The following is a 112467-nucleotide window of genomic DNA, read 5'->3' as shown; positions in this document are numbered from 1 at the left end:
GTTCGACAAATGGCAGGCCGAAGGACGCGCGGTCGCGGCCGGCACCGAAGTCTATCCGCCCGCGACCCTCCTCGCCCGGCCGCGCCCGGGCCTGTTCGTCGGCAAGGCGGAGGTGCAGGCAGCGATCGGCGATGGCACCATCTGCACGATCAATGCGCTCGCACCGGACCTGCATAGTGGGAACAATCCGCGATATGGGCGGCCCGGCAGAATTCCCGGCAGCGTCAACGTCCCCGTGGCGTCGGTGGTCGATCCCCAGTCGATGCGCTTCCGGTCGCCGGAGGACGTCGCCGCGACCTTCGCCGCCGTCGGTGCCGACCGATCGAAGCGGATCATCCTGTATTGCGGGGGCGGCATCGCAGCGACGCTGGATGCCTTCCTCCTGCACCAACTCGGCTATGCCGACCTCGCGGTCTATGACGCCTCCATGAGCGAATGGGCGAAGGACGATGCGCTGCCCATGGAGCGTGGATAGCGAGCCTCCCCGCGGCGGCGCATAGAATCGATGGAGCGCCACCCGTCAGGAAGAAAACAAGGGGTTGGAGCATGATGCGTGAGCGGTTGCGAGCGCATCACGCTCCGGACGCGACGCGCCGGCAAGCCGATCGCGAAGCGTGGCGGCGGCGCGTCAGTGTCCATGATCTTGGGGACGGCTGCCGGGGGCAGGCTGCTATCCGGGGGCAGCACCGGATTGCGCGATGATCGGCCGGTATCGCTCGATCTCCGACGCGGTGAAGCGGGCAAGTTCTTCCGGTCCCCCGTACTCCACCCGCGTCGCGGAATCCGACAGCGCGCGCCGCACCTCCGGATCCTCCAGCGTCCGTCGCGCCGCGGCCGAGAGGGCCATCGTCATCTCGCCCGGCAGGCCGGCCGGTCCATAGAGGCCAAACCAGGAGGTGAAGATGATGGTCGGGTAGCCGCACTCGACCATCGTCGGCAGGTCCGGCAGCCAGGGGGAGCGCGTGACACCCGTGGTTGCCAGCGGGATGAGCGTGCCGGAAGCGATATGCGGCTTCAGCGAAAGATAGGGATAGAAGCTGAGCGAAATCGCGCCGGACAGCAGATCGGCGAAGAGCTGCGCGTTGTTGTAGGGCACGTGCACCATGTGGATGCCCGCGGCCGCCTTGAAGGTCTCGCCTGCCAGGTGGGCACTGGCGCCGGCGCCGGGCGAGCCGAAATTGAGCCTGTCCGGGTTGGCCCGCGCGTATTCAACCAGCTCTGCCACTGACCGTGCCGGAATCCGCGGATTGACGACCAGGACCGCATCCTGGCTCGCCAGTCGCGCGATCGGCGTAAAGTCCCGGATCGGATCGTAGCGGATATCCCGGTACAGGCTGACATTCACGGCCAGCGTCTGGTTATTGCCGAACAGCAGCGTGTAGCCGTCCGGCCGGCTGCGCGCGGCGAATTCCGTGCCGATCATGCCGCTCGCGCCGGGGCGGTTCTCCACCACCAGGCGCTGACCAAGGACGGTGCCCATGCGTTCGCCGAGTTGGCGGGCCAGCAGATCCGTCCCCGTGCCGGGCCCATAGGCGACGACGAGGATGATGGGGCGCGCAGGGTAGGTCTGTGCCCGGGCCTGCCGGAAGGACAAGCCGCCCAGCGCCTGGCTGGCGGCCAGATAGCCGAGCTGCCGACGTGTCGTTGACATTCTTCGCTCCTCCCTTCCCGATATCCGCCGGCTCTGTTGGTGCTTCACATCCCTCGAAGCTGCGTCGGCCCCGCGAAGCCACGCGTCAGGCGTGCGAGAACATGGCGCGCCCCGGCACCGGCATCCGCGCCCGCATCACCGATCCCGTCGACGCCTCCAGGATGAAGAGGTCGCGCCCGTCCGGGCCGCCATAGGCGATGTTCGTCACGGATCTCCCCGTACAGGAACGGATGCGCAGCAGCGGCTCGCCATCCGGCGAGAACAGCCAGACGGTGCCGCCCCGCGCATGGGCCACGGCGAGGTTGCCGGCCTCGTCCAACGCCAGGCCATCCGGTCCCAGGCCGCCGCTGAGCTGGAGGTAAAGGCCGATCTGCCGCGCCGCGGGATCGCCGCCAGCGGCAAAGCGCCAGACAGCATTGCCGCGGGTGATGCCGACCAGGAGGTCGCGGCCGTCATGGTCCAGCACCAGGCCATTCGGCGTCGGTGCGTTGTCGATCAGCCGCTCCGCCGAACCGCCATCCGGTGCGATGCGGTACACGCGCCCCGTCGCGTCGCCGAGATGGCTGCGCCCAGGATCTGTGAGGTAGAGCGCGCCATCCGGCCCGAAGAACAGGTCGTTCGGGCCACGGAAGCGCTCCGCATTCGGCCGCGTGAAGTAGGGGCGCACCTCCTTCCCGGCGGGGTCCATCACCATGACCCCGTTCTCCCGGTCCGCCAGGAAGATGCGGCCGTCGCGATGGATCTTCAGCCCATTGGGCTCGCCCGCATATTGCGCGACGAGCGTCCATCGCCCCGCCGGATCGATGCGGAAGATCCGGCCATGCGGGATGTCCGTGCACCAGAGGTGACCGTCGCGGTCGAAGGACGGACCTTCGAGAAAGGAGTGGACGGGTGCGGCCCCCGGCGGACGGTTGCGCGACCAGACGCTGGGCGGGCCACGCCAGTGCAGCTCCTGCGGCAGGGCGGTGAAGAGCTCGGCGGTGATCTCGCGCGGTTCGGCGTAGAGCGACATCAGCACCGCCCCGGGCATTGCGCGTCAGGCATGGAGATCGCTCCGCAGCGTGCGCAGCGCATTGGCCAGGATGTAGGTGGTGTTGAAGCAGATCATGCGCGCGCCCTGCGCATGCAGCTCCCGTGCCTGGGGCGCCGCGCGCGCGATGGTCGCGAAGGCCGGGCCGCCTGGGATGGCCTGAAGCTCCTGGCGGACCTTCGCGACGGCTTCGGTCACCTCCGGATGCGCCGCATTGCCGAGATGCCCCATCGATGCGGCGAGGTCGTTCGGGCCGACGAAGACGGCATCGATGCCGTCCACACGCGCGATCGCACCGACCTCGGACAAGGCCTCCCTGTCCTCGATCATGACGATCACCGCGGTGCGGGCGGCCTGCTCGCGCAGCACCGCGGCGGCATCACCGGTGCCGTGCCGCGCGGCACGGGACAGTGTGCTGATGCCGCGGCGGCCGAGCGGTGGGTAATAGGCATGCTGCGCGATGCGTGACGCCACCACCGCGCCGGTGACGTGCGGCACCAGGATCCCGTCCGCCCCGGCATCCAGCACATGCAGGATGTCGTCCGCATTGCCGCGGGGCACGCGGACCAGGGCCGCGATGCCGGACGCCGCGGCGGCGCGCAGCAGATGCTCCAGCGTCTCCAGCCCCGCGGCACCATGCTCCGTGTCGATGATGACGAAGTCGAAGCCGGAGTAACCCGCCAGCTCCACGGTCGCCGGCGAGGGTATGCCGATGAAGAAGCCGTGGAGCGGCGTATCGCCGCGCAGCCGTGCCTTGAAAGGCGTCCCGCCCGTCATCTGCCCGTTTCCTCCCATGCCTTCCATTGCCGCCGTTTCCAAACAGACCCTAAGGCGGCGGGCGGGTGCGCGTGTAGTTCCGGGAGCAGAGATGCCCGCCCTGGTAGCGTTCCTCCACCGGGTCCTTGCTGACGATGCCGGAAAGTGCCTCGGCGTGGACATCCGCGCTGTCCTGCGGCGCCCAGCCGATCCGGCTCCGCGCATCCTTGCGCCACCATGTCCGGCTGTTGGCCGAGGCGCCCCAGATGACGTCGCAGCCGACATCCGTGGCGCGCAGCCCAGCCGCCACCAGGCGCGCCAGATCGTCATAGGACAGCCAGCTCGACAGCATGCGGGCGGTGGAGGGCTTGGGAAAGGCGGAGCCGATGCGGACGGAGATGCTCTCCACGCCGTGCTTGTACCAATAGAGCCGGCCCATCAGCTCCCCATAGGCTTTCGACAGGCCGTAATAGGTGTCGGGCCGCAGCTCGCAATCGGCATCGAGGGCGGAGCTGCGCTCATGGAAGCCGATGGCGTGGTTGGAAGAGGCGAAGATCACCCGCGCATCGGCGAGCCGAGCTGCCTCGAAAATGTTGAACAGGCCGCCGATGTTCGGGCCGAGCACGTCCTCGAAGGCCCGTTCGGTGGAGACGCCGCCGAAATGCACGATGGCGTCGCAGCCGGCGGCGAGGTCGCGGATCGCGGCCCGGTCGCAGAGATCCGCTTCCCGGAAGCGCGCACCGGGTGGCAGCGCGTCTGGAAAGGGCCGGATATCCGTCAGCACCAGGCCCCAGCCCCATTCGGAGAGCCTGGCGGCGAGCATGCTGCCGAGCGCGCCGGAGGCGCCGGTCAGCAGCACCTGCTTCGCCTCTCCTGGCGCGGTGCCGGCGCTCACTCCGGCACCGGGCCGATCGTCTCGACACGATGCATGCGCCGGCGCAGCTCGCCATAGTCGAAGATGGCGAGGTGCTGCGTCGCCCGGTTGTCCCAGATCAACAGGTCGCCGACGCGCCAGCTGTGGCGGTAGATGAATTCCGGCCGGCGGATATGGGCCCAGAGCTCCTCGAGCAGCGCATCGCTCTCTTCGGGCGCGAGGCCCGCGATCCGCGCCGTGTGGCCTTCCGTCACGAAGAGAGTCCTGCGCCCCGTCACGGGATGCCGGGCGACGACGGGATGCTCGACATCGGGGAGTTCCGCCTTCTGCGCCTCGGTCAGTGGCGGCCGGCGGAGGTCGCCGAGCCGGCGCTTCTTCTCGATGTGATGCGCGAAGCTGTGCACCGCGCGGCGGCCGGTGACGCGCTCGCGGAGTGCGTCGGGCAGCGCGTCATAGGCTTCCGCGGTGCTGGCAAAGAGCGTGTCGCCCAGTGGCTTGCCGTCGCGCTGCGGCACCTCCAGCGCATAGAGCGCCGTGTACATATCGGGCCGCGCCATATGCGTGCCGTCGGCATGCCACATGGCGCCGGCGTCCATCAGGCCGATGTTGCGGCCGTTCTCGACGATGTTGGAGATCACCATCATGTCGGGATAGCCAGGCACGCAGAAGGCATTGGCGCGGCTATAGGAGGACGTCTTGACGGGTCCGAGCCGGCCCATGAAGCCGAGCTGTTCCTCCGGCGTCAGGTGCTGGTCGCGCACGACGACCACGCCGTAGCGGTGCAGGGATTCCAGCACGAGGGCGACGGCCTCGGGCGTCACGCCAGCAGCGAGGTCGAGGCCCGTGATCTCGGCCCCGAGCGCGGGCGCCAGGGCGCGGACCCGTGCGCCTCCCTCGGCGCTGGGCCGGGTCAGAATCGTGGCGCTGTGTGCGGACATGCGGATGCTCCTCCTCAACGCGGCTCGGTCGGGTCGCCGAGATTATATGGTAACGCTACCATCAAAATCGTCTCCGTGGCAACAGAAAAAGGCCTGAAATGCGAGACTTCTTGATATGGCATCGCTAACATTAGCTCTGGGGTCGGAGCGGTGCTCGGCTGTCCCCGGCCCGTGCCGCATGGTTCTATGCGGCCCTCTCGAACCGTCGCCGCAGGGAATGCCGCCGAAAGCCAGCACCACCCCCGATCCTGAAGCCAGGCCGCCTGGACGCACCGTCCGGATCACCGATGTCGCGGCCGCGGCGGGGGTTTCGGCGATCACCGTTTCCCGCGCGCTGAACACGCCGGACCGGCTGACCAAGGCGACCTTGCGGCGCGTTCTCTCCGCCGTGGACCGGCTCGGCTATGTGCCCAACCTGATGGCTGGCGCCCTCGCCTCGCGGCGGTCGCGCATGATCGTCGCCATCGTGCCCACCATCGCCACCCCGATGTACGCGGATGCGCTGCAGGCCTTCACCAACGCGATGTCGCAGGCGGGCTACCACGTCGTGCTCGGCCTGGGTGGCTTCGATCGTCGCGAGGAGGAGCAGCTGATCATCACGCTGCTCGGCCGCCAGCCCGATGGGTTGCTGCTGGTCGGCAGCGCGCAGTCCGCGGAGGCCAAGAAGAGGCTGGCCGAGGCGGGGATCCCGACCGTGGAGATATGGGGCGACGCCTCGCCCAGGGCCGATCTGCAGGTCGGCTTCAGCCATGCCGGTGTCGGCGAGGCCGTGGCCAACCATCTCTGCGATCGCGGCTATCGCAGCTTCGGCATCGTCTCCTCGGACGATATTCGCGCCATGGAGCGGCTGGACGGCTTCCGCCGCACGGTGGAACGCCGCGGCGGCAGGCTGGCGGTGCAGCGGCTGATGGCGCCGCCCAGCACCATCATGGAAGGGCGGCGATCCCTTGCGCCGCTGCTGCGCGCGCTTCCGGAGGGTGGCGCGGTGTTCTGCAGCTCGGATCTGCTGGCGGCCGGCCTGCTGATCGAAGCGGGCGCGAGCGGCGTCGCCATCCCGGCCGAGCTGGCGATATGCGGCTTCGGCGACCTCGAGATCGGGCAAGCCATGAAGCCGGCCTTGACGACGGTCAGCGTGGATGGCGCGGAGATGGGGCAGCTCGCCGCGCGCTGCATGACCGATCGCCTCGCGGGCAACCCGATCCCGCGCAGGATCATCGTGCCCGTGGAGATCATCCAGCGCGAGACGACGTAATTACCCGCATGAGGCCCCTCGACTAGCAACTGCACGACCGGCCGAAGCCCAGCCTGGGCGCCCCGATCGCAGACAGGCTCCAAACGGCCCGGAGCAGGCGGTCCATACAATCGATTGAGCGCCCCCTGTCACCCTGCCTCGCGAAGCGGCGGCTTGACCAGTGCAATCGATTGCAAGCCTACTGCCGCTGGTCGCCAGACCAAGGGAGGACAACCCGATGATCGAAGATCCGCAGCCAGGGCGCCGCCTCCTGCTGGCCGGCGCCGCCGGCGCCCTGGCGGCCGGGCTGCCGCAGGCGCCCCTGCATGCGCAGCCGCGCAGCGATCGCCCCCTGCTCTTCCGCGGCGCGACCCTGGTGACCATGGAGGATGCCGAAGGCGGCGTCCGCCGCGGCGACCTGCTGGTGCGGGAGGGGCGCATCGCCGCGATCGCCGACCGCATCGACGCCAACGAGGCCGAGGTCGTCGCGGCCGAGGGCGACATCCTCATCCCCGGGCTGATCAACAGCCATATCCATCTGGGACAGGCGATCATCCGCGGCCTCTCCGCGGATCACACGCTCGGGCAGTATTTCCAGACCGTGGTCGGGCGCTACAGCCCGAAGCTCACCGCCGAGGACCTGGCCGCCAGCGACCATCTCGGCGCGCTCGAGCAGATCGCGGCGGGCGTCACGACGATCTTCGACTGGAGCCGGGAGGTGCTGACGCCGGCCCATGCCGATGCCGCGGTGGATGCGATGCGCCGCGCCGGCATCCGCGCCTTCCTGGGCTATGCGATCCCCGGCGCGGCGCAGGGCGGCGAGGCGGTGAAGGCCGATATCCGGCGCCTGCTCGCCGGCCCGCTCGCGGCGCGGGACGGGCGCGTGCGGCTGGCGCTCGGGCTGCGCGGGCCGGATTCCTCCCCGCCGGAGGAGACGCCGGCCGATTTCACGCTCGCGCAGGAGCTCGGCCTGCTGCACCAGTTCCATGTCGGGACCTGGCTCTATCCCGGCCGGCGGCCGCGCGGCGTCGCGGCGCTCGCCGCGGGCCGGCTGCTGACCGCCCGCTCCATCCTCGTCCACGCCAACGAGCTCGACGAGGATGAATACCGGATGGTCGCGGATGCCGGCGCCGGGATCGTGGTGACGCCGGAGGTCGAGATGCTGATGGGGCATGGCCAGCCGGCGACCGGGCGCGTGCTGCGCGGCGGCGGCCGGCCCGGCCTCGGCGTCGATGTCGTCACCGGGACCGGCGGCGACATGTTCACGCAGATGCGCATGGCCCTCGCGGCGCAGCGGCTGGCCGACAACCTCCTGGCACGGCAGCGGCGGGAGCCGCTCGCGGCGGTGACCCTGACGACGCGGCAGGTGCTGGCCGCGGCCACGATCGACGCCGCGCGCCTGCTCGGCATCGAGGCGGAGGTCGGCTCGCTCAAGGTCGGCAAGCGCGCCGATCTCGTGCTGCTCAAGGGCGGCGGCCCCGCCACCACGCCGCTGCATGATCCCGTCGGCGCGGTGGTGATGCAGGCCCATCCCGGCATGGTCGACACCGTGCTGATCGATGGCGAGCCGATCAGGCGCGATGGCCGCTTCCTCGGCCGCGACATCGCCAAGGCGGCCAGCGACCTGCAGCGCCAGGCGGAGAGCCTGATGCGGCGCTGACGGCCATCGGGCCCGGGCGGACCCGCGAAGCGGATCGAATGGCTGCCTGGAGGCCCGCCTCCGTCATGGCCAGACAGGTACGCCGTCCAGCCCCGCGGTTTCCGGCAGGCCGCAGATCAGGTTCGCATTCTGCACCGCCTGGCCGGCCGCTCCCTTGCCGAGATTGTCGACCACGCCCATCGCGATCACCAGGTTGCGCTCGGGATCGGCCGCATAGCTGACGAAGGCGAGGTTCGAGCCGGTAGCCCATTTGGTCTGCGGCGGCTTGTCGGTCACGCGGACGAAGGCCCGCCCGGCGTAGAAGCGCCGGGCCGCGTCCAGGCACTGGTCCGTGGTGGCGCGGCCGCGGCAGTAGATGGTGGCGAGCACGCCGCGGGTCATCGGCACCAGGTGCGGCGTGAACACCAGCCCGGCCGCGCTGCCGCCGCTCAGCCGCTCGATCGTCTTGGCCATCTCGGGCATGTGGACGTGCTTGAGCAGACCGTAGGGCGCCAGGTTCTCGTTGCTCTCGGCGTAGCCGAACCTGCTGTCGGCGCCGCCCCGGCCGGCACCGGAGATGCCGGTCTTGGCGTCGATCACGATGTTCCCAGGCTCGATCAGCTTGTTGGCCAGCAACGGCGCCAGCGCGTTCAGCGCCGCCGCGGGAAAGCAGCCGGGGTTGGCGACACGGGTCTGGCCCGCGATCTGGGTCGGCCAGATGTCGGCCAGGCCATATGCCCAACCCTCGACGTAGCGGTGGTCGCCGCCGATATCGACGATCTTCACGTCCTTGGGGACGCGCGCCAGCGCCTCGGCCGAGGCGCCCGTGGGCAGCGACGCGAACAGCACGTCGAGCTTCGGCAGGGTCGCAGGGTCCCACTTCTCGATCACCAGGTCGGCCAGCTTGGCCGGCACACCGGGGAAGCGGTCCACCAAACGGCTGCCGGCGCTGCCCTCGCCTGCCGCATAGATCAGCTCGAAAGAAGGGTGGCTCGCGACCAGGCGCATCGCCTCGCCACCGCCAAAACCGCTGATCCCGACAATGCCGACGCGAATGCTCATGGTGGGTGTCCTTCTGGGGTTCGGGCAAAAGAAAACCCCCGGAGCCGAGGGCTGCGGGGGTTCAGGAACGCGGGCCGGGGCCGCTCCGGCGGGTGGGACCTACGGTGAGGCCGTCACCACGCACACGGACGCTGATCGACGCGCAGCCCGAAGAGCCGCCGCTTGGGTGCAGCGGCGTCGGCGTCGGTCACAAAGGTTCTGGTTCCTGAGCATGTCCTTCGACACTGTCGCCACCTGCATGCATCGTCAAGCGGGATGTCTGCCGACCACGCATGGCTGCTGTCTTCGATAGGGCTGTCCCCTAGAGGTCGACCGTCGCCGAGAACAGGAAGGTGCGCGGCGCGCCGACGGCGATGGTGCCGAAGGAGGCGACGCCCGCCCAGTAGTTGTTGTCGAGCAGGTTCTGGATGCTGGCGCGGAAGGTCGTGGGGCGGCCGGCGATCTCCATCGCGTAGCGCGCGCCGATATCGACCCGCGTCCAGGCGGGAAGCCGCGCGGCATTGGCGGCATCGGCATATTGCCCGCCGGTCAGCACGACGGCGCCGTTCAGGGTCAGCCCGCGCGCCCAGGGCGTGTCCCATTCCAGGCCGAGATTGGCCTGCCAGGCCGGCACCCCGATTGGGGTATTGCCGATCCTGCTCCTTGTGGCGGATTGCGTGATCTCGCCATCCAGCAGGGTCGCGCCGCCGAGCAGGCGGAGCCCCGCCGCCAGCTCACCGAAGCCGGTCAGCTCCAGCCCGCGGACGCGCTGCTCGCCGCCGACCGCATAGACATTGCCGGTCAGCTCGCCGCTCGGGCGGGTGATCTGGAAGGCGCTGAGCGTCGCGGTCGCGCGGCCGAAATCGACCTTCACGCCGACCTCGTATTGCCGGGCGCGATAGGGCGCGAAGACCTCCCCGGCATTGGCCGCGGTCGCCGGCGCGATGTCGCCGCGGCTCAGCCCCTCGATGTAATTGGCGTAGAGCGACACGCCCGCCCAGGGCCGCACCACCAGCCCGGCCAGCGGCGTCAACGCGCTCTCGTCATAGGCCGAGGTGCGGCCGCCGGTGGTGGCGCTGTAGTTGTTCGACTGGACGCGCTGATGACGCAGGCCGAGCGTCAGCAGCACCCGGTCATCCAGCATCGACAGCGTGTCGGCGAGGGCGACGCCGCTCAGCGTGTTGGTGGAGACCCGGGGCACGCCGGCGGGCGCGCCGACGGTCTGCCGCGGCCGCAGCACCGGCGCGTAGATGTTCGAGGCATAGGCGCTGCCGTTGTTGGTCCCGCGCTCCAGAAGGTCGTGATAGGCGTCGGCCTGCAGGGTGACGGTGTGGCGGATGGCGCCGGTCTCGAAGCGGGCGCGCAGCCCGGCATTGTAGCTGTAGCGCTCGACCGCGAAGGTGGCGTTCGCGGGGGTGCTGGTCACGTCGCCCCGGGCATTGAGGATGGTCGGCAGGCCAAAGAGGCGCCGCACCTCGGTGCGGGCGCCGCCGAGATTGCCGAAGACGGTCAGGCTGTCGGTCAGGTCGTATTCGACGCGCAGCAGCGCGCCGGTATCCGTCACCCGCGTCCATTCCCAGGGCTGGGTCACGTTGCGCCGGCCATCGGGCGCCGCGGGCAGCGCCACGCCGGGCGCGAGCAGGACAGGGCGGAGCGGCGCGTCGACGCGTTCGTCCTGCCGCAGCAGGTCGAGCGAGGCGCGGAAGCGCTCGCCGCGATAGTCGAGCGACAGGGCGCCGACGCCGGCCTCGCGCGACTGGTGGTCGAGGTCCGTGCTGCCCTGGCGATAGCTGCCGTTGAAGCGCAGGCCCCATTGCCGGTCATCGCCGAAGCGGCGGGCGAAATCGAGATGGCCGCCGAGCTGAGTGGCGGAGCTGTAGTTCAGGGTGAAGCGGGTGAGGTCGGCATCGGCGCGCCGCGGCACGATGTTGATCACGCCGCCGATGCCGCTGTTGGGCGACATGCCATAGAGCAGCGCGCCCGGGCCGCGCAGCACCTCGATCCGCTCCACGTATTCGGTGAAGACGCGGTAGTTGGGCGCAACGCCGTACTGCCCGTCGAAGGCGATCTCACCGACATTGCCTTCGCCGATCGGGAAGCCGCGAATGAAGAAGGAATCGAGCTGGCCGCCGCCGCTGGTGGCGATGCGCACGGAGGGATCGAGCATCAGCGCATCGGCGACGGTCGCGGCCTGCCGGTCCTCGATCAGCCGCGCCGTGTAGTTGCCGGTGCTGAAGGGGCTGTCCATGACGCCGGTATTGCCGAGCAGCCCGAGCCTGCCGCCGCGCGCGACCTGCTCGCCGGCATAGGCGGGCGGCAGGCTGCCGGAGAGCGCCGCGCCCTCGACGGAGATCGGCGGCAGCGTCACCCCCTCGCCCTCGCCGGCGGCGTTCGCCGTGGTCTGCGCCTGGCCGGATGCGACGGACGCGACCGCCAGCAGCCCGCCGGCCACCGCCATCTGGGCGAGGATCCGCCAGGCGCGGGCGCGCCAGGCAGGCGTGAGGGCCGTCGCGGCCCGGAAGGAAGTGACGGCCACGCTGCGGCTACCCTCTCGAAAGACGACGCGGATACGGTCGGCGGCAGCGACGCCGCCACCGAGGGGCAGCAGGTAACGCAACTGCGAATGAGTTGCAATAAGTCACATTGCGGATAGGCGGATGAGGCGCCTCAGACGCTCCGGCGCTGCAGCGCCAGGCTGAAGGCGAGGCCGGTCAGCACGCTCGCCATGGTCCAGCGCTGCGCCGCGATCCAGCGCGGCCGCCTCGCGAACCAGGCCGCCAGGCCGCCGGCGGCGATGACGATCGACGCGTTCACCGCGAAGCTCACCGCGATCTGCACCGCCCCGAGCGTGATGCCCTGCATCAGCACCGAGCCGCGCGCGGGATCGATGAATTGCGGCAGCAGCGAGAGGTAGAGCACCGCGATCTTCGGGTTGAGCAGATTGGTCAGGAAGCCCATGGCGAAGAGCCGCGCCGGCGGATCCACCGGCAGGTCGCTGCGCGCCTCCAGCACCGATCGCGCGCCCGGCTTCACCGCGTTCCAGGCGAGGTAGAGGAGATAGGCGGCACCCGCCCATTGCAGCGCCTCATAGGCGAGCGGCACCGCGAACAGGATGGCGGTGACCCCGAGCGCCGCGGCGACCATGTAGACGACGAAGCCCGCGATGACGCCGAGGAGCGAGATGAAGCCCGCGATCCGCCCCTGCGTCACCGATCGGCCGATCAGGTAGATCATGTTCGGGCCGGGCGTCATGACCATCGTCAGCGCGACCAGCGCGAAGGCGGCGACATCGCTCCAGGAGATCATGCGGGCACGCATCCTATCGTTCCAGCGCGACGATGCGGGGCGGCCGGGAGCGGCGCAACGGGATCATTGCCCTCGGTGCAATGTCAGAGATCGTCTCACAGCTCCATGTGCACGACCTCGATCGGGTCGCCGCCGAGGCCATGCGAGAAGACCCCGCGTCCCGTCGTGCGGAAGCCGTGCCGCCGGTAGAAGCCTTCCGCGTTGATCGTGGCCTCGAGCCGGATCGGTCCCGCATGGCCCGCGCGCGCGGCCGCGATCCCGATCTCGAGCAGCCGCCGGCCGAGCCCCGTGCCCGCGGCCTCGGCCAGCAGGAAGAGCCGCGTCACCTCCCCGGCCTCGGCATCGACGAAGCCGACGATGCCGCCATCGCGTTCGGCGACGACCATGCGCCCCTGGGCGATGAGGTCCTCGTAATAGGCCGGGGTGCGATCGCCCATCCATCCCGCGAGCTGCGCCTCGGAATAATGGCCCTTCGCGAGGGCGCGGATGGATTGCCGCGTCACCTCGAACACCGTCCCGCCGTCACCTGCCCGCGCCGGCCGCAGCACCACATCCCCGTCGACCGTCATCCCATCCTCTGGCCGCGGATGCCCTGCGGCGCCGGAGCATGGGGCATATCGGCCCGAGTGTCGCCGGAGCCGACCCTCAATCCGCGCGGATGCCGGCTCTCTGCACCACCTCCGCCCATTTCCGGGTCTCCGCCGCGATCAGCCCCTGCAGGCTGGCGGCATCGCCCGGCATCGGCTGCGCGCCGATCCCCGCCAGCTTCTCGCGGATCCCGCCGTCGCGGAGTGCGCCGAGCACCGCCGCTTCCATCCGCTGCCGCGCCGGCGCCGGCAGGTCGCGCGGGGCCAGCATCGCGAACCAGGGATCGACGGCATAGCCGGGCAGCCCCGCCTCCCCCACCGTCGGCAGGGCGGGCAAGGCCTCGGCGCGCTCTGCGGTGGTCGCCGCCAGCGCCCGGAGCCTGCCACCCGCGACATGCGGCGCGGCTGACGTGACGCTGTCGAACATGCAGTCCACCCGCCCGGCCAGCAGGTCCGCGATGGCGGGGCCGGAGCCGCGATAGGGCACATGGGTCATGTCGACCCCGGCCATCGCGGCGAAGAGCGCACCCGCGAGGTGGATCGAGGTGCCGTTGCCGGCCGAGGCATAGGTGATCCCGCCGGGCGTGCGCCGGGCCGCGGCGATCAGCCCGGCGGTGTCGCGGATCGGCGATGCCGCCGGCACCACCAGCAGGTTCGGCACCACCGCGACCGGCGCGACCGCCACCAGGTCCGCGGCGTCATAGGGCAGGCGCGGATAGAGCGCCGGGTTCACCGCATGCGCCATGGAGACCATCAGCAGCGTGTGCTGGTCGCCCGACCGGGCCGCGGCTTCGGTGCCGATGGTGCCGCCGGCGCCGGCGCGGTTCTCGACCGCCAGCGGCTGGCCCAGCGCCGCGCCGAGATCGGGCGCCAGCAGACGGATCATCGCATCGATGGCGCCGCCGGGCGGGAACGGGACGATCACGCGCAGCGGGCGTTCGGGCCAGGCCTGCGCCAGCGCGGGGCGGATCGCGGGTGCGGCGAGCGGCGCTGCGGCAAGGCCGGACAGCAGGGTGCGGCGGCGCATCAGATCGCCGAGGGATGACGCGCCAGCGCCGTCACCCGGATGTCCATGTAGGGAAACAGCGGCAGGCTGGAGAGCAGCGCATGGAGCTCATCCGCATCCGCCACGTCGAAGACCGAGATATTGGCGTAGCGCCCCGCGACCCGCCACAGATGCGGCCACTTGCCCTGCCGTTGCAGTGCCTGCGCCAGGTCGCGCTCGCGAGCCTTCAGGTCATCGGCCTTGGCGGCCGGCATGTCCGGCGGCAGGCGGACCTCCATGGCGACGTGAAACAGCATTTCTTCTGGTCTCCTCCGGGCAATCGGATGGCGCGGGTTCACACTGTGTGCAGCGTCCGCGGCCGGTCGGTGCGGTAATGCGCGAGCTTGTCGGCATCGAGATCGGTGCCGATGCCGGGGCCGCGCGGCAGGTGGATGGCGAAGTCGCGATACTCCGGCGCCGCGGTCGCCAGGCTGTCGCGCAGCAGCAGCGGGCCGAACAGCTCGGTGCCCCAGGCGAAATCGCCGAGCGTGGCGTAGAGCTGCAGGGCGCCGAGCGTGCCGATCGTCCCTTCCAGCATGGTGCCGCCATAGAGGCCGAGGCCGGCGGCGCGCGCGATCGCCGCCACCGCGCGGGTGCCGGCGACGCCGCCATGCTTGGCGGGCTTCAGCGCCATGGCCATGCAAGCCCCCTCCATCGCATGGCGCAGCGCGTCCTGCGGGGTCGCGATGCCCTCGTCGCCCATGATCGAGAGGCGCGGATTGGCGCGCTGCAGCCGCGCCATGGCGGCCAGATTCCAGCCCGCCACCGGCTGCTCCGCCATCGCCACTCCGGCCTCGGCGAGCGCCGGCAGGGCGCGCGCCGCCGTCGCCTCGTCCCAGGCCTGGTTGACGTCGACGCGCAGCGTGGCGCGGCCGGCGAAGGCGCGCGCGAGCGCCGCGACATGGGCGATGTCGTCCTCCGGCGCATGGGCGCCGATCTTCACCTTGAAGTCGCGGTGCCGGCGGGCGGCGAGCATCGCCTCGCCTTCCTCGATGTCGCGGCCGGTGTCGCCGCTCGCGAGCGTCCAGGCGATCGGCAGGCTTTCGGCCTGCGCCCCGCCGAGCAGCGCCGCCAGGCTCAATCCGCGGGCCCGGGCCACGGCATCGTGCAGCGCCATCGAGAGGGCGGATTTGGCGAAGGCATTGCCGCGCACGGCGCGGCCGATCCGCGCCTCGGCGGCGTTCAATTGCGCCGCGTCCTGGCCCAGCATCGGCTCGGCCAGGTATTGCGTGACGATGGCCGCGATGCCTTCGGGGCTTTCCTCGCCCCAGCGCGGCCCGCCGATGGTGGCCGCCTCGCCGAAGCCCACCACGCCGCCGGCGGTGACCTTGACGATCACCACATCCATCGCCGCGACCGTCGCGAAGGCCAGGTGGTGCGGACGGATGGTCGGGATGCGGGCCGGGATGGCCTCGATCCTCTCGATCGGCAGGCGCGGGAGGCTGGCCTGGTCATGGGCGTGCTCGGGCATGGCCGCGGAAGCTGGCGCCCGAGCTGCTTTCGATCAATACTGGCATTTCGAATGCAGCCTTCGATCCGATCGAATGGACAGCCATCAGCTTCATGCCTTCCTGGCGCTCGCCGAGACCGAGCATCTCGGCCGCGCCGCCGCCCGCGCCGGCTTGGCGCCGGCGACGCTGTCGCATCACCTGGCGGCGCTGGAGCGCAGTCTCGGCACCACGCTGTTCGACCGGCTGGGCCGCGGGCTGCGGCTGACCGAGACCGGCCGCCTGCTGCGCGGCTTCGCCACCCGCATCGCCAATGAGACCGCCGCCGCCCGCGCCGCCATCGCCGAGCAGGAGCGTGCGGAGCGCGGCACCCTGCGGCTCGGGGTGATCCATTCCTTCAACGCCAACCTGATGCCGGGGCTGGTCGCCGAATTCCTGGGTGGGCATCCCGGCATCCGCATCGAGGTGCGGGAGATGGTGGCGAGCGCGATCGAGGCCGCGCTGCTGGACGGCGAGCTCGACCTCGGCCTCGCCTTCGCCCCCGCGACCCGTCCCGGCCTCGGCTGCGCCCGGCTCTTCGACGAGGCGCTGGTGCTGGTGGTGGCGCGCGGCGGCCGCTGGGCGGGTGCGGCGCCGGAGACCATCCCGCTGGCGCTGCTGCCGGCGCGCTTCGCCACCCGCCGGATGATCGACGCGGCGCTGGCCGGCCTCTGGACGCCTCTCGTGGCGGCGGAGGTGGATGCGATCGGGGCGATCCTGGCGCTGGTGCGCAGCGATGCGGTGGGCACCATCCTCTCGGCCCGCTCGGTGACCGGGCCGGGCCTCGATTGCCGCGCGATCGCCGACCCGCCGCCGTTGCGCAGCGCCGCCCTGCTGTGGTGCGTCAGCCGCTACCAGACCGCGGCGGCCCGGGCCTTCTCGGCGCTGGTGCGACAGCGCCTGGCCACGGGCTGAAGGGGTTTAAGCGGGCGGCTCAGGCCGCGACGGCCACCTCTTCCAGCCAGGGCATCGGCACTTCCGACGCCACGATCGTCGCGTCCGCCTCCCCGGACCGCCAGGCCAGCGCCAGGCGCGGCTGCGGGGAGGCCGGGATGATGACGATGCGCGGCTCGTAGCCGGCGCTGAAGGTGCCCTTCCAGCCCTTGGCGAGGCCCAGGCCCATGCAGGCGTCGTAGAAGGCGTGGAAGGATCGCAACTCGCGCGGGACTTCGCCGTCTTCCCGGCTGGTCACGGATTTCAGATACTCGACCACCGTCGGCAGATGCTCCCAGCCGAACTTCATGGACGGGATCACATAGGCATAGTGCGGCGTCTCGGGCATGGCCTTGCCCCTCCCCACGAGCATGCTACTCGCGCGATACGCGCAAAAGGTAGTGTCCGCAAGCAATTCTCCCGGACCGGTTGCTTGTGAAGTGACTCTGGTCGCAGCGCGTGACGCGGCCGGCAGCAATACCCGCTGCCTCAAACGCGGTCGTTGCTTTGTCGCACGGAGCGGCAAAGCTGGCTTTGCCCGCTTTGCCGGGTCGGGGCGGCAAAGCGGCACAGTATTGATCTTGCAGGATTTTCCCGAGCTTTGCCGCTTTGCCGCCGGGATTGCTTTGCCAGGCCCGGTTTTACTGCTTTGCCGCTTTGCCCCCTAAAGGGGGGACGCCTGCCCGCCCGGCGGGGCCGGGCCGGCGTCCCCACCCAGGGCGGGGCCTCTTCCCCCCTGCCGGCGATTCCGCTTGAACCGGATCTGCTCCAGCCCGGGAGGGTCCGCGTGCATGTTCTACTGATCGGGGCGACCGGTCTCATCGGCACGGCCGTCCTGGCCAGGCTCCAGGCAGAGGGCCTGCGCCTTCGCCTCCTCGCGCGCGGGGCGGCGCCGGCCGGCGCGGCAGGGGCCGGCTGGGTCAGGCGCGATCTCCGCGCCATGCTGCGGCCGGAGGATTGGCTTCCGCTGCTCGACGGCATCGATGCCGTCGTCAATTGCGCGGGCGTGCTGCAGGACAGCGGGCGGGATGCGACCGCCGCGGTGCATCGCGACGCGCCGGTCGCGCTCTTCACCGCCTGCGAGGCCATGGGCATCCGCCGCGTCATCCATGTCTCCGCCCTCGGCGCGGAGAAGGAGAGCCTCTCCCCCTTCTCCGCCACCAAGCGCGCGGCGGAGGCGGCGCTGATGGCGCGCGACCTGGACTGGGTCATCCTGCGCCCTTCCGTCGTCCTCGGCCGCGCGGCCTATGGCGGCAGCGCCTTGTTCCGCGGCCTCGCGAGCCTGCCGGTCCTGCCGCGGATCGCGGACGCCGGCCGCATCCAGCCCGTGCAGCTCGACGACGTCGCGGAGACCGTCGCGCGCCTGCTGCGCCCCGGCGCGCCATCGCGCGTCGCGATGGCGCTGGCGGGGCCGGAGGCGCTCAGCTTCGAGGCGGTGGTGGCGCGCTATCGCCGCTGGCTCGACCGGCGCCCGGCGCGGAGCATCGGCGTGTCGCCGGGGCTGATGCGGCTGGCCTACAGGCTCGGCGACCTCGCGGGCGTGCTCGGCTGGCGGCCGCCGATCCGCTCGACCGCGCGGCGGGAGATGGTGCGCGGCGCGGAAGGCGATCCCGCCGCATGGACGCGCCTGATCGGCATCGTCCCGCGATCGCTCGACGCCGCGCTCGCGGCCGAGCCGGCGTCCGTCCAGGAACGCTGGTTCGCGCGGCTCTACCTGCTGAAGCCGCTGCTGATCGTGGTGCTGGCGCTGTTCTGGATGCTCACCGGCGTGATCTCGCTCGGCCCCGGCTACGCGATGGGGGAGGCGCTGATGCGCGAAGGCGGCGCCGGTGCGCTCAGCGGCGCCTCCGTGATCGCCGGCGGGATCGCCGACCTCGCGATCGGCGCGGCGCTGCTGCACCGGCGCAGCGCGCGCCCGGCGCTTCTCGCGGCGCTCGCGCTCTCGGTCGCCTATCTCGTGGCGGGCACGCTGATCCTGCCGCGGCTCTGGGCCGATCCGCTCGGGCCGCTCCTGAAGGTGGCGCCGATCCTGATGCTGCACCTGGTGGCCCTCGCCACGCTGGAGGACCGGTGACCGCCTATCTCCTGCTCAAGTTCCTGCATGTGATCGGCGCGACGGTGCTGTTCGGCACCGGCGCGGGAATCGCCTTCTTCATGCTGCTTGCGCACCGCACCGGGAATGCGGTGGTGGTCGCGGGCGTGGCGCGCATCGTCGTCATCGCGGATCTCGTCTTCACCGCGACCGCGGTCGTGGCGCAGCCCGTCACCGGCATCCTGCTGGCATGGGAAGCGGGCTATGCGCTGACCGAGGGCTGGATCCTGCTCTCGGTCGCGCTCTATCTCGTCACCGGCGCCTTCTGGCTGCCGGTCGTCTGGATGCAGGCGCGGATGCGCGACCTGGCGCGCGCCGCCGTCGCGGCGGGGCAGCCCCTGCCCGCCGCCTATCACCGCCTGTTCCGCTGGTGGTTCGCCTTCGGCTTTCCCGCCTTCGCGGCGGTGATGGCGATCCTGTGGCTGATGATCGCGCGTCCGGCGATCACGCTTTAGCACTTTGTTTGATCGCGTGATTCAGACTTTTCGGCGATTCCGCCTCAAGTCATCACGCTCTAGCGCTTTGTTTGATCGCGTGATTCAGACTTTTCGGCGATTCCGCCTCAAGTCATCACGCTCTGGCGCCCGAGCGCCGCACCTCCTGCGGCGGCGGCGCGATGCGCAGCACCAGCCAGCCGAGCAGCCCCGCCAGCAGCGACCCGCAGAGGATGCCGATCTTCACCTCCTCCTGCAGGCGCTCATTGCCGGCGAAGGCGAGCAGCCCGATGAACAGGCTCATGGTGAAGCCGATGCCGCAGAGCAGCGCGATGCCGATCAGATGCGTCCAGGTCGCGCGGAAGGGCATGGAAGCGAGGCCGAGGCGGATCGCCAGCGCCGCCGCGCCGAAGACGCCGAGGAGCTTGCCCGCCAGCAGCCCGATCCCGATGCCGAGGGTCAGCGGCTCCGTCAGGGCCGTCCAGCCGATGCCGGCGAAGGAGACGCCGGCATTGGCGAAGCCGAAGACCGGCACCACGATGAAGGCGACCGGCTTGTGCAGCACGTGTTCCAGCACGTGCAGCAGGGAATGCTCGGTATCGTCCGGCCGCCCCGGCGTCGGGCGCAGCGGGATGGTCAGCGCCAGCAGCACGCCGGCGATCGTCGCATGCACGCCCGAGCGGAGCACGAAGACCCACAGCACCGCGCCGATGAGGAGATAGGGCCAGAGCCGCCCGACCCGCAGCCGGTTCATCGCGACCAGCACGCCGAAGGTCGCGGCGGCGAGGCCGAGATCGGTCATGGAGATGTCGCCCGTGTAGAACAGCGCGATGATCACCACGGCACCGAGGTCGTCGATGATCGCGAGCGCGGCCAGGAACACCTTGAGCGAGGTCGGCACCCGCGGCCCGAGCAGCGACAGGACCCCGAGGGCAAAGGCGATGTCGGTCGCGGTCGGGATCGCCCAGCCGCGCAGCGTCTCCGGCGAGCCCGCATTGAAGGCGAGGTAGATCGCCGCCGGCACCGCCATGCCGCCCGCTGCCGCGATGCCGGGCAGCATGCGGTTGGACCAGGAGGAGAGCTGGCCATCCAGCATCTCCCGCTTGATCTCGAGGCCGACCAGCAGGAAGAACACCGCCATCAGGCCATCGTTGATCCAGTGGGCGACGCTCATCGGGCCGAGATAGGCGTGCAGCGCGGCCGCGTAGCGCGGCGCCAGTGCGGAATTGGCGACCACCAGCGCCAGCGCCGCCGCCGCCATCAAGGTCAGGCCGCCCGCCGCCTCGCTGTCGAGGAAGCTGCGGAGCGTCGAGAGCGGACGGATGAGCTTGCGCATGGTGCTCATCCGCGCCGCGGCCGGCGATGCTGACGAGGATGGGAGGGTGGGCACGGAAACGGGATCATGGGCGCAGGTCTCCCACGGTTGGCGGCCCGACCAACGCATGCACCTGCCCGGCCGCATCATGCGGACCGAACACCCGGCTTTCCTATCGCATCCGTCGCCCGGGCAGGCAACCCGGCCGCCGCCAGCCTCCGATGGTGATCACGGCCTTGCGTCCGGCGCCTCCGCGCATCGGATGCTGGACAGGGCGGGCCCGGCTCTGGACAGCGGGAGGTGACGACACAGCCCGCCACATGCGCGGCAGCAGGAACGGACCCGGACAGGCCCATGGAGCCGCTCAGCAACCCCCAGCACGATGCCTTCGCCCGTGCCCTCGCCGAAGGGCGCAGCCAGGCCCAGGCGGCGATCGATGCCGGCTACGCGCCGGCCTCGGCCGCCACCACCGCCCGCCGCCTCGCCACGCGGCCAGAAGTCGCGGCGCGCATCGAGGCGCTGCGCGCCGCCATGCCCGCCCCGGAGGCGCCATCAGGCCCCGCCATTACCCTCGCCCCCGGCCCGCTGCCGACGCGGGAGACGGTGCTGCGCGGCCTCTCCGACGCGCTGACGGAGGCGCGCGGCCAGGGCAACCTCATGGCCCAGCTCCGCGCGCTGGAGCTGATGGGCAAGGAGCTCGGCATGTTCGGGCAGCGCGCGGAGGCGCGGCCCGACAACCCGCTCGCCTGCCTCGACGCGCAGAGCCTGCTGGCGCTGCGCGACCTGCTGGCCGAGGAAGCTGGGGTGGCAGCGTGACGCGGGGGCGGCTCTCGGCCAGGCTGCCGGCGGCGGTCGCGGCGGTGCTCGCCGATCCCGCCGCCCGCGATGCGCTGCGCCAGCATGTGCAGCAGCGCCTGGATGAGACGAAGCTGCAGCTCTATCGCCCCTATCCCAAGCAGGCGGCCTTCCACGAGGCGGGGGCGGCGTTTCGCGAGCGCCTGCTGATGGCCGGCAACCAGGTCGGCAAGACCTGGACCGCGGGGGCGGAGGCGGCCTTCCACCTGACCGGCGACTACCCCGCCTGGTGGAAGGGCCGCCGCTTCGCGCAGCCGACCGTCGGCTGGGCGGCGGGCGTCACGCAGGAGCTGACGCGCGACGCCGCGCAGCGCGTGCTCTGCGGCCGCGCCGAGGCCTTCGGCACCGGCATGATCCCGAAGGCGCGCATCCGCGGCGCCGCCGCCGCGCGCGGCGTCGCCGACGCGCTCGACACCGTCTTCGTCGAGCATGCGAGCGGCGGCACCTCCCAGGTGACCTTCAAGAGCTATGCGGAGAAGCGGTCGAAGTGGCAGGCGGAGACGCTCGACTGGGTCTGGATGGACGAGGAGCCGCCGGCCGATCTCTACAGCGAGGCGCTGACGCGGACCAACGCGACCGGCGGCCTGGTCTGGACCACCTTCACGCCGCTCGAGGGCATGTCGGACGTGGTGCGCCTGTTCCATCCGCGCCCGGGCACGCCCGATCGCTTCCTGGTGCGCATGGCGATCGAGGATGCCGAGCATATCGATGCGGCCCAGCGCGCCCGCATCATCGCGAGCTACCCCGCGCATGAGCGGGAGGCGCGGACCCGCGGCATCCCGATGCTCGGCAGTGGCGCGGTCTTCACGGTGCCGGAGAGCGCCTTCGTGGTGCCGGCCTTCGCGATCCCCGCGCATTGGCCGCGCATCATCGGCATCGACCTCGGCTTCGATCATCCCTTCGGCGCGGCGCAGCTCGCCTTCGACCGCGATGCGGACGCGGCCTATGTGACGCACACGCTGTCGGCGTCGCGCCAGACCATCGCGCAGCACGCGCAGGCGCTGAAGCCCTGGGGTGCGGAGGTGCCGGTCGCCTGGCCGCACGACGCCGCCGCGCATGACCGGCAGAGTGCGACGACCTATGCCGAGCTCTATCGCCAGCACGGGCTGAACATGCTGTGGGAGCACGCGACCTTCTCGGATGGCGGCTATGGGCTGGAGGCTTCCGTCGCCGACGTGATCGACCGGCTGGAAAGCGGGCGGCTCAAGGTCTTCTCCCACCTGACCGACCTGCTCGAGGAGATGCGCGGCTATCACCGCAAGGATGGGCGGCTGGTGAAGGAGCAGGACGACGTGCTGGCCGCCGTCCGCTACGCGCTGATGATGGAGCGCTTCGCGGCGGTGCTGCGCCGCGGCACGCGCGGCGGCGCGCCGGTGCGGCGGAACCTCAGGGTGTATTGAGGGGCGCGACCGCCCGCACGGCCTCCGCCGGCAGCGCGCGGATCCTCCCGCACGCCCCCGCGCTAAAGCCCCGTTAAGTAAACTCTCGCAAACGCTAAACCGCCCTTAAGCAGACTCGCGGAAGATGCAGCTTCCACTGCCGCCACCAGGGCAACGCCGCCAAGGGACCGCATGTCGTCCAACTACGCCACCGGCTTTTCGCTGGTCACCATCCTGATGCTGGACGACGATCCGGCGATGCGCGCCGTCGTGCGCACCATCCTGCGCGAGGCCGGCTGCAAGGACATCGTGCAGACCGGGAACGGCCACGACGCGCTGGACATCCTGTCGCAGCGGCGGATCGACCTGGTGCTCTGCGACTGCCAGATGGCGGCGATGGACGGCATGACCTTCCTGCGCCGGCTGCGCGACCGGCCCGACGGCGCCGACATCCCCGTCATCATGCTCACCGCCAGCCGCGACCAGCGCGACGCCTGGGAGGCGCAGCAGCTCAAGGCCGCGGCCTGGCTGGTGAAGCCGGTGCTGCCGCAGGCCCTGGCCGGCCATGTCGCCAGCGCCCTCGGCATGGCGCCGCCGCGGCTGCGCGACGACGCGCTGGCGAGCCTTGCGGAAAGCTACGAAGCCCGGCTGCCGCAGGAGATTGCGCTGCTCGAGGCGACCGCGACCAAGCTCCTGGCCGGGGGCACGCTGCTCGAAGCCCAGCTCCAGGGCCTGCTGCACCGCCTGCACATCGTGAAGGGCCAGGGCGGCACGCTGGGCTATCCGCTGCTGAGCGACATCGCCGCCCATGCGCATGACGTGTTGCGCCTGGTGCTGCACCGCCCGGAAGCGGGCGCGCCGCATCAGGAAGAGGTGGTGAAGCTGGTCTCCGTCTGCGTCGCCAGCATGAAGCTTGTCGCGGAGCGCAAGCTGCGCGGCGAGGGTGGCGTCGCCGGGGAGAAGCTGCGCGGTCAGCTCGGTGCCTTCGCCGGCGCCCTGCAGGCCAAGCTCGCGGCCGTGGCGGACACGCTGGACGCGGAAGCGCGGCGGGCGCGCGACGACCGCGCGACGCGCCTGGCCGAAGCCGAGGCGAATGGCTGGATGCTGAAGCGCCGCATCGAGCTCGACACCAAGTAGACAGGGGCGCCATGATGCCGAAGCTCGCCGTGCCGCTGCGCATCCTGGCCAACCACCGCTTCGGCCTCGGCCTGCTGGCCGGCACCATCGCCCTGCTCTGGGCCGGGATCTGGCTGCATCTCTCGGTGATGCACCGCCATACCGACGCCGCGGCGGAGCGCGATGCGGCGAACCTGGCGCGCAGCCTGGAACAGAACATCGTCCGGACGGTGGAAGCGACGGACCAGGTGCTGCGCTTCATCCAGGTCAGCTACGCCCGCGACCCCACGCGCTTCGACCTGTTCGACTGGGCGGCCGCCTATCGGCCGGCGGACGGGCTCGCGGTGCAGATCGTGATCGTCGGCGCCGACGGCCGGCTGCGCGCCTCCAGCCTGCAGCGCCAGGCGCCGGCGATCGACCTGTCCGACCGCTCCTATTTCCAGGCGCACCTCAACACCGGCGAGGACCGGCTGTTCATCAGCGAGCCGGTGCTCGGCCGGGTCAGCCGGCGCTGGACGGTGCAGGTCACCAGGCCGCTCCGCGACGCCGCCGGGCGGTTCGACGGCGTGGTGCTGCTGGCGCTCGACCCCGCCTATCTCGCGCGCTTCTACGATTCGCTCCGCACCGGCCGGAGCAGCGTGACGCTGGCCGGCACCGATGGCATCATCCGCGCCCGCGCGCCCGCCGAGGAAGGCCTGCTCGGCGCCAGGCTGCCGGATCGGGCGCTGCAGCTCATCGCCTCCCGGACCGAAGGCAACCTGCGGGTCGACGGTGTCTTCGACGGCGTGGCGCGGCTGTACAGCTTCCGGGTGGTGCCGAGCTATCCGCTGGCCGTCATCGTCGGCCTGGACCTGGACCAGGCCTTCGCCGCCTTCCGCGCGGAGCTGTGGCGCTCGGTCGCCGCCGGCACGGCGGCGACCCTGATGCTGGTGCTGACCGGCATGATGCTGCTCCGCCAGTCCGAGTATCTGACGCGATCGCGCCAGGCGCTGCGGATCACGCTGGATCGCATGACGCTCGGCGTGGTGATGGCCGGCCCCGACGGCCGCGTGCAGGTCCTGAACCGGCGGGCACGAGAACTGCTTCGCCTGCCGCATCCTCTCGATCGGCCGGGCGCGCCCATGGCCGAGGTGCTGGCGCGGCTGGGCACCGGCCCCGAAGCGGCGGCGCCGGCGCCACAGGAGAGGCTCCGCGCCGATGGCACCGCGATCGAGACCCAGATCCTGCCGCTGCCGGATGGCGGCACGCTGCTGACCTGCGCGGACGTGACGGCGCAGCACGCCATGGCCGCGGCGCAGGCGGAGGCGCGCGCCGCGGCCGAGGCCGCGAGCCGCGCCAAATCCGACTTCCTGGCCAATATGAGCCACGAGATCCGCACGCCGATGAACGGCGTGGTGGGCATGGTGCAGGTGCTGCGCCATTCCGGCCTGACCGACAAGCAGCGCGAGATGTGCGAGATCATCACCCGTTCGGCCAATGCGCTGCTGACGGTGCTGAACGACATCCTGGACTATTCCAAGCTCGAAGCCGGCAAGATCGTGCTGGAGCCGCTGCCCTGCCGGGTGCAGGAGCTGGTGGGCGACGTCGCGCAACTGCTGCGCGGCAGCGCCGCGGCCAAGGGCATCGACCTGCAGGTGATCCTCCGCGCCGAGCCGCCGCCGGTGCTGGTCGACCCGACGCGGCTGCGCCAGGTGCTGGTGAACCTGCTGTCCAACGCGGTGAAGTTCAGCGAGAACGGCGAGATCACCATCACGCTGGACAGCGAGCCGGACCCGGAGGCGGCGGGCCAGGCGCGCCTGCGCATCGCGGTCCGGGACCAGGGCATCGGCATCGCCCCGGAGGCGCTCGCCCATCTCTTCACCCGCTTCACCCAGGCCGATGCCTCCTCCACCCGGCGGTTCGGCGGCAGCGGGCTCGGCCTCTCCATCTCGCGCGAGCTGACCCGGATGATGGGCGGCGACATCGCGGTCTGGAGCCAGGTCGACGAGGGCAGCGAGTTCACCATCCGGCTGTCCCTGCCGGTCGTCGATCTGCCGGCAGCGGGCGAGGAGGATGCCGCGGAGATCCCGGCCGGGCCGAAGCGGGAGCTGTCGATCCTGGTGGCGGAGGATGACGAGATCAACCGCGTGGTGATCGCCAATTTCCTGCAGCCGGACGGGCACCGGGTGAGCTTCGCCTTCAACGGCGTGGATGCGGTGCTGGCAGTGCGGCGGCAGGCCTTCGACCTGATCCTGATGGATGTGATGATGCCGGGCATGGACGGCCCGACCGCGACCATGCGCATCCGCGGGATGGAGGGCCCGGCGGCGCAGGTCCCGATCATCGCGCTGACCGCCAATGCCATGTCCGGCGACCGGGAGCGCTACATGGCGGCGGGGATGAACGGCTATGTCAGCAAGCCGATCAACCGGCGGGAGCTGCACCGGACGATCGAGCGCCTGCTGGGCGTCCATGCCTTCGCCCGCGGCACCGCCGCGCCGGCCGCCACCTTGCCGGCGCCGGTGGTGAGCGCCGAGGTGATCGAGGAGGTGGACGACATCCTCGCGGGGTTGCAGGGTTAGATCGCGCCCCGTCACCCGGCGAGCATCTTCAGCCGATCCCGTGCCTACTTGATCTGCGACAGCCGATTGGATGCCATCGGCAGCTCAAACATCGCTCCGCCGGTGACCGTGCCCGCCACGGTCTCGATAGTGCTCCAGAGCGCCAGAAGACGTTCAGCTTGCTTGACGACCGGTGCTTTCTGCAGACCCTTCGACAGGAACATTCCGATCAGTCGGGAGTTCCCGAACGCCTGATATTCGGCACGATTGCGGGTAATGCGCCGATCTCCCGAGATAACGACCCACTGGCCATCCCGGCTCAAAGCCGTGATCCAATCCAGGTCACTGATCGTCGCGGGAAACTTGTCCCGCAGTGCGACCACCTCGTGCTGCGGCTTGAAAAGCTCGTGGAGAGCGCGGGCGAGCGCCGGTGAGAGGTTATGATCGAAAAAGACCTTCACGCCGTGGCAAGGGAGCGTTCGAAGGCGATCGCGTCCTGAACGACGCTCACCGGCAGGTCGTATAGCCTGGCTACCCGATCCGGGCTGCCTTCGGCCTCCAGGGCATCCGCGAGAACAACGGTCGGAACTCCGTATTTCGTGGCGACCGGCTGCCCGAAGGAGCGGTTCGGGTCGATCACGATCGAAGCCTTGCCGCGGAACGGACGCCATCTGGCCACGCTGTCCGCTTCGATATCGAGGTCCCTGAAGGTGCGCTCGATGGCTGGCTTGATGACGTATTGCCGCTTCTTGAGGTCGAGGAGCTCGCTTGGTGCGGTCTCGGACATGCTCTCCAGGAAGATGGTGCGGCCGTCCGTGCGGAATTGCTGCGTCGAGAAGGGATGATCGCTGCGCAGATACTCGCGTGCACGTTCGAGGCAGCGACGAATCGTCAGCAGGCTGAGGCCGGCATCCAGAAACGCCTTCACGAAACGCAATTCGATCAGGTCGCGGAAACCGAGTTCGAGGTGCTTCTCCGCCCGCGGCAGCTGCGGTTGCCACAGCGGAAGCATGTCCACATCATGGCCCTTGCTCGAGAAGCGGTAGCCGCCAAGCCAGCGATTGATGTTCCGGGCCGGGATGTGCAGCAGCCTGCCGGCCTCGGGTGCGGTGTAGTATCCCACCCCGAGCGGCACCAGAGGCAGCCATGGTTCGCGAATGTGGTTCATCGGTCCCAATAGTCTAGAGTAGATTCGGCCCGGATGGAATCCGGACGGGCCGGGCTCCGGGTGTTGGCGGGAAGCCTCCCGCATCCGGCATGCAGGATCTTCGATGCACCCGCCCCGGTCCCGCTAAGTTGCCATTAAGCGAGCTCGCGCGGGCGCTAAACCGGCCTTAAGACAACACACGGAGGATGGGCGTTCACCGGCGCCGGGAGAACGACGCCGCCGAGGGAACGCATGTCGTCGGACCACACCACCGGCTTCTCGCGGGTCACCATCCTGATGCTGGATGGCGACCCGGCCATGCGCGCCGCCGTGCGCACCATCCTGCGCGAGGCCGGCTGCAAGGAGATCCTGCAGACCGGGAATGGCCAGGACGCGCTCGACCTCCTGTCGCAGCGGCGGATCGACCTGGTGCTCTGCGACTGCCAGGCGGCGCCGATGGACGGCATGACCTTCCTGCGCCGGCTGCGCGCCCGGCCCGACGGTGCCGCCATCCCCGTCATCATCCTCACCGCCAGCCGCGACCAGCGTGATGCCTGGGAGGCGCAGCAGCTCAAGGCCGCGGCCTGGCTGCTGAAGCCGGTGCTGCCGAAGGCCTTGACCGGCCATGTCGCGAGCGCGCTCGGCATGGCGCCGCCGCGGCTGGGCGACGACGCGCTGGCCAGCCTCGCGGAAAGCTACGAGGCCCGGCTGCCGCAGGAGATCGCGCTGCTGGAGGCGGCCGCCACCACGCTTCTGGGCGGCGGTCCGCTGCTCAAGGCGCAGATCGAGACCCTGCTGCAGCACCTGCACGTCGTGAGGAAGCAGAGCGGCGCCCTCGGCTATCCGTTGGTAAGCGACATCGCGGGCTTCGCGCATGACGTGCTGCGCCTGGTCGAACAGCAGCCGGAGGCGGGCGCGCCACACCAGACGGAGGTGGTGACCCTGGTCTCCGTCTGCGTCGCCAGCATGAAGCTGGTGGCGGAGCGCAAGCTGCGCGGCGCGGGCGATGCGGCCGGGGAGAAGCTGCGCATCCGGCTCGGCGCCTCCGCCCAGGCCCTGCAGGCCAGGCTCGCGGCCGCCGCGGAGACGCTGGACGCGAAGGCGCGGCAGGCGCGCGATGACCGCGTGGCCCGCCGCGCCACGGTCGAGGCGAATAGCTGGCTGCTGAAGCGTCGCATCGAACTCGATACAAAGTAGCGGGCCGTTCCGCCTGTCCCGGGCACTCGACTGCCCGAGGACCCGCCTTGCTGCCTCGGAACCGGTCACCCCACCATAAGCAACGCTTATGCGTCAGCTTCGCCCCTGAGGATTGGACAGAGCCGCCCGTCTCCGCCGACCCTGCCATCGGCCACGCGCCCATCCCCTTGGAGCCCCGCCGATGACGACAGCCTCCTTCGATCCCTTCGAGTTCGAGCTGTTCCGCAACTCGCTGCTTTCCGTCGCCGACGAGATGGCGCTGACCGTGCACCGCACGACCTATTCCACCGTGCTCCGCGACAACCTCGACTACTCGACCGCCTTCTTCGACGGGCGCGGCCGGATGATCGCCCAGGGCTTCTCGCTGCCGGCGCATCTCGGCTCCATGCCGACCGCGCTCGCCGCCGTGCTCGCCCGCTTCGAGGGCGCGATCCGGCCGGGCGACGTCTATGCCCTGAACGATCCCTTCCATGGCGGCATGCACCTGCCGGACATCTTCATCTTCAAGCCGATCTTCGTCGACGGCGAGCTGGTCGCCTTCGCCGGCACCATCTCCCACCACACCGATGTCGGCGGCCGCGTCGCGGGGTCGAACGCGCCGGATTCGATCGAGATCTACCAGGAAGGCGTGCGCATCCCCCCGATGCGCATCTACGATGCCGGGCACCGCAACGAGACCTTCTTCGAGCTGCTTCTGACGAATGTCCGGGTGCCCGACATGGTGGCCGGCGACATCCGCGCGCAGCTCGCTGCCTGCCATGTCGCGGAGGTGGCCTTCACCGATCTCTGCCGCTCCTACGGCATCGCCAAGGTGCAGCGGCTCACGGATGCGATGCTCGACCATTCCGAGCGCATGGCGCGCGCCGAGATCGCGAAGCTGCCGGACGGCACCTTCACCTTCGAGGATTTCCTCGACGATGACGGCATCGATGTCGGCAAGCCGATCCGGCTCAAGGTCGCCGTGCACAAGACCGGGGACCGCATCCTGTTCGACTGGACCGGCTCCTCCCCCCAGGTGCGGGGCGCGCTGAACGCGACGCTCTCCTTCACCAAATCCGCTTCCTATTGCGGCGTGCTCTCGGTGATGGAGGACCGGATCCCCAACAACGAAGGCGCCTTCCGCGCGATCGAGGTGGTGGCGCCCGCCGGCACCATCGTGAACTGCGTGCACCCGGCCTCGGTCGCCGCGCGCGGCCTCACCGGCTTCCGCATGGTCGACACCGTCTTCGGCGCGCTGGCGCAGATGGTCCCCGGCAAGGTCACCGCGGCGGGCGACGGCGGCAACACCAACATCTCGATCGGCGGCTACGACGCGGAGCGGAAGCCCTACATCTTCTGCGACTTCACCTGCTGCGCCTGGGGCGGGCGCGCCTTCGCCGACGGGCTCGACGGCAATTCGCACATGTTCGCCAACATGGCGGGGCAGTCGAGCGAGGTGATCGAGGCGGAGCAGCCGCTCTTCGTCGAATGCTACGAGCTGCTGGGCGACCGCGGCGGCGCCGGCCAGTTCCGCGGCGGCGCGCCCTATCGCCGCGCCTACCGCTTCCTCGGCGAGGAGGCGGTGATCTCCATCCGCTCGGACCGGCGCGACATCCGGCCCTATGGCCTCTACGGCGGCTATCCCGGCGGCGCCTCCATGAACGTCCTGACGCGTGCCGGCGGTGCGCCGGAAGTCTATCCGGCCAAGTTCTACGGCCAGCTCCGCCGCGGCGATCTCTTCGTGCACGAGACCGCGGCCGGCGGCGGCTGGGGCGACCCGCTGGAGCGCGAACCGGCGCGCGTGCTGAAGGATGTCTGGAACGACTTCGTCAGCGCGGCCTCCGCGCGCGAGCTCTACGGCGTGGTCCTGACCGCGGATGGACGTTCGGTCGACCTGCCCGCCACCGAGGCGCTGCGCGGCCGCATCCGCACCGCCCGCGGCTGGCAGGAGACGCCCTATGCGCTGCGCGAGACGCCAAAGCAGGCCGTCGAGTGGCCGGAGAGACAGGCATGAGCACGCAGAAGACCAAGGTCCGCATCGGCGTCGATATCGGCGGCACCTTCACCGACATCAGCATCATGGATGCCCGGGGCGGCATCATCACCAAGAAGGTCGCCTCGACCGTCGACAACTATGCCCGCGCCATCGGCGAAGGGCTGGCGGCGGCCTTCGGCGAGAACGCGCTCGGCGGCGCCGATGTGGCGGAGTTGCTGCACGGCACCACCGTCGCCTCCAACGCGATCCTGGAGCTGAAGGGCGCGCGCACCGGGCTGATCACCACCAAGGGCTTCCGCGACGTGCTGGAGCTGCGGCTGCTGCGCATGCCCAGGCTCTATGACCTGCTCTGGGAGAAGCCGCCGGCGCTGGTCGAGCGCAGCCTGCGCCTGGAGGTCGATGAGCGGGTCGACGCCAAGGGCAAGATCGTGCGGCCGCTCGATCCCGCCGAGGTCGAGGCGGCACTGGACCGGCTGCTGGCGGAGAAGGTGGAGGCGATCTCGGTCTGCCTGCTGCATGCCTATGTCAACGACGCGCATGAGCGGATGATCCGCGACATCATCCGCAGGCGCGCGCCGGAGATGGTGCTCTCGATCAGCTCGGAGGTGCTGCCCGAGATCAAGGAATACGAGCGCACCTCGACCACCGTCATCAACTCCTACGTCAAGCCGGTGGTCGGACGGTACCTGAAGTCGCTGACCGCGGATCTGAAGGGCGTCGGCATCACCGCGCCCCTGTTGCTCATGCAGTCGAATGGCGGGCTGACGCCGGCCGAGGTGGCGGCCGAGATGCCGGTGCACATCATCGAATCCGGCCCCGCCGCCGGCGTGATCGGCGCCCGCGCACTCGCCCGCCGCGCCGGCTTCGACAAGGTGATCTCCTTCGACATGGGCGGCACCACCGCCAAGGCGGCGCTGGTCGAGAATGGCGAGGTGACGCGGGCCGAGGAATACTCCGTCGGCGGTGGCATCATGATCGGGTCCCGGCTGATGTCGGGCGCCGGCTATGTGCTGAAGGTGCCGGCGATCGACCTCGCGGAGGTCGGCGCCGGCGGCGGCTCCATCATCGCGATCGATGCCGGCGGCGCGCCGCAGGTGGGGCCGCTGAGCGCCGGCGCCTTTCCGGGCCCGGTCTGCTACGACCTCGGCGGCACCGAGCCCACCGTGACCGACGCCAATGTCGTGCTCGGCTACATCAATCCGACGGAGCTCGCCGGCGGCGCCGTCAAGCTGCACGCCGAGAAGTCGCGTGCCGTGCTGGCGGAGAAGATCGCGGCGCCGCTCGGCCTCCCGGTGGAGCGCGCGGCCCATGGCGCGCATCTCGTCGCGGCCGCCAACATGATCCGCGCGATCAAGGCGGTGTCCTCCGAGCGCGGGCGCGACCCGCGGGAATTCGCGCTCGTCGCCTTCGGCGGCAACGGCCCGCTCTTCGCGGCCGGCATGGCGCGGGCGCTCGGCATCCGCCGCGTCATCGTGCCGCCCTCGGCCGGGGTCTTCTCCGCGGTCGGGCTGCTCTATTCGGATGTGGAGTACCACCTCTCCCGAACCTACCGGCAGCGCACCACGGCGCTCGACCTGCCGGGCCTCGTCGCCGCCTGGCAGGCGCTGGAGGACCAGGCGCGGGAGAAGCTGGCGGCGGACGGCTTCCGCCCCGACCAGATCCATCTCCGCCGCTTTGCCAAGCTGCACTACAAGGGCCAGGCCTATGAGCTCTCGGTGCCGATGCCGGAAGGCCCGGTGACCGAGGCGACCTCGGCGCGGCTCGACCAGGCCTTCGGCGACGAGCATGAGCGCACCTATGGCCATCGCGCCGGCCCGGGCGAGCCGGTGGAGCTCGTCAGCCTCAACCTCGCGGCGACCGGCGAGCTCGATACCTTGCGCGACACCGGCGGCGGCATGGCGGCCGCGACCGCCGCACCCGGGGAGCGCCAGGCCTATTTCGGCCCGGAGCATGGCTGGCTGCCGACGCCAATCCTGGGCCGCGGCCACCTCGTCGGGCGCGACAGGCAGGGGCCGGTGGTGATCGAGGAATATGACTGCACCTGCGTGGTGCCGCCGGGCATGACCGCGCGCCTCGATCCGCATGGCAATATCACCATCGACACCGGCATCGCCGCGTAGAAGGATCGCGGCGGCCGAACAAGGAAGGACTGGATGCCGCGTTCCGTGATGGTGCTGGGTGCCGGGATGGTCGGCGTCTCGGTGGCCCTGCATCTGCGTCGGCGCGGCTGCGATGTGGTGCTGGTCGACCGCCAGGGCCCGGGCGAAGGCGCTTCCTTCGGCAATGGCGGGCTGATCCAGCGCGAGGCGGTCTATCCCCACCCCTTCCCGCGCGCGCTCGGGGAGCTCATGCGGATCGCGCGCAACCAGGCGATCGACGTCCATTACCACCCGCTGGCACTGCCCGGCTTCGTCTCACCGCTGCTGCGCTACTGGTGGAATTCGGAGCCGGAGCGCTACCTGCGCGCCGTGCTCGCTTATTCGCGCCTGATCGCCACCTGCGTCGACGAGCACCTGGCGCTGGCGCGCAACGCCGACGCGATGGCGCTGCTGCGGCCGATCGGCTGGATGCGCCTCTACGGCACGGCCAAGGCGCTGGAAGCGGCGGCGGCACAGGCCGAAGCCGCGCAGCGGGACTACGGCATCAACCACCGCCTGCTGGACGGCCGCGCGCTGGCGGCCGCGGAGCCGCATCTGCTGGTGACGCGCGCCGGCGCCATCCACTGGACCGATCCGCTCTCGGTCAGCGATCCGCATGCGCTCACCCTCGCCTATGCCGGGATGTTCACGGGCGAGGGCGGCACCCTCGCGACCGGCGATGCCGCGACGCTCGCGCGGGCCGGATCGGGCTGGCGGGTGCAGACCGCCGACGGCCCGGTGGAGGCGGAAAGCGCCGTCATCGCGCTCGGCGCCGCCTCCGCCCGCATCACCAGGTCGTTGGGCTATGCGCCGCCGACCTTCGGCAAGCGCGGCTACCACATGCACTATACGCTGCAGGGCAATGCGGTGCTGCACACCCCCTTCATCGATGTCGACAGCGGCTTCCTGCTGGCGCCGATGCGGGCCGGCATCAGGCTGACCACCGGCGCCGAATTCGCGCGCGAGGACGCGGACCCGAGCCCGATCCAGCTCGAGCGCGCCGAACCCGTCGCGCGCGGGCTGCTGCCGCTGGCCGAGCGGGTGGAGGACAAGCCCTGGATGGGCACCCGCCCCTGCACGCCGGACATGCTGCCGATCATCGGCCCGATCCCGGCGCAGCAGGGTCTCTGGGCCGCCTTCGGCCATGCGCATCAGGGGCTGACGCTCGGCCCCACCACCGGCCGGCTGCTCGCCGACATGATCACCGGCGCGGCGCCCTTCCTGGACCCCACGCCCTACGCACCGGCGCGGTTTTGAAGCCCGGCGCCCGTGGCATTGCGGTGACGGTTTCCAGCCGGGCATCCTGCCGCGCTTCCGAAGCGCGCGGCAGCAGAGGGCGAGTCGCTTGGTCGAGTTCCGCAGCCTGGAGGTCTTCTACTGGGTGGCGACGCTGCGCAGCTTCCAGCGCGCGGCCGAACGGCTCTACACCACCCAGCCCGCCGTCTCCCAGCGGATCGCGGCGCTCGAGCTCGAATTGGGCGGCAAGCTGCTGGAGCGCACCCGCCGCGCGGCGATCCTGACCGCCAAGGGCAAGGTGCTGCTGGAGCATGCCGACCGGCTGCTGCAGATGCGGACGGAGATGCTGAACGCCGTCGCGGCTCCCGCCAGCTTCAGCGGCCTGGTGCGGCTCGGCGTCTCCGAGACCATCGCCCAGACCTGGCTGCCCGACTTCATCGAACGTGTCAGCCGCGCGCATCCCTCGGTGACCTTCGACATCGAGGTGGACCTGACGACCCGCATGAAGGGCGGCCTGCTGCGTCAGGAACTCGACCTCGGCCTTTTCGCCGGGCCGATCGCCGAGCCCGACTTCATCGACCTCGAACTGCATCCGTTCCAGCACGCTTTCGCCTGCAGCCCCCGGCTCGGCCTCGGGCAGGGTCCCGTGCCCGCGGAGGTGTTGGCGCGTCAGGCCTTCATCACCTATCCGCGGAACACGCCCAATTATCACCAGTTGCAGCAGGTGCTGCGGGAACGGACGCAGCGGACGCCGCGGATCCATGTCAGCGCTTCGATCGCCACCATCATCCGCATGGCGGTCGACGGCATCGGCATCTGCGTGATCCCCGAGGCGGTGATGCGGCCGGCGCTCGCCAACGGGGGGCTGCAGCTCATCGATGCGGGGCTGGAGATGCCGCCGATCCGGCTCACCGCGACCTGCCGCGCGGCACCCGCCGCCACGCTGATGCCGACGCTCGCCAAAATGGCGGTCGAGGTGGCACGGGCCTATGCAGTCGCGCATAAGCTGCCCTGATGAGAGCGGATCGCGGTCAGGTGGCTTGGGGCGGATCGCCTTCCGCGGCCAGCCGCTTCTCGAAGAACAGGCTGATCGGGGACGGCGCATAGCGCCCGAAGGGCCCGCGCTCGGCATAGCCGGCGCGGCGATAGAGCGCCTGGCCGTCGGTGTTGCGGATGCCGACCTCCATGCGGATCACGTGGATGCCATGCGCAACGGCCGCCGCTTCCACGGCGCGCAGCAGGGCGCCGCCGACGCCGCGCTGCCGGCAGGCGGCATCGACGATCATGCGCTTCAGCTCAGCACCTCCCTTCCCATCCTCGAACAAGGCGCAGCATCCGGCGGCCGCACCTTCGGCGGTGCGGGCGACGAAGACGCGGATGCCGGGCGCGGCCAGGGTCTCCGGGTTCAGCGGCCGGCGGTACTCGCCGGGATAGAGCGCCGCCGCCAGCGCATCGGATTGCCGCAGCAGCGCCGCCACCGCCTCCTGCCGGGGGCTTTCCTCCTGCACCGTCAGCATATCGCACGCTCCGCCATCCCTGGGGTGCACCGGGGGTATCCGAGGCCCGCGCGCCCGGCAAGCGGCGCCGCAGCCATTCCCGCCGGCCATGGCATGCCCCGAGCGCGCATGGGTTCCCGACCCCGGCCTTGGGTATCCTGGCGCATCGGCCTTGCCCTGCAGGAAACCGAGCGCACGCTTCGCCGGCAAGGACCGACTCAGGGAGGAAGCCCATGGTCGACCATCGCGCCACCGCGAGTCTTGCCTGCGCCCTGCTCCTCACGCTCACGCCCCATGCCGCCCGCAGCCAGGGCGCCGGCCATGCGGGGCATGCGGACCACGCGCCCGCTGCCGTCCTCGGCCGCGTCAGCTTCCCGGTCGCCTGCGACGCACAGGCGCAGGCCACCTTCGACCGCGGCATGCTGCTGCAGCATTCCTTCTGGTACCAGGCCTCGGGCGAGGCCTTCCGTGAGGCGCGCCGCGCCGATCCCGGCTGCACCATGACCCATTGGGGCGAGGCGCTGAGCCTGCTCACCAACCCCTACAGCCCGCCGGCACCGGCCAATCTCCGTGCCGGGCGCGCTCTGCTGGAGGAGGCGCAGCGCCTCGGCCCGCGCAACGCGCGGGAGGCGGCCTATGTCGAGGCGCTGGCGCTGGTCTTCGCCGGCGACGACCTGGCGCAGCACCGCACGCGCCTCGCCGCCTATCGCGACGCCATGGCGCAGCTGCACCAGCGCTACCCCGACGATACCGAGGCGGCGATCCAGTACGCGCTGATCCTCGGCGTCGCCGCCTCGCCCGGCGACAAGACCTATGCGGACCAGCTTCGCGGCGCGGAGATCCTGGAACGCGAATGGCAGCGCCAGCCGGAGCATCCCGGCATCGTCCACTACCTGATCCACCTCTACGACTATCCGCCGCTCGCCGCGCGCGGCATCCGCGCCGCCGAGCGCTATGCCGGCCTGGCCGCCGATGCGCCGCATGCGCTGCACATGCCGTCCCACATCTTCACCCGCGTCGGGCGGTGGGAATCATCGGTCGAGACCAACCGCCGCTCGGCCGACCGCGCGATCACGGCCGGCGACCCGGATGGCGAACTGCATGCGCTCGACTACATGGTCTATGCCTACCTCCAGATGGGGCAGGACCGGGCGGCACGGCGCACCATCGACGATGCCGGCCGCGCCCGCGCCGAAGCCCCGCCGCGCAACGCGCATGCCTTCGCGATGGCCGCCATGCCCGCGCGCTACGTGCTGGAGCGCGGGGCCTGGACGGAAGCGGCGGCGCTGTCCCCGGGGGAGACCAGCTTCCCCTATGCCGATGCGCTGACCTATTTCGCGCGCGCCCTCGGCCTCGCCCGCGCCGGCCGGCCGCAGGAGAGTGCGGCGGATATCGAGGCGCTGACGCGCATCGCCGCGGCGCTGCAGGGGCGCGACGCCTATTGGGCGGAGCAGGTCGACATCCAGCGCCAGGCAGCCGCGGCCTGGGCCACCTTCGCCGGCGGCCAGCGGGAGGAGGGCCTCGCCGCGCTGCGCGCCGCCGCGGAGCGGGAAGGACGCACGGAGAAGCATGTCATCACGCCGGGCCCGCTGGCCCCGGTGCGCGAGCTGCTGGCGGAGGCGCTGCTGGAAGCCGGGCAGCACGCGGCGGCGCAGCGCGAATACCTGGCCGTGCAGCAGACGGAACCGCGCCGCTTCCGTGCCGTCCACGGCACCGCGCGGGCGGCCGAGCTGGCCGGCGATGCCGCGGCGGCGCGCGACGCCTACCGCCTGCTGCTGGAGATCGCCGCGCAGGCCGACTCGGAGCGCGCGGAGATCGCGACCGCGCGCGCCTATCTCGCGCGCAACTGATACCAGCGCCTCCGGCGTGACGCCGGACTACCGGCGGGCCGCATTCGCGGCCTCGGACCGGTCAAGCGACCGGTCCGTTGGTATGGGGCGCGCCGACGGGCTTCACCCCGGCGCTTGCGCGGCCTGGAAGCGCGGGATATGGTTGCATCATACAACCATATGGCCGCACCCGCTCATGACGCCACGCAGGGGCGACGCCGAGATCGGCCGCATCCGCGATGCCTCCCGCCGGCTGGTGCGGGAGCTCGGCTTCCTGCGGCCGACCCTGGCGGGCACCGATCTGCCGCCTTCGGCCGTGCATGCCCTGGTCGAGATAGGAGGCCGCGGCGCGATGACGGCGACCGAACTCTGCGAGGTCCTGCTCCTCGAGAAATCCAGCGTCAGCCGGATGCTGCGCAAGCTCGTGGAGGCCGGCGAGCTGCGGGAGGGTGTCAGCGAGCAGGACGGGCGCGCCAAGCTGCTGTCCTTGACGCCGCGGGGCCGGGCGACCCTCGCCCGCATCGACGCCTTCGCGCGGGACCAGGTCGCGGCGGCGTTGGCGCGGATGCGCCCGCAGGCGCGCGGCGGCCTCGCCGACAGCCTCGCTGCCTATGCCGGCGCGCTCGCGGCGAGTCGGGCGGATGGTTGAGGTCGCGCTCACGGACCTCGCCGGTCCGGTGCCGGTATCGCGGCCGAACGGCAGGCTGGCGGGGAAGATCTGCCTGGTGACCGGCGGTGCCAGCGGCATCGGGCGCGCAGCCGCGATCCGGATGGCGCAGGAAGGGGCCGCCGCCGTCGTCATCGCCGGCCGGCGCCAGGCAGCGGGGGAGGCCGCGGCGGCGGCGCTGCGCGCGGCGGGGGCCGAAGCCCTGTTCGTCGCGACCGACGTGACGCGGGATGCGGAGGTCGGGCGGCTGGTCGCGGCCACGCTGCAGCGCTTCGGGCGGCTGGACGCGGTCTTCAACAATGCGGGCTTCCAGGAGCGCCGCGCCCCGATCGCCGAGCAGACGGACGCGGTCTATGCACAGGTGTTCGACACCAATGTGCGGGCCCTCGCCCATTGCCTGCGCCATCAGATCCCCGCGCTGCTGGCGGGCGGCGGCGGCGCGGTCGTGAACAACACCAGCGTCAGCGGGTTGCGCAACCCCAATCCGGGCCTGGCGCTCTATGCCGCGTCCAAGGCGGCGGCCATCGCGCTGACCCGCTCGGCCGCGATGGAATATGCGCCGCAGGGCGTGCGCATCAACGCGGTGGCGCCGGGGCGGGTGGTGACGGAGATGATGCTGGCCTCCGGCATCGCCGACATGCGCCAGGTCGCGGCCGGGCTGCCGCTCCGCCGCATGGGCCACCCGGAGGAGGTCGCGGCCGCGGTCTGCTGGCTGCTGTCGGAGGAGGCGGGCTACGTCGTGGGCCACATCCTCTGCACCGATGGCGGCTTCCTGGCGGGGTGATCCGCCGGGGACCCGCTCCTTCGCAGTCTGGCCGGTCCGTTTGTGCATGTCCGAGGATTGACCTTCCTCGGCGACGCCCACGATCTTCACGGTCAGGAGCATGAAGCATCCCCGCACTGTTCCGTTACATGGATCGGGATTCCCCGGCGGCGCGCGAACAGGTAGCGTTGCCAAAGCGTTACGCTTCCGCCCGACCTGCCGCGACGCGGCTCATGGGAACATGTCATGACATCGATCCGGGCCTCGGCCCGCGCCTATGAGAACTGGATGCGGACGCAGCTCGGGGAAGACCTCGTGGAGGCCGACCTCGAGGAGAAGCACCGCAAGATGCGCAAGGGCGCCTTCCCCTTCCTGCGCGCGACCTATTGGCGCTGGGCGGAGACCATCCTGGAGATCCGCCCGGAGATCGCCGAGGCGCCGCGGGTGCTCTCGATCGGCGACACGCATCTGGAGAATTTCGGCACCTGGCGCGATATCGAGGGGCGGCTGATCTGGGGCGCCAACGACTTCGACGACGCCGCGATCATGCCCTGGCCGCTCGACATCCTCCGCCTCGCGGTCAGTGCCCTGCTGGCCCGCGGCGACGGCGCCCCCACCGCCGATGCGATCTGCGCAGCGCTCCGCGACGGCTATGCGGAAGGCCTCGCCCATCCCGCCCCCGTGGTGCTGGAGCGCGACCATGCCTGGCTGCGCGAGGCGGTGGTGCTGCCCGAGGCGAAGCGGGCGAAGTTCTGGAGCGATCTCGAGGCGCTGGAGCCGCAGCGGGCGCGGCGGCGCTACCGCAACGCGCTGCGCGCCGCGATGCCCGATCCCGACATGGTGCTGACCATCGCGCCGCGCCAGGCCGGCACCGGCAGCCTCGGGCGGCCGCGCTTCGTGGCCCATGGCACCTGGCTCGGCGGGCCGGCGGTGCGGGAGGCGAAGGCGCTGCTGCTCTCGGCCTGGTCGCGGTGCCATGCGCGGCGCGGCACCGCGATCCGCACCGGCGAGATCGCCGCCGGCCGCCACCGCGCGACCGATCCGCAATACCGTGTCCTCGACGACATCCTGGTGCGCCGCCTGTCGCCGAACAGCCGCAAGATCGAGGTGAAGGACGAGGTGGATCTGAAGCTGCTGCTGTCGCGGGAGATGCTGGCGCTGATGGGGCGGGAGATCGCGGCCTGCCACGCCGATGACCGGCGCCGGCTGCCCGGGCTGGAGGAGGATCTGCGCAACCGCGACGCCGCCTGGCTGCGCGAGGCGGCCGAGGCGGTGGCGGAACAGGTGGCCGGGGAGCACAAGGAATTCGCACGGCATGGTCGCTGACGCCACGCGCCGGCCTGCCCGCGCCACGGCCGCGGCGCTCGGCCTGCTGCTGCTGGCCGGCGCGCCCGCGACCGCGCAGCCGCTCGATCCCGACTGGGCGGATTGCGCGCAGCAGGCGGATCCCGAACGCAGCATCCGCGGCTGCACCGCCATCCTCGCGCGCGGTGACCGCGAGCGGCGGGTGAACCGGGCCATCGCCTTCACCAACCGGGCCAATGCCCATGTGGCCCGAGGCGACGACGCCGCCGCGGTCGGCGACTTCAGCGCCGCCATCGTGATCGACCCGGGCAATGTCGAGCCGCTGCTCGGACGCGGCGACGCCTATGTCCTGCGGGGCTGGCTCGATCAGGCGATCGCCGACTACACCGCCGCGCTGCGGCTGGAGCCGCAGAATGCCACCGCTCTCGCGCATCGCGGCGAGGCGCATCGCGTGGCTGGTCGGTTCGAGGCCAGCCTCACCGATTTCGATGCCGCGCTCCGGCTGGAGCCTGAGAATGTCATCGCCCTCATCGGCCGCGGCGACGTGCACCGCGTGCAGGGCCACCTCGATGCGGCGCGCGTCGATCTCGATGCGGCGCTCCTGCTCGACCCCGGCGATGCCCTTGCGCTGGCGACGCGCGGAGAGGTGCATATGCGGCAGGGCCGCTTCCGCGCCGCGCTCGCCGACCTCGACGCCTCCCTCAGCCTGCGGCCGGACGATCCCTTCGCGCTCCGGAGCCGTGGCGAGGTGCATCGCCGCGCGGGCCGGTTCGACCTGGCATTGGCCGACCTCGACGCCTCGCTCACGCAGGAGCCGGGGAACGCCTTCGCGCTCACGAGCCGGGGTGCGCTGCACCACCAGCGGCGCGATGACGATCAGGCGCTCGCGGATCTCGACGAGGCGCTGCGCCTGGCGCCCGATAGCGTCTGGGCCTTGCGCCATCGCGGCGCCGTCCATCTCCGTCAGGGTCGCTTCGATCCGGCGCTCGCGGATCTCGACACGGCAATCTGGCTGCGGCCGGCGGATGCGCTGCTGCTGGTCGACCGCGCCGTCGCGCATCTGCTGCGCGGCGATTCCGGACAAGCCTCGAGCGACCTGGACCAGGCGCTGGCGCGCAACCCGGCGCAGCCGCGGGGCCTTGGCCTCCGCTGCGTCCTACGCCTGCGCGCGGGCGATGAGGCCGGCATGGCGGATTGCGATCGCGCGGCCGAGCTCGCGCCGGCGGCGAATGCCTGGCCGCATGCGGCGCGGGCGATGATGCGCCTCGGCCGCGGCGATGCCGCGCCGGCGCTCGCCGACGCCGAGGAGGCGCTCAGGCGCGACGCGGAGGACGAGTTGGCGCTGCTGGCACGCGCGCGGGTCCGCGACCGGGCGGGCGATGCGGCGGGCGCCGCGGCCGACATCGCGGCGGCCGGACGGCTCAACCCCCGCGCCGCAGTGACGTTCGCGATGATATTCGGGGAGTAGGTCGACAGGAGAAAGCGGATGCAGGCGGGCAAGAGGAGCAAGGAATTCATTCTGACGCTGCTCGACACGCCGGATCAGGCGGCGAAGGCGGAAGCAGGGTCTGCCCTCTATCGCTACAATATCGAGAAGACCGGAATAGCCGACCGAACGCCGATCGGGGCCAGCTTGTCTGATCCCGAAACAGGCAAGGTGCTGGGCGGCCTCTGGGGTCGAACCGAACTCGGCCTGCTGTTTCTCGACATGTTCTATCTGCCGGAGGAGATCCGAGGCCGATCACAGGGAGAGCGGCTCCTCTCGGCCGTCGAGCGGGAGGCCAGGAGGCGCGGCTGCAAACGGGCTGTGGTAGAGACCAGCAGCTTCCAGGCTCCTGGTTTCTACCGGCGACATGGCTATGAGGAGTTCGGCCGCGTCGCGTTCAACCTGCCAGGCCATGCCCGCGTGTATCTTCGCAAGAGCCTGGAATGATGCGCAGGTCCGCTTCGGCTCGGGGCGCTCCCCGCATCGCCCGAGGGCCGATCGCATGAGCCGCCGTCTTCCGCCGCTGAACGCCATCCGCGCCTTCGAGGCCGCGGGCCGGCATGAGAGCCTGACCAAGGCCGCGGCGGAGCTCGGCGTGACGCATGGCGCGATCAGCCGCCAGGTCGCGCAGCTCGAGGCCTGGCTCGGCACCGCGCTGTTCCTGCGCCGGCCGGCGCAGCTCATCCTGACCGAGGTCGGGCGCGGCTATCTCGCGGAAGCGACGGCGGCGCTCGACCGCATCGCGCTCGCCTCCCTGCATGCGCGCGACCAGGCGGCGCCGACCGCGCTGCACGTCAATGCGCCGCCGACCTTCACCATGCGCTGGCTGATCCCGCGCCTCTCCGGTTTTCAGCGGGCGCATCCGGGGATCGAGGTCCGGATGACGACCTCGCTCGCGCCCGTCGTCTTCGACGGCGGCTACGACATCGCGATCCGCGGCGCCGATGCGCCGCTCGCGGCGGCGGTGTCGGAGGCCTTCATGACCGAGATCATCCGCCCCGTCTGCCACGCCGACCTGGCCGAAGGCGACCGGCTGCGATCGCCGCGCGATCTCGCCGCCTGCACCCTGATCGCCTATGCGACGCAGCCCTATTCCTGGCCGGAATGGCTGGAAGCCGCCGGCGTGCCGGATCTCCGCCCCGCCGGCACGCTGCAGTTCGAGCAGATGTATTTCGCGCTGCAGGCGGCGGCCGAGGGCCTCGGCGTCGTGCTGGTGCCGGCCTTCCTGACCACCGACGACATCGCCGCCGGCAGACTCTGCGCGCCCTTCGGCACGCTCGCCGCCCGGCAGCGGCGCTACTTCGCCAATGCCGCCGCGCGCACGCCGCTGGTCGACGCCTTCATCGGCTGGCTGATGCGGGAGGGCCGCGACACGGAGCAGTCCATGGCATCCGTCGCGACTGCTGCAATGTGAAGTTTTATCACCCTCAGGCGCCGGCGCCGGCATCCGCCGGCTTGGCTTGCGCGCGACTCCGCGCGGGCCGCATTCGCGGCCTCGGGCCGGTCGGAGAACCGGCCCGTTCCATCATTCGAGCACCACGCCGCTGCGCCGCACGATCGCGCCCCAGCGGGTGAATTCCTCGCGCATATAGGCCTGGGCTTCCGCCGGGCTCGCGCTGTAGCGCGGCACGGTGCCGATCGCGACCAGACGCTGCTCCACCTCCGGCACGCGCATGGTGCGCGTGATCGCGGCATGCGTCGCCTCCAGCACCGAAGCCGCCACGCCGGCCGGGTAGATCGCCATCAGCCAGGTGACCGCGGTCAGCCCCGGGAAGCCCTGCTCACCGAGGGTCGGCAGCTCCGGCAGGCCCGCGAGCCGCGCCGCGCTGCCGGCGGCGAGCGCGCGCAGCCGTCCCGCCTGCAGATGCAGCAGGACCGCGGCCGCGGTCTCCAGCGCCATCGAGACATTGCCGGCAATGACGTCGGTCAGGCCGAGCGAGCTGCCGCGATAGGGCACATGGGTGATGCGCATGTCGGCGACGCGCTTGATCTCCTCCATCGCCAGGTGGGAGACGGTGCCGTTGCCGGAGGATGCGTTGGTCAAGGCGTTCGGGTTGGCCCGGGCATGGCGCACCAGCTCCTCCAGCGTGCGCACCGGCAGCGACGGGTTCACGGCCAGCACGAAGGGCACATCCGCGATCAGCCCGGCGGCGTCGAAATCCTTCAGCGTGTCGTAGCCGACATTGCGGTAGAGATGCGGGTTGGTCGCCAGCGCCGACATATGCGCGAGCATCATCAAGCCGCCATCGGCCGGCGCGCGCGCCACCTGCGCGAGGGCGATGCTGCCGCCCTGCCCCGGCCGGTTGTCGACGATGTAGGTCTCGCGCGCCTCGGCGCCGAGGCGCTCCACCCAGAGGCGGGCGATGATGTCGGTCGCCTGCCCCGCCGGGAAGCCCACGACGACGCGCACCACGCGGCCGGCGGGCCCGGCCTGCGGATGCTGTGCGAGGGCCGGCGCGGCGGCCAGCCCCGTGATCGCGCCGAGGACCTGCCGGCGCGCGATGACGATCCTGTTCATGCCTCCCCCCTTCTTCTTCCCGCGCGTCACGCGGCGAGCGGCGCTTCCCAGGCGTCATAGCCATAGAGCCAGTCGGGATCGGTCCGGTCCCGCAGCCAGGTATTGGTGCGCGAGGTCGCCTGCACGCGCGCGGTGCGGTCCTTGCGCGTCGCCTCGAAACGGCGGAAGGCATCCGGCACACCGTCGCGGTCGGCGCCCGCGAGGCAGCGCGCCAGGATCGCGGCATCCTCGATCGCCATGGCCGCGCCCTGCGCCATGTAGGGCGTCATCGGATGGCAGGCATCGCCGAGCAGCGCCACCTTCCCTTCCGACCAGCGCGGCAGCGGATCGCGGTCGACCAGCGCCCATTTATGGACCGCGGGACAGGCGGCGAGCACGCGCCGGACCTGGTCATGGAAGCCGGCGAAGGCCTGGCGCAATTCGCCGACATCGCCGCGGGCGGACCAGGATTCCACGGTGAAGCCGGGCTCGGGCTGGCTGGTGACGAAGTAGACCTCGCTGCGGTCCGGCTTGACGTAATAGATCACGATGTGCCGGTCCGGCCCCCACCACTTCGTGCATTCATCGAGCGCGTAGCCGTCGAGCAGCGCCGCCGGGAAGGTGGTGCGATAGGCGATCCGCCCGGTGAAGTTCGGCCGGTCGGCGCCGAACAGCATGGCCCTGGTGGTGGAGTGCACGCCGTCGGCGGCGATGACCGCATCGGCAGTGACGCGCGCGCCATTGGCGAAGGCAAGCGCCACGCCGTCCGGCGTCTGGTCGATCCCGGTCACGCGGTGATCGAGCCGGATCAGATCGGTGGGCACGGCGCTTACGAGCGCCGCGTGCAGGTCGCCGCGATGCGCGAGCAGGTAGGGCGCGCCGTATTTCCGCTCGGCCGCCTCGCCGAAGATCATGTCGAAGCGCACCTCGCCCGTATCCCATTCCCGGTTGTTCCAGGACCGCGGATAGAAGGAGGAGGCGCGGAGCATGCGCTCGAGCCCGAGGCCGCGCAGCACCTTCATGGCGTTGCAGCCGATCTGGATGCCGGCGCCAAGGCGCGCGAATTGCTGCGCCTGTTCGTAGACGGTCGCATCGATGCCGACCTGCCGCAGCGCCGCGGCGGCAGCGAGCCCGCCCATGCCGGCGCCGATGACCGCGACCGAAAGTCTCCGCATGCGCCTGCCCCTTGCGACCATATGCGTTCCAGGGACCGATGCCGCCGACCGGCCGGGAGTGACCAGAAGTCACGATCCTCGCCGCCGAATGCTCTATCCCTCGGCAAGTTCTGGTTGGCTTGTCGCTGCGGCGCAAAGGAGTAATTCTGACGCAGCGTGAGCTCAGTTCACGCAGACGGGATCCGGTCGGGGATGCGGCGATGCTGGGGCGGTTGCGGCGGTGGGCGCGGGCGATCAAGCGCGACGTGCATGCACTCCATCTCGCCGCGCGCGATCCGCGCACGCCCTGGTACGCGAAAGGCCTCGCGCTGCTGATCGCCGCCTATGCGCTGTCGCCGATCGACCTGATTCCGGATTTCATCCCGGTGCTCGGCTATCTCGACGACGCGATCCTGCTGCCGCTCGCGATCCTGCTGGTGATCCGGCTGATGCCGCCCGGACTCTTCGCGGAGCATCGCGAAGCCGCGGCACGCGCCACGGCACGGCCGATCAGCCGTGCGGGTGCCGCCGGGATCATCGGCCTCTGGCTACTCGCCGCCGGCGCGCTCCTCTGGTGGTTCTGGCCGGGCGTGACATGGTGAGCGCGATCAGGCGGCGGCGCGCTGCCCGGCCACCAGCGAGTGGTGTGCGCCGACGCCCGCCATCACGCCGGCCGCCATGGCGAAGGTCGCGTTGTGCATCGGGCTTGCAGCGTCGCCCGCCGCATAGACGCCGGCGACCGTGGTGCATTTCTTTTCATCGACGCGGAGATGCGGGCCGAGCGGCCCCTCCTCGAAGCCGCAGCCGAGCTGTGCGGCGATCGGGCTCGCGATCCGCGTCCGCGTCGCGGTGAAGAGGGCTTCGAGCGGGACCACGCGGCCATCGGCGAGCCGCGCACCCTCCAAGGCCGGGGCACGACCGAGCAATTCGACCACCGGCGTCCGCTCGATCCGGACGCCGCGCGCTTCGAGCTGCGCCGCCTGCTCCGCATCGGGTTCGAATTCCGCTTGGGTGAAATAGGTGGTCGGCCCCCAATCCGGGATCAGCATGGCCTGGTGCGCCGAGAGCGGATGTGCGGCGATGACGCCGAGCGCGCGGTCGCGCACCTCGTAGCCGTGGCAATAGGGGCAGTGCAGCACCGTCGCACCCCAGCGTTCGCGCATGCCGGGGATCGGTGGGAATTCCTCCGCGACGCCGGTCGCGAGGATCAGGCGCGCCCCCTCCTCCTGCCCCCCATCCGCCAGCGCCACGACGAAGCCGTCCCCGGCCGGGCGGGCGGCGACCGCCTCGCCCGCGATCACCGTCGCGGTCGGATAGGCAAGGAGCTGCGCCATGGCCTCCTCCCGCAGGGCGCGGGGCGGCTTGCCGTCATGGCCGAAGATGCCGTGGGCGGCGGCGGCGAAGCGGTTCCGCGGCTGGCCGGCATCGATGACCAGCACCCGCCGGCGGGCGCGGGCGAGCTGCAGGGCGGCGGCGAGACCGGCGAAGCTGCCGCCGATGATGATCGCGTCGTGGCGCATGGCTGGCATCCCTCAGGTTTCTCGCATCTTCATAAGTTACGTGATGCCAGCCAGTCAATCCCTCGCAACTTCCCTGGTTACGAAAGCTGTCCTGCCGTATGCGAATGCGGGACCTAGAGGGGAGGCCCATCCGATGCGACGCGACGCCCGGCTTTCGCGCATGCTGCATGTGCTGATCCACATGGACCGCCATGACGGCCCCGCGACCTCGGAGGTGATCGCGCGCATGCTCGCCACCAATCCCGTCGTGGTGCGCCGGACCATGGCGGGGCTGCGCGACCAGGGCTTCGTGCGGTCCGAGAAAGGCCATGGCGGCGGCTGGACCCTGGCCCGCGACCTCCGGGAGATCACGCTGCTCGATGTCTATCGCGCGGTCGGCCGGCCGCCGGTCTTCGTGCTGGGGCCCGCGATCGACCATCCCGGCTGCCTGGTGGAGCAGGCAGTCAATGCCGCGGTCGATGGCGCGCTCGCGGAGGCGGAGGCGCTGCTGCTGGCGCGCTTCGGCGCCGTCACGCTGGCCGACCTCGCGCGCGACTTCGACCGCCGCTTCGCCGAGGCCAAGGGGCGGCGGCCACCAGCAGCCGGCTGATCAGCCGGCTGCTCCGGCTATGCCGCGTAGGGATGCACCTCGAAGGGATTGAGGAAGGCCCAGTCGGTCTCCAGCACCGACTGCCAGATATTGCCCTTGCCATGCGCACCCATGCCCGTCGTGTTCTCGAGCGTCACGACGGTGCCGAGATGCTGGCCGGCGAGGCTGGTGCTGACGAAGTCGCCCTGGATGCGGAAGTTGAGGCCGGATGCGTCGCGCACCGCCATCGCCTTGGCGGTGCGCATGGCCATCTGCGGCTTGAAGATGTTGAACCGTGCGGCCTGCAGCGCCTGGCGCATGGCCGGCGCGTTGAAGGTCACGAAGGGCACCGCTTCCCAGAGGCCCGCGATCTGCGCGAGGCCGCCGCCGAGCGAATGGCCCGTCACCGTCACCGGCCGGCCCTTCGCGATCGACTTCGCCATGCGCACCAGGTCGCGCGCCGGCTTCGCCTGGTTGGGCAGGATCTTGAAGGTGATGCGGATGTCGGCGGAGATGTCCGACAGGAACTTGCCCTTCTGCTTCGGGTTCGTCCCGCAGCAGCCGACCACCACGCTGTCGCGGCTCTGCCAGATGCCGCCCTGGAAGCCGGTATCGAAGAAGCCCCCGGTCTGCCAGTGCTGGCAGGTCCAGTCGTCCACCATGTGGCCGGACGGCTCCTCGTAGTACTGGCTCTTGCCGGTGAAATAGGCGGCATAGGCGATCTTCGCGTAGTCGAGGCACGTGGCCATGGACAGTTCCTCTTCATCGCCGGGCAGGCATCCACGCCCGCCCATTCCACGCGTCGCGCCACGCCGAAGGGAAGACCGTGCGCCGCTGCGCGACCGAAGCTGCCGCAGGATTGCTTAAGATTTCGCGGAGCGGCCCGACGCCGCCCGCATCGCCGTCATTGCCGCGCGGCGCTGGTGCAAAGGGCGATCAGGCTGAGCCCCATCAGGATCCACGGCCCGGCGTCGAAGACCTGGGAAAGGTCGGGAAAGCCCAGCATTTCTTGCTCCGTCTCGGTGACGTCCTGTCACCGGGACAACTTGCCCACGCAGGCGTTACCAAGATTCTAAAACTCGTCCGCATCACTCGGAGTCGCGGCGCGCCGGATCCGCGTCCGCCCGAGGCGCGGCACCGATCGCGTCGACGCGCGCCACCGTGCCTGCGATCCTGTCGGAAGCGCGCCCGAGTCGCGGCCGCGCAGCGCCCTGGGGGATGGAGCCATGGCCGTGGTCGGCGGGGTTCGCAGGATGCGGAAAACCCGATGAGGTGGAAGGCGGGCATCGCCGGCGGCGATGTTCCCAGCTTCGCCAGCGGCCGGCGTCTCGACCATCAGGTCGCCGCCCTGCCCATCGGCGATCGCGGGGGCAGGACGAAGGTGCTGCTGGTGACCACCCGGGGCAAATGCCGCTGGGTGCTGCCCAAGGGCTGGGCCGAAGCGGGCGTCGCCGACGCCGAGGTCGCGGCCAAGGAAGCCTTCGAGGAAGCCGGGCTGATCGGCAGGATCGACCCGGTGCCGGCAGGACGCTTCGCCTATGGCAAGCGCCTGCGTGGCGGCCGCATCAATTGCCAGGTCGAGGTGTTCACGCTCCGCGTCGAGCGCGAGCTCGACAAATGGCCGGAGCACCGCGAGCGGGAGCGGCGCTGGTTCCGCTTCGCGGAAGCGGTGCGGCTGGTCAAGGAACCGGGCCTGGCGGCGCTGCTGCTGCGCGTCGGCGAAGCCCTCCCCGACGCAGCCTGATCATCCGCCGCCGCGCCCAATTCGGGCGAATTGCGGCGAACGGGCCGCGCCCGCGACATCATCCCGCCCGCACCCGGCCATATCAGGCGGCGAAGCTCCCCGATGTAAGGGAGACGCCATCATGCGCCGCATCACGATCCCGACCGCCACCGCCGCCCTCGCCCTGCTCATCGGGGCTTCCGCCGCCCATGCCGGATCCGGCCTGCGGCCCGCCGCCCCCGCGGGGCAGGCGCTGACCGTGCAGTACCAGGTCGTGCCGGGCGCGGACGACATGACTGAATGGGAGCGCCGCCGCCAGTGGCGCGAGATGCGCCAGGCCCGCGACCAGGCCCGCATCGAGGAGGCCGCGCGCCGCGAGGCGCAGCGGATCGAGGAGGAGCGGCAGGAGCGGCGCGCCCGCTGGCGCGCGCGGCGCGAGGCCGAGGCGCAGTACGGTTATGCGCCGGGCTCCAGCTACACGCCGAACGACGGTTCGGGCTATGCGCCCGGCTATGGCGCCGCGCCCAACAACGGCTACGCCCCGGGCTTCAGCGGGAAGTGACGGGCCGGACGGGGCGGCGCATCGGCGCCGCCCCGTCGCCCGCGCCCACGACCTGCCGCATCGCGGTGATGGTGCGGAAGGCCCGCACATTCGGGTCGTCGTGGAACACCGCGCGCGCGAAGCCGTCATAGGCGCCCATGTCGGCGACCTGCAGCAGCAGGACGAAATCCGCCTCCCCGGTCACCGACCAGGCGCGGCGCACCTCCGGCCTGCCGCGCAGCCGCCGCGCGAAGGCATCGAGCTCCATCGCCCCCTCCCGCTCCAGCGAGACCAGGACGTGGATGGTCAGCGGCAGCCCCAGCACGACAGGGTCGACGACCGCCACATCGGCGGCGATCACGCCGGATTGCCGGAGCCGCCGCAGGCGGCGCAGCACCGCGCTCTCCGACAGCCCGACCCGGTCGGCCAGCAACCGGGCGGGCATCTGGTTGTCGACCTGCACGAGGTCGAGCAACGCGTGATCGAAGCGGTCCAGGGCGACGGAATCCGGCATCTGGGCGGCCCACATCGACAGAAACCGGTGCATATTGGCACGAAATCGCCGGCAATGGTCGGCCCGGGATCGCCAGGCCCTGCGCCATTGGCAATGCCCCGCGCACGTGATCACCATCCGATCCCGACACGAAGGGCGACCATGAGCACGACCGACATCACCCGCGTCCCCAACGCGAAGCTTCCGAGCAAATCCGCAGTGGCGACCTATCGCCTGCCCGGCGGCGGCGGGTTTCTCTGGGCGGTGGCGGTCTCGCCCGATCGCACCCAGGACATCCGCGCCCAGACGCTGGGCGCGCTCGGCGTCATCGACGGCTATCTGAAGGATGCCGGCCTCGACCGCACCCGCATCGTCAAGGCCGAGATCGTCGTCACCGACCATGACAACAAGCCGGCCTTCGACGAAGCCTGGGCGAGCTGGATGCCGGACGGCTTCGGGCCCGTGCGGTCCTTCGTGCAATCGGTGATGCCGGAGGGCGACCTGATCGAGATCATCATCACCGCCGCGCTGCCGGCCTGAAGGATCGCCCGATGCCTCCCCACCCGCCCTCTGCACCGCCCGCCCGGCTGCCGCCGGGCGCCATCGGCCATAACCGCGGCATCGTGCGGCCGAACTTCGCCTTCATCCCGCCCGAGGGCGTGCTGAAAAGCCGCCTGCCCGCCTGGCAGGGCACCGTCGCCCGCTTCCTGGCCGCGCCCGCGCTCGGCGCCGGCTTCGCGCAGTTCATGCTGGAGATCGAGCCCGGCGGTGGCAGCGCGCAGGCGATCTGCGTGGCGCCGCAGCATTTCTTCTACGCCATCGAGGGCACCGTCGAGATCGGCATCGGTTCCGGCGATCCGGTGCCGCTCGCGGCAGGCGGCTTCGCCTATGTGCCGCCGGACACGCGCTTCACGCTGCGGAACCGGACGCCCGCCGCGGCCCGGGTCCTCGCCCTGAAGAAGCGCTACGAGGTGGCAGAGGCCCTGCCGCCGCCGGATCCGATCACCGGCCAGCACCAGTCGATGCCGATGACCAACCACACCGGGCTCGAGGGCCGCGGCTTCAAGCACCTGCTGCCCTTCGGCGACATGCGCTTCGACTTCGAGATGAACATGATGTTCTTCGAGCCGGGCGTCTATTTCCCGGCGGTGGAGACGCACATTATGGAGCACGGGTTGTTCATGCTGGAAGGCCAGGGCCTCTATTTCCTGTCCGAGACCTGGCACGAGATCTGGGCGGAGGACTTCATCTGGATGGGCGCGTTCTGCCCGCAGCAATTCTATCCGACGGGTGCCGGCCAATCGGCCTATCTGCTCTACAAGAACGTCAACCGCGACGTCGCCTTGTGACGTCCCCCGGACAGGCTCTGCTCTAACCGCCGGCCGCCGCCTCCTTCCCAAGCGATGAAGCATCTCGGCCGGCAGCGGCCTCGGCCGCATGCCCCGCAGGCCAGCCATGCCCCGTCGCATGGCCAGATAGATTGCGTGCTCATTATTGCTGACCACATAATGTGCCATGAATGATCCCGCGCATGACCGGGTGCTGCTGACCTCCACCCTGTTGCTGGCCGGGCGGCAATGGCGCCGGCTGGTGGCGGAGGCGCTGGCCGCTGACGGCATCTCCGAGGCCCGCGCCGCGCCCCTCGTCTGGCTCGGCCGGCTCGGTGGCGGCGTGAACCAGGTGACGCTGGCCGCCCATATCGGCATCGAGGGCACCTCCCTCGTGCGCCAGCTCGACCAGCTCTCCGCCGCCGGCCTCATCGAGCGGCGGGACGACCCCGAGGACCGGCGCGCCAAGACCATCTGGCTGACCGCGGCAGGCGCGGCGCTCACCGAACGCATCGAGGCGGTGCTGACGGCGCTGCGCGGCCGCGTCTTTCGGGAGGTGAGCGAGGCCGAGATCAAGGGCGCCTTCCGCGTCTTCCGCGCGATCGAGGATGCCGCGGCCCGCGCCACGGCCGCCGATCCGGAGACGGAGCCGGCCGCGTGACCCTTCCCTCCGCCCGGGACTGGCTGTTCTCGGCCAAGGCCTTCGCGGCGGCGATGCTGGCGCTGTATCTCGCCTTCGCCTTCGACCTGCCGCGCCCCTACTGGGCGATGACCACCGTCTATGTGGTGATGAACCCGCTCTCCGGCGCCACCGCGTCGAAGGCGCTCTATCGCGCCCTCGGCACGCTGCTCGGCGCCACCGCGGCGGTCGCCATGGTGCCGCTGCTGGCCGATGCGCCGGAGCTGCTCTGCCTTGCCGTCGCACTCTGGGCCGGTGGCCTGATGTATGGCGCGATGCTCGACCGCACGCCGCGCAGCTACGTCTTCATGCTGGCCGCGTATACGCTGCCGCTGATCGCGCTGCCCGCCGTGACCGCGCCCGAGACCATCTTCGACATCGCGGTCGCGCGCAGCGAGGAGATCATCCTCGGCATCCTCTGCGCCAGCATCGTCGCGGCAACCGTCTTCCCGGTCAGCATCGGCCCGGCGCTGGCGTCGCGCGCCAAGGCCTGGCTCGGCGATGCCGGCGCCTGGGCGGCGGAGATCCTGCGCGGCGGCGGCGCCGCGCCCGCGACGCCAGCCGCGCGGCAGCGCCTCGCCGCCGATATCGCCGCCCTCGATGCCATGATCGCCCAGTTCTCCTATGACGCCGACGCCCGCGACATGGCGGGCCAGGCGAAGGCGCTGCGCGGCAGCTTCCTGCTGCTGCCGCCGCTGCTTTCCTCCCTCGCCGACCGGCTGCACGCGCTGACGCTCGAAGCCGGCGCGCTGCCGGGCGATCTCGGCGCCCTGACCACGGCCATCGCCGACTGGATCGCGGCCGGCGGCGATCCCGAGGCCGCCGACCGCTTCGCCGCTGGGATCGCCGCGCTGGAGCCGGCGCCGGATGCACCGGCCGACTGGCACGGCCTGGTGCTGTCGAGCTTCCTCGCCCGGCTCGGCGAGGTGGTGGCGCTGTGGCGCGACTGCCTGATGCGGCAGCAGCAGATCGCGGCCGGCAGGCCCGAGCCCGGTTGGCGCCCCACCTCCCGCTTCCGTCCGGTGCTCGGCGGAGGCCGGCATCACGACCACCTGCTGATGCTCTTCTCCGCGGCCTCCGCCGCCGCGGCGACGCTGGCGGCGGGGCTGATCTGGATCCATAGCGGCTGGGTCGGCGGCGCCAACTTCATGGCCATGACCACGGTCGCCTGCTGCTTCTTCGGCGCCCTCGACCGGCCGGCGCCGCAGATGCGGGCGATGGCGGTCTGGACCAGCGTCGCATTGCTGGCCGCCGGCACCTACCTGCTCGCCGTGCTGCCGGGGATCGAGGATTTCGCGGTGCTGGTCGCGGTGCTCTCGGTCTTCTTCCTGCCGGTCGGCGCGCTGATCCCCCGCCCGCAGATCTTCCTGCCCACCATGATGCTGGCGGTGAACGGTGCGGCGATGATGTCGCTGCAGGACCGCTTCAGCACCGATTTCGCGAGCTTCGCGAATGAGGGCCTGGCGGTCGTCGGCGGCCAGCTCTTCGCCATGCTCTGGACATTGGTGACCAAGCCCTTCGGCGCCGGCATCGCCGCGCGGCGGCTGATCCATGCCGGCTGGGCGGAGCTCGCGGCGATCGCGGGCGGCACCACCCGCCGCGACCATGGCGCGCTCGCGAACCGGGCGCTCGACCGCCTCGGCCAGCTCGCGCCGCGGCTCGCCGCCAGTGGCGACACCGCGGTCGTCGCCGGCGATGCGCTGGCGGAGCTGCGCATCGGCTACAACCTGCTGGATCTGCGCCGCGACCGCGCTGCGCTGAGCGACAGCGCGCGGCGCCGCGTCGATGCCGTGCTCGCCGCCGTCGCCACCCATTTCCAGAGCCGCAGGGCGGGCATGGCCATCGCCGCGCCGGAGACGCTCCGCGCCGCGATCGACCGCGCCCTGGGCGCGGTCGCCGGCCAGCCCGGCACGCCCGCACGCGACGCCGCGCATGCCCTGGTCGGGCTGCGGCGCGGCCTGTTTCCCCATGCGCCAGGACCGCGGATCACTCCCGCCTTCCCAGCGCCATTGCACAGGGCGGCGCCGCTCGCCGCCGAATAGGACCACCATGAACGCTGACCTCGACATCTACGGCGTCTACGTGCCGGCCTTTCTTGGCCTCATGCTGCTCGCCCACCTGATCAACCAGGGGCTGACGGCGCTGCTGGCGCGCGCCGGGCTCTATGCCTTCGTCTGGCACCGCGCGCTGTTCAACCTCGGCCTCTACGTCATCGTGCTCGGCCTGACCTGCGCCGCCGCGCGGAGTTTCGCGTGATGCGCCGCCATCTCAAGACCGCGGCGCGGGTCGCGCTGACGCTCTCGGTGCTGGCCGGTGCGGTGCTGACCGGGCGCGACCTCTGGCGCCATTACCAGGAAGAGCCTTGGACGCGCGACGCGCGGGTGCGCGCCGATGTCGTCGGCATCGCGCCCGACGTCTCCGGCCTGGTCAGCGAGATCCTGGTCCAGGACAACGCCACCGTGCACCGCGGCGACCTGCTGTTCCGCATCGATGGCGAACGCTTCGCGATCGCGCTGCGCCAGGCGGAGGCGGCGGTGGATGGCCGCCGCGCCGCGCTGGAGCAGGCACGGCGCGACCTCCGGCGCTACGAGCAGATCCAGGACGTGGTCTCCCGCCAGCGCGCCGAGCAGGCGCGCCTCGCCGTGGAGCAGGCGGAGGCGGCGCTGGAGCAGGGCATCGCCGACCAACGGCTCGCGGCGCTGAACCTCGAACGGTCGGAGGTGCGCGCCTCGGTCAACGGCACGGTCACCAACCTCGCCCTCCGACCCGGCGACTACGTGCCGTCAGGCAAGGCGGTGCTGGCGCTGGTGGATACGGATTCACTCCGCGTCGAAGGCTATTTCGAAGAGACCAAGCTGCCGCGCATCCATCCCGGTGATCCCGTCGCGATCAGCCTGATGGGCCAGTCCGGCACCCTGACCGGCCATGTGCAGAGCATCGCCGCGGCGATCGAGGACCGCGAGCGCAGCAGCGGCACCGGCCTGCTCGCGAATATCAACCCGACCTTCACCTGGGTCCGGCTGGCGCAGCGCGTCCCCGTGCGCATCGCCCTGAACGAAATCCCGGACGGCACGCGGCTGGTCGCGGGCCTGACCGCGACGGTCGAAGTGCGGCCGCGGGTGGCGGCACCGTGAGCCGCGCGGCGCGGCAGGGCGCGCCGGCGGTGCGGCCGCCGCCGCTCTGGCTGCCGGCGCTCTTCGCCTTCAGCGGCACCTTCGCGATGCATGTCTTCGTCCCGGCGCTGACCATCGCCGCCGAGGATCTCTCGGCAAGCGCCGGCACCGTGCAGATGGCGGTCAGCCTCTATATCCTCGGCCTCGCCGGCGGGCAGCTCGTCTACGGGCCGGTGTCGGACCGCTTCGGGCGGCGGCCGCTGCTGATGGCGGGGCTCGCTCTCTACACCGTCGCCGGGATCGCCGCCGCGCTGGCGCCGAATGTGGAGGCGCTGGTCGCGGCAAGGCTGTTCCAGGCGCTCGGCGGCTGCGCGGGTCTGGTGCTCGGCCGCACCATCGTCCGCGACACCGCATCGCCGGAGGATACGGCGCGGCGGCTGGCGCTGATGAACCTGATGATGACGGTGGGACCCGCCGTCGCGCCGATCGTCGGTGCGGCGCTGGCGGCGGGTTTCGGCTGGCGGTCCATCTTCGACGCGCTGTCGCTGCTCGGCCTCGTCAACCTCCTCCTCGCCTGGCGGCTGCTGCCGGAGACGCGGCCGCCCGGTGCCGGCGCCGGCGGCGCCTTCCTGCGCCATTGCGCCGGGCTGCTGCGCTCGCGCGCCTTCATCGGCTACGCGATCGGCGGCGGCTGCGCGACCACCGCGATGTACGCCTTCGTCGCCTCGGCGCCCTTCATCTTCGTCCATACGCTCGGCCGTCCCGCGCATGAGGCGGGGATCTACCTGGCACTCCTGGTCTCCGGCGTCTGGCTGGGCAGCGCGCTGGCCAGCCGGCTGATCGGGAAGGTGGCGCTGGCCAAGCTGCTGCTGCGCGCCAACCTGGTGAGCGTGCTGGCGGCCTGCCTGCTGCTGGCTGCGGTGCTCGCCGGACAGCTCACGGTCGCGCTGACCGTCGGCGCGATGTTCGCCTATACGGTCGGTGTCGGCATCGCGGCGCCGGCATCGCTGACCCAGGCGATGGGTGTCGATCCGCGGGTCATCGGCTCGGCCTCCGGCCTCTATGGCTGCACCCAAATGGCGGTCGGCGCGCTCTGTACCGCGCTCGTCGGCGTCGGCGGCGACCCGGCGCTGATGGCCGCCGCCATCCTGGTCGGCGCCGGCATCCTCGGCCAGGCCTGCTTCCGGATGGCGCTGCGGGCGCAGAAGCGCGGATAGCGCCACCGCAGCCCGATCGCGCCGCCGGCCATCGGCTTTCGCCGCCGGATCGGATAGACGGGACCCTGGTCTCTGTCAGCAAGGCGGTCGCATGGATGTCGTGATCTTCGGTGCCACGGGCATGGTGGGCCAGGGTGTCCTACGGGAATGCCTGCTGGCCGAAGACGTGGCGCGCGTGGTGACCCTCGGCCGGACGCCTGCCGGACGGCACCACGCCAAGCTGCGGGACATCGTGCAGGGCGACCTCTTCGACCTCGGCACCATCGAAGCCGAGCTGCGCGACCTCGATGCCTGCTTCTTCTGCCTCGGCGTCTCGTCGGCCGGCATGACGGAAGCGGCGTATCGCCGCCTGACCCATGACCTCACGCTCTCCGTCGCAGAGAGGCTGGCCCGCCTCAATCCACGGATGACCTTCGTCTATGTCTCCGGCGCCGGCACGGACAGCAGCGAGCAGGGCCGGACGATGTGGGCGCGCGTCAAAGGCCAGGTCGAGAACGCGCTGACGCGGCTGCCGTTCAAGGCGGTCTTCCTGTTCCGGCCCGGCGCCATCCAGCCGCTGCACGGCATCCGCTCGAAGACGCGCGCCTACCGGTTGGGCTACGCGGTGCTGGGCCCGCTGCTGGCGCTGCTGCGCCTCGCCCTGCCCCGCTGGATCCTGCCCACCGAGAGCCTCGGCCAAGCCATGCTGAATGCGGCGCGGCATGGCGCGCCGAAACCCATCCTCGAATCCCCGGACATCCACGCACTGGCGCAGGGCGAGCGCCGCTGAGTCCGGTCAGCAATCCGAACAGGGCAGCGCGACGAACGGGCTGCTGACACCCACGCAGGCCGCGCTGGCGCAGGCAGCGGCTCAGTCGGAGCTGTCCGACGGAGGCGATGCGGCGCTGGGCGATGCGGCGCTGGCGTCCTGCCAGAGCATGCGATCGTGCAGGCCGGAATAGTGCCGCTCGGTGTACCCGAACACCTGCTCCGGACTGGTCGCGTTCTCCGCCTGGGAGTCGAACACATCGTCCCAGACGGAGTCGAAGAAACTGCCCTTGCCGGTGTCGATCTTGTCTCCGGCTGCCAGCTTGTCCTGGCCGTCGGCAGACAGCACGCGCGCACCGCCGGCGGCGAGATTCCGGTAGAGCACGGGGATCGGCGCCTCGAGCTGGCGCGAAGCATCGTTCCGCTCGTTCCATTGGCCGACCAGCACCCATTGCACGCGATGGGTCAGGACGCCGTGGCCACCTTTGTCGCCGGCGCCGAGATCGATCAAAGGCTCGCCGTTGAACAGGTGTGTCCAGAACCTGCTGGCCTTCAGGAGCGACTGGTCCTGCGGAATGACGCCGGGCTTCTTGGCGAAGCCGAAGCGCTGCTCCTCCTTCGCCAGGTAGCCCTGGAACCGCAACCGGTCCATGCCGGCGGTGGCTTGGTGAAGCCGCTCGAGACCGGCCCGCACCAATGGCTCCTCCCGCAGGAAGTCGTGAATCCTGTGATAGGACCTGCGGAAGTCCAGGCCTCGATAGCGGTCGAGCGACAGATTGCCGCCCCTGTCCCAGCGCGATCCATTCGGCATGGCGCGAACCCTCCTGCAACACCGCCGCTGCAGTCTGGATCCCTGGAATGGCAGGGGCTGTGCCGCAGGGCACAGCCTGCGGTCACGCGCGCCGGATGTTCCAGAACAGCGAGAAGCCGTTCAGCATGTCCCGCAATTCCCGGCGCCTGACGACCGGCACCAGCATCTGCCCGAGCGGGACATAGGGCACGTCCTGCAAGGCCTGTTCCTGCATGGCGACGGCGATCCGCTTCTGCTCGGCCTCGTCGCCGGCATCGAGCCAGGCGGCGCGCAGGCTCTCGAGCTGCGGCGATGTCGGCCAGCCGCGCCCGCCGGCCCGCCCATTGGCGCGCAGATAGGCGTGCACCGCGGGATTGAGCTGATCGAGCCCGGACCAATAGGTGTGGAAGACGCTCCAGCCACCCTCCTCGACCGGCTCCGTCTTCGCGAGCCGCTGCAGCAGCGACCCCCAGTCGGTCGCCTGCACATCGACGTTGAGGCCCACCTGCTTCAGCAGGTCGGCGCCGACCTCCCCCATCGCCTTCAGGATCGGGAAATCATTCGGGACCGGCAGCACGACGCGTTCCCCGGCATAGCCGGATGCGGCCACCTCCCGGCGGGCGGCCGCCATGTCGCGCGGCCCCGCCATGGTGGAGAGGCCGGCATCGGTCGCCATCGGCGTGCCGGGGCAGAAGAAGCCGACGCCGGCGGTCCAGGAATCCTGGTTGTCGCCGGCGATCGCCTGCATGAAATCCTCCTGCCGGACCGCGCGCAGGATGGCCCGCCGCAGCGCCGGGTTGTTGAAGGGCGGCTGCAACTGGTTGAAGCGCATGTTGCCGATGTAGCCGGACCGGTCCTGGAGCGAGACCTCCAGCGCGCGCTGCCGCCGCAGCAAGGGCAGCAGGTCGAAGGACGGGTTCTCCCACCAATCCATCTCGCCCGACTGCATGGCCGCCGCGGCGGTCGCGGTGTCCGGCAGCACATGCCATTCGATGCGATCGAAATGCGCGCGCTTGGGCCCCGCGGTGAAGTCCGCAATGCCGTCCTGCCGCGGCTGATACCGGTCGAAGCGGGCATAGACGGTGCGTGCGCCGGCAACCCGCTCCTCGGCCAGAAAGCGGAAGGGGCCGCTGCCGACCATCTCCGTCACCTGCCGGAAGGGATCGGTCTCCGCCAGGCGCTGCGGCATGATGGCGCAGATATTGGACCCCGCCTTGCCGAGCGCATGCGCCAGCAGGGGGAAGGGCTTCTTCAGGCGGAAGCGGATGGTGCGGTCGTCATCCGCGCGGAGTTCGTCGGTCGCCGCCAGCAGCGACTGGCCGAAGCTGTCGCGCCGGCCCCAGCGCTGGATGCTCGCCACGCAGTCGCGGGCCAGCACCGGCTGCCCGTCATGGAACAGCAGCCCTTCGCGCAGCGTCAGGATCCAGGTGTGGCCGGCATCCTCCACCCGATGGCCTTCGACCATCTGCGGCTGCGCCCGCATCTGGCTGTCCGTGCCATAGAGCGTGTCGAAGACCAGGAGGCCGTGGTTGCGGGTGACGTAGCCGGCGGTCCAGATCGGATCCAGCACGCCGAGATCGGCCTGCGGGATGAAGCGCAGCACGCGCCGGTTCTGCGCCTCGGCCAGGCGCGGCGCGGCGAGTGCGGCACCGAGCGCCGCGCCGGCGCCGAGCAAGCGGCGCCGGTCGAGAGCCATGCTCACTCCGCCGCCTGCCGCCCGGCCTTGCTGAGCAGGCCCTGCTTCTCCGCCTCGGCCAGACCGTCGTCGAGCGCGGCGGAGAGCGCATCCATCAGCTCGTCGATCTCCGCCTTGGTGATGATCAGCGGCGGGCAGACGAAGACGGCGTCGGGGCTGGCGCGGATGATGACGCCACGCTCCATCGCGCGCGCCTGGATCAGCGGGCCGATGCCGGCGGCCGCCGGCAGGACGGTGCGGCTCGCCTTGTCGGTGACGAGCTGCAGGGCGCCGATCAGCCCGACGCCGCGGGCCTCCCCCACCAGCGGATGCGCGGCGAGTGCGCGCAGCCGCGCCTGCAGATGCGGCGCCACTTCCTGCACATGCGCGATGATGTCGCGCTCCTCGTAGATGCGCAGCGTCTCCAGCGCGACCGCCGCGGCCACGGGATGGCCGGCATAGGTGAAGCCATGCGCGAAATTGCCGATCTTGCCGGCATGGGCGGTGATCTTCTCGGCGATCGCCTCGCTGATCACGGTCGCGGAGATCGGCAGATAGGCGGAGGAGAGCGCCTTGGCCACCGTCATGATGTCGGGCTCGATGCCGAAGGTGTCGCATCCGAACATCTGGCCGGTGCGGCCGAAGCCGCAGATGACCTCATCGGCGATCATCAGGATGTCGTGACGCCGCAGCACTTCCTGGATGCGGGGGAAGTAGTCCTTCGGCGGCACGATGACGCCGCCGGCGCCATTGACCGGCTCGGCGATGAAGGCACCGATGGTCTCCGGCCCCTCGCGCTCGATCAGCGCCTCGAGATTGCCGACCAGGCGGTCGACGAACTGCGCCTCGGTCTCGCCGGGCTCGCCGAACAGATAGTGGCTCGGGCAGTCGGTGCGCAGGACGCCGCCGATCGGCAGGTCCCATTCGATATGGTTGGCGACCTGGCCGGTCATGCTGCCGGCGAAGACGGTGATGCCGTGATAGCCGCGCACGCGACCGATGATGCGCTTCTTCAGCGGCTTGCCGATGGCGTTATGGTAGAACCAGACGATCTTCGCTGCCTGGTCGTTCGCCTCCGACCCGGAATTCGCGAACAGCACCTTGCCGAGACCCTTCGGCACGATCTTCAGCAGTGCCTCCGCGAGCTCGATGCTCGGCTCGGTCGAGCGGCCGCCGAAGATGTGATAGGTCGGCAGCGCCTCCATCTGGCGCGTGGCCGCCTCGACCAGGCGCTTCTCGCTGAAGCCGAGCGAGGTGCTCCAGAGCCCCGCCATCCCCTCGAGGTAGCGCTTGCCGCTGTCGTCATAGACATAGACACCATCGCCGCGCGCCATGATGGTCGGCCCGGTCTCCTTGTGCTTCTCCAGGTTCGTGTAGGGGTGGATCAGCGAGGCGATGTCGCGGGCCGCCAGGGAATTCGGGTTCGAAGCCATGGATCGTTCTCCGGTCAATGCGTGCGGGTGGACAGGAAGCCGGTGAGGAAACTGCCGAGGTTGCGGCGCAGCGCATCCACGGCATAGCCGCCTTCCTGGATGATGGTGGTGGGCAGCCGCACCGCGCCGATGCGGGCGCCGATCGCGGCGAAGCCCGGCGTCGTGATGCGCATGAGCCGCGAGGAATCATCCTCGAAGGCATCGAGGCCGAGGGAGACCACGAGCGCATCCGGGTCGAAGCGGCGAAGCGCCTGCAGCGCATGGTCGAGCGCCTCGAGATAGGCGGCATCACCGGTGCCGATCGGCAGCGGCAGGTTCAGGGTGGCGCCGGCGCCATCACCCTCCCCCACCTCCCCGGCATAGCCGATCTGCCAGGGATAGGCATGGTTGGGGTCGGCATGCAGGTTGACCACGAAGACGTCGCCGCGCTGCCAGAAGATCCCCTGCGTGCCGTTGCCGTGGTGGACATCGACGTCCAGCACGGCGACGCGCGCGAAGCGGCCGCGCAGGTGCTGCGCGGCGAGCGCCGTATTGTTCAGGTAGCAATAGCCGCCGGCGAGATCGGCATAGGCATGGTGGCCGGGCGGGCGGCAGAGCGCATAGCTTTCGGCGGCCCCTTCCCGGACCGCCTCCGCCGCTTCCAGCGCGCAGTTCGCGGAGGCCAGGATGGACCGCCAGCTCTCCCGCCCGATCGGCACGGAATTGCCGGAGAGGTAGAAGCCGAGCTGGCCTTCGAAGCTCGTCGGGCAGGTTTTCATCTGTCGCATCGCATAGGTCTGCGCGAGCGCCATCGGGCCCTTGGGATCGGGGAGCGCCTGCCAGCGCTGATAGGCGGTGGCGAGGAAATCGACATAGCCGGGCGCATGCACGCCGAGCAGCGTGGCGCGGCCGAAATCCCGGGGTGCCACCACCTGGTGCCCGCCATCCCGCAGCGCCGCCAGCAGCTCAGTCGCGCGCTCCGGGGATTCGCGGGCCGGGATCAGCACGCCGCGAGCGATGTACTGCTCCGGGTCATGCAGCCGGTTGTCATCGGAATAGACTGACAGCATCAGGCAAGGCCCTTCCGGCACCGATGAGGCGTCTTCCGTCTCTCCCGGCCCTGAGCGGAGGACGGCGGCCAGATCGGATCATGGCTGGTCCCCATCGTTAACCGGGCCACATCTTCGGGAGACAGGGCCAGTTGCCTGGTTTCCAGCCTTCCAGAGCGCTCTCCAGCTCATTCTGCCGCAGTTTGCAGCGGCTGCGGTGTTTCCTGCTGGCGCATTGCGCATGTCGGTGAAAGCTCGGGGGCGAATGGACCGGCCGCCGCCAGCCTGGCCAGGCCATCCTCGATCCGCTCGGTGGCGAGGGAGGAGAAGCCGAGGCGGAAGCTGTTCCGCCCCTGTCCCGGCTCCGCGAAGAAGGCCTCGCCCGGCTCCATCAGCACGCCGTGATGCCGGGCGGCTTCGGCGAGGCGGCGGGCATCCAGCGTGTCGGGGCCGGTCACCCAGACACTGCTGGCGCCGGCCCCGCGCTGCCAGCGGCAGCCGGCCAGATGCTGCGGCAACAGCCGGTCCATGAGCTGCGCCCGCTGCGCCAGGGCGGCGTCCACCCGGCGCAGATGGCTGCGGTAGTGCCCGAGCGCGATGAAGCTCGCCATGGCGCGCTGGTTGTTGCTGGGCGGGTGGCGCATGCTCAGGCGGCGCAAGGCGCGCAGCTCGCTGATCACCGGCCGCGGCGCCACGACGAAGCCGAGCCTGAGCCCGGGCGACAGCGTCTTCGAGAAGCTGCCGACATGGATGACGCGCCGCTCCGGATCCGTGGCGCGCAGCGGCGGCATCGGCGCGCCCTCGGCGAAGAGGTCGGCGTCGTAGTCGTCCTCGACCAGGATGATGCCGCGCGCCCGCGCCAGGTGCATCACTTCGCGCCGGCGCTCCGGCGACATCACCACCGATGTCGGGCTGTGATGCCCGGGCGTCAGCAGCACGAGGTCGCAGGCGGCGAAGGCAGCATCCGGCACCGCGCCTTCGGCATCGACGGCGATGTGGCGCAGATGCCGCGTCTGCAGTTGCGCCATTCGCCGGCTGTCGGGGTAGCCGGGATCCTCGACGCCGACGACGGTCCCGGGGCCGGCGAAGAGGCGCAGCAGGAAATAGAGCGCCTGCTGCGCGCCGAGGGTGACCATCACCTCCTCCGGCGCCGCCCAGATCGCCCGCCGCGGCAGGACGTTCTGGCAGAGCTGCTCGATCAGGAGCCGGTCATCCGCATCGATCATGTCGACCGACCAGCTCTGGATCGCGCCCTTGCTGGAGGCCACCTTCACCGCGTCCCGCCATTCGGCGGCCGGGAACAGCGCCGGATCCAGCTCGCCGAACAGGAAGGGGTAGCGGTAGCGCTGCCAGTCATGCGGCTTGTAGAGGTTGACGGCCCGGCCCGGCCGGATCGCGAAACGCTGCTCCCAGCCTTCATCGCCGCCATCGGCCGCGGGGATCGGCGCCGGCAGGCTTGCCGCCGGCGGCGCCACGAAGATGCCGCTGCGCTCCCTGGCGACCAGGTAGCCCTGGTCGACGAGCTGCTGATAGACCTCGACGATCGTGATCCGTGCGACATCGAGAAGCGCCGCCAATTGCCGGCCGGAGGGCAGCTTGGTGCCGGGCTGCAGCACCCCGGCATCCAGCGCCTGCACCAGGGCGTGGCGGATCTGCGCCTTCAACTGCCCCTGGGCGCGGTCGAAGCGGGAGAAGAGCGGGGCCCAGGCCGGCCCGGGATCCCTGATCATCGCATGGACTCTCGGCACTGCGGTGGAAGTGCAGCAGGTTCGCGGAGCACCGTCGAGTAAGTTTTCGAGCAAGTTCCATGCCTGTCGCGGCGCGACGCAGGCCCAGGTGCTGCCACCTGGCGATTATCGATTGACGGCGGCGGCGATCATCGTCGCAATGCGCGCATGAGCACGCGCTTCCCGGCCATCACCATGCGACGTCGCCGCTGCACGATGGTGTGGCATGGCGCGCTGCCGGCGAGAGGACGAAGCTTCGTGGGGGACTAGCTCCCTCCATCCTTCTCGAGCCTTGGCAACCCTGCCCACCGCGCGGTCGGCGGGGTTTTTCGTGTTCGCGCCGTCGCCCGTGCCTTCCAGGAGATCGGACGATGCGCGAAGACCTGACACTGCTGCCTGCGACCGCGGAGGATGCCGACGCCATCCTCGCCCTGATACGGGACGCCTATGCCAAATGGGTGCCGGTCATCGGGCGCGAGCCCCTGCCGATGCGGGCCGACTATGCGGCCGCCGTGAAGGCGCATCGCATCGACCTGCTGCGCCTGGATGGCCGGCTGGTCGCCCTCATCGAGATGATCCCGAAGCCCGACCATCTCCTGATCGAGAATGTGGCGGTCTCTCCGGACTGTCAGGGCAAGGGCCTCGGCCGCCGGCTGCTGGCGCATGCGGAGCGGGTCGCCGCATCGCTCGGGCACAGCGAAATCAGGCTCTACACCAACAAGAGCTTCGCGGAGAACCTGCGTTTCTACCAGGCGCTGGGCTACGGGATCGACCGGGAGGAGGCGTTCATGGGCGGGGTCACCGTGTACATGAGCAAGCTCGTCGACGCATGAGTCCCGGGATCAGGGCGACCACTCCCAGCGGCTGCGCAGGCCGGGGTAGTGGAGCTTCGCGTAGCCGAATGACTGCTCGGGGCTCGTCGCATTCCACTCCTCGGAGTCGAACAGCTCGTCCCACACGGAGTCGAAGATCGGCCCGGATTTCCCCGGGCCCCGCAGCGCGCGCGCGTTGGGGTCGGCGAGGTTCCTGTACAGCATCGGTGTCGGGGTGCGGAGGGAGGCGGTGCGTTCGTTCCATTGGCCGAGCAGCACCCATTGCACGCGATGGGTCAGGACGCCGTGGCCCCCCGCATCGCTCGCGCTGTGGTCCACCAGCGGCTCGCCGCGCATGAGATAGCCCCAGAAGGCGTTCGGGCTGAGCAGCGGGCCTGCAGGAATGACCCCGAGGGTCCTGGAGAAGCCGAAGCGTTGCTCCTCCGCCGCCAGGTAGGCCTGAAACCGCTTCCCATCCATGCCGTTGGTGGCGGTCTGCAGCGCCTCGAGCGCCTTCCGGATGTTCTGCTCCTCCCGCAGGAAACCATGGATCCTGGAATAGCAGTCGCGGTAGGCCAGGCCGGGATAGCGCGCGGCCTGGAAATCCGCGCCCCTGTCCCATTTCTCTCCGTTCGCCATGGCACCCTCTCCTGCGCCGCCCGGACATCGAGCGCGCGAGAGCCTGATCTTCTGCGGGCCGCGACGCTGTGCCCCAGGGCACAACCCGCGCAGGCCCCGTCATGCCCTCTCGCCGGCCGGGCGATCCCATCGCTCGCAGAAGGCCTCGATATCCTCGGACTGGAACTCCGGCAGGCGTTCCATGATCCGCGCGAAGGGCCAGTCCCACCAGGCGATGCGCTCGAGCCGTGCGGCGATGCGGGCCGCAAAGCGTTCGCGGATCAGGCGCGCCGGCACGCCGCCGACGATCGCGTAGGCAGGGACATCCTTCGTCACCACCGCGCTGGCGGCCAGCACCGCGCCATTGCCGACCCGGACACCGGGCAGCACGGTCACGCCATGACCGATCCAGACATCGTGGCCGATATGCACCCGGTCCGCGCGCCTGTCGCGGAAGAAGGCGTGATCCCGCTCGGCCGTCGCATCGTAGTATTCCGGGCAATAGGTGAAGCGGTGCAGCGACGGGCGCGCGATCGGGTGGTTGGGCGCGCCGATCCGCACCTGCGCCGCGATCGCGCAGAACCTGCCGATCGTCGCATCCGCGACGATGCAGTCCTGCCCCAGGTAGCTGTAGTCGCCGATCTCCGTGTATTCGACCCTGGATCCCGCGAGGATCTCGCAACACTGGCCGATCCCGACGTCCCGAAGGGACACCGTCGCATCGACGAAGGTCTCGCGGAGCTTCGGCGTCTTGCGGCCATCCTCCATACGCTTTCCACTTCATGTCATCGGCGCGGGCTGGGCATCACCCGTCCGACGGACGCCGCATCCCGTCATGAACAGGCGTGGCCGACCCTATCCGAGCGCTCCGCACGCATGAAGCCGGATGAATGGAGCGGAACATCCCTGACGCCGCCAGGAGACTGGCGCGCCCGAGGCGGACAAGACCCGGCAGGCCGGCCCGCCGCCTTTCTCAGACAGGCTCCTAGGCCGCGATCCGGCCGGCCGACGCAAAACACCAATCCGGCGTCGCCAGCAGGCCGAGCAGCCGCGCCGCCGCGATCCAGCCCGGCTCCAGCCGCGCTGCGGACCACAGCAGGTTCACCGTGCCGGCGCAGCGGCCATCCAGGAACACCGGGACATTGACGACGCTGGCCAGGCCGAGATCCGCGATCACCGCGTGATCGTCGAAATGTGCGCGGATCGCCTCTTCCCCCTCGCCCAGGAAGACGCGGCCCTCGATCAGCACCTGCCGGCCCCAATCGGTGTCGCGCTTGGGCTTGGCGCCGCCCACCGGATAGATGTCCGGGCGCGAGCTGAAGACGCGCCGCACCGTCATCGCATCGCGATCGAAGGCCATGGCAGTGCAGAGGCCATGGCCGGTCAGCGCGCGCGTCGCTGCCTCCGCGGCGCGGAGCCGGGGATAGGCGACCACCTTGTCCCGTGCCGCGGCATCGACGGCATCGAGCAGCGCCGGCGGGATGCTGGCGGCATCAAGCATCGGACATGTCGATGCCGAGCTCGCGGATCACGCCCCCCCATTTTGCCGCATCGGCGCGCAGCGTGGCGGCGAAGGCATCGGCCGTCCCGTCCGCCACCTCGATGCCGATCGCGGCCATGCGGTCGCGGATCTCGGGCAGCGCCAGGGCACGGTTGATCGCCGCGTTCAGCCGCGCGACCAGCGCCGGCGGCATGCCCTTCGGGCCGAGCGCGCCATACCAGACCGCCATCTCATAGCCCGGCACGGCCTCGGCGACCGTCGGCACGTTGGGCAACAGGCGTGAGCGCCGGCCCTCGGTGACGCCGAGCAGCCGCAGCCGGCCGGCATTCACATGCTCCAGCGTCTGGGTGCCGGCGGAGAAGAAGAGCTGCGTTTGCCCCGCGACAGTGTCGAGCACCGCCGGCGCGCCGCCGCGATAGGGCACGTGCACGATGTCGATCCCGGTCATGCGCGCGAACATCGCGGCGCAGAGGTGGTTGGTCGACCCGATGCCGGCGGAGGCATAGGCGATGCGGCCGGGATTGGCTTTCGCGTAGGCGATGAATTCCGGGACCGTGGTCGCCGGCACCGAGGGATGCACGACCATGGTGTTCAGCACATAGGCCAGCAGCGCGATCGGCGAGAAATCCGCAACGCCATCGAAGGGCATGTTGCGGAACAGGGCACCGTTCATCGCATGCGTGCTCATCGATCCGAACAGCAGCGTATGACCGTCGGCCGCCGCGCGGGCGACCGCGGAGGAGCCGATGTTGCCCGAGGCGCCGGAGCGGTTCTCGACCACGAAGGGCTGGCCGAACGCAGAGCGCAGCGGGTCGGCCAGCATGCGCGCCAGGATGTCGGTGGAGCCGCCCGGCGCCCAGGGCACGATGATGGTCACCGGCCGAGTCGGGTACTGGTCCTGCGCGAAAGCCGCCGGCGCCGCGGCGGCGCCGAGCAGGCCGGCCAGCGCCGCGCGGCGGGACAGGGTGCGGTTGGGGATCATGGTACTCGCCTCGTCTGCGGCGATGCTGTCGCCGCCCTGGGGTTCCGGCCGCGTGCCGGCGTCGCTGGCTTTGTTGCTGGGGGCGTTTCCTGTCCCGACCCGGCTCCGGCGCTCTCGATGGCGCGGTTGATGGTCCGGAGGTGTATCCACATCGCCTGGCGCGCGGCATCCGTATCGCGGCGGGCGATGGCGTCGGCGACCGCGGCATGCTGCTGGGCGGCGTCGCGGCGCAGCGCCGCGGTCGCGACCACCTCGCGCAGCCTTCCCCACTCGGTGCGGGCGCGGCAAGCCTCGATGACGGCGAAGGCCTCGCGCAGCAGGGCATTGCCGCTGGCCTGCGCGACGGCGCGGTGGAAGCCCGCGTCCCAATGACCCCAGCTCACCTCGTCATGGGTCTCGGCGCCGCGCGCGGCGCAGCGGGCGATGGCCGCGATCTCCTCCGCGGTCGCCTTCAGCGCCGCGAGCGCCGCCAGCGCCGGCTCCAGCGCCAGCCGCGCTTCCATGATCGCAAGCGGGTGGGATGCGGCGACGGCACGCGACGCGGCGGCGGACGGCGCCCCGGGCCGGGTGCCGAGCCAGGTGCCCTGGCCGACGCCGCGCCAGACGCGCCCCTGCAGCTCCAGCCGGGCCAGCGCCTCCCGCAGGGCGCGGCGGCTGACGCCGAGGGCGGGTGCGAGGCTGCGTTCGGGCGGCAGGCGATCGCCATCCCCGAGCCCCTGCGCGCGCAGGTGCCCCTCCAGCCTGTCCAGCACGGACACTCCAGCATCCATGGGACCCAGATAGCATTGGTTCACAGATCACGGAAAGAATGATCGGAAGACACGGCGTTGATGCTAAGATTATGCGAACCATTTGGAACCAATATGTGATTGGTTCCAGCCCTGCCGAGTGGAGCCCCCCGATGTTCACCACCCGTCCGGAGATCCGCGGCACCTTCGGCGCCGTCGCCACCACCCATTGGCTGGCGAGTGCCGCCGGCATGTCGGTGCTGGAGCGCGGCGGCAACGCCTTCGATGCCGCCGTCACCGCCGGCTTCGTGCTGCAGATCGTGGAGCCGCATCTGAACGGCCCGGGCGGCGAGGTGCCGATCATCCTGAAGCGCCGCGACGCGGCCGAGCCACAAGTGATCTGCGGCCAGGGTCCCTACCCCATGGCCGCGACGCCGGAGCGCTTCGCCGCCCTCGGGCTCCGCCAGGTGCCGGGCACGGGGCTGCTGCCCTCCGTGGTGCCGGGCGCCTTCGACGCCTGGATGCTGCTGCTGCGCGACCACGGCACCTGGACGCCGCGCGCGGTGCTGGAACAGGCGATCACCTATGCCGCGGACGGCTTCCCGGTGCTGCCCCGCGTCTCCGCCTCCATCTTCGCCGCGAGCGACTTCTTCCCGGCGGAATGGCCGAGCTCGGCCGAGGTCTGGCTGCCCGGCGGCAATGTCCCGCGCCCGAACAGCCGGCTGCGCACGCCGGCGATCGCCGCGACCTATCGCCGCATCCTCGCGGAAGCGGCGGCCGCGGGTGGCGACCGCGTGGCGCAGATCGAAGCGGCGCGCGATGCTTTCTACCGCGGCTTCGTGGCCGAAGCGGTCGATCGCTTCTATCGCAGCACGGAGCTGATGGATTCCACCGGCCGCCGCCATGGCGGGCTGCTGACGGCGGATGATTTCGCGCGCTACGCCGCGCGGGTGGAGCCGACCGTCTCCCGCGTGCATCACGGCGTGCGCGTGCACAAGACCGGCCCCTGGGGCCAGGGCCCGGCGCTGCTGCAGACGCTGGCGCTGCTCGATGGCTTCGACCTCGCTGCCATGGATCCGGCCGGCGAGGAATTCGTGCACCTGCTGGTCGAGTGCATGAAGCTCTCCTATGCCGACCGGGAGGTGTTCTACGGCGACCCCGACGCGGCGGAAGTGCCGCTCGGCGTGCTGCTGTCGGACGATTATGCGGATCAGCGCCGCCGTCTGATCGGCGCCACGGCCTCGGAGGCGCTGGTGCCGGGCGACCTGCCGGGCGCCGCCGAGCGCATGCGGCGCGTGCTGGCGATGGCCGACGCCGAGACGCCGGTCGGGCTCGGCCATGGCGAGCCGACCTTCGCGCCGCTGCCGGTCGAATGGGGCGACACCGTCCACCTCGATGTCGTGGACCGCTGGGGCAACATGATCTCGGCGACGCCCTCCGGCGGCTGGCTGCAATCCTCGCCGGCGGTGCCGGAGCTCGGCTTCTCGATCTCGACGCGCGGGCAAATGGGATGGCTGGAGTCCGGGCACCCAAGCTCGGTCCGCCCGGGCACGCGGCCGCGCACCACGCTGACGCCGACGTTGATCACCCGCGACGGCGAAGGCTGGCTCGCGATGGGCACGCCGGGCGGCGACCAGCAGGACCAGTGGACGCTCGCGGTGCTGCTGCGCCACCTGCATCACGGCATGGGCCTGCAGGCGGCGATCGACGCGCCGCTTTTCACCAGCAAGCACTTCCCGCAATCCTTCTATCCCCGCAGCTTCGAACCCGGCCGGTTGCTGGTGGAGGAGCGCTTCGGCGAGGCGCCGATCGAAGGGCTGCGCCGGCGCGGGCATCGCGTGACGGTGGAAGGGCCGTGGTCGCTCGGCCGCGTCTGCGCCGCCGGCATCCGCGACGGCTTCGTCGTCGCGGCGGCGACGCCCCGGCTGATGCAGGCCTACGCCATCGGGCGGTAGAACGCGCGTGGAGTTCCGACGCCGTAGCGGTGCCTGGATTCGCGCCGCTGGGCTGCGTCAGAATGCGCGCGGCAAGGACTTCCTGCGCGCAGCTTCCGCGATTGCGGAGCGCGTCACGGCTCCGATGCGGAGGCCGCGGCGCGGGAAGAGCCGCAGCCACCAGGCAATGGCAGGCGCGGCAGCCAGCAGAATCAGCAGCAGCAGGGGAAAGCGGAGACCGGTGCGCGCGATGACCCCCGCCACGGGCACCGCGAGACCGTCGATCCACAATGGGCCGGGGATATGGAGCGCCTGGAGGTTCCGCAACAAGCCGAAGTCGATCTCCGCCGCAGCCAAATCCGTGCGCGCAAGCAGCCAACGGAGCGCCTCCTCCGCCGACGCGTCGAGGCTGCCGCCCACCTGCTGTCGCACACGCTCACGCGCCAGAACCGCGCGCACGCCGCCTCCCGCTGGCAGTTGATGGAAGCGGAGGCTGCCCGGCCCATCGGCCAAAAGGATCCGCTGGGCGTCGGGCACGCTCTGCAGGTAGCGCAGGATTTCCTCGCGCGAAGCAACCCCGAGTAGCGCCTCGAACCGTTGCGGCCCGGCGGCATCGAGGAGTTCGAGCAGCGCCGGCGTCTCGGCGCGGCCCAGCACGCGGGTCAGCACAGCTTGCGACAGGCTGCCGTCAAGCACCTGCACGACGAGCCGGCTCGTCTCCGCCGGCCGGGTTGCCGCGGCTGCTTCCAGCGGCCCCGCGATTGCGGCGAGGCGGACCAGCGCATCGGCATGGACCAGTTCGACTGGCGCCGCCGGCGCCAAGCGCCGCGCAAGCACGAGTGCAGCGGTCTGCGCGCCGTCCATTGCGCCGAGGCGGTCGAGAGCGCGACGCAGGAGCAAGAGCTCGTCCTGCGGGCTACCAGCCGCCAGGATGTGCGCAAAGGCGCGCGGAGCGTCAGTGCGATTTGCGACGTCGGCGGCATCTTCGGGATGTGCGCGGAACAGGTCGAGGAAGCGCCGGCCGTGTCGTTGCACGAGCTGGCGCGCCGAATCAGTCGGCAGGATGCGAAGTGCGAGCTCGACCTTCACGTCATAGTCGACATCGACGAAGTCCGCACCGAACACCGCAGGCACGGCAAAGAGGGTCTGCCGCAGGGCGGCGTCGCCACTGCGGGCGGCGAAGTCGGCGAAGCCGGGTGAGCGCATCTGTTCAAAGACACCAGCGTAGCGGCGCGCGACCAGCATGGCGGCCGCGTCGCGATCACGACGGAGCTGCGCCTCGACACCGGCGATCGCGGCGTCGGCGATCACCCGCAGTGTTGCCGGATCGCGGAGCGGGGCGACAACCTGGTGGATGAACCAGCTCTCCAATTCGTCCTGCAGGGCGGTACGTGTCGCCCGCCCGCCTTCCAGGACGAAGGCACCGATTGAGAGGGCGGCAATCCCTGCATCGAGCGCGATCCCGACGCCTGTCGCCTTGCCGGGCGACAGAGCAAAGATCGCAGCAGCGCGGCCGAGCGCCGGGCCAGCCAGACCGCCGCCGAGCCGTTGCAGCATCTGGCCACCAATCCGTCCCACCATCACGCGGCGCAGAGCCAGGGCGGCGCCGCCGGCGAAGAGCGGTACCGCAGACACCTCCCCGCCCATTCCGGGATCCGCCGCAGGCAGTCCGGCAACCTCGCTGCGCGGGGCTCGCGCCAGTCGCTCTGCCAGATCCGCCAGCACCAGGGCGCCGGCCCGCGGACCGAGCGGGTCGGCAAACTCCTCCCGCAGGATCTGGTTCAGCCTGGCGAGATTCTGCTCGTAGAGCGCGCCGATCTCCTGTCCGATCCGCCCCTGCAGGGAGCGCGCCAGCGTCTCCGCTGCCGCGGCGAGGCCCGCACGAGCCAGGGCCTCACGGAACTTCAGGTCCCGCTGCTCGGCGGAGAATGCATCGAGGAAGCCGACGCTGGCATCGATCTCGCGCTTTGCGGCGTCGACCGCGCTTCGCATGGGCAGCAACGCCGCGTCGATCTGAGCCGCGAAGCGCAATTCCAGCGCTTCGCGCTCGGCGCCGCTAAGCGTCCGGATGGCGGTGTCGATCCGCATCAGGGCACGGCTGCGCCGCGCATCGGCCTCCGCCATGGCGGCGAGCGTCAGCGGCGCCACCGTCTCGGCCGTTACCCGGGCAGACGGCGCCAGCGCCGCGAAGAACATCCCGGCGGCGAGCACCACGGCCAGCGGCCGCGCGGCGCGAGGGCGCCGATCGAGCACGCTGACTGCCGAAGTACTGGCTTTCTGCATCGTCAGCCCCTTACTGGCGGTGCCGCCAGCCAGTGAAGGCGGGCGGCTACAGGTATTCTAGCGCGCGTCATAGGCGTTGATGAACAAGGATCAACTCGAAGGCACTGGCGACCGGGCCAGGCCGGCGAGGACGGAAGCGCCTTCCAATCGCCCGCGCTCGCTACGGCTCAGCGAGCGCCCTCCGCGGTCTCCGCCGGCTCTGACGCCGGCGTGCGGTCGAGGCGTGCAGGGGCCGGTGTGCCAAACGCTCAACTACCGAATTCGTGTCGAAACCAAACCCGCATGAAATCCATTTTCCCTGCATCCAAAACAGGAGGACTTGCCATGAGCATGAGCAGCGGAATGTCGGACCGCAGCGGCGATGTCGCGCGGGACGAGACCACCAACCTGATCTCCTCGGACAAGGTCGAAGGCACCTCGGTCTACGATACCCAGGGCAACGACCTCGGCTCCATCCACAGCGTGATGATCGGCAAGACCGACGGCAAGGTCGCCTATGCGGTGCTGTCCTTCGGCGGCTTCCTCGGCATCGGTACCAACTACTACCCGGTGCCCTGGAGCGCGCTGAAATACGATACCAACCAGGGCGGCTACGTCACGGGCATGACCAAGGAGCAGTTCCAGGGCGCGCCGAGCTACGATCCGTCGGCCGACTGGTACAATCGCAGCACCGGCTGGTCGGCTGACGTCGACAACTACTACGGTCGACATGGCGTGATCGGCCACTGAGCAAGGCTATTCGCCGGCTGCCCGTCCAACGACAGGGCAGCCGGCGTTCCATTGTTCAGCTTCTCGCCAGGTGCCGCATGGCGCCGACCTCTCCAGCAACTGGCGACACTGCCTCCACCGTTCGGGCGCGTCAGGCTTTGACGGCGTCGTTCTGAACGACTCCCGCTCGCTCGTCGTCTCTTGACCAGGTCTCCGCCTAGGGCGGCGCGCCAGGGAATTCGACGATGCTGAGATCGAGCGGCAGCGCATCCCGCAGGCGCAGCGGCGGGTTGCGCGGCGTCAGGGTCATCGGCGACCCCGTCGCCTCGGCACGGTCGAAATCGGCGGTCCCCGCCTCATTCACCGCGGTGACGAAGAAGGCGTCGAACACATAGGGGATGCCGTCGGTGGCCAGGCTCGCCGGGCTGTCGGTCACCTGCAGGTGCAAATGCGGCGCCTGGCTGTTGCCGGAATTGCCGACCTCGCCGATCTGGTCGCCACGCTGGACGCGATCGCCGGTCCGGACCCGCAGGCTGTTCAATCGCAGATGGGCATAGAGCACGAAGGTGCCACCGCCGATGTCGAGCGTCACATAGTTGCCGTCCGCCTGCTCGATCGGCAGCCCCGCCGGCAGCGCGCCCGGCACCTGCTCCGGCAGCCCGTCCCGTGCTTCCACCACCACGCCATCGGCCACCGCCAGGACCGGATCACCGAAAATGTGGTAGCTGCGGACATCTCGGAGGTCGCCGACCACCAGGCGGTTCTGGTCGTCGATCCGCTCCCAGTCGATGGCGAAGCGCTGCGCCAGGTGCTGCCGGCCGCCGAGCGGCAGCAGCGCCCGCACATGGCGGACGGAATCGCAGCAACCATCGCCCGCCACATAGCCGGCGCCGCGCAGCGGCGGGCCGAGCACCGGGGGCGGCGTCGCGACGACGCCCGTCGTGGCGATCCGCATGCCCAGGATATTGCCGAGGCCTTCGAAGCTGGCATCGACCTGGTGCAGCAGGCCGGCCGGAACCGGCTGCCCTTCCGCCAGGGCGACATGCAGGAAAGCGACGCCGAACTGATGCGGGCCGAGCGTGGCGGAGGTGGCGTCCCGCCCGCCGCCCGGCGACAGGCGGGCGGCGATCGCATCCGGTCCCATCTCCAGCACCGCGGCGCCGCTGGCGCGGTCGAGCACCGCGATCCGGGTCAGGGTGACCGAGCGGTTCGTGACATTGGCGAAGCGGAGCTCATAGACCAGGTGCTGGCGCAGATCGGAGCCGCGCACGGCCCGTGGCACCGCCATCACCTCGCCAAGGAGCGGCGTGACCGGCGGATCGGCGGCTTGCGCAGAAGCAGCGGCGAGCAGCCACGCGAACGCCAGGAGATGGCGGGCGAGAGACATCGGACGCTCCCCAAGAATGCGCGGTGGCGGGTGGAGACCCGCCGGCCTGGCAGCGCGCCCGACGCTAGCGATCAGTGGCAATGCCGTCGAGCGACAGTTCGTGGCGCCAGCGCCACGAACCGTGCCCGGCGTTCAACGCGCCGGCGCGCGAAGCCGGCGTACCGGGCGCGGCAATCCCATCGTCTCGCGCAGCGTGCCGCCCGCATACTCCGTGCGGAACAGCCCGCGCCGCTGCAGCTCCGGCACCACCAGCGTGACGAAGTCCCGGAGGCAGCGCGGCATCATCGGCAGCCCGACATTGAAGCCATCGCAGGCGTCGCTCCGGTACCAATCCTCCATCTGGTCGGCGACCTGCAGCGCATCGCCCTTGAACACCACATGCCCCATCGAGGGCACGATGCGCTGATAGGTCTGGCGGATGGTGAGGTTCTCGCGCGTCGCCATCTCCGCGATCGCGTGGCGGTAGCTCTGCATGGCGAGGATCTCGCCGGAGAGATCGGGCAGCGGGCCGTCGATCGGATACGGGCTCAGATCCATCTCGACGAATTTCGAGAGATAGGCGACGCCGAGCTCCGGCCGGATCAGCGACTGCAGCTCGCCATAGAGTTCGTCGGCCTCGGCCTCGCTCCGCCCGACATAGACGGTGCAGCCCGGCAGGATGCGGAGCGATGCCGGGTCGCGGCCGAATTTCGCCATCCGTCCCTTCATATCGGCGTAGAAGGCCTGGCCTTCCTCCCTGGTCAGGCTGACCGAGAAGACGCCTTCGGCGAACTCCGCGGCGAGTTCCCGCCCCGGCTCGGATTGCCCGGCCATGAAAAGCAGCGGATGGCCCTGCGGCGGCCGCGCGACATTCAGCGGCCCCTGGACCGAAAAGAACCGCCCCTCATGGTCCAGGCGCTGTACCTTGGTCGGATCGAGATACTGGCCCGTCGCCTTGTCCTCGATGAAGGCATCCTCGGCCCAACTGTCCCAGAGGCCGAGGCAGACCTCGACGAATTCCCGAGCCCGCGCATAGCGCTCATGGCGCGCGACATGCTCGGCGCGGCCGAAATTCACGGCATCTCCGGCGTAAGATCCGGTGACGACGTTCCAGCAGGCGCGCCCCTTGCTGAGATGATCGAGCGAGGCGAAGCGGCGGGCCAGCAGATAGGGCTCGTCATAGGTGGTGGTGGCGGTCGCGAACAAGCCAATGTGCCGGGTGTGCTGGGACAGTGCGGCGAGCAGGGTCAGCGGCTCGAACACCGCGGGCCGGTCGGTCGGGCTGTTCGCGGCGAAGAGCGTCGGCTTGTCCATCTGCCTGACAGCATTGCCGTCGGCGAGGAAGAGCAGGTCGAGCTTGCCGGATTCCGCGAGTTTCGCGATCTCGACCGCATGGTCGAAATTCATGGTGTTCGGCCACCAGGCCTCCGGATGGCGCCAGCCGCCGAGATGGTTGCCGAGCCCGATCAGGCTCGCCATGAGGTTCATCTTCGGCCGCTGCCGGCCGTCGTCATCCGTCACGGTGCTGTCCTTGGCTCGAGCGGCAACAAGGCTAGGAATCGTGCGACGGCGCCGTCAAGCAGCCATCGACCACAGCGTCCGGATCTCTCCCGTATCCGGGGCGCGCGGCGCGTCGAGGGCCTCGGGCGCGATGCCGAGTCCCGTCACGCCATCGACGGAGAGGCAGCCGGCACGCGGCGCCCGCATGCCCGGCGGCAGCAGGTCATGGAGATGGTCGTGGAACATGTGGAACTCGACCCTGCCAGCATTCGGATGCGCGCCGCCGAGATGCAGGCTCGCCGCCTGCAGGACCGCGGTCGCGTGGCATTGCGGGGTCGCGGTCACGCCATGCGCCGCGGCTTCGGCGATCAACGCCAGCGCGCGGCTCGGCCCGCCGCAGAGCCCGACGCAGAATTGCAGCATGCCGACCGCCTTCTCGCGCAGCAGGCACTGGAAGACCTCGGGGCGGAACTCGGCCTCCGAGGCGATGACCGGCACGGATCCCTGGCGCTGCAGCATCGCCATGCCCTCGATATCGTCGAAGGGCAACGGCGCCTGCAAGCCGGCGACGCCGAGATCGGCGAGGCGGCGCGACCAGAGCAGCGCGCCGTCGCGATCGAGCTGATTGACCGCATCGACGAACAGCTCCGTCCGCGGCCCGATGGCCTGCCGCACGATGCGGACCCGTGCGTGATCCTCCGCGAAGGACAAGGCGCCGATCTTCATCTTCACGCCGGTGAAGCCCTGCGCGACATAGCCGGCCATCTCGGTAGCCAGCGCCTCGGGCCCCTTGCCGTCGACGTAGAGGCCGCCGCTCGCATAGACCGGCACCACGCGCCGCGTCCCGCCGAGCGCCGCATGCAGCGACCGGCCCTCGCGCTTCGCCCGCATGTCCCAGAGCGCCATATCGATCGCGCTGGCGACCGCGGCGCCGGCCCAGCCGGCCGCGGCGGGCAGGCCGCCGCTCAGCCCCATCGGATCAAGCGGGTCAGCGCCAAGAAGCAGCGGCGCCACCAGGCGAAGCCGTTCGAAGAACGCCGCGATGTCCTGCTGCCGCGACCATCCCTCCCCGATGCCGGTGATCCCATCGGAGGCGGTCAGCCGCAGGATGGGCGCGCGACGTTCCCGCCACCGGGAGACAGGATTCCAGGCCGCGCCCGACAGGGTCCGGGAGAACTCGCAGGCCGCGATCGCGATGATGCGCATGCGCCGTACCCTTCCATGCCCAGGCCGCGCCGGCCATGGAGCACATCCGGGCCGGGATCAGGCAATGGCCTGTTCGCCGGTGAGCATCGCGACCAGCGCCGCGAGGCTGGACACCGTGAGATCCGGACGAGCCTGCGCCGCGCCTTCGCCCGACAGCCCAAGGGCGCGGCTGGGGCGATTGATCCAGGCGCATGTGAGGCCGAGGCGATTGGCGGGCGTGATGTCCGCCCGCAGGCTCTGGCCGACATGGAGGATCCGCCCGCGCGGGATGCCCAGCGCCTCGAGATCCGCGATTGCCGTGTGGAAATGCGGCCAGTCCGGCTTGTAGGCGCCGACCCTCTCAGCGGTGACCAGGATGTCGAACCGGATATCGAGATGGCGGCAGGCGCTTTGGAGCGAAGCGTCGTCGATATTGCTGAGCGCGCCGATCTTCGCGTGCCGCTGCAGCGTCGCCAGCCCGACATGACTGTCGGCGTAGGCCGGCCAGGCATGCGGGGAAGCGGCGAAGGCGTCCCGCGTCGCCGCGTCGGCGGGGATGCCGAATTCCGCCGCGATGTGGTCGAAGCAGCGGCGCAGGATGTCCGGATAGAGATACGCCGGACGCTCCGCCTGGAACACCGCCCGGGCGCGGTCGAACGCCATCAGCAGTTCCGCATCCGATGGGGCGGACCTGTCGTGGCCATCGGCCCAGCGGCGCAGGAAGGCGACGATGGCGGGCTCCCAGTCGATGAGCGTTCCGAAGACGTCGAAGGTCACGGCGTCGAAATCGGAGAGGCGGAAGGGCATCGGGGGCTCCGTTCAGGCTCCTTGAAGATTAGCGATAATCGTTTATCGTTAAGATCGCAAGACGCCCCCATGATGGAGATCTTCCGCGTGCCGCACCCTTCCAGCGCAAGGCTTCCGGATGCCGCGGAGGCGCCGCGCCCGGCATCCGCCGTGGTGGCGGACGCACTCCGCCGGCAGATCCTGCGCGGCGCCTTGCCGGAGGGTGAGCGGCTGCGGCAGGACGCTGTCGCCATCCGCTTCGGCGTCAGCCAGATGATCGCCCGCGAGGCGTTCAGGCAGCTCGTGGCCGAAGGGGTCCTGACGGCGGAGGCCCGGCGCGGCGTCAGCGTCGCGCACATGAACCCCGAGGAGGCCTGGGAGACAACCCAGCTCCGGAGCCTGATCGAGGCGCAGGCCCTGGAATGGGCGATCCCCCTGATGACGAAGGCGGACCTCGCCATGGCCGAGCGGAGCCTGGGCGAACTCGACACGGCACGATCGACGGACCGGATCATCGCCCTGAACGCCCGCTTCCACGAGGCGCTCTATGCCCCGGCCCGCCGGGAGAGGACACTCGCGATGATCGCCACGCTGCGGATCAATTTCGAGCGCTACCTGCGCTTCACCTGGGACGAGACGGAGCATCTGGAGCAATCGCAGCAGGAACACCGCGCAATCCTGGACGCGTGCCGGCTTCGGGACGCGGCGCAGGCCTGCGCCTTGCTGAAGCAGCATGTCCGCGCGACGGGCGACCTGCTGGTGCAGCGGCTCCGGGCCCGGCGGGCCGGGTAGAGCGTGATGACTTGCGACCGATCGAAGCCACTTGCCGCCGCCGACGCGGCGTGGCTTGGTCGTGAAAAGAGACACAAAAGGAGAAGATCCGTGCCCGATCCGACCTTGTGGGGGTTGTTCGTCGTGGCGTCGCTGGTGCTGCTGCTGACGCCGGGCCCGGCGGTGCTCTACATCGTCGCGCGCTCGGTGGAACGGGGACGGGCGGCGGGGCTGGTCTCGGTGCTCGGCATCCATCTCGGCACCATCGTCCACATCGTCGCGGCAGCGGTCGGGCTTTCGGCCCTGCTCGTCTCCTCGGCCCTCGCCTTCGCGATCGTGAAGTATCTCGGCGCTGCCTATCTCATCTGGATCGGCATCCGCACCATCATGGCACGGGACCCTGATCCCGATGCGCCGGTGGTGCGCGCCGACTCGCTGCGCCGCGTCTTCCGCGACGGCTTCCTGGTCAACCTCTTCAACCCGAAGACGGCGATCTTCTTCCTCGCCTTCTTGCCGCAATTTGTCGATCCCGCGCGCGGCGCGCTGCACTGGCAGATCCTGATCCTCGGCCTCACCTTCATGGGCCTCGGCATCATGAGCGATGCGATGTTCGCGCTGGTGGCCGGGGCCGCCGGCGACTTCCTCCGCCGCAGCCGACGCTTCCTGCGCTTCCAGCGCTGGTTCGCTGGCACATCCTTCATCGGCCTCGGGGTCACCGCGGCGATGGCGACGCGCAGGTAACAGAGCTTACTGAGGCAGCTCGCGGGCGAAGCGGATCAGCGCCGCCGCGGTCGCCTCCGGCTGCTCGGGCAACAGGGCATGGCCGGCGCGCGCGACCTCCGCCAACGTGACGCGCGGCCCGAGCTCCTGCTGGAGCCGTGCCAGCGTCGGCAGCGGCGCGATGGTATCCTCCACGGCCGCGACATAGAGCACCGGCACGCGGTCAGCGACGCGCTGCCAGCTCCGGTCCGGGGTCGCGGCCGTCGCGGCGCGCTGCATCCGCGCGACCGCCGGATGCCAGCCCGTGAGCCAGACCCGGGCGTCGTTGCCGGGCGCGAAATAGCCGCGCTGCAGGTGGCGCAGGCGCTCCGCCTCCGGCAGCGCCGGATCGAAGCTGCCGTTGATCGAGGCGCGGATGCCGGGATCGATCTCGGTGCCGATGGACGCCGCCAGCAGCACGACGCCGCGCACCAGCTCCGGCCGGATCGCCGACAGCGCCCGCGCGACCCAGTTGCCGAAGGCATGGCCCGCGACGATGACGGGCGCCACACGGCCGCCGGCATCGGCCTCGATCGCCAGCGCGGCATCCGCCGCGAGGTCATAGAGGGTGAGGCCCTCCACCGGTCCCGCCGAGCCGCCGATGCCGCGCGGCTCCGGCCGGATGACGCGGAAGCCGGCCGCCGCGATCAGCGCCGCGAGCTGATCGAAATCCTCGGCACCTCGGGCGAGCGAGGGCAGCAGGACCACCGCCGGGCCGCTGCCCTGCGCCAGGACCTCGATCCGCACCGGCCCGCGCTCCACGACCCCGCGCTCGACGCCCTCGGCTAGGCTGGGCGACGCCGCGGCGGCGAGTGCCACGCAGGCACCGAGGACGGCATCGCGGATCGGCTTCGGAGCGCGGCGCTTGGTCATTGGACATTCCCCCGGACGCGCCGGTTGGCCGGCGCGCTTGCCCCACGACGAGTGCGCGCCGGCATCTCTGCTGTCAATAGCCCAGTTGATTGCCCTATGATTGCGTGGTCAGGCCGCCGGTAAAAGGCGCATGAGCTGGCCTTTCGTCTTATTTGCCCCTAGCTTCGACAGAGGTCGCGTGGCGCCGTCCGCGCCGCCGGAAGGGATTGATGGATGGATGCCACCACGAGGGCCGCGGCTGCCGGCGCGCCGGCGCTGGATCTGAACCGCAGCGCCGTGCCGCGCTACATCCAGCTCGCGACGCTGTTCCGCAACAGGATCGAGCAGGGCGCCTGGCGGACCGGCCAGCAGATCCCGACGGTCGACGATCTCTCCGCCGAATGCGGCGTGGCGCGTGCCACCATCCGCCAGGCGCTCGATCAGATCGAGAAGGAAGGGCTGATCGAGCGCTTCCGCGCCAAGGGCACCTTCGTCCGCGAGGCCACCAAGGAACGGCTCTGGTGCGAGGTCGAGACCGACTGGTCCGGCCTGCTGCGCTCCCGCGAAGGGGCCGAGATCGAGATCCTGTCCGACGCGCCGCTGCCCGAAGGCGCGCCCGTGCCGGAGGGCATCGGCCGGCCGGCACCGCGCTATCGCCACCTGCGCCGCCGCCACTGGCGCGGCGGGCAGCCCTTCCTGCTGGCGGATGTCTATCTGGATGAGCGGCTGCGGCCCAAGGTCACCGATGCCGACCTGCGCAGCAAGACCGCGCTGAAGCTGGTGGCCAGCATCCCCGGCATCCGGATCGGCGATGCCCGGCAGACGCTGACCATCGGCGCCGCGGATGTGGAAGCGGCGGCCGCGCTGAACCTGCCGCTGAACGCGCCCGTCGCCTATGTGCACCGGGCCGCCGTCGATGCGCGCGGCGTCAGGATCCTGGTCGCGGATGGCATCTATCGCGGCGACGTCGTGCGGCTGGATGTGAAGCTTAAATAAGCCCTCAGGCGCCGGGCGCGGCCTCCGGCCGCTTGGCTTGCGCGCTGTCAGGGCGCACCGGCGGCGACTGTCGGTCGCGCGCGGGGCCGCATTCGCGGCCCCGGGGTATCGCTTCGCTCACCCCGCAGGGATGGGTGGCGGCCTGCGGCCGCGTGGCTTTGATCCTCCGAAGCCTTGGCGACGGAGGATGGTGGCCGCTTGGTCCCGAACCAGTCAGGCGACCGGTCCGCACGCGAAAGCCTCTGGACAGCCGCAAGGGGGCGATCCTAAAAGGTCATAATCCTAGCTGATATGGCTAATGTTTGCCGGCCGTCACCGTGGAGGAAGCCGTCCTGTCAGAACAAAATCCCCTGCCCGCCGCACGCATGAAGCTGCACTGGTCGCCGCGCTCGCCCTTCGTGCGCAAGGTGATGGTGGCAGCGCATGAGCTCGGCCTCGCCGACCGCATCGACTGCCTGCGCACCGTGGTCCGCATGACGCAGCCGAACCTCGACCTGCTGCCCGACAACCCCCTCAGCAAGATCCCGACCTTGGTGCTGGCCGATGGGTCGGTGCTGATCGATTCTGTCGTGATCTGCGAATATCTCGACAGCCTCGCCGGCGGCGGCATCCTGTTCCCGCCATCCGGGCCGGAGCGCTGGCAGGCGCTCGCCCGGCACGCCCTCGGCAATGGGCTGCTCGACATCCTCATCCTCTGGCGCAACGAGCGTGACAAGCCGGAGCAGAGGCAGTCGCCGGAGCTGCACGACAGCTTCGCGGTCAAGACCCGCACCACGCTCGACCGGCTCGAAGCCGATGCCGCGGATCTCGACGCGACGCGCTACGGCATCGGCCACATCGCCATCGGTTGCTGCCTCTCCTACCTCGACTTCCGCTTTGCGGATCTCGGCTGGCGCGATGGCCACCCCCTCCTCGCCGGCTGGCACGAGAGCTTCCGCGCGCGTCCTTCGGCGCGGGCGACGGAGGCCGTCGATGCCTGAGGCGGCTGCCCGCACCGGCCCACTATCCCATGTCCGGGTGCTCGATCTCAGCCGGATCATGGCCGCGCCCTGGGCGACGCAGATCCTGGCCGATCTCGGCGCCGACGTGATCAAGGTGGAGCGGCCGGGTGCGGGCGACGACACCCGCGGCTGGGGGCCGCCCTTCCTGGCCGACGCCGACGGCAACCCGACGCGCGACGCCGGCTATTTCCTTGCGGTCAATCGCGGCAAGCGCTCGCTCACCGTGGATCTCGCGAAGCCGGAAGGCCAGGCGATCATCCGGCGCCTGGCGATGCAGGCCGATGTGGCGATCGAGAACTTCAAGCCGGGCGCCCTGGCGCGCTACGGGCTGGATGCGGCGTCGCTGCGCGCGGCGAATCCCCGCCTGATCCATTGCGCGGTCACCGGCTTCGGCCAGGACGGGCCGCGCCGCGACCAGGCCGCCTATGACTTCGCGATCCAGGCCATGGGCGGGCTGATGAGCGTCACCGGCGAACGCCAGGACGCGCCAGGCGGCGGCCCGCAGAAGGTCGGCGTGCCGATCGTCGACCTGATGACCGGCATGTACGCCGCGGTCGCCATCCTGGCCGCGCTGGCGCGCCGGGCGGAGACCGGCCAGGGCGAGACCATCGACCTCGCGATGTTCGATGTGCAGGCCGCCTTCCTGGCGAACCAGGCGATGAACTGGCTGGTCGGCGGCCGCACGCCGCAGCAGGGCGGCAACCGCCATCCCAATATCCAGCCGCAGGACGTGTTCCCCTGCGCGGATGGGCAGATCGTGCTCGCGGTCGGCAATGACGGCCAGTTCGCCAAGCTTTGCGCGGCGATCGGCCGGCCGGAATGGGCGACCGATGAACGCTTCGCCCGCAACGCCGCGCGCGTGCAGAACGGCGCGGCGCTGTCGGCGCTGCTGGCCGAGCGCTTCCAAGACTTCGCCAAAACCGACCTCACCGCGGCGCTGGAGGTGGCGGGCGTGCCCTGCGCACCCATCAACACCATCGCGCAGGTCTTCGAGGATCCGCAGATGATCCATCGCCAAATGCTGCGGCGCCTGCCGCACCCGGCCGCCGGCAGCGTGCCGCAGGTGGTCAGCCCGATGAACTTCGCCGAGGCGCCGCTCGCCTTCGAACGCGCACCCCCGCTGCTCGGCCAGCACACCGACGAGATCCTGCGCGAGATCGGCTTCGGCGAGGCCGAGATCGCCGCGCTCTCCGCGGCCCAGGTGATCTGAGAGAGGTTCGACATGCCCCGCATTCCCCTGCCGACGCCGGATGAGATGACGCCCGCGCAGCGCACCGTGCACGACGCGGTCGTCGCCGGCCCGCGCGGCACCATCGTCGGCCCGCTCCGCGCCATCATCCACAATCCGGCGCTGGCCGCGCGCTGGTCGGCGCTGGGCGAGATCCTGCGCTACGGCACCTCCCTGCCCCGGCGGCTCAATGAGCTCGCGATCATCGTGACCGGGCGGCGCTGGACCAGCCAGGTCGAATGGTGGGTGCATGCGCGCGCCGCCGCCGAAGCCGGCCTGCCGGAGGCCGCGATCGCCGCGATCCGGGTGGGCGAGCCGCCCGAATTCGACAGCGCCGAGGATGCGCTGGTCTATGAGTTCGCGCGCCAGCTCCAGCAATCCGGCCAAGTGCCACTCGCCACCTACCGCGCCGCGGAGGCGCGCTGGGGTGTCACGGGCGTCGTCGAGCTCACCGCCCTCATCGGCTACTACACGATGGTCTCGATGGCGCTCAACGCGCATGAGATCCCGCTGCCCGAAGGCGTCACGCCGCCGTTGTCCGAATTGCCGGCCGCCGCCGGCGGCCTGACGCCGCTGCCGCCGGCAAGGTCGCGCAGCCCCGTCGGCACCGGCGCAGCCTGAAGAAGAGCAGGAGGGAGGGAGCCATGCCAACCAGACGCCAGGCAACCGCGGCGCTGCTGGCCTGCTGCGCCGGCATCCGCGGCGCCCATGCGCAGGATTTCCCGACCCAGCCGGTGCGGCTGATCGTGCCTTTCGCCGCCGGCGGGCCGGCCGACGCCATCGCCCGCCTGATCGGGCGGGTGATGGGCCAGCGCCTCGGCCAGCCGGTCGTGGTCGAGAGCCGCTCCGGCGCCGGCGGCGTGGTGGGCGTGGAGGCCGCCGCGCGCAGCCGGCCGGATGGGCACAGCATCGTGCTCGCCTCCACCGGCGCGCTCGTCATCCTGCCGCATCTGATGCCGCGCATGCCCTATGACCCGCTGCGCGACCTGCTCCCCATCGGGCAGGTGCTGGCGGTGCCGCAGGTGATGGTGGTGGGTAAGGCGCTGCCCGTCGCGACGCTGCAGGACTTCCTGGCCGAGGCCCGGCGCCGGCCGCGGCAGATCACCTATGGCTCGGCCGGCAATGGCAGCACGCTGCAGATGGCGGCCGAGCTCTTGCGGCTGCGGGCGGGGATCGAGCTGACGCATGTGCCCTATCGCGGCGCGGCGCCCGCCGTGACCGACCTGCTCGCCGGCCAGATCGACATGATGATGGGCGATATCCCGGTGCTGCTGCCGCATATCCGCAGCAACAGCGTCACCGCGCTCGGCGTCACTGCGCCGGGGCGCTCGGCGGCGCTGCCGGAGGTGCCGACCGTGGCGGAGGCCGGCGTCCCCGGCGTCGAATCCGACACCTGGTACGGGCTGCTCGCACCGGCCGGCACGCCGCCCGACCGCATCGCGGTCCTGCATCGCGCCCTGCTCGCGGCGCTCGAGGATGGCGACACGCGTCGTGCGCTGCTCGACCAGGGCGGCAACCTCGTCGGCGGCACGCCGGAGGCCTTCGCCGGCCTCCTCCGCGCGGAGGCTGCCAAATGGGGCGAGGTCGTCCGCGCCGCGGGCATCCGGCTGGAATAGCGTCATGGATCGCCGCCTCCTATTCGCCGGCTTGGCCGGCCTCGCCATCGGCCCGCGCGGCGCCATCGCCCAAGGGACCGCGTCCTGGGCACCAACGCGGCCGCTCCGCCTGATCGTGCCCTTCGCCGCGGGCGGGTCGGCCGACCAGACGGCGCGCATGCTGGCCGAACCCATGGCGGCCGCCCTCGGCCAGCCCGTGGTGGTCGAGAACCGGCCCGGTGGCGGCGCCACGCTCGGCGCGCAGCTCGTCGCGCGCGCCGCGCCGGACGGGCTGACCTTGCTCTACGGCACGCCGGGGCCGCAGATCATCAACCCGCATCTGATGCGGAGCCTGCCCTACGACCCCGAGCGCGACTTCGCGCCGGTCGTCGGCGTCAAGCGGGCGCCGAACCTGCTCTGCCTGCATCCCTCCGTGCCCGCGCGCTCGGTGCCGGCGCTGATCGCGCTGGCCAAGGCGGAGCCCGGCCGCCTCGCATTCTCGAGCGCCGGCATCGGCTCCTCCAGCCATCTCGCCGGCGAGATGCTGAAGCACATGGCGGGGATCGAGATGCTGCACGTGCCGTTCCGCGGCACCGGCCCTGGGATCACCGAGCTGCTGGCCGGCAATGTGCAGATCGCCATCGACACGCTGTCGGTCCTGCTGCCGCATGCGCGGAGTGGCGGCGTGCGCGCGCTCGCGGTCAGCACGCCGCAGCGCTCGGCCCTGGTGCCGGAGCTGCCGGCGATCGCCGAGACCCTGCCCGGCTTCGACGCGGCGCCCTTCAACTATCTGGCGGCACCGGCGGCCACGCCGCCCGCCGCCATCGCACGGCTGAATGCCGTGGTGAACACGATCCTGGCCGAACCGGAATTCCGCCGTCGGATGACGGAGCTTGGCGAGGAGCCGGCGGGCGGCACCCCGGAGGCGCTGGCCGCGACCATCCGCGCGGAATCGGAGCGCTGGAAGGCAGTGATAACAGCGGCGGGCATCAGGGCAGAATGAGGAAGAACGCATCATGGACGGGTTGACGGATCTGGAAGGCTTCGCGGTCGAGATCGCCGAGCACGTGGCTGTCGTGACGATGCGCCGGCCGCCGGTGAACGCGCAGAACCGGCGCTTCCGCGAGGAGATCATCCGCATCTTCGACACGCTGCACGACCTGCCCGATGTGCGCGCCATCATCCTGACCGGCGAAGGCCGTGCCTTCTCCGCCGGAGCCGACCTGAAGGAAAGGCCGGGGCTGGCGAATGAACCCGGCGCCTATCCACGGCACAACCGCCTGGTCCGTGCCAGCTTCGACTGCGTCATGGAATGCGGCACGCCAGTCATCGCCGCGATCAACGGCCCGGCGATCGGTGCCGGCTGCGTGCTGGCACTCTGCTGCGACATCCTGGTGGCAAGCGAGAGCGCCTTCCTGTCGATGACCGAGGTCGATGTCGGGCTCGCCGGCGGCGTGCGCCATGTGATCAGGCATTTCGGCCAGTCCGATGCGCGGCTGATGATCCACACCGCGCGCCGCATCACCGGGCCCGAGCTCCTGCGCATGAACGTGGTCTCGGCCTGCGTCCCGGATGCGGCGCTAATGGACACCGCCCGCGGCATCGCGCGGGAGATCGCGGCCAAGGTGCCGCTGGCGACGCGCGCGGCCAAGCGGTCCTTCACGCTGACGGAGGAGCTGCCGCTGCATGACGGCTACCGCTACGAGCAGTCGCAGACCGTCGCGCTGTCGACGACCGAGGATACGAAGGAAGCCCAGCGCGCCTTCGCGGAGAAGCGCAAGCCGGTGTTCAAGGGACGCTGACGCCATGCCCATCACCTATGCGATGATGAAGGAGGCGACGGCCAAGCTCTACGAATGGTCGCTGCGCAAGGTGCCGGACGACACGCTGGATGCGCTGCGCCGCGCGCGCGAGACCGAAACCCATGAGGGCGCGAAGCGCACCCTCCATATCCTGCTGCAGAGCGCCATCGCGGCGGAGACGCGGGACCGGTTGGTCTGCTCCGATTCCGGCGTGCCCACCTATGTCATCGCCATCGGCACGGGGGTCAGGCTGGAGGGCGACATCAAGCGCGCGGTCGCCGACGGCTTCGAGGAACTGGTTGCCACCACCAACCCACCGCTGCTGAAGCACGTGACCAACCCGCTCACCAACGAGCGCGGCTATCGCGGCAAGGACATGCCGCTGATCACCTGGGACGTGATCGATGGCGCCGAGCATGTCGAGATCACCTGCCAGCCCAAGGCGCTGGGTTCCGGCCGCTGGGCGGCGCTCGAGATCTTCACCTTCCCGACGCTGGAGCAGATCGAGCGCTACGTCATGGAGTGTGTGCTGAAGGCGGGGTCGCAGCATTGCCCGCCGGTGATGATCGGCGTCGGCATCGGCGGCAGCTTCGATCATTGCGCCAAGCTCGCCGCCCGCGCGACGCTGCGTCCCTACGGCACCGTCAACCCGGAGCCGATCCTGGCGGCGATGGAGGAACGGCTGCTGAAGGCGGTGAATGCGACCGGCTTCGGGCCGATGGGCACCGGTGGCGACACCACGGCCCTCGGCGTTCATGTCGAGTATTCCGCCGGCCATGGCTTCACCCCGGTGGCCGTGGCCTTCAACTGCTGGATCAACCGCCGCACCCGCGCCCGCCTCTATGAGGATGGGCGCATCGAGCGCATCGAATAGGAGGAGCCGCATGAGCGACGGGTTCCCGACACTGCGCCTGCCGCTCGATCCCGCTGACGTGCGGGCGCTGCGTGCAGGCGACATGGTGCTGCTGGAAGGCGAGATCGTCATCACCGCCGGGCTGCCGACGCATCACCGCCTGGTCGAATGCATGGACGGGAAGCGCGCGCTGCCCCGCGATCTCGCCGGCGGCAGCCTGTTCCACCTCGGCAGCTACAGCCGCGAGACGCCGGATGGCGGCTTCGAGGTGCTGTACATGAACCCCACCACCAGCACGCGCTTCAATCCGTTGATGCCGCGGCTGATCCGCCATTTCGGCCTGCGCGCGGTCGGCGGCAAGGGCGGGCTCGATCGCGCCTCGGCCGAGGCGATGCGGGAGGTCGGCTGCGTCTATCTTTCCTTCGTCGGCGGCGGCTGCCCGCTGCTGTCGGACGCGATCCGGGAGGTGGTGGCGGTGCACTGGAACGACCTGGTGTCGCATTACCGCCTGGTGACGCTCCGCGTCGAAGCGCTGGGGCCGGTCACCGTCGGCATCGATGCTCATGGCAACAGCCTCTATGACAGCCTGAGCCAGGAAGCCGAGGCCAGGCTGCCCGACATCATGGAACAGCTCGCTGCGGCGCGCGACGCTGCGCCGCGCTGAACCTCAGGAAAGCACGCATGCCCAAGGAAGCGATCCTCCTCGCCGTCCCCGTCCCGCAGGACCTGCACGACGCATTGGCCGCGGAGTACACCCTGGTCGCGCAGGACGCCGCCGATGGCCCCCATCCCGGCTTTCGCATCGCGGTCACCATGGCCAAGGACGGCGCCGACGCGGCGCTGATGGACAGGCTGCCCGAGCTGCGGCTCATCGCCTCGATGGGGGCCGGGCTCGACCGCATCGACCTCACCACCGCCCGGCACCGCGGCATCGCGGTCGCGCATACCCCCGACGAGCTGACCGATGATGTCGCGGATTTCGCCATCGCCCTGATGTTCGCCGCGGCGCGCCGCGTCGCCGCCGCCGACCGCTTCGTGCGCGCCGGGCGTTGGGCGGCAGGGGAGCGCATGGCGCCCGCGATCGGTCTGCGCGGCAAGACGGTGGGCATCGTCGGGCTCGGCCGCATCGGCCAGCAGATCGCCCGCCAGGCGAGCGGCCTCGGCATGGCGGTCGCCTGGACCGGGCCTCGGCCGAAACCGGAACTGCCCTGGCGCCACGTCCCTGATATCCTGGAGCTTGCCGCGCTGTCCGACGTGCTGATCCTCGCGAGCCCGGGTGGGCCAGCGACGCGGCACCTGGTCGACGCCGCAGTGCTCAATGCCCTCGGCCCGCGCGGCATCCTGGTGAATGTCGCGCGCGGCTCCGTGGTCGATGAGGCGGCGCTCTTCGCGGCGCTGGAAGAGCGGCGCATCGCCGGCGCCGGGCTCGACGTCTTCGAGGGTGAGCCTCGCATCGATCCCCGCTTCCTGGCGCGTGACGACGTGGTGCTGGCGCCGCATTACGCTTCGATCACCGCGGAGACGCGCACCGCGATCATCGCCCGCATGATCAGCGACATCGCGGCCTTCCGCGCCGGGGATGCCTTCTACGACGCGGCGGCCGCGCTGGGGTAGCATCTACCGTTCACCCCGCGCGCACCCGGTGTTCCCGGAAGGCGCTGACCAGGGTGCGAAGCGCGGCGCGGGAATGCGGATCGGTGACCCGCGTGTGCAGCAGGATCTCGGCCGCCGGCAGCGGCGGCAGCTTCAGCCGCGCGCTCACCTCGATCGCGCCGAAGGGCACGACGCGATGCGCCAGCGGCGCGACCGCGAGGCCAGCCGAAACCGCGGCGACGACGGCCGCCGTGCCGCCGCCGAGAAAGGCCTCAGTCCAGGCGATGCCGGCGGCATCCAGCGCGCGCGTCGCCATGATCCGCTCGCTGCAAGTCGCGGCGCAGGCGGCGAAGCGCAGCGGCTCGTCCGGGCGCCAGGTGAAATCCGGCATGGCGAACCAGCCATAGCGCGCCACCCCCAGCACCTCGCCATCGCGCCGGTCGTCCTCGCGCCGGACGATCACCGCATCGAGGTCGCCGCGGTCATAGGCGTCCAGGAGATGGCGGGAGGAATCGATCCGCGCCTCGATCACCAGCGACGGATCATGCGCGTGCAGCCGCGCCAGCAGGGCCGGCAGCTCGGTCCCCGCCGCATAGTCGAGGAAGCCGATCGCGAGCCGCCGTGGCTCCACCGCGAGCCCGGCGACAGCGCGGTCATGCGCCGCGATGAAGTCCCGTGCAGGGCAGAGGAAGGCGGCGCCGCGCGCCGAGAGGCGGACGCGCCGCGGCGTCCGTTCGATCAGCTTCTCGCCCAGCCGGTCCTCCAGCCGCTTCAGCTTCACGCTGATCGCGGCCTGGGTGGTGCCGAGCGCTTCCGCCGCGCGGGTGAAGCTCTGCTGCTCGGCGATGGTGACGAAGACCTGCACGGCATCCACGTCCAGGCTGGCCATGGGAGCATGCCCTTCTGTTATCTCTGAAATAGAAATGCATATCATATCTATATTCTCAAGCCCCAGCTATGCAGCCCCCAACCCAACCTGAAGCCGGGCCGGCGGGTATCGCCACCGGTTGGAGGCGACCCCATGACTGAGACACGTCGGAACACGCTCTCGCTGATCGCCATCTGCCTGGCCGCACTGATGTTCGGCCTCGAGATCTCGAGCGTGCCGGTGATCCTGCCGACCTTCGAGCAGGTCCTGCACGCCAGTTTCCAGGACCTGCAATGGGTCATGAACGCCTACACCATCGCCTGCACGACGGTGCTGATGGCGACCGGCACGCTCGCGGACCGCTTCGGCCGCAAGCGCATCTTCGTCGCCTCCCTCATCGCCTTCGGCCTCGCCTCCCTCGCCTGCGGGCTGGCGCCGACCACATCAGCGCTGATCGTCGCGCGCTTCCTGCAGGGCATGGCCGGCGGCGCGATCTTCATCTGCTCGATCGCCCTGCTCTCGCATGAGTTTCCGGAAGGGAAGGCGCGCGGCCGCGCCTTCGCGATCTGGGGCGTCGTCGCCGGCATCGGCCTCGGCTTCGGCCCGATCATCGGCGGCATGATCGTCGCCCTCGCCGATTGGCCCTGGGTCTTCCTGATCCATGTCCCGATCGCCGCACTGACCGTGGGGTTGAGCTTGGCGGCTGTCGGGGAATCGCGCGACCCGCAGGCGCAGTCGCTCGACCTCGCGGGCATCGCCACCCTGACGGTCGCGGTCTTCGGCCTGACCTACGCGATCACGCAGAGTGCCGATCCCGGCTTCACCGGCCCGGTCGCCGCCGGCGTCGTCGGCGTGACCTTGCTGAGCTTCATCGCCTTCATCCTGATCGAGCGCTTTGCCGCGCATCCGATGTTCGACTTCTCGGTGTTCAAGATCCGCAACTTCTCCGGCGCGATCATCGGCTGCATTGGCATGAACTTCAGCTATTGGCCGTTCATGATCTACCTGCCGATCTATGTCTCGGTGGGCCTCGGCTATGACAGCACCGCGACCGGGCTGGCGCTGCTCGCCTATACCATCCCCTTCCTGGCGATGCCGCCGATCGCGCAGCACCTGCTGCAGCGCCATGGCGCCCGCGTCGTCATCCCGGGCGGGCTGTTCATGATCGGCCTCGGCTTCATCTTGATGCAGCTTGGCAGCGGCATGGCGGGAGCGAGTTGGCTGACCGTGCTGCCCGGCGCATTGATCGCCGGCATCGGCCTCGGCCTCACCACCACGCCGGCGACCAACATGACCACCGGATCGGTGCCGGCGAACCGCGCCGGCATGGCTTCCGGCCTCGATGTCAGTGCCCGTCTGATCACGCTCGCGATCAACATCGCCGTCATGGGCGTCATCCTGGTGGAAGGCGTGCTGACCTCGCTCCGGGCGGCGCTGCCGGGGAGCGACGCATCGCTGCTGCGCGGACTGGCGGAAAGGATCGCCGCCGGCAATCTGACCGCCGCCGTCGAAGGCGCGCAGCCCGCGCTTACAGGGTCCGTCGTGCACGCGGCGCTGGTGAACGGCTTCGGCTGGGTGATGCTCTATGGCGGGATCGGCGTCTGGATCCTGGCCGCGCTCAGCTTCGTGGTCTTCGCGCCGGCAAGGCAGGCCCGCTGCGCCGAATCCCCGGCGCGGCCATGAACGGCGCGGGAGGCCGGCCAACCAGCCGGCCCCTTCGCATCATGCCCCGAGGCCGAGCACTTCGATCGCGTGCTTCGCCAGCAGCCGCTTCTGGATTTTCGAGCTCGCGGTCATGCCGATCGCCTCGAACCCATCCACCACCTGCACGTAGCGCGGCACCTTGAAGCCGGCCATGTGCTCGCGGCTCCAGGCGATCAGCGCCTCGGGCTCGCAGGCGTGGCCCTCGTTCAGGATGACGAAGGCGCAGGGCACCTCCATCAGCCGCGGATCGGGCACGCCGACCACCACGGCCTGCCGGATGGCGGGATGGCGGTGCAGGATGTCCTCGACCTCCGCGGGGGAGACATTCTCGCCGCCAACCCGGACCAGATCCTTGGCACGCCCGGCGAATGCGAGCCGCCCTTCCGCATCGAGACGGCCGAGATCGCCGGTCGCGAGCCAGCCTTCGGCATCCAGCGCCTCGGCGGTCTCGGCGGGCTTGTCGAAATAGCCCTGCATCACGTTCCAGCCGCGCACCAGGATCTCCCCGGTGGCGCCGGCGGGCAGGTCCCGCCCGGTCTCCAGGTCGCGGATGCGGAGCTCCACGCCGGGCTCCGGCCGCATATGGCCGCTGACCCTGACCTCCTCCGGCTCCCACCAGCAGGATTGCGCGACATTGGGGGAGGCTTCGGACAGGCCGTAGCCCACCACGCATTCCCCAGCGCCCATCTCGTCGATGATGCGCCGGACAATGCTGGGCGACGCCGCCGCCCAGGCGCCACGCAGCACGAGGCGGCGCCGCGGCCGGTCCGGATGGTTCAGCAGCATCAGCGCCATGGTGTCGTTGCCGGAGAAATGCGTGCAGCGCTCCGCCTCCAGCAGCCGCAGCGTCTCCGCCGGCTCGAACCGCTCCATGGTCACCAAGGTCGTCACATGCTGCAGGCAGGACAGCACCGAGAGGGTGGAGCCCGCGACATGGAAGAAGGGCCGGGCGCTGTGGAAGCGGTCGGCGATGCGCAGGCCCATTCGGCCGCCCGAGAAGAAGGCGTTCGCGCACATGGAGCGATGCGTCAGCATCACGCCCTTGGGAAAGGAGGTGGTGCCGGAGGTGTACTGCATCAGCAGCGTGTCGCCAGGTGCGCAGCGCTCGGGCGCCGCGACGCCGGCACCGCCCTGCAGGAAGACATCCCAGGAGCGCGCGCCGGCCGGCACGTCGTCCCCGATCACCACCACGTCGATCAGGTCGGGCAGCGCCGCATGCGGCAGCCCAAGATCGAGCCCTGGGCAGATGCCGCGCAGCATCGCCACGAAGTCGACCCGCAGGAACCGGTCCGCCATGAAGAGGCGCCGGACCCGCGACTGGCGGAGCGCGTAACCCATCTCCTCGCCGCGGAAGCGGGTGTTGACCGGCACGGTGACGGCGCCGATGGAGCCCAGCGCCAGAAAGATCGCGACCCAGCGCGGCCCGTTGCCGAGACAGAGCCCGACATGCTCGCCATGCCGCACCCCGGCGGCGATCAGCGCGGCGCGGATCGCCGCCACCTCCCGCTCCAGCGCCGCGAAGGTGATGCGGCCGGCGGGTGCGACCACTGCCTCCACCTCCGGCGCGACCGCCGCCGCGCGCCGCAGGGCATCGGCGGTGGTCAGCGGGCAGAGCCCATCCAACGCGAAGTCGCTCATGCGTCCCGCGTCCCGAAGCCCGCCATGGTCTTGCGCCACTCGCCCTCCGCCAAGCTCTCCTCGATCGCCATCAGCTCGGTCGCCAGCGCGCCCCGCGGGTCCCGCTCCAGCCCCTCATCGACGCAGCGCTTGGCCAGGCGCATGGCGGCCGGGGGTGCGGCCGCGATGGTCGCCGCGATCTCCGCGAGTGCCGCCTCCAGCGCCTCGGCCGCCACCAGGCGCGCCACCAGCCCGCCTTCGCGCGCCTCCTCGGCGGTCAGGGTGCGGCCGGTGAACATCATGTCCTTGGCCAGCCGCTTGCCCAGCACGCGGGACAGGCGCTGGGTGGCGCCGACGGTGCCCCAAAGCGCTTCCGGCGTGCGAAAGCTCGCCTGCGGCGTCGCGACCACGAAGTCGCAGGCCGCCGCGATCTCGACACCCGATCCGATCGCCGGGCCTTCCACCACCGCGATGCTCGGCATCGGCAGCCGCTCGATCGCGTCATAGGCGGCGAAGCCCTTCAGTCGGCGGGCACGGACCTGGTCCTCGGTCATGCCCTTGCGCTCCTTGAGGTCGGCGCCGGCGCAGAAGACCGGACCGTTCGCGCGGATGACCACGAGCTTCGCCGCCTCGGCCGCCGCGCGCCGCGCCGCGGCGAGCAGCGCCTCGGCCAGGCCGGTGTTCAGGGCATTGCGCGCCTCCGGCCGGTTCAAGGTCAGGGTGGCGACGCCCTCCGCGCTCAGCGCCCACAGCACAGAATCGGTCATAGCGCGCCAGCCTCCCGCAATTCGGCGATCCCAGCCGCATCCATCCCGAGGCGCTCCCGCAGCACCTGCTCGGTGTGCTCGCCGAGCAGCGGCGGGCGGGCAAGAAGGGGATCCTCCCAGCCCTCGAAGCGGAGCGGCACCCGCAGCCCCGGAAACTCGCCGAGCACGGGATGGGCGAAGCGCTCCACCATGCCGCGCGCCCGCACATGCTCGTCCTCCATCACCTCGTCGACCGACAGCAGCGGGCCCGCGGGCACATCGGCGCCGTCGAGCGCCGCGAAGGCTTCCGCTCGCGTCCGCTGCGCCATGGCCTCCGCGATCGCCCGCATCACCTCCTCCCGCTGCGCGAGGCGGCCGGCATTGGTCGCGAGCGCCGGATCGGCGCCGAGCGCCGGCAGGTCGAGCGCGCGGCAGAGCGGCGCCCAATGCTGGTCGGAGACGGTGATGTGCACCCAGCGATCGTCGCGGCAGCGGAAGCTGGCGGACGGCACCCTGCCCGGGTGCTCGGTGCCGAGGCGCGGCGGCACCTCGCCCAGCGCGAAGTAGCGGGCGGCGGCGATGGTGAGCTGCGCGACCTGGGCATCGAACATCGAGACGTCGACATGCCCGCCCTTCCCCGTCCGCGCCCGCCCCTGCAAAGCCGAGAGGATGGCGATGGCGACCCAGAGGCCGGAGGAGAGATCGGCGACCGGCAGGCCGGGCTTCACCGGCCCGCCGCCGCGCTCCCCAGTCAGGCTCATCAGCCCGCTCATCGCCTGGAAGACGGTGTCGTAGCCCTTGCGTCGCGCGTAGGGGCCGGTCTGCCCGAAGCCGGTGCAGGAGACATAGACCAGGCGCGGGTTCAGCGCCGCGAGATCCTGGTGCCCAAGCCCGCGGCGCTTGAGCGTGCCGACCGGGAAATTCTCCACCAGCACATCGGCCTGGGCCGCGAGGCCGCGGATCACATCCCGCCCCTTCTCACTCCGCAGGTTGACGGTGATGGAGCGCTTGGAGCGGTTGCAGGCCATGTAGTAGCCGCTGACCTCGCCCTCCGGCCCCTGCGCGAAAGGCTCGAAGCTGCGGGTCTCGTCGCCGCTGCCGGGCTGCTCCACCTTGATGACCTCGGCGCCCATCTCGGCCAGGATCATGGTCGCGAAGGGACAGGCGAGGACGCGCGAGAGGTCGAGGATGACCAGGCCTTCCAGAGGTCTCATGCCGGCGCGGCCTTTCCGTCCATCAGCAATTCCTTCAGCCGCAGGAGATCGGGCGGCGGCAGCAGCGCCGCCGCCTCCGCGAGCGTCACCGCTTCGTCGAGCACCGCGGCCGCCGGCACCACGCGCTGCACCAGCCCGAGCGCCAGCGCCTCGGCGGGCGGGATGTCGCGGCCGGTCGCCAGCAGCTCGAAGGCCCGCCGCGGCGGCACATGGCGCAGCAGCACCGGTGCCATCAGCGCGGGCAGCATGCCGTGCCGCGCCTCCGGAAAGCCGAGCACCGCCTCATCCGCCAGCACCGCCATGTCGCAGCCGAGCGCCAGCGCCGCCCCGGCGCCGAGTGCCGCGCCCTGCAGCGCCGCGACCACCGGCTTGCCGATCCAGCCGGGGACGGCGAAGAGGGCCTTGCTGAGCGCACGCCGTGCCTCCGCGGCCACCGGATCCTCGCGCAGCGCCCGCATCTCGCCGAGGTCGGCGCCGGCGCAGAAAACGGCGCCATTGGCGGCGAGCAGGATGGCGGCGATGCCGTCATCGCCGCCGGCCTGCTCCAGCGCCTGCAGCAGCGCCTCGATCAGCGGCCGATTGAGCGCGTTGCGCTTCTCCGGCCGGTTCAGGCGCAGAATGCGGGTGCGACCGCGATCCTCCTGCAGGATCAGCCCCTCGCTCATGCGACGCCCCCCGCGAGCCGCAGCCGCACCGCCTCGGCTTCCGCGACCAGGCGGTGCACCAGCGTCTCCGCCGGCAGGATGTCGTCGATCAGCCCGGCGGTCTGGCCCGCCTCCACCTTGCCCCAGTCGACATCGCCATCGAGCGCCGCGTCCTTCAAGCTGCGGCTCATGATGAGCGCCGCCAGCGCCTCCCTGTCCTGCCCGGCGCGCTCCGCCGCATCGACCTCGGCGGTGAAGCGGTTGCGGAGCTGGCGCACCGGCAGGCCGCCGCGCCCGACCAGGGTGGTATCCGCAATTCCCGCCCGCAGCACGCTCTCCTTATAGGCGGGATGCACGCTGGCCTCCTCCGTCATCAGGAAGCGCGTGCCAAGCTGCGCGCCCTCGGCGCCGAGCGCGAACATCGCCGCGATCCCCGCGCCATCGGCGACGCCGCCCGCGCCGATCACCGGGATATCAACGGCGCGTACCACCGCGCGCACCATCACCATGGCCGAAACCTCGTCCGGCGCGGGATGGCCGCCGGCATCGCCGCCCACCACGATCAACCCGTCGACGCCGGCAGCCTCCGCCTTCGCCGCATGCGCCGGCGAGGCGACGACATGCAGCCACTTCGCGCCATAGGCGCGGAACCGCGGCAGATGCGCCTTCGGGCCGCCCTGGGAGGCGATGATCACCGGCACCCGCTCGGCCTCCGCGATATCGAGGAACTCGGCGGCGCGCTTGTTGTAGAGCGGGATATTGAGGGCGAAGGGCCGGTCGGTGCCGGCGCTGACGGCGCGGATCGCGGCGATGAGGTCATCCGGCCGCATCGGTCCGGCGGCGATCACGCCGAGCGCGCCGGCGCGCGATACGGCGAGGGCAAGCGCCGCGCAGGATGACGCCCAGCTCATGCCGCCCTGCACGATCGGGTAGCGGATGCCGAGCAGCGCCGGAAGCCGCGACGCGAAGCCCATGCGATCGCTCACAGCGATTCCGCGCCGGACTGGCGCACCAGCGGCTCCCACTTGCCGGCTTCGGCGCGGAGGAAGCTCATGTAGTCCTCCCCGGTCAGCGGCGCCGCCTCGCCGCCCTGCTGGGCGAAACCGCGCGCCAGGGTGGGATCGCGGAGCGCCGCTACTGCCGCCGCTTCCAGGCGCTGCCGCACGGGGGCCGCGATGGCGGACGGCGCCGCCAGGCCGTACCAATTGTCGGAGTTCACGCGCGGGAAGCCGAGCTCGGCGGTGGTCGCAACCTCCGGCAGGGATGCGATACGGTGCGCCGTGGTCACCGCCAGCGGGCGCATGTCGCCGCTGTCGATATGCGGCTTCAGCACCGGCACATCGGCGGTCATGAAGGTGAAGCGGCCGGCGAGCAGGTCGGTCGCCGCCGGCGCCGCGCCACGATAGGGGATATGCGTCACCTCCATCCTCGTCTCCGTCGCCAGCAGCGCGCTCGCCAGATGCGTGATGGAGCCGATGCCGGCGGAGCCATAGGTCACCTCGCCACGCCGCGCGCGGGCCATCGCGATCAGTGCCGCCAGGTCACGCGGCCCGCTCCGCGCATTCACCACCACCACCTCCGGCACGCGCACGACGAGGCAGAGATGCGCCAGGTCGCGCCAGACATCGAAGGGCATGCGCTGTTGCGGCAGCGCGGGCGCGATGGAGAGCGCTCCGGGGCCGGTGATGCCGAGCGTATAGCCATCGGGGGCCGCCTTGGCGACGGCGTCATGCCCGATCACGCCGCCGGCGCCGGTGCGGTTCTCCACGACGACGGGCTGTGCCAGCTCGCGCGCCAGCGCCGCGGCGAAGAGGCGGCCGAAGATGTCGGCGGGCCCACCCGCCGCGAAGGGCACGATCAGGCGCAACGGCCGGTCCGGCGCCCAGGTCCCGCCGCTCTGCGCCACCGCGAACCGCGGTGCGGCGCCGGCCAGCACGGCCGCGGCACCTGTCACCATCTGCAGCAGATCGCGTTTGCGCATGACGTTCCCCTTTGCGGATAGCGGCGCCGGAGCGGCCATTCGTCTTGATTTTCCCGACGGGATGGGCAATGCCTCATTCAGTTGATAAAGTCAACCAATAGGGGGTGGCACGACAGAGGCCACGCCCCGGGAGGAGTGCGGATCATGAGCGCAGTTCCGACGACGCGGCGCGGCCTGTTGCAGGCGGTCGGCCCGTGCATCGCGATCGCCGCCGCGGCGCCCGCCGGTGCGCAGGAAGCAGGCTGGCCGACCCGCACCGTGCGCTTCGTCGTGCCCTTCGCACCCGGCGGCCCGACCGAGGTGCCGGCGCGCTTCATCGCCGAGCACCTGACGCGGCGCCTCGGCCGGCCGGTGATCGTGGAGACGCGCCCCGGCGCCGGCGGCGCCGTCGGCATCCAGGCGGTGCTGCAGGCACGCGATGGCCACAGCTTCGTCTTCACCACCTCCTCGGTCGCGATCCTGCCCGCCATGCAGCGCAACCCCGGCTACGACCCGCTGCAGGACCTGATCCCGGTGAGCCTGATCTCGGAAGTGCCGATGGCCCTTCTGGCGCGCGCGGATTGGCCGATCGCGGATCTCGCGGCGATGCTGCGCGCGGCGCGCGACGGATCGCGGCGTATCACCTTCGCCTCCTCCGGCACCGGCTCCACCACCCATCTCGCGGGCGAGCTGCTGAAGCAGCGCGCGGGGATCGATCTCACCCATGTACCCTATCGCGGCGCCAGCCAGGCGGGGAGCGCGCTGCTCGCCGGTGACACCGATCTGCTCGTCACCGGTCTGATCGAAGCGATGCCGCATGTGCGCGAAGGCCGGATGCGCGCCATCGCCGTCACCTCTCCCGCACGCAGCCCCGTCCTGCCGGAGACGCCGGCGCTGGCGGAGGCTGTGCCGGGCTATGAGATGCTGATCTGGTACGCGCTGCTCGCCCCGCGCGGCACGCCGCAGGCCGTGGTGGACCGGCTGGCGCAGGAGATCGCACCGCTCCGCACCGGCACGCCCCTCGCCGAGCGCATGACGGAGGTGGGTGCGCGCCTGCTGCTCGACGGCCCGGCCCCGCTCGCGGCCCGGCTTGCGACCGAGGTCCCGCTTTGGAAGCAGGTCCTGCCGGCGGCGGGGATCAATCCGGAATAGCGGCGCATCTTGATCCCGTCCGCCGCCCCCGCCTATGGTTCCCCGCATGATGTTCATCTCCACAGTCTTCCCGCTGATCTGAACCGCACCAGGCGGTCCGGCGCGTCCGCGCCGATCAGATCAACGCAGCGCCGCCGACGCGGAGGCTGAATGGAGACTGTGCCATGCCCAAAGCCGAACAGGCCGGCCTGACGTCCCGTCAGGTCCAGGACTTCATCGCCGACGGCTTCGTCCGAATCGACAACGCCTTCAGCGCCGATCTCGCGCGCCAATGCAGGGATGAGCTCTGGGCGGATATCGGCCTGTCGCCGGACGAACCGGCGTGCTGGACACGACCCGTCATCCGGGTGGGGTCCAAGGCCTCTCCCCCTTTCGTCGCGGCAGCCAACACACAGCTCCTGCACGATTCCTATGACCAACTCGTCGGCCAGGGACGATGGCTTGCGCCGAGAGGCCTCGGAACCTTTCCGATCCGCTTTCCGTCAGCGGACGCCCCGGGTGACGATGGCTGGCACGTGGATGTGAGCTTCGGTGACGACAACCCGGATTTCATGGAGTGGCGGGCCAATGTGACGAGCCGCGGACGCGCCTTGCTGATGCTGTTCCTGCTTTCGGATGTCGGACCCGACGATGCGCCCACGCGAATACGCAGGGGCTCGCATGCCGCCATCGCGCGGGAATTGCTGCCCTATGGGGAGGCGGGCGCGACGCTGCGGCAGCTTTCCGCCCAGGGCTATGCATCGACGGCGGATTGCGCGGTCGCGCTGGCGACCGGCGCGGCTGGCACCGTCTATCTATGCCATCCGTTCCTGGTCCATGCCGCGCAGCCGCATCGGGGGAAGCGGCCGCGCTTCATGGCGCAACCACCGCTGCTGCCGAAGGGGGGTTTCGACCCGGCGCTGCCGCCATCGCCGGTGCAGACCGCCATCCGCCAGGCCTGCGGCCTGACTTTCAGACTGGCCGTCAGGCCGCCCAGGACGGCGGGCGCTTCGCCTTGAAGGCGGCGATGCCCTCCACGGCCTCGGGGCCAGTGGAGCAGCGGCTGAAGGCTTGGGCGCCGGCATCCGCATAGCCCGGCGGCGCCACCTCCCCGAGGGCTGCGAGCAGCGCCTTGGTCTCGGCCAGCGCCCCGGGCGCGCCGGCACGGATGTCGCGCAGCACCGCATCCAGCCGCGCATCCAACGCCGCGGCGTCCGGCGCCACCTCGTGCACCAGGCCGATGCCCTGTGCCGTGGCGGCATCGATGGTCGCACCCTGCAGCACCAGCCGCGCAGCCTCGCTGCGGCCCATGCGGCGCACCAGCCAGGGCAGGATCTGCGCGGCGACGAGGCCGCGCCGCACCTCCGGCGCGCCGAAGCGCGCCTCCGCGCTCGCCAGCACGATATCAGCGGCGGCGAGCAGCCCGAGCCCACCGGCGAAGGCCGAGCCTTCCACCCGCGCCACCACCACCTGCGGCAGCGCGGCGATGGCCGCGAGGCGCGCGCCGGTGCGCCGGTTGCGCTCCAGCGACGCGGCGAGCCGCGCCTCCGGCGTCGCGCCGCTGCCGCCGGCCTCATCGAGATCGAGGCCCGCGCAGAAATGCCCGCCGGCGCCGGTGATCACCAGCACCCGCGCCTCGCGGTCATGCGGCAGCTCCGCCAGCAGCGCGTCCAGCCGCTCCACCAGCGCGCGGCTCATGGCGTTGCGCCGGGCGGGACGGTTGAGCACCGCACGCACCACGCCGCCTTGCCGCGTCACCAGCAGCGGCGTCTCCGATCCGGCATCGTCAGACATGCTGGCCCTCCCCGATTCGTGCGGTGCGTGCGTAGAGCTGGCGGCCGAGCAATACCTCCGCCGCGCGGCCGGCGTCACGCAGCCGGCCGAGGTCGAGGCCGGTCTCGACGCCCATCGCCGCGAACAGCATCGCCAGGTCCTCCGTGCAGACATTGCCGGTATGGCCCTCGCCATAGGCGATCTTCGCGGGATGGCCGCCGGTGCCGCCGAGCGCGGTGTCGAAATGCGTGATCCCCGCCTCCAGCGCCGCGACGCAATTCGCGATGCCTGCGCCGCGGCTGTCGTGGAAATGCGCGATGAAGGTGGCCTCCGGCAGCGCCTCGCGCAGCAGCGCCACCAGGGCACGCACCCGCGGCGGCGTCGCGCTGCCGATGGTGTCACCGAGTGCGATGCGGGTGGCGCCGAGGGAGGCAAAGCGCCGCGCATCCTCCAGCACGCGCTCCGGCGGGACCGCGCCTTCGAAGGGGCAGTCGAAGGCCATGGAGATGGTGCCGACCAGGGTGAAATCGCCGCCCGCCGCCGCCACCATGTCAGCCACATTCGCCCATTGCTCCGCGCGGGTGCGGCGGAGGTTGCGCTGGGTATGGGCTTCGGTCGCCGAGACCAGCATGCTGATCTCCTCCGGTCCGCGTCCGCGCGCCCGCGCCGCCTGCGCGCGCTTCACCGCGGCCGGATTGGGACAGGTCGCCTTGAACAGCACGCCCGGGCGCGGCCGCACGGCGGCCAGCACGGCGTCCGCATCGGCGAATTGCGGGATGTATTTCGGATGCGCGAAGGAGGTGATCTCGATCCGCCGGAAGCCGCAATCGGCGATGCGCTCCAGCATCGCCGCTTTGGCCTCCGCCGGCAGGATGGCATCCTCGTGCTGCAGCCCGTCGCGGGCGAAGCATTCGCAGAGGACCACCGCGGGCCCATCACTCATGGCGTGGTCAGCTCCTTCAAAATCCCGATCGCCGCATAGGGCGTCGGCGCGACATGCGCGCCGGCTTCGGCCAGTGCGGCGAGCTTGCGTGCGGCACTCTCCCGTTCCGCGCCGATCAGCGCCCCGGCATGGCCCATCTGGCGGTCCGCCGGCGCATGGCGGCCGACGATCACCGCCACGACCGGCTTTGGAAAGCCGGCGATGGCCTCGGCAAGCGCATATTCCTTGTCGCCGCCGATCTCCCCGCAATAGAGCACCGCGCGGGTCGCGGCATCACCGGCGAAGGCCTCCAGCCATTCATGCGGGTTACGGCCGATCACCGTGTCGCCGCCGAGGTGGATGGCGGCCCGCTGGCCGATCCCGGCGCGCGTCAGCAGCCGTGCCGTTGCGAGGGTCAAGGTGCCGCTCCGCCCGAGCAGCGCGACCGCGCCGGGCGCGCAGAAGGCCGGGGAGACCGAGCCGAGCAGCAGCCCGCCGCCGCCTGCCGCCGGCACGCAGAGGCCGAGCGTATTGGGGCCGAGCAGCCAGCTTCCCGCTGCACGCGCCGCATGCGCCGCACGCAGCGCGTCATGCACCGGCACGTATTCCGCAGCGGCGACGATGGTCGGGATGCCGGCGGCGGCGCATTGGCGCACGGCATCGGCGGTGCCTTCGGGCGGCGTGTAGAGGATCGCCGCGTCCGCCGGTTCTTCGAGCTGCGCCAGGCTGTCCAGCAATGGCACGCCATCCAGCAGCTCACCGTTACGGCCGAGCGCAATGCCGGCTATAATCGGTGTGCCGGCGGCCCGCATTTCCGCCACCTGGCGCGCGGCGTAGCGGCCGGCGGGATTGAACACGATGACGCGGCGGGGCGGCGCGGAGAGGAAGGGCAGCACGGGTCAGGCAGCCTTCGCAGGGGGCGCGCCGGTATTGGCGGCGATCGCGCGCACCAGCGTCAGCGGATCGTCATGGAGCAGCGCGACGCCTGCAGCCTGCAGCCGGGAAGCCGCGGCTTCGGCATCGAAGCCGCGGCTGGCCGAGGGCGCCGCGGCGAAGCCGACATAGAGCGGCTTTGGCGCCGGGTTCCGCGCGAGGAAGCCGAGCAGCGTCTCGATCCGATCAGCGACGGGGCGGGAGGCGAGCGTGGTGTAGAACAGGATCGCCCGCACCTCGGGCCGGCGCGCCAGCGCGAAGGCGGCGTCCAGCCGCGCCTCCGTGGTCTCGGCCGGGCCCCCACGGCGGTTGTCCATGAAGCTTGCCGCGGCAAGCCCGTGATCGGCCAGCAGGTCGACCAGGAACATGCCGAGACCCGCACCGGCGCTGACCAGCGCGACATCGCCCGGCATCTCCACCAGCGTGAAGCCCTGCACGCGGGCCCGGCGCTCCAGCGGGGTCAGGCTACGCTCCTCGATCGCCGCGCTGGCGCGCGTGGCCTCCGCGTCATGGCGGGGCGCCGCCGCATCGTCGCGCAGCAGCTTGGCATCGAGCGCCAGCAGCCGGCCATCTTCCAGCAGCGCCAGCGGGTTGATCTCCAGCAACTCGAGATCCTCGTCACGCATGACCGCCGTGAGGCGCGCCGCCTGCCGTGCCACGCGCGCCGCAAGCGCGGGCGCCAGGCGCCGGCCGATCCCCGCATGGATCCGCTCCGCGAGGCCGGGCGCTTCGGCATCGAGCGCCAGCCGCAGCACAGGCTTCCCCTCCTCCACGGCGATGCCGCCATGTTCGGAGAACAGCATCTCGAGGCATTGCCCGGTGCCGTCGACGCGGAGCGCCAGGAACATCTCGCGGGCGACCGGGACCGCCTCCTCCAGCAGGAAGCCGGTGTCGGCGGCGTCGGGACCGAGGATCGCGCGCATCTCGGCGCGCGCGGGCATCAGTGTCTCCGGCGTCACCAGGCGCACCAGCCCGCGCTTGCCGCGGCCGCCTTCGGCGAGCTGCGCCTTCAGCACCAGGCCGCGCCAACTGGCCGCCTCCTCAGGGACGGCGTCACCGGCCAGCAGGACGGAGTTCGGCACCGCGACGCCATGCCGCCGCAGCAGCGCCTTCGCCTCCGCTTCGGTGAGCCGCATCGTTCCGCCCGCCTCCCCTGTCCTGACTTTCGCCGCCGGCGAATTGGTTGACTGAGTAAACTATAACGGAAGACAGGGTCAACCATGGCTGGCGCAGGGCGGCCGGGCTCTGTGCTAGATTCCGATCGGGTCCCGATGACCCGCCTGATCCGGAGTCACGCTGCTTGCCCAGAAACGCCCCTTCCCCCAGCCCCGAATCGCGGTCCGACGACATCACCATCAGGGAGCTGCTGTCCTACCGCATCCACCGGCTGGCCAATGCGCTGAGCCAGGGTGCCGCGCGGCGCTACCGTGCGGAGTTCGACGTCAGCCTGATGGAATGGCGCACCCTGGCCCTGCTCGGCGACTATGCGCCGCTGACGCTGAAGGACCTCGCGCGGCACAGCGGCCTCGACAAGAGCCTGGCGAGCCGGACCGTGAGCGGCCTGGTCGAGCGCCGCCTGGTCACGCGGACGGTGGGCACCGACGACGCGCGCGAGGTGAGCCTGCGCCTTTCGGCCGCCGGGCGACGCGTCTTCGAAGGGCTGATGCGCGCGGCGCGGGCGCGGAACGACGTCTTCCTCGCCGCGCTGAGCGCGGAGGAACGCGCGATGCTCGACGCCGCGATCGACAAGCTGACCGCCGTCGCGCGGCAGCAGGCGAAGCCCGAGGCGTGGTCCGAAGCGGCCGCCGCCCCGCGCCGGCCAGCCGGGCGCGCCGCCCGCACCGGGCGCGGCGCCGCATCTGACCAGCCCGCCTGAGGCGGATCAGGTCTCCGGCGGCACCGGGCAGCCGATCACCTCCTCCAGCGCGGCGGCGGCGGCGAGGATCCGCTCCTCCCCATACCAGGGCCCGACGAGCTGCAGCCCGACGGGCAGCCCATCCTCCGTAAAGCCCGCCGGCACCGAGGCCGCGGGATGGCCGGTGAGGTTGAAGGGATAGAGCGGCGCCGCCCATTCCGCATACCAGGCCGTGGCGATGGAGCCGCCGGCATCGAGGCCGGGCGGCGGCGCCAACAGGGTCGGCGTCGCGATCAGGTCGAAACGCGTGAAGAGGCGCTGCACGGCACGGAACAGCAGAGAGCGCCGGTCATGCGCCCGCTGCGCTTCGACGGCCGACCAGCCGCGACCGATCGCGATGCTGGCGCGCAGCGATTCCGTCATCCGCTCACCCGCGGTATCGGCGATCGCGCCGAGGCGCGCAGCATGGGCCGTGGTCGCGATCACCCGGTAGGTGTCATGGACATCCTCGAAGCAAGGATCGCTCAGCGGCTCCACCAGGGCGCCCGCCGAAGCCAGCGCCTGCATTGCCGCGCGCAGCGGGCCGAGCAGCGCGGGATCGGTGCGGTAGCGCCCGAATTGCTCGATCCAGCCGATGCGGAGCCCCCGGACGGTCGCGGCCGGCCCCATGGCCGGGCGCGGTGCCAGCGACCAGGGATCGGCCGGATCGGGCCCCTGCATGACCGAGAGCAGCAGCACCGTATCCTCGACCCGCCGCGTCATCGGGCCCGCGAAGGCGTAGTTCGCGAAGCCGTCCGGCATCGCTTCGTTCGGGATGCGCCCGAGCGTCGCCTTCAGCCCGACAACGCCGGTACAGGCGGCCGGGCAGCGAATGGAACCGCCGCCATCGGTGCCGATCGCGATCGGTGCGATGCCCGCGGCGAGCGCCGCGCTGGCGCCGCCGCTCGACCCGCCCGGCGTACGGTCGAGCTTCCAGGGGTTGCGCGTCACGCCCGTCGCCAGGCTGTCGGTCAGCACCTTGTGGGAGAATTCCGGCAAGGTTGTCTTGCCGATCGCAATGGCGCCCGCCGCCAGGACGCGTGCGACGATCGCGGCGTCCGCGGCCGCGACCGGCGCCTCCACCGCGATGGAGCCGTTGCCGGTCGGCAGGCCGCGCATCGCGACGCTGTCCTTGATGGTGATCGGCACGCCATGCAGCGGGCCGAGCGGCGCGCCGGCCATCACCGCCGCTTCCGCCGCACGGGCCGCGGCGCGCGCCGCGTCGAAGAGGCGCAATGCGAAGGGGTTCAGCAGCGGATCGAGGCGCTCGGCGCGGGCGAGGACCGCCTCCATCACCTCGACGGGCGAGATCGCGCGCGCCGCGATCATGGCGGCGAGGCGGGTCGCGGGCAGGAAGCAGGGATCCATCGACAACCTCTTGTCTGGAGGCGCCGCCGCCCGGTCAGGCGAGGCACTTTTCTGGAATACTCCCCCCGCAAGTGGGATCGGCCGGCCGAATGGCCATGTCCGCCGGGTGGAGGACCGGGGCCGTACCGGAAGCTCAGGGCGAGAACTGCCGCGCCGAGCCGCCTTCAATTCGAACATACTTGCGATATTCGAATATCAATGCCCTACTCCATCATCGCCGGCGCGCCCCGTTCCGCCGGCCACCAAACCAGGGAGGAGGTCCGCCCGATGGACACGCCAGTCACCTTCGTCTCCGACGGGATCGAGATCGCGGGCGACCTGCACATCCCGGATGGTCGCGGGCCGGAGGAGCGCCTGCCGGCCTTCATCGTGCTGCACGGCTTCATCGGCTCCAAGGACAAGAGCCATGCGGAGATCATGGCCCGCCTGCTGGAGAGCTTCGGCTATGCGGTGCTGCGCATCGACTTCCGCGGCTGCGGCAAGAGCGGCGGCAAGCGCGGTTACGTGCTGTGCCACGACCAGGTGGCGGATGCGAAGAATGCCCTGAACTGGCTTTCCACGCGGCCGGAGGTCGACCCCCGGCGCATCGCCGTCATCGGCCACAGCTTCGGCGCCGCGGTCGCGACCTATGCCGGCGCGGTGGACCAGCGCTTCGCCGCCGTCGTCTCCTCCTGCGGCTGGGGGCATGGCGCGCGCAAGTTCCAGGGCCAGCACGCGACGCCGGAGGCCTGGGCGAAGTTCACGGCCATGCTGGCCGCCAACCGCGCCCATAAGGAGAAGACCGGCGAGGCGCTGACCGTGCCGCGCTTCGACGTGGTGCCGATGGCCGAGCACCTGCGCCGCAACCTCTCGCCCAATGCGCTGATGGAGGTCTCGGCCGATACGGCGCAGAGCATGTTCGACTTCAAGGCGGAGGAGATGGTGCACTGGATCAGCCCGCGCCCGGTGCTGTTCCTGCACGGTGCCGACGACACCGTGACGCCGACCGAGCAGTCGATCCGGATGTGGGAGAAGGCGGGACAGCCGAAGGACCTGGTGCTGGTCACCGGCACCGATCATTTCCCGCTGGCATCAGGCAATACCCGCACCGCGGGGCTGCTGAAGGGCTGGCTCGACGTCCATTTCCCCGTGGCGCGCTGATGGCCCCCCCGGACGTGGTCCGCCTCGCTGCGCCGGCGCTGCAGGCGCTGGCGCGCGACATCTTCGTGGCCGTCGGCGTTGGCGCGGATGACGCGGCGCTCTGGGCCGAGACCCTGGTCTGGGCGAACCTGCGTGGCGTCGACAGCCATGGCGTGCTGCGCATCCCGCGCTACCTCGAGCTGATCGCGCAAGGCGGCATCCACCCGCGCCCCGCGATGCGGCTGTTGAAGGCCGCGGGCGCCATCGCGCTGCTCGACGCCGACCGCGCGCCGGGACCCGTCGCGATGGCGCGCGCGATGGAGGAAGCGATCGCCGCGGCGCGGCGCGTGCATGTCGGCTGGTGCGTCGCACGCGACATCACCCATGCCGGTGCGGTCGGGCACTTCGCGCTGCGCGCCGCCGCCGCCGGCATGGCGGGGCTGGTGATGACCGCTTCCATCCCGCTGATGGCCTGGCCCGGCAGCCGTCGGGCGGTCGTCTCCACCAATCCGATCGCCATCGCGATCCCGGCAGGCCGGCATCCGCCGCTGCTGCTCGACATGGCGACCGCCAAGGTGGCACTCGGCAAGATCATGAGCGCCAGGCAGACCGGCGCGCCGATCCCGCCGGACTGGGGCATCGATGCCGAAGGCGCGCCGACGACGGATGCCACCGCCGTCGCAACCCTGCTGCCGATGGCTGGGCCGAAGGGCGCCGGGCTGTCGCTGATGATCGAATGCCTGGCGAGCCTCGCCGCAGGCAATCCGGTGATTGCGCCGGCCCTGGCCGGCGCCCCAGGCACGGCGAAGGGCGGCACCGCCATGAACGGCGTTGCGATCGCGCTCGACCTCGCCGCCTTCGGCGATCCGGCGGGCTTCGTCCAGAGCGTGGACGCGCTGGCCGAAGCGGTCGCGGCGCAGCCGAAGGCCGCGGGCACTGACGCGTTGCTGCTGCCGGGCGAACGCGGCGATGCCGAGCTGGCGCGGCGCCGCCGCAGCGGCATCCCGCTGCCCGCGGGTGTCTGGAAGCAGCTCACGGCAGCGGCGACGCGGCTCGGCGTCAGTCTCCCCGCGCCGCTGGAGGGGTGATCCGGCGCAGCCCCGATATTAACGATGCGCTTTCGGATCGTCCCGGTTATGCTGCCTGCAGGCGCTGCTGAGCAAGATCGCCAAAGCAGGGAAGAGACCAGCATGAGCACCAATCGCCTGGGCCGCCGCCTGTTGGTCCTGGGCTTCGGCCTGGCACCCCTTCCTGCCACGGCGGCAGTGGGCGGGATCGGCCCCGCCCCGGCCACGCCGGCCGCCATCACGCCGGTGCAGCAGCGCCGCCCCTATACCGGCTACTCCGACAGCGACCCGCGCGATGGCGCCGGGCATGGCCGCCCCCGTACCGGCAACTCCGACAGCGATCCGCGCGACGGCGCCGGGCGCGGGCGCCCTACGACCGGCTATTCCGACAACGATCCACGCGACGGCGCCGGGCGCGGACGCCCCAGGACCGGCAACACGGACAGCGACCCACGTGATTCGCCCGGCCGGGGGCGGCCGACCACCGGACGCACCGATGCCGACTCCGGTGATTCGCCCGGTCGCGGCCGTCGCTACTGACCTCCGATCCACGCCTCTGCGATCACCTACTTCCCATGCCGGAGGCATGATCGTCATTCCGGCCTGATCCCCTGGCGCTGGATCAGGTCGCGCCAGCGGGCGATCTCGCTGGCGACGAAGGCGCGCATCGCCTCCGGGCTGGCGCCATCCGCCTCCCCATCCAGCAGCTCGACCAGGCGCTGGCGCATCGGGGGTGCCGCGGTCACCTGCGCGACCACGGCATGTAGACGCGCGATAACCTCCGGCGGCAGGCCGCGTGGCGCCGCGATGCCGACCCAGGTCGGTGCCTCGAAGCCCGGCAGCGCCGCCTCCGCCACCGTCGGCACATCCGGCAGCAGGGCAGAGCGTCGGACAGAGCTCACCGCCAGGCAGCGCAGCGTGCCGGCCCGCACATGGGGCAGCACGCCGGCGCTGGTCGTCACCATCGCCGTCACCTCGCCACCCAGCAGCGCGGTGGTGCCGGCGGCGTCGCCGCGATAGGGCACGTGCAGCATCTGCACGCCGGCCGCGGCGTTCAGCATCTCGCCGACCAAGTGGTGAGTGGAGCCGACGCCGGCGGAGCCGAAGGTGACGCGCCCCGGCCGCTCCCGCGCCAGCGCCAGCAGCCCTGCGAGGTCGCGCAGCGGGCTGTCCTGCCGCACCACGATGACGAAGGCGTAGCGGGCGACCATCGCGACGAAGTCGAAATCCACCACCGGATCGAAGGTCAGACCCTGTGCGAAAGCGGCGCTGACTGCATGGCCGCCGGTCAGCAGGCCGAGCGTATTGCCATCCGCCGGCGCCCGCGCCAGCGCGGCCGAGGCGATGTTGCCGCCGGCGCCGGGCCGCGGCTCCACCACCACCGGTTGGCCCAGCGCATCGCCCACCGGCCCCGCCAGCAGGCGCGCGATGATGTCGGCGGTGCCGCCAGGTGCGAAGCCGTGCAGCAGCCGGACCGGGCGGTCGGGCCAGGCCGCGGCGCCGGCGCGGGACGCGAGCGGCGCCGCCAGCAGGCCGAGCAGGGTGCGGCGGGCGATCGCCGTCCGGGCGTCAGACGCTCGCCGCATCGCGGAATTCCTGCGGCGCCTGCGGGCCCCATTGGCTGCGCAGCCCCTGGCTTTTCGGCACGCTCCGCGTCGGCATGGCGGCGTTCAGCACGTCAGTGTCGGTCCAATGCTCGTGCACGCGGCCCCAGGGATCCTTCCAGTAGTCGAAGACCTGGCTGCCGAGCAGGTGCCGCCCGATGCCCCAGAGATGATAATGGCCGCGCTGCCGCAGCCAGTCATGGCCGGCATGCAGGTCGTCCATGTCCTGCACCTCGTAGGAGATGTGGTTCAGCCCGGCCCGCGAGTGCCGGCCGAACATCATGACATGGTGGTCGACGAAATCCGCGCCGCGGTCGGCGCGGTTGAAGCTCGCGAGCAGCGTCTCCGGATCGTCCTCGGCATGGACATGCTCGGAGACGATGAAGCCGAGATGCCGGTGCGCCCAGGCGACCGAGCCTTCGATGTCCGGCGTGCTGAGCACCGCATGCCCGGGTCGCTTCACCTGGCAGGGGCGCGGATCGATGCGCTGGAACTTGCCGAGGCGGTCTCGCGCCCGCCCGGTGTTCAGCACGCTGTGCCGCTCCGGCAGCTTTTCCACCGTGGCGACGCCATGCACGACCTCAATGGTGAAGCCGTTATGCTCCTTGAGGCGCACGCACTTGCCGCCGCCCGGCTCGTTCAGCGCCTCGACGCCGGAGGCGCCGGCGGCCTCCCGCGCCAGGCGGTGCAGGTCGGCCTCGCTGTCGGCGGTGAAGCCGATGCCGAGCACGCGGTCGGGCCCGCGTTCGGTGATGTGCACGTGATGCGCGTCGCCGGTCCCACGCATGAAAAGCGCGGCTTCGGTGCGCGCCTGCCGCACCAGGCCGAAATCGGTCAGGAAGCCTTCGGCCTGGTCGAGGTCAGGGGCGCCGAGGCGTACCCAGGCGATATCGCGCACCCTGATGATCGGGTCCTGCATTCTTGGTTTCCTCCTCCGCTACTCGTCCCGGAATGACCCTCAGGGCGGCGGCATGAATTGCGGTGCGTGGCGCAGCACCGTCTCCGTCGTCTCGCGCAGATGCGCGGCCAGCAATTCGCCCGCCTGCTCTGGCTTGCGGGCCAGTGCGGCGTCGCGGATCGCCTCGTGCTCGGCCCGCTTGGCGGGGCCGAGCGGGCGGTGCCGCTGGGAGACCAGGCGGTAGCGCTCCATGTGGTCGTACATCTGCGCGCGCAGCCGCAGCAGCCAGCGCGAGGGGCAGGCGGCGACCAGGGCGCGGTGGAATTCGCGGTGCGCCGCCAGCCATTCGCTGCTGCGCTGCCGCCGTTCCTCCCGCGGCAGGCGCTCGATCTTGGCGAGGCGGTGGAAGGCGAGCACCAGCCCCGCCTCCCAGGCATCGTCGCCGTGGCGGACGGATTCGACGATGGCGCGCTGCTCGAACTCGATATGCAGCGCGGAGACGTCGCGGAGATCCTCGGCGGAGATGGCGGCGACGCGGAAGCCGCGATTGGCGTCGAGCTCGACCAGCCCCTCGGGCAGCAGATGCGACAGCGCTTCCCGCAGGGTGCCGATGCCGGCCTCGTAGGTCTTCTGCAATTCGGCGAAACGCAGCCGGGCGCCCGGGGCGAAGCGGCCGTCCAGGATGTCGCCCTTCAGGCGCGACAGCACGTCCTGGCTGACCAGCACGGCATCCGGTTCTGACTGCTTCTGCGTGGCGCGCGGCGGCAAGGCGGCCTCCTCTCCGATCCCGGAAAGCTACGGCCGAATTTTCGATCAATCAAGTATCTTCGAAAATATGGCCCGCCACGCCGACTGGATTGATACCGACACGGGAACCCCTGTCAGGATCCCCGTTCCGCCATTGGCGTCCGCGGGATGCGCACCGGCGTCACCGGGCGCACCCACCTCACCCTTTTCCAGAGGCGCTCGCCGCGCTTGCCGATGGGGCGAGCGTGGCGAGCTCACCCAGAGAGAGCGGCTTGGTCGGGAATCGCGTCCGCAGCGGATCGACGTCTCCGCCGGGAACCCCGCGCGCCTCAGCCAAGGTCGCGTGCAGCAACGGACCGCAGATGCGCCCCTGGCAGAGCCCCATGCCCGCGCGGGTGAAGGCTTTGAGCTGGTTGGTGCCGAGGCATCCCAGCCCCGCCGCCGCGCGCACGCTGCCGGCCGTCACTTCCTCGCATCGACAGAGTGTCACCTCGTCCACCGGCATCGGCAAAGGGACGAACAGCGCATCCAGGAAGCCACGCGGCGCCAGCTCCGCCCGCCGCCGGCGCATCAAGGGGGCCGCCAGCGCATCGCGTTGCGCCCCGCCGAGGTGGCCAAGGGCGCGGACGGCCTCCAACGCTGCGATGCGGCCTGAGAGAGAAGCGGCGGCAGCGCCACCGATAC

The 112467-nt window shown here is 71.0% G+C and carries 109 protein-coding genes and 1 pseudogene (2 of these 110 only partly in view); 56 read left to right on the top strand and 54 right to left on the bottom strand.

The genetic code is table 11. The features are described from left to right. Nucleotides 1-475 carry the 3' portion of a sulfurtransferase gene (locus GXW71_RS05950; RefSeq protein WP_211851490.1) on the top strand. It extends 410 nt beyond the left edge of the window, so only the last 475 of its 885 coding nucleotides appear in the window; the start codon falls outside the window, past its left edge; it ends in the stop codon at nt 473-475. A 195-nt stretch (nt 476-670) separates the two neighbouring features. Here the strand turns inward: GXW71_RS05950 and GXW71_RS05945 are convergent, their stop codons facing one another. The 5 genes from GXW71_RS05945 to GXW71_RS05925 all read right to left on the bottom strand — a co-directional run bounded on the left by GXW71_RS05945 (nt 671) and on the right by GXW71_RS05925 (nt 5249). Beyond that, nucleotides 671-1651, bottom strand: coding sequence for a Bug family tripartite tricarboxylate transporter substrate binding protein (locus GXW71_RS05945; protein WP_211851489.1), 981 nt, complete (start codon nt 1649-1651; stop codon nt 671-673). A gap of 85 nt (nt 1652-1736) precedes the next feature. Continuing rightward, nucleotides 1737-2663 carry an SMP-30/gluconolactonase/LRE family protein gene (locus tag GXW71_RS05940; RefSeq protein ID WP_211851488.1) on the bottom strand — a complete coding sequence of 309 codons (927 nt, stop codon included), beginning with the start codon at nt 2661-2663 and terminating at the stop codon, nt 1737-1739. A 24-nt stretch (nt 2664-2687) separates the two neighbouring features. Continuing rightward, a complete protein-coding gene (locus GXW71_RS05935) occupies nt 2688-3458 on the bottom strand; it encodes an HpcH/HpaI aldolase family protein (protein WP_211851487.1) in 771 nt (256 codons plus the stop codon). A 49-nt stretch (nt 3459-3507) separates the two neighbouring features. Further along, complete coding sequence (locus GXW71_RS05930) at nt 3508-4332, bottom strand: NAD-dependent epimerase/dehydratase family protein (protein ID WP_367617252.1); 825 nt, start codon at nt 4330-4332, stop codon at nt 3508-3510. Next, nucleotides 4329-5249, bottom strand: a complete 921-nt coding sequence (locus tag GXW71_RS05925; RefSeq protein ID WP_211851486.1) for a TauD/TfdA dioxygenase family protein — start codon at nt 5247-5249, stop codon at nt 4329-4331. The genes GXW71_RS05930 and GXW71_RS05925 overlap by 4 nt, the downstream gene beginning before the upstream one ends. 217 nt (nt 5250-5466) lie before the next feature. On the opposite strand from GXW71_RS05925, the gene GXW71_RS05920 reads away from it, so the two are divergent. Continuing rightward, nucleotides 5467-6501: a LacI family DNA-binding transcriptional regulator gene (locus GXW71_RS05920; RefSeq protein WP_211851485.1), complete on the top strand. Its 1035-nt coding sequence runs from the start codon at nt 5467-5469 to the stop codon at nt 6499-6501. 217 nt (nt 6502-6718) lie between these two features. Next, complete coding sequence (locus GXW71_RS05915) at nt 6719-8140, top strand: amidohydrolase family protein (protein WP_211851484.1); 1422 nt, start codon at nt 6719-6721, stop codon at nt 8138-8140. A gap of 63 nt (nt 8141-8203) precedes the next feature. Here the strand turns inward: GXW71_RS05915 and argC are convergent, their stop codons facing one another. The 7 genes from argC to GXW71_RS05880 form a co-directional block, all read right to left on the bottom strand. Beyond that, nucleotides 8204-9181 carry an N-acetyl-gamma-glutamyl-phosphate reductase gene (gene argC / locus GXW71_RS05910; protein ID WP_211851483.1) on the bottom strand — a complete coding sequence of 326 codons (978 nt, stop codon included), beginning with the start codon at nt 9179-9181 and terminating at the stop codon, nt 8204-8206. A gap of 301 nt (nt 9182-9482) precedes the next feature. Next, nucleotides 9483-11696: a TonB-dependent receptor gene (locus tag GXW71_RS05905; protein WP_211851482.1), complete on the bottom strand. Its 2214-nt coding sequence runs from the start codon at nt 11694-11696 to the stop codon at nt 9483-9485. A gap of 131 nt (nt 11697-11827) precedes the next feature. After that, on the bottom strand, nt 11828-12466 hold the full coding sequence (locus GXW71_RS05900; protein WP_211851481.1) for a LysE family translocator: 639 nt from the start codon (nt 12464-12466) through the stop codon (nt 11828-11830). Between the two features lie 95 nt (nt 12467-12561). Further along, nucleotides 12562-13035 carry a GNAT family N-acetyltransferase gene (locus GXW71_RS05895; RefSeq protein ID WP_211851480.1) on the bottom strand — a complete coding sequence of 158 codons (474 nt, stop codon included), beginning with the start codon at nt 13033-13035 and terminating at the stop codon, nt 12562-12564. Between the two features lie 76 nt (nt 13036-13111). Then, nucleotides 13112-14080 carry a tripartite tricarboxylate transporter substrate-binding protein gene (locus GXW71_RS05890; protein WP_211851479.1) on the bottom strand — a complete coding sequence of 323 codons (969 nt, stop codon included), beginning with the start codon at nt 14078-14080 and terminating at the stop codon, nt 13112-13114. Then, nucleotides 14080-14355: a muconolactone Delta-isomerase gene (catC, locus tag GXW71_RS05885; protein WP_211851478.1), complete on the bottom strand. Its 276-nt coding sequence runs from the start codon at nt 14353-14355 to the stop codon at nt 14080-14082. Before catC ends, GXW71_RS05890 begins: the two co-directional genes overlap by 1 nt. Before the next feature lie 38 nt (nt 14356-14393). Continuing rightward, the gene (locus tag GXW71_RS05880) at nt 14394-15569 is read right to left on the bottom strand and encodes a muconate/chloromuconate family cycloisomerase (RefSeq protein ID WP_211851477.1); all 1176 of its coding nucleotides are present in this window, start codon (nt 15567-15569) and stop codon (nt 14394-14396) included. A gap of 73 nt (nt 15570-15642) precedes the next feature. On the opposite strand from GXW71_RS05880, the gene GXW71_RS05875 reads away from it, so the two are divergent. Next, the gene (locus GXW71_RS05875; protein ID WP_211851476.1) at nt 15643-16500 is read left to right on the top strand and encodes a LysR substrate-binding domain-containing protein; all 858 of its coding nucleotides are present in this window, start codon (nt 15643-15645) and stop codon (nt 16498-16500) included. Nucleotides 16501-16519: 19 nt separating this feature from the next. Here the strand turns inward: GXW71_RS05875 and GXW71_RS05870 are convergent, their stop codons facing one another. Beyond that, nucleotides 16520-16867 (bottom strand): hypothetical protein, encoded by a 348-nt coding sequence (locus GXW71_RS05870; RefSeq protein ID WP_211851475.1) that lies wholly within the window; start codon nt 16865-16867, stop codon nt 16520-16522. A 438-nt stretch (nt 16868-17305) separates the two neighbouring features. On the opposite strand from GXW71_RS05870, the gene GXW71_RS05865 reads away from it, so the two are divergent. Together GXW71_RS05865 and GXW71_RS05860 are read left to right on the top strand one after the other, a co-directional pair. After that, entirely contained in the window at nt 17306-18592 is a 1287-nt protein-coding gene (locus GXW71_RS05865; protein WP_211851474.1) for an SDR family oxidoreductase, read from the top strand. Next, nucleotides 18589-19065: a DUF2269 family protein gene (locus GXW71_RS05860; RefSeq protein WP_211851473.1), complete on the top strand. Its 477-nt coding sequence runs from the start codon at nt 18589-18591 to the stop codon at nt 19063-19065. The genes GXW71_RS05865 and GXW71_RS05860 overlap by 4 nt, the downstream gene beginning before the upstream one ends. 115 nt (nt 19066-19180) lie before the next feature. Here GXW71_RS05860 and nhaA read toward each other — a convergent pair whose 3' ends face one another. Further along, entirely contained in the window at nt 19181-20380 is a 1200-nt protein-coding gene (gene nhaA, locus GXW71_RS05855; RefSeq protein ID WP_408901988.1) for a Na+/H+ antiporter NhaA, read from the bottom strand. A gap of 333 nt (nt 20381-20713) precedes the next feature. Between nhaA and GXW71_RS05850 the strand changes: the two genes are divergently transcribed. From GXW71_RS05850 to GXW71_RS05835, 4 genes are all read left to right on the top strand, one after another. Next, on the top strand, nt 20714-21175 hold the full coding sequence (locus GXW71_RS05850; RefSeq protein ID WP_211851471.1) for a terminase small subunit: 462 nt from the start codon (nt 20714-20716) through the stop codon (nt 21173-21175). After that, nucleotides 21172-22614, top strand: coding sequence for a terminase large subunit domain-containing protein (locus GXW71_RS05845; RefSeq protein WP_211851470.1), 1443 nt, complete (start codon nt 21172-21174; stop codon nt 22612-22614). Before GXW71_RS05850 ends, GXW71_RS05845 begins: the two co-directional genes overlap by 4 nt. A gap of 171 nt (nt 22615-22785) precedes the next feature. Continuing rightward, entirely contained in the window at nt 22786-23730 is a 945-nt protein-coding gene (locus GXW71_RS05840) for a response regulator (RefSeq protein WP_211851469.1), read from the top strand. An 11-nt stretch (nt 23731-23741) separates the two neighbouring features. Next, nucleotides 23742-26270, top strand: a complete 2529-nt coding sequence (locus tag GXW71_RS05835; protein ID WP_211851468.1) for an ATP-binding protein — start codon at nt 23742-23744, stop codon at nt 26268-26270. Between the two features lie 44 nt (nt 26271-26314). On the opposite strand, the gene GXW71_RS05830 is transcribed toward GXW71_RS05835, so the two are convergent. Next, nucleotides 26315-26710: a PIN-like domain-containing protein gene (locus tag GXW71_RS05830; protein ID WP_211851467.1), complete on the bottom strand. Its 396-nt coding sequence runs from the start codon at nt 26708-26710 to the stop codon at nt 26315-26317. Further along, nucleotides 26707-27417, bottom strand: coding sequence for a DUF433 domain-containing protein (locus tag GXW71_RS05825; protein WP_211851466.1), 711 nt, complete (start codon nt 27415-27417; stop codon nt 26707-26709). Before GXW71_RS05825 ends, GXW71_RS05830 begins: the two co-directional genes overlap by 4 nt. A gap of 231 nt (nt 27418-27648) precedes the next feature. Here GXW71_RS05825 and GXW71_RS05820 point away from each other — a divergent pair, with 231 nt between their 5' ends. The 5 genes from GXW71_RS05820 (at nt 27649) to GXW71_RS05800 (ending at nt 34957) form a co-directional block, all read left to right on the top strand. Further along, nucleotides 27649-28593 carry a response regulator gene (locus GXW71_RS05820; RefSeq protein ID WP_211851465.1) on the top strand — a complete coding sequence of 315 codons (945 nt, stop codon included), beginning with the start codon at nt 27649-27651 and terminating at the stop codon, nt 28591-28593. Between the two features lie 181 nt (nt 28594-28774). Then, the gene (locus GXW71_RS05815; protein WP_211851464.1) at nt 28775-30586 is read left to right on the top strand and encodes a hydantoinase B/oxoprolinase family protein; all 1812 of its coding nucleotides are present in this window, start codon (nt 28775-28777) and stop codon (nt 30584-30586) included. Then, nucleotides 30583-32688 carry a hydantoinase/oxoprolinase family protein gene (locus tag GXW71_RS05810; protein WP_211851463.1) on the top strand — a complete coding sequence of 702 codons (2106 nt, stop codon included), beginning with the start codon at nt 30583-30585 and terminating at the stop codon, nt 32686-32688. Before GXW71_RS05815 ends, GXW71_RS05810 begins: the two co-directional genes overlap by 4 nt. A 33-nt stretch (nt 32689-32721) precedes the next feature. Then, nucleotides 32722-33963, top strand: a complete 1242-nt coding sequence (locus GXW71_RS05805; RefSeq protein ID WP_211851462.1) for an NAD(P)/FAD-dependent oxidoreductase — start codon at nt 32722-32724, stop codon at nt 33961-33963. A gap of 88 nt (nt 33964-34051) precedes the next feature. Further along, nucleotides 34052-34957 carry a LysR family transcriptional regulator gene (locus GXW71_RS05800; RefSeq protein WP_211851461.1) on the top strand — a complete coding sequence of 302 codons (906 nt, stop codon included), beginning with the start codon at nt 34052-34054 and terminating at the stop codon, nt 34955-34957. Nucleotides 34958-34973: 16 nt separating this feature from the next. On the opposite strand, the gene GXW71_RS05795 is transcribed toward GXW71_RS05800, so the two are convergent. After that, a complete protein-coding gene (locus tag GXW71_RS05795) occupies nt 34974-35459 on the bottom strand; it encodes a GNAT family N-acetyltransferase (RefSeq protein ID WP_211851460.1) in 486 nt (161 codons plus the stop codon). A 212-nt stretch (nt 35460-35671) separates the two neighbouring features. Here GXW71_RS05795 and GXW71_RS05790 point away from each other — a divergent pair, with 212 nt between their 5' ends. The 7 genes from GXW71_RS05790 (at nt 35672) to GXW71_RS05760 (ending at nt 42902) form a co-directional block, all read left to right on the top strand. Further along, nucleotides 35672-37288 carry a hypothetical protein gene (locus GXW71_RS05790; RefSeq protein ID WP_211851459.1) on the top strand — a complete coding sequence of 539 codons (1617 nt, stop codon included), beginning with the start codon at nt 35672-35674 and terminating at the stop codon, nt 37286-37288. 175 nt (nt 37289-37463) lie between these two features. After that, nucleotides 37464-37916 (top strand): MarR family winged helix-turn-helix transcriptional regulator, encoded by a 453-nt coding sequence (locus GXW71_RS05785; RefSeq protein ID WP_246526313.1) that lies wholly within the window; start codon nt 37464-37466, stop codon nt 37914-37916. Then, nucleotides 37909-38718 carry a glucose 1-dehydrogenase gene (locus GXW71_RS05780; RefSeq protein WP_211851458.1) on the top strand — a complete coding sequence of 270 codons (810 nt, stop codon included), beginning with the start codon at nt 37909-37911 and terminating at the stop codon, nt 38716-38718. Before GXW71_RS05785 ends, GXW71_RS05780 begins: the two co-directional genes overlap by 8 nt. Before the next feature lie 225 nt (nt 38719-38943). After that, nucleotides 38944-40023, top strand: a complete 1080-nt coding sequence (locus GXW71_RS05775) for a DUF2252 family protein (RefSeq protein WP_211851457.1) — start codon at nt 38944-38946, stop codon at nt 40021-40023. After that, the gene (locus GXW71_RS05770; RefSeq protein WP_211851456.1) at nt 40013-41470 is read left to right on the top strand and encodes a tetratricopeptide repeat protein; all 1458 of its coding nucleotides are present in this window, start codon (nt 40013-40015) and stop codon (nt 41468-41470) included. Before GXW71_RS05775 ends, GXW71_RS05770 begins: the two co-directional genes overlap by 11 nt. An 18-nt stretch (nt 41471-41488) precedes the next feature. Then, nucleotides 41489-41935 (top strand): GNAT family N-acetyltransferase, encoded by a 447-nt coding sequence (locus GXW71_RS05765; protein ID WP_211851455.1) that lies wholly within the window; start codon nt 41489-41491, stop codon nt 41933-41935. 55 nt (nt 41936-41990) lie between these two features. Then, entirely contained in the window at nt 41991-42902 is a 912-nt protein-coding gene (locus tag GXW71_RS05760; RefSeq protein ID WP_211851454.1) for a LysR substrate-binding domain-containing protein, read from the top strand. 111 nt (nt 42903-43013) lie between these two features. Here GXW71_RS05760 and GXW71_RS05755 read toward each other — a convergent pair whose 3' ends face one another. Together GXW71_RS05755 and GXW71_RS05750 are read right to left on the bottom strand one after the other, a co-directional pair. Continuing rightward, a complete protein-coding gene (locus GXW71_RS05755) occupies nt 43014-44006 on the bottom strand; it encodes a Bug family tripartite tricarboxylate transporter substrate binding protein (RefSeq protein WP_211851453.1) in 993 nt (330 codons plus the stop codon). A gap of 26 nt (nt 44007-44032) precedes the next feature. Further along, nucleotides 44033-45160 (bottom strand): FAD-dependent monooxygenase, encoded by a 1128-nt coding sequence (locus GXW71_RS05750; protein ID WP_211851452.1) that lies wholly within the window; start codon nt 45158-45160, stop codon nt 44033-44035. A 209-nt stretch (nt 45161-45369) separates the two neighbouring features. Here GXW71_RS05750 and GXW71_RS05745 point away from each other — a divergent pair. Then, a pseudogene (locus GXW71_RS05745) lies at nt 45370-45741 on the top strand (YkvA family protein); the annotation flags it as partial. A gap of 6 nt (nt 45742-45747) precedes the next feature. On the opposite strand, the gene GXW71_RS05740 reads toward GXW71_RS05745, so the two are convergent. Continuing rightward, nucleotides 45748-46659, bottom strand: coding sequence for an NAD(P)/FAD-dependent oxidoreductase (locus GXW71_RS05740; protein ID WP_211851450.1), 912 nt, complete (start codon nt 46657-46659; stop codon nt 45748-45750). 133 nt (nt 46660-46792) lie between these two features. Between GXW71_RS05740 and GXW71_RS05735 the strand changes: the two genes are divergently transcribed. Further along, the gene (locus GXW71_RS05735; protein ID WP_211851449.1) at nt 46793-47248 is read left to right on the top strand and encodes an Rrf2 family transcriptional regulator; all 456 of its coding nucleotides are present in this window, start codon (nt 46793-46795) and stop codon (nt 47246-47248) included. A 17-nt stretch (nt 47249-47265) separates the two neighbouring features. Here the strand turns inward: GXW71_RS05735 and GXW71_RS05730 are convergent, their stop codons facing one another. After that, nucleotides 47266-47976 (bottom strand): hypothetical protein, encoded by a 711-nt coding sequence (locus tag GXW71_RS05730; RefSeq protein ID WP_211851448.1) that lies wholly within the window; start codon nt 47974-47976, stop codon nt 47266-47268. 518 nt (nt 47977-48494) lie between these two features. Here GXW71_RS05730 and GXW71_RS05725 point away from each other — a divergent pair. After that, nucleotides 48495-48971 (top strand): NUDIX hydrolase, encoded by a 477-nt coding sequence (locus GXW71_RS05725; protein ID WP_211851447.1) that lies wholly within the window; start codon nt 48495-48497, stop codon nt 48969-48971. 121 nt (nt 48972-49092) lie between these two features. Further along, nucleotides 49093-49512, top strand: a complete 420-nt coding sequence (locus GXW71_RS05720; protein ID WP_211851446.1) for a hypothetical protein — start codon at nt 49093-49095, stop codon at nt 49510-49512. On the opposite strand, the gene GXW71_RS35120 is transcribed toward GXW71_RS05720, so the two are convergent. Then, entirely contained in the window at nt 49499-50005 is a 507-nt protein-coding gene (locus GXW71_RS35120; protein WP_211851445.1) for an Lrp/AsnC family transcriptional regulator, read from the bottom strand. The genes GXW71_RS05720 and GXW71_RS35120 overlap by 14 nt on opposite strands. A 141-nt stretch (nt 50006-50146) precedes the next feature. Here GXW71_RS35120 and GXW71_RS05710 point away from each other — a divergent pair, with 141 nt between their 5' ends. The 8 genes from GXW71_RS05710 to GXW71_RS05675 all read left to right on the top strand — a co-directional run bounded on the left by GXW71_RS05710 (nt 50147) and on the right by GXW71_RS05675 (nt 57090). After that, nucleotides 50147-50524, top strand: a complete 378-nt coding sequence (locus GXW71_RS05710; RefSeq protein ID WP_211851444.1) for a RidA family protein — start codon at nt 50147-50149, stop codon at nt 50522-50524. 11 nt (nt 50525-50535) lie between these two features. After that, nucleotides 50536-51333, top strand: coding sequence for a (S)-ureidoglycine aminohydrolase (allE, locus tag GXW71_RS05705; RefSeq protein WP_211851443.1), 798 nt, complete (start codon nt 50536-50538; stop codon nt 51331-51333). 166 nt (nt 51334-51499) lie between these two features. Further along, nucleotides 51500-51973: a MarR family winged helix-turn-helix transcriptional regulator gene (locus GXW71_RS05700; protein ID WP_211851442.1), complete on the top strand. Its 474-nt coding sequence runs from the start codon at nt 51500-51502 to the stop codon at nt 51971-51973. After that, a complete protein-coding gene (locus GXW71_RS05695; protein ID WP_211851441.1) occupies nt 51970-54033 on the top strand; it encodes an FUSC family protein in 2064 nt (687 codons plus the stop codon). Before GXW71_RS05700 ends, GXW71_RS05695 begins: the two co-directional genes overlap by 4 nt. A gap of 7 nt (nt 54034-54040) precedes the next feature. Continuing rightward, nucleotides 54041-54247, top strand: coding sequence for a DUF1656 domain-containing protein (locus GXW71_RS05690; RefSeq protein ID WP_211851440.1), 207 nt, complete (start codon nt 54041-54043; stop codon nt 54245-54247). Further along, nucleotides 54247-55125: an efflux RND transporter periplasmic adaptor subunit gene (locus GXW71_RS05685; RefSeq protein ID WP_211851439.1), complete on the top strand. Its 879-nt coding sequence runs from the start codon at nt 54247-54249 to the stop codon at nt 55123-55125. Before GXW71_RS05690 ends, GXW71_RS05685 begins: the two co-directional genes overlap by 1 nt. Further along, a complete protein-coding gene (locus GXW71_RS05680; protein ID WP_367617251.1) occupies nt 55122-56321 on the top strand; it encodes a multidrug effflux MFS transporter in 1200 nt (399 codons plus the stop codon). The genes GXW71_RS05685 and GXW71_RS05680 overlap by 4 nt, the downstream gene beginning before the upstream one ends. A gap of 91 nt (nt 56322-56412) precedes the next feature. After that, complete coding sequence (locus GXW71_RS05675) at nt 56413-57090, top strand: NAD-dependent epimerase/dehydratase family protein (RefSeq protein WP_211851438.1); 678 nt, start codon at nt 56413-56415, stop codon at nt 57088-57090. Nucleotides 57091-57171: 81 nt separating this feature from the next. On the opposite strand, the gene GXW71_RS05670 is transcribed toward GXW71_RS05675, so the two are convergent. The 5 genes from GXW71_RS05670 to pdxR form a co-directional block, all read right to left on the bottom strand. Then, entirely contained in the window at nt 57172-57879 is a 708-nt protein-coding gene (locus GXW71_RS05670; RefSeq protein ID WP_211851437.1) for a LirA/MavJ family T4SS effector, read from the bottom strand. An 82-nt stretch (nt 57880-57961) separates the two neighbouring features. Then, nucleotides 57962-59554 (bottom strand): ABC transporter substrate-binding protein, encoded by a 1593-nt coding sequence (locus GXW71_RS05665; RefSeq protein WP_211851436.1) that lies wholly within the window; start codon nt 59552-59554, stop codon nt 57962-57964. 2 nt (nt 59555-59556) lie between these two features. Then, a complete protein-coding gene (locus tag GXW71_RS05660; protein ID WP_211851435.1) occupies nt 59557-60966 on the bottom strand; it encodes an aspartate aminotransferase family protein in 1410 nt (469 codons plus the stop codon). Nucleotides 60967-60980: 14 nt separating this feature from the next. After that, nucleotides 60981-62015, bottom strand: a complete 1035-nt coding sequence (locus tag GXW71_RS05655) for a histone deacetylase family protein (RefSeq protein WP_211851434.1) — start codon at nt 62013-62015, stop codon at nt 60981-60983. Nucleotides 62016-62182: 167 nt separating this feature from the next. Next, nucleotides 62183-63724, bottom strand: a complete 1542-nt coding sequence (gene pdxR, locus GXW71_RS05650) for a MocR-like pyridoxine biosynthesis transcription factor PdxR (RefSeq protein ID WP_211851433.1) — start codon at nt 63722-63724, stop codon at nt 62183-62185. 368 nt (nt 63725-64092) lie between these two features. On the opposite strand from pdxR, the gene GXW71_RS05645 reads away from it, so the two are divergent. Next, entirely contained in the window at nt 64093-64554 is a 462-nt protein-coding gene (locus tag GXW71_RS05645; RefSeq protein ID WP_211851432.1) for a GNAT family N-acetyltransferase, read from the top strand. 9 nt (nt 64555-64563) lie between these two features. On the opposite strand, the gene GXW71_RS05640 is transcribed toward GXW71_RS05645, so the two are convergent. From GXW71_RS05640 to GXW71_RS05620, 5 genes are all read right to left on the bottom strand, one after another. Further along, nucleotides 64564-65172 carry a LirA/MavJ family T4SS effector gene (locus GXW71_RS05640; protein WP_211851431.1) on the bottom strand — a complete coding sequence of 203 codons (609 nt, stop codon included), beginning with the start codon at nt 65170-65172 and terminating at the stop codon, nt 64564-64566. Nucleotides 65173-65271: 99 nt separating this feature from the next. Beyond that, a complete protein-coding gene (locus tag GXW71_RS05635; protein ID WP_211851430.1) occupies nt 65272-65919 on the bottom strand; it encodes an LbetaH domain-containing protein in 648 nt (215 codons plus the stop codon). A 217-nt stretch (nt 65920-66136) separates the two neighbouring features. Beyond that, a complete protein-coding gene (locus GXW71_RS05630) occupies nt 66137-66652 on the bottom strand; it encodes a GAF domain-containing protein (protein WP_211851429.1) in 516 nt (171 codons plus the stop codon). Then, nucleotides 66645-67634, bottom strand: coding sequence for a Bug family tripartite tricarboxylate transporter substrate binding protein (locus GXW71_RS05625; RefSeq protein WP_211851428.1), 990 nt, complete (start codon nt 67632-67634; stop codon nt 66645-66647). The genes GXW71_RS05630 and GXW71_RS05625 overlap by 8 nt, the downstream gene beginning before the upstream one ends. After that, the gene (locus GXW71_RS05620) at nt 67631-68392 is read right to left on the bottom strand and encodes a FadR/GntR family transcriptional regulator (protein WP_211851427.1); all 762 of its coding nucleotides are present in this window, start codon (nt 68390-68392) and stop codon (nt 67631-67633) included. The genes GXW71_RS05625 and GXW71_RS05620 overlap by 4 nt, the downstream gene beginning before the upstream one ends. A gap of 143 nt (nt 68393-68535) precedes the next feature. Here GXW71_RS05620 and GXW71_RS05615 point away from each other — a divergent pair, with 143 nt between their 5' ends. Continuing rightward, a complete protein-coding gene (locus GXW71_RS05615; protein WP_211851426.1) occupies nt 68536-70317 on the top strand; it encodes a gamma-glutamyltransferase family protein in 1782 nt (593 codons plus the stop codon). A gap of 57 nt (nt 70318-70374) precedes the next feature. On the opposite strand, the gene GXW71_RS05610 is transcribed toward GXW71_RS05615, so the two are convergent. Beyond that, on the bottom strand, nt 70375-72579 hold the full coding sequence (locus tag GXW71_RS05610) for a hypothetical protein (RefSeq protein ID WP_211851425.1): 2205 nt from the start codon (nt 72577-72579) through the stop codon (nt 70375-70377). A gap of 324 nt (nt 72580-72903) precedes the next feature. Between GXW71_RS05610 and GXW71_RS05605 the strand changes: the two genes are divergently transcribed. Beyond that, nucleotides 72904-73308: a PRC-barrel domain-containing protein gene (locus GXW71_RS05605; RefSeq protein ID WP_246526312.1), complete on the top strand. Its 405-nt coding sequence runs from the start codon at nt 72904-72906 to the stop codon at nt 73306-73308. A 196-nt stretch (nt 73309-73504) separates the two neighbouring features. On the opposite strand, the gene GXW71_RS05600 is transcribed toward GXW71_RS05605, so the two are convergent. The 4 genes from GXW71_RS05600 to GXW71_RS05585 all read right to left on the bottom strand — a co-directional run bounded on the left by GXW71_RS05600 (nt 73505) and on the right by GXW71_RS05585 (nt 78145). Further along, complete coding sequence (locus GXW71_RS05600) at nt 73505-74674, bottom strand: M23 family metallopeptidase (protein WP_211851424.1); 1170 nt, start codon at nt 74672-74674, stop codon at nt 73505-73507. A gap of 132 nt (nt 74675-74806) precedes the next feature. Next, a complete protein-coding gene (locus GXW71_RS05595) occupies nt 74807-76174 on the bottom strand; it encodes an LLM class flavin-dependent oxidoreductase (protein WP_367617250.1) in 1368 nt (455 codons plus the stop codon). 54 nt (nt 76175-76228) lie between these two features. Then, nucleotides 76229-77359 (bottom strand): mandelate racemase/muconate lactonizing enzyme family protein, encoded by a 1131-nt coding sequence (locus GXW71_RS05590; protein WP_211851423.1) that lies wholly within the window; start codon nt 77357-77359, stop codon nt 76229-76231. Between the two features lie 57 nt (nt 77360-77416). Continuing rightward, nucleotides 77417-78145 (bottom strand): HAD-IA family hydrolase, encoded by a 729-nt coding sequence (locus GXW71_RS05585; RefSeq protein ID WP_211851422.1) that lies wholly within the window; start codon nt 78143-78145, stop codon nt 77417-77419. Between the two features lie 69 nt (nt 78146-78214). Here GXW71_RS05585 and GXW71_RS05580 point away from each other — a divergent pair, with 69 nt between their 5' ends. Together GXW71_RS05580 and GXW71_RS05575 are read left to right on the top strand one after the other, a co-directional pair. Beyond that, a complete protein-coding gene (locus GXW71_RS05580) occupies nt 78215-78916 on the top strand; it encodes a GntR family transcriptional regulator (protein WP_211851421.1) in 702 nt (233 codons plus the stop codon). Nucleotides 78917-79006: 90 nt separating this feature from the next. After that, nucleotides 79007-79636: a LysE family translocator gene (locus GXW71_RS05575; RefSeq protein ID WP_211851420.1), complete on the top strand. Its 630-nt coding sequence runs from the start codon at nt 79007-79009 to the stop codon at nt 79634-79636. A 6-nt stretch (nt 79637-79642) separates the two neighbouring features. Here the strand turns inward: GXW71_RS05575 and GXW71_RS05570 are convergent, their stop codons facing one another. After that, entirely contained in the window at nt 79643-80527 is an 885-nt protein-coding gene (locus GXW71_RS05570) for an alpha/beta fold hydrolase (protein WP_211851419.1), read from the bottom strand. 213 nt (nt 80528-80740) lie between these two features. Here GXW71_RS05570 and GXW71_RS05565 point away from each other — a divergent pair, with 213 nt between their 5' ends. From GXW71_RS05565 to GXW71_RS05520, 10 genes are all read left to right on the top strand, one after another. Then, complete coding sequence (locus tag GXW71_RS05565; protein ID WP_211851418.1) at nt 80741-81502, top strand: GntR family transcriptional regulator; 762 nt, start codon at nt 80741-80743, stop codon at nt 81500-81502. Between the two features lie 302 nt (nt 81503-81804). Then, complete coding sequence (locus tag GXW71_RS05560; protein ID WP_246526310.1) at nt 81805-82482, top strand: glutathione S-transferase family protein; 678 nt, start codon at nt 81805-81807, stop codon at nt 82480-82482. Next, nucleotides 82475-83713, top strand: a complete 1239-nt coding sequence (locus tag GXW71_RS05555) for a CaiB/BaiF CoA transferase family protein (RefSeq protein WP_211851417.1) — start codon at nt 82475-82477, stop codon at nt 83711-83713. The genes GXW71_RS05560 and GXW71_RS05555 overlap by 8 nt, the downstream gene beginning before the upstream one ends. Nucleotides 83714-83725: 12 nt before the next feature. After that, on the top strand, nt 83726-84352 hold the full coding sequence (locus tag GXW71_RS05550) for a carboxymuconolactone decarboxylase family protein (protein WP_211851416.1): 627 nt from the start codon (nt 83726-83728) through the stop codon (nt 84350-84352). 23 nt (nt 84353-84375) lie between these two features. Next, nucleotides 84376-85347: a Bug family tripartite tricarboxylate transporter substrate binding protein gene (locus tag GXW71_RS05545; RefSeq protein WP_211851415.1), complete on the top strand. Its 972-nt coding sequence runs from the start codon at nt 84376-84378 to the stop codon at nt 85345-85347. A 4-nt stretch (nt 85348-85351) separates the two neighbouring features. Further along, nucleotides 85352-86329, top strand: a complete 978-nt coding sequence (locus GXW71_RS05540; RefSeq protein WP_211851414.1) for a Bug family tripartite tricarboxylate transporter substrate binding protein — start codon at nt 85352-85354, stop codon at nt 86327-86329. Between the two features lie 13 nt (nt 86330-86342). Beyond that, the gene (locus GXW71_RS05535) at nt 86343-87128 is read left to right on the top strand and encodes an enoyl-CoA hydratase/isomerase family protein (protein WP_211851413.1); all 786 of its coding nucleotides are present in this window, start codon (nt 86343-86345) and stop codon (nt 87126-87128) included. Between the two features lie 4 nt (nt 87129-87132). Next, nucleotides 87133-88002 (top strand): fumarate hydratase, encoded by an 870-nt coding sequence (locus tag GXW71_RS05530; protein ID WP_211851412.1) that lies wholly within the window; start codon nt 87133-87135, stop codon nt 88000-88002. A gap of 10 nt (nt 88003-88012) precedes the next feature. Beyond that, nucleotides 88013-88645, top strand: a complete 633-nt coding sequence (locus GXW71_RS05525) for a fumarate hydratase C-terminal domain-containing protein (protein WP_211851411.1) — start codon at nt 88013-88015, stop codon at nt 88643-88645. A 17-nt stretch (nt 88646-88662) separates the two neighbouring features. After that, nucleotides 88663-89595 carry a 2-hydroxyacid dehydrogenase gene (locus GXW71_RS05520; RefSeq protein ID WP_211851410.1) on the top strand — a complete coding sequence of 311 codons (933 nt, stop codon included), beginning with the start codon at nt 88663-88665 and terminating at the stop codon, nt 89593-89595. A gap of 10 nt (nt 89596-89605) precedes the next feature. Here GXW71_RS05520 and GXW71_RS05515 read toward each other — a convergent pair whose 3' ends face one another. After that, entirely contained in the window at nt 89606-90463 is an 858-nt protein-coding gene (locus GXW71_RS05515; RefSeq protein ID WP_246526309.1) for a LysR family transcriptional regulator, read from the bottom strand. Nucleotides 90464-90595: 132 nt separating this feature from the next. Here GXW71_RS05515 and GXW71_RS05510 point away from each other — a divergent pair, with 132 nt between their 5' ends. Beyond that, on the top strand, nt 90596-92125 hold the full coding sequence (locus GXW71_RS05510) for an MFS transporter (RefSeq protein WP_211851408.1): 1530 nt from the start codon (nt 90596-90598) through the stop codon (nt 92123-92125). Between the two features lie 39 nt (nt 92126-92164). On the opposite strand, the gene GXW71_RS05505 is transcribed toward GXW71_RS05510, so the two are convergent. From GXW71_RS05505 to GXW71_RS05480, 6 genes are read right to left on the bottom strand one after another with little or no spacing between them, the layout of a single operon-like run. Next, on the bottom strand, nt 92165-93784 hold the full coding sequence (locus GXW71_RS05505; protein ID WP_211851407.1) for an AMP-binding protein: 1620 nt from the start codon (nt 93782-93784) through the stop codon (nt 92165-92167). After that, nucleotides 93781-94530, bottom strand: coding sequence for an enoyl-CoA hydratase/isomerase family protein (locus GXW71_RS05500; protein ID WP_211851406.1), 750 nt, complete (start codon nt 94528-94530; stop codon nt 93781-93783). Before GXW71_RS05500 ends, GXW71_RS05505 begins: the two co-directional genes overlap by 4 nt. After that, complete coding sequence (locus tag GXW71_RS05495; protein ID WP_211851405.1) at nt 94527-95723, bottom strand: CaiB/BaiF CoA transferase family protein; 1197 nt, start codon at nt 95721-95723, stop codon at nt 94527-94529. The genes GXW71_RS05500 and GXW71_RS05495 overlap by 4 nt, the downstream gene beginning before the upstream one ends. After that, on the bottom strand, nt 95720-96388 hold the full coding sequence (locus tag GXW71_RS05490) for an enoyl-CoA hydratase/isomerase family protein (RefSeq protein ID WP_211851404.1): 669 nt from the start codon (nt 96386-96388) through the stop codon (nt 95720-95722). The genes GXW71_RS05495 and GXW71_RS05490 overlap by 4 nt, the downstream gene beginning before the upstream one ends. After that, on the bottom strand, nt 96385-97353 hold the full coding sequence (locus GXW71_RS05485) for an NAD(P)H-dependent flavin oxidoreductase (RefSeq protein WP_367617249.1): 969 nt from the start codon (nt 97351-97353) through the stop codon (nt 96385-96387). Before GXW71_RS05485 ends, GXW71_RS05490 begins: the two co-directional genes overlap by 4 nt. Then, complete coding sequence (locus GXW71_RS05480; RefSeq protein ID WP_211851403.1) at nt 97350-98348, bottom strand: Bug family tripartite tricarboxylate transporter substrate binding protein; 999 nt, start codon at nt 98346-98348, stop codon at nt 97350-97352. The genes GXW71_RS05485 and GXW71_RS05480 overlap by 4 nt, the downstream gene beginning before the upstream one ends. Before the next feature lie 144 nt (nt 98349-98492). On the opposite strand from GXW71_RS05480, the gene GXW71_RS05475 reads away from it, so the two are divergent. Both GXW71_RS05475 and GXW71_RS05470 read left to right on the top strand, forming a co-directional pair. Next, nucleotides 98493-99479 carry a Bug family tripartite tricarboxylate transporter substrate binding protein gene (locus GXW71_RS05475; RefSeq protein WP_211851402.1) on the top strand — a complete coding sequence of 329 codons (987 nt, stop codon included), beginning with the start codon at nt 98493-98495 and terminating at the stop codon, nt 99477-99479. A gap of 164 nt (nt 99480-99643) precedes the next feature. Continuing rightward, on the top strand, nt 99644-100477 hold the full coding sequence (locus GXW71_RS05470; protein ID WP_211851401.1) for a phytanoyl-CoA dioxygenase family protein: 834 nt from the start codon (nt 99644-99646) through the stop codon (nt 100475-100477). Here GXW71_RS05470 and GXW71_RS05465 read toward each other — a convergent pair. Genes GXW71_RS05465 through GXW71_RS05450 form a run of 4 tightly spaced genes read right to left on the bottom strand, consistent with a single transcriptional unit; the run spans nt 100443 to nt 104222 of the window. Then, entirely contained in the window at nt 100443-101252 is an 810-nt protein-coding gene (locus tag GXW71_RS05465) for an enoyl-CoA hydratase/isomerase family protein (protein ID WP_211851400.1), read from the bottom strand. The genes GXW71_RS05470 and GXW71_RS05465 overlap by 35 nt on opposite strands. After that, nucleotides 101245-102174, bottom strand: a complete 930-nt coding sequence (locus tag GXW71_RS05460) for a hydroxymethylglutaryl-CoA lyase (protein WP_211851399.1) — start codon at nt 102172-102174, stop codon at nt 101245-101247. The genes GXW71_RS05465 and GXW71_RS05460 overlap by 8 nt, the downstream gene beginning before the upstream one ends. Continuing rightward, entirely contained in the window at nt 102171-103049 is an 879-nt protein-coding gene (locus GXW71_RS05455) for a CoA-binding protein (protein ID WP_211851398.1), read from the bottom strand. Before GXW71_RS05455 ends, GXW71_RS05460 begins: the two co-directional genes overlap by 4 nt. A gap of 3 nt (nt 103050-103052) precedes the next feature. Beyond that, nucleotides 103053-104222: an ATP-grasp domain-containing protein gene (locus tag GXW71_RS05450; RefSeq protein ID WP_211851397.1), complete on the bottom strand. Its 1170-nt coding sequence runs from the start codon at nt 104220-104222 to the stop codon at nt 103053-103055. A 164-nt stretch (nt 104223-104386) separates the two neighbouring features. On the opposite strand from GXW71_RS05450, the gene GXW71_RS05445 reads away from it, so the two are divergent. After that, nucleotides 104387-104962, top strand: a complete 576-nt coding sequence (locus tag GXW71_RS05445; RefSeq protein ID WP_246526308.1) for a MarR family winged helix-turn-helix transcriptional regulator — start codon at nt 104387-104389, stop codon at nt 104960-104962. A gap of 6 nt (nt 104963-104968) precedes the next feature. Here GXW71_RS05445 and GXW71_RS05440 read toward each other — a convergent pair whose 3' ends face one another. Next, a complete protein-coding gene (locus GXW71_RS05440; RefSeq protein WP_211851396.1) occupies nt 104969-106348 on the bottom strand; it encodes an amidase in 1380 nt (459 codons plus the stop codon). 198 nt (nt 106349-106546) lie between these two features. Here GXW71_RS05440 and GXW71_RS05435 point away from each other — a divergent pair, with 198 nt between their 5' ends. From GXW71_RS05435 to GXW71_RS05425, 3 genes are all read left to right on the top strand, one after another. Further along, a complete protein-coding gene (locus GXW71_RS05435; RefSeq protein ID WP_281417285.1) occupies nt 106547-107488 on the top strand; it encodes an alpha/beta hydrolase in 942 nt (313 codons plus the stop codon). Next, a complete protein-coding gene (locus GXW71_RS05430; protein ID WP_211851394.1) occupies nt 107488-108555 on the top strand; it encodes an Ldh family oxidoreductase in 1068 nt (355 codons plus the stop codon). The genes GXW71_RS05435 and GXW71_RS05430 overlap by 1 nt, the downstream gene beginning before the upstream one ends. A 102-nt stretch (nt 108556-108657) precedes the next feature. Then, complete coding sequence (locus GXW71_RS05425) at nt 108658-109074, top strand: hypothetical protein (RefSeq protein ID WP_211851393.1); 417 nt, start codon at nt 108658-108660, stop codon at nt 109072-109074. A 53-nt stretch (nt 109075-109127) separates the two neighbouring features. Here the strand turns inward: GXW71_RS05425 and GXW71_RS05420 are convergent, their stop codons facing one another. The 4 genes from GXW71_RS05420 to GXW71_RS05405 all read right to left on the bottom strand — a co-directional run. Further along, entirely contained in the window at nt 109128-110120 is a 993-nt protein-coding gene (locus tag GXW71_RS05420; RefSeq protein WP_211851392.1) for a tripartite tricarboxylate transporter substrate binding protein, read from the bottom strand. Continuing rightward, nucleotides 110104-111057, bottom strand: coding sequence for a VOC family protein (locus GXW71_RS05415; RefSeq protein WP_211851391.1), 954 nt, complete (start codon nt 111055-111057; stop codon nt 110104-110106). Before GXW71_RS05415 ends, GXW71_RS05420 begins: the two co-directional genes overlap by 17 nt. 39 nt (nt 111058-111096) lie before the next feature. Next, complete coding sequence (locus GXW71_RS05410) at nt 111097-111804, bottom strand: FCD domain-containing protein (protein ID WP_211851390.1); 708 nt, start codon at nt 111802-111804, stop codon at nt 111097-111099. Nucleotides 111805-111982: 178 nt separating this feature from the next. Then, nucleotides 111983-112467, bottom strand: the final stretch of a protein-coding gene (locus GXW71_RS05405; RefSeq protein ID WP_211851389.1) for an NAD(P)/FAD-dependent oxidoreductase. 886 nt of this gene lie beyond the right edge of the window; 485 of the gene's 1371 nt are visible here — the last part of the coding sequence; its start codon lies beyond the right edge, outside the window; it ends in the stop codon at nt 111983-111985.

The sequence above is a fragment of the Plastoroseomonas hellenica genome, from assembly GCF_018129085.1.
In the GTDB taxonomy this organism is placed as follows: Bacteria; Pseudomonadota; Alphaproteobacteria; order Acetobacterales; family Acetobacteraceae; genus Plastoroseomonas; species Plastoroseomonas hellenica.
Note: the sequence above shows the minus strand (reverse complement) of the source record. Positions and strands in the feature narration are given on the sequence as shown.

Coding starts and splice junctions, on each gene's coding strand:
- GXW71_RS05945 (WP_211851489.1), bottom strand. CDS start 1,651: ATGTCAACGACACGTCGGCAGCTCGGCTATCTGGCCGCCAGCCAGGCG.
- GXW71_RS05940 (WP_211851488.1), bottom strand. CDS start 2,663: ATGTCGCTCTACGCCGAACCGCGCGAGATCACCGCCGAGCTCTTCACC.
- GXW71_RS05935 (WP_211851487.1), bottom strand. CDS start 3,458: ATGACGGGCGGGACGCCTTTCAAGGCACGGCTGCGCGGCGATACGCCG.
- GXW71_RS05925 (WP_211851486.1), bottom strand. CDS start 5,249: ATGTCCGCACACAGCGCCACGATTCTGACCCGGCCCAGCGCCGAGGGA.
- GXW71_RS05920 (WP_211851485.1), top strand. CDS start 5,467: ATGCCGCCGAAAGCCAGCACCACCCCCGATCCTGAAGCCAGGCCGCCT.
- GXW71_RS05915 (WP_211851484.1), top strand. CDS start 6,719: ATGATCGAAGATCCGCAGCCAGGGCGCCGCCTCCTGCTGGCCGGCGCC.
- argC (WP_211851483.1), bottom strand. CDS start 9,181: ATGAGCATTCGCGTCGGCATTGTCGGGATCAGCGGTTTTGGCGGTGGC.
- GXW71_RS05900 (WP_211851481.1), bottom strand. CDS start 12,466: ATGATCTCCTGGAGCGATGTCGCCGCCTTCGCGCTGGTCGCGCTGACG.
- GXW71_RS05895 (WP_211851480.1), bottom strand. CDS start 13,035: ATGACGGTCGACGGGGATGTGGTGCTGCGGCCGGCGCGGGCAGGTGAC.
- GXW71_RS05890 (WP_211851479.1), bottom strand. CDS start 14,080: ATGCGCCGCCGCACCCTGCTGTCCGGCCTTGCCGCAGCGCCGCTCGCC.
- catC (WP_211851478.1), bottom strand. CDS start 14,355: ATGCTGTTTCACGTCGCCATGGAGGTCCGCCTGCCGCCGGACATGCCG.
- GXW71_RS05880 (WP_211851477.1), bottom strand. CDS start 15,569: ATGCCCGAGCACGCCCATGACCAGGCCAGCCTCCCGCGCCTGCCGATC.
- GXW71_RS05875 (WP_211851476.1), top strand. CDS start 15,643: ATGGACAGCCATCAGCTTCATGCCTTCCTGGCGCTCGCCGAGACCGAG.
- GXW71_RS05870 (WP_211851475.1), bottom strand. CDS start 16,867: ATGCCCGAGACGCCGCACTATGCCTATGTGATCCCGTCCATGAAGTTC.
- nhaA (WP_408901988.1), bottom strand. CDS start 20,380: ATGCGCAAGCTCATCCGTCCGCTCTCGACGCTCCGCAGCTTCCTCGAC.
- GXW71_RS05850 (WP_211851471.1), top strand. CDS start 20,714: ATGGAGCCGCTCAGCAACCCCCAGCACGATGCCTTCGCCCGTGCCCTC.
- GXW71_RS05840 (WP_211851469.1), top strand. CDS start 22,786: ATGTCGTCCAACTACGCCACCGGCTTTTCGCTGGTCACCATCCTGATG.
- GXW71_RS05835 (WP_211851468.1), top strand. CDS start 23,742: ATGATGCCGAAGCTCGCCGTGCCGCTGCGCATCCTGGCCAACCACCGC.
- GXW71_RS05825 (WP_211851466.1), bottom strand. CDS start 27,417: ATGAACCACATTCGCGAACCATGGCTGCCTCTGGTGCCGCTCGGGGTG.
- GXW71_RS05820 (WP_211851465.1), top strand. CDS start 27,649: ATGTCGTCGGACCACACCACCGGCTTCTCGCGGGTCACCATCCTGATG.
- GXW71_RS05815 (WP_211851464.1), top strand. CDS start 28,775: ATGACGACAGCCTCCTTCGATCCCTTCGAGTTCGAGCTGTTCCGCAAC.
- GXW71_RS05810 (WP_211851463.1), top strand. CDS start 30,583: ATGAGCACGCAGAAGACCAAGGTCCGCATCGGCGTCGATATCGGCGGC.
- GXW71_RS05805 (WP_211851462.1), top strand. CDS start 32,722: ATGCCGCGTTCCGTGATGGTGCTGGGTGCCGGGATGGTCGGCGTCTCG.
- GXW71_RS05795 (WP_211851460.1), bottom strand. CDS start 35,459: ATGCTGACGGTGCAGGAGGAAAGCCCCCGGCAGGAGGCGGTGGCGGCG.
- GXW71_RS05790 (WP_211851459.1), top strand. CDS start 35,672: ATGGTCGACCATCGCGCCACCGCGAGTCTTGCCTGCGCCCTGCTCCTC.
- GXW71_RS05785 (WP_246526313.1), top strand. CDS start 37,464: ATGACGCCACGCAGGGGCGACGCCGAGATCGGCCGCATCCGCGATGCC.
- GXW71_RS05780 (WP_211851458.1), top strand. CDS start 37,909: ATGGTTGAGGTCGCGCTCACGGACCTCGCCGGTCCGGTGCCGGTATCG.
- GXW71_RS05775 (WP_211851457.1), top strand. CDS start 38,944: ATGACATCGATCCGGGCCTCGGCCCGCGCCTATGAGAACTGGATGCGG.
- GXW71_RS05770 (WP_211851456.1), top strand. CDS start 40,013: ATGGTCGCTGACGCCACGCGCCGGCCTGCCCGCGCCACGGCCGCGGCG.
- GXW71_RS05765 (WP_211851455.1), top strand. CDS start 41,489: ATGCAGGCGGGCAAGAGGAGCAAGGAATTCATTCTGACGCTGCTCGAC.
- GXW71_RS05760 (WP_211851454.1), top strand. CDS start 41,991: ATGAGCCGCCGTCTTCCGCCGCTGAACGCCATCCGCGCCTTCGAGGCC.
- GXW71_RS05755 (WP_211851453.1), bottom strand. CDS start 44,006: ATGAACAGGATCGTCATCGCGCGCCGGCAGGTCCTCGGCGCGATCACG.
- GXW71_RS05750 (WP_211851452.1), bottom strand. CDS start 45,160: ATGCGGAGACTTTCGGTCGCGGTCATCGGCGCCGGCATGGGCGGGCTC.
- GXW71_RS05740 (WP_211851450.1), bottom strand. CDS start 46,659: ATGCGCCACGACGCGATCATCATCGGCGGCAGCTTCGCCGGTCTCGCC.
- GXW71_RS05735 (WP_211851449.1), top strand. CDS start 46,793: ATGCGACGCGACGCCCGGCTTTCGCGCATGCTGCATGTGCTGATCCAC.
- GXW71_RS05730 (WP_211851448.1), bottom strand. CDS start 47,976: ATGGCCACGTGCCTCGACTACGCGAAGATCGCCTATGCCGCCTATTTC.
- GXW71_RS05725 (WP_211851447.1), top strand. CDS start 48,495: ATGAGGTGGAAGGCGGGCATCGCCGGCGGCGATGTTCCCAGCTTCGCC.
- GXW71_RS05720 (WP_211851446.1), top strand. CDS start 49,093: ATGCGCCGCATCACGATCCCGACCGCCACCGCCGCCCTCGCCCTGCTC.
- GXW71_RS35120 (WP_211851445.1), bottom strand. CDS start 50,005: ATGCCGGATTCCGTCGCCCTGGACCGCTTCGATCACGCGTTGCTCGAC.
- GXW71_RS05710 (WP_211851444.1), top strand. CDS start 50,147: ATGAGCACGACCGACATCACCCGCGTCCCCAACGCGAAGCTTCCGAGC.
- allE (WP_211851443.1), top strand. CDS start 50,536: ATGCCTCCCCACCCGCCCTCTGCACCGCCCGCCCGGCTGCCGCCGGGC.
- GXW71_RS05700 (WP_211851442.1), top strand. CDS start 51,500: ATGAATGATCCCGCGCATGACCGGGTGCTGCTGACCTCCACCCTGTTG.
- GXW71_RS05690 (WP_211851440.1), top strand. CDS start 54,041: ATGAACGCTGACCTCGACATCTACGGCGTCTACGTGCCGGCCTTTCTT.
- GXW71_RS05685 (WP_211851439.1), top strand. CDS start 54,247: ATGCGCCGCCATCTCAAGACCGCGGCGCGGGTCGCGCTGACGCTCTCG.
- GXW71_RS05675 (WP_211851438.1), top strand. CDS start 56,413: ATGGATGTCGTGATCTTCGGTGCCACGGGCATGGTGGGCCAGGGTGTC.
- GXW71_RS05670 (WP_211851437.1), bottom strand. CDS start 57,879: ATGCCGAATGGATCGCGCTGGGACAGGGGCGGCAATCTGTCGCTCGAC.
- GXW71_RS05665 (WP_211851436.1), bottom strand. CDS start 59,554: ATGGCTCTCGACCGGCGCCGCTTGCTCGGCGCCGGCGCGGCGCTCGGT.
- GXW71_RS05660 (WP_211851435.1), bottom strand. CDS start 60,966: ATGGCTTCGAACCCGAATTCCCTGGCGGCCCGCGACATCGCCTCGCTG.
- GXW71_RS05655 (WP_211851434.1), bottom strand. CDS start 62,015: ATGCTGTCAGTCTATTCCGATGACAACCGGCTGCATGACCCGGAGCAG.
- pdxR (WP_211851433.1), bottom strand. CDS start 63,724: ATGATCAGGGATCCCGGGCCGGCCTGGGCCCCGCTCTTCTCCCGCTTC.
- GXW71_RS05645 (WP_211851432.1), top strand. CDS start 64,093: ATGCGCGAAGACCTGACACTGCTGCCTGCGACCGCGGAGGATGCCGAC.
- GXW71_RS05640 (WP_211851431.1), bottom strand. CDS start 65,172: ATGGCGAACGGAGAGAAATGGGACAGGGGCGCGGATTTCCAGGCCGCG.
- GXW71_RS05635 (WP_211851430.1), bottom strand. CDS start 65,919: ATGGAGGATGGCCGCAAGACGCCGAAGCTCCGCGAGACCTTCGTCGAT.
- GXW71_RS05630 (WP_211851429.1), bottom strand. CDS start 66,652: ATGCTTGATGCCGCCAGCATCCCGCCGGCGCTGCTCGATGCCGTCGAT.
- GXW71_RS05625 (WP_211851428.1), bottom strand. CDS start 67,634: ATGATCCCCAACCGCACCCTGTCCCGCCGCGCGGCGCTGGCCGGCCTG.
- GXW71_RS05615 (WP_211851426.1), top strand. CDS start 68,536: ATGTTCACCACCCGTCCGGAGATCCGCGGCACCTTCGGCGCCGTCGCC.
- GXW71_RS05610 (WP_211851425.1), bottom strand. CDS start 72,579: ATGCAGAAAGCCAGTACTTCGGCAGTCAGCGTGCTCGATCGGCGCCCT.
- GXW71_RS05605 (WP_246526312.1), top strand. CDS start 72,904: ATGAGCATGAGCAGCGGAATGTCGGACCGCAGCGGCGATGTCGCGCGG.
- GXW71_RS05600 (WP_211851424.1), bottom strand. CDS start 74,674: ATGTCTCTCGCCCGCCATCTCCTGGCGTTCGCGTGGCTGCTCGCCGCT.
- GXW71_RS05590 (WP_211851423.1), bottom strand. CDS start 77,359: ATGCGCATCATCGCGATCGCGGCCTGCGAGTTCTCCCGGACCCTGTCG.
- GXW71_RS05585 (WP_211851422.1), bottom strand. CDS start 78,145: ATGCCCTTCCGCCTCTCCGATTTCGACGCCGTGACCTTCGACGTCTTC.
- GXW71_RS05580 (WP_211851421.1), top strand. CDS start 78,215: ATGATGGAGATCTTCCGCGTGCCGCACCCTTCCAGCGCAAGGCTTCCG.
- GXW71_RS05570 (WP_211851419.1), bottom strand. CDS start 80,527: ATGACCAAGCGCCGCGCTCCGAAGCCGATCCGCGATGCCGTCCTCGGT.
- GXW71_RS05565 (WP_211851418.1), top strand. CDS start 80,741: ATGGATGCCACCACGAGGGCCGCGGCTGCCGGCGCGCCGGCGCTGGAT.
- GXW71_RS05555 (WP_211851417.1), top strand. CDS start 82,475: ATGCCTGAGGCGGCTGCCCGCACCGGCCCACTATCCCATGTCCGGGTG.
- GXW71_RS05550 (WP_211851416.1), top strand. CDS start 83,726: ATGCCCCGCATTCCCCTGCCGACGCCGGATGAGATGACGCCCGCGCAG.
- GXW71_RS05545 (WP_211851415.1), top strand. CDS start 84,376: ATGCCAACCAGACGCCAGGCAACCGCGGCGCTGCTGGCCTGCTGCGCC.
- GXW71_RS05540 (WP_211851414.1), top strand. CDS start 85,352: ATGGATCGCCGCCTCCTATTCGCCGGCTTGGCCGGCCTCGCCATCGGC.
- GXW71_RS05535 (WP_211851413.1), top strand. CDS start 86,343: ATGGACGGGTTGACGGATCTGGAAGGCTTCGCGGTCGAGATCGCCGAG.
- GXW71_RS05530 (WP_211851412.1), top strand. CDS start 87,133: ATGCCCATCACCTATGCGATGATGAAGGAGGCGACGGCCAAGCTCTAC.
- GXW71_RS05525 (WP_211851411.1), top strand. CDS start 88,013: ATGAGCGACGGGTTCCCGACACTGCGCCTGCCGCTCGATCCCGCTGAC.
- GXW71_RS05520 (WP_211851410.1), top strand. CDS start 88,663: ATGCCCAAGGAAGCGATCCTCCTCGCCGTCCCCGTCCCGCAGGACCTG.
- GXW71_RS05515 (WP_246526309.1), bottom strand. CDS start 90,463: ATGGCCAGCCTGGACGTGGATGCCGTGCAGGTCTTCGTCACCATCGCC.
- GXW71_RS05510 (WP_211851408.1), top strand. CDS start 90,596: ATGACTGAGACACGTCGGAACACGCTCTCGCTGATCGCCATCTGCCTG.
- GXW71_RS05505 (WP_211851407.1), bottom strand. CDS start 93,784: ATGAGCGACTTCGCGTTGGATGGGCTCTGCCCGCTGACCACCGCCGAT.
- GXW71_RS05500 (WP_211851406.1), bottom strand. CDS start 94,530: ATGACCGATTCTGTGCTGTGGGCGCTGAGCGCGGAGGGCGTCGCCACC.
- GXW71_RS05495 (WP_211851405.1), bottom strand. CDS start 95,723: ATGAGACCTCTGGAAGGCCTGGTCATCCTCGACCTCTCGCGCGTCCTC.
- GXW71_RS05490 (WP_211851404.1), bottom strand. CDS start 96,388: ATGAGCGAGGGGCTGATCCTGCAGGAGGATCGCGGTCGCACCCGCATT.
- GXW71_RS05480 (WP_211851403.1), bottom strand. CDS start 98,348: ATGCGCAAACGCGATCTGCTGCAGATGGTGACAGGTGCCGCGGCCGTG.
- GXW71_RS05475 (WP_211851402.1), top strand. CDS start 98,493: ATGAGCGCAGTTCCGACGACGCGGCGCGGCCTGTTGCAGGCGGTCGGC.
- GXW71_RS05470 (WP_211851401.1), top strand. CDS start 99,644: ATGCCCAAAGCCGAACAGGCCGGCCTGACGTCCCGTCAGGTCCAGGAC.
- GXW71_RS05465 (WP_211851400.1), bottom strand. CDS start 101,252: ATGTCTGACGATGCCGGATCGGAGACGCCGCTGCTGGTGACGCGGCAA.
- GXW71_RS05460 (WP_211851399.1), bottom strand. CDS start 102,174: ATGAGTGATGGGCCCGCGGTGGTCCTCTGCGAATGCTTCGCCCGCGAC.
- GXW71_RS05450 (WP_211851397.1), bottom strand. CDS start 104,222: ATGCGGCTCACCGAAGCGGAGGCGAAGGCGCTGCTGCGGCGGCATGGC.
- GXW71_RS05440 (WP_211851396.1), bottom strand. CDS start 106,348: ATGGATCCCTGCTTCCTGCCCGCGACCCGCCTCGCCGCCATGATCGCG.
- GXW71_RS05435 (WP_281417285.1), top strand. CDS start 106,547: ATGCCCTACTCCATCATCGCCGGCGCGCCCCGTTCCGCCGGCCACCAA.
- GXW71_RS05430 (WP_211851394.1), top strand. CDS start 107,488: ATGGCCCCCCCGGACGTGGTCCGCCTCGCTGCGCCGGCGCTGCAGGCG.
- GXW71_RS05425 (WP_211851393.1), top strand. CDS start 108,658: ATGAGCACCAATCGCCTGGGCCGCCGCCTGTTGGTCCTGGGCTTCGGC.
- GXW71_RS05420 (WP_211851392.1), bottom strand. CDS start 110,120: ATGCGGCGAGCGTCTGACGCCCGGACGGCGATCGCCCGCCGCACCCTG.
- GXW71_RS05415 (WP_211851391.1), bottom strand. CDS start 111,057: ATGCAGGACCCGATCATCAGGGTGCGCGATATCGCCTGGGTACGCCTC.